Raw genomic sequence first — 109,778 nt, forward strand, 5'->3', positions numbered from 1 at the left:
TCGCACCGTCTAACCAATTGATCCGATTCAAGTCACGCGGTGCAAAATCCCCGAAAATAGCGAAATCTCGCCTCTAACTGCGCAAGTTGGGTTAGGACTATGCATGCAGTTCGATACCAAGATCGCCATCGTGATCCGCGCCGATCTTGCCGCCTGGCAGAAGCTCAACGTCGCGTCCTTCCTCACAAGCGGCATCGCCGCGGCCTTTCCGGAATGCATCGGCGAACCCTATGAAGATGCATCAGGCACCAAATATCACGCGCTGATCGGCCAGCCGATCCTGATCTACGGCGCCGACGGTCAGGCGCTCGCGCGCGCGCTCGATCGGGCCCTGACGCGCAACGTCGCGGCGGCGGTCTACACCGAGGACATGTTCAAGACCACGCACGATGCCGCCAATCGCGAGGCGGTGAGGGCGGTGGTGCGCACTGACCTCAATCTCGTCGGTCTCGCAATGCGCGCCGAGCGCAAGGTGATCGACAAGATCGTCGATGGCTTGAAATTCCATAGCTGACGTAGGTGCTGGTTGGTTTCACCTCTCCCGCTTGCGGGAGAGGTCGGCGCAACGCGCCGGGTGAGGGTTCTCTCCACTAGGGGATTGTCCCGTTGGTGAGACACCCTCTCCCCAACCCTCTCCCGCAAGCGGGAGAGGGAGCACACCCCCACGTGGGGCCAGTTCCTCACCCCGGCGGCATGCCCTCAAACTTCGGCAGGTCCGGGTCGAGGCGATCCCAGTCATGACCGCGCGCGGCGTAGGTCACCACTTGCGGCTTGTAGCGGGCGGGCTCGTCGAGGCTTGCGGCGCGGATGGTGAAGATGTCAGGCATCGCCGCGAAGGTCATGTAGACCGGCAAGCCGCAGACGGAGCAGAAACCGCGAGTCTTCACGTTGCCGCTGTCGCCGACCATGTCCCAGTGCTTCGCCTCGCCCGTCACTGTGACACCGGCGCGCGCGAAGGTCATGTACGAGCCATGGCCGCTGCCGCTTTCCCGCTGGCAATCCCGGCACTGGCAGTGATTGCTGAACAGGGGCTCACTGGAGATCGAATAGCGGATCGAGCCGCAGGCGCAGCCGCCGGTAAAGGGCTTGGTCATTGCGATAACTCCTTACTTGTCTTCGCCGCTGATCTCGTCGAGCTGGCGGACGACCTTCTTCCAGCCGTCGCTCATGCCCGTGTAGGCCGATTCGTTCCTGGGTATGACGAAGCCCGCATGAACCAGACGGATCCGCGTGCCGGCCTCGACCCGGGTGAGGGACCACGTCACGACAGTGTCGAGCGGCGCGCCGTAGCCGGTGTTGCGCTCATCCCCGCCCTTCCAGGCGTAGACGAGGCGCCGGTTCGGCATGACTTCCAGGACGCGGCAATGGATGACGCCATCCCAGGCGCCGCCCGGCGTGGTCTGGTAGGTGAAAGTGTTGCCTTCGACGGCCTCGAAACCGGTCGGCGGCATCAGCCAGCGCGCGATCAGCTGGGCGCTGGTCAGCGCCTTCCAGATCGTCTCCGGCGCGTGAGGGAGCACCTCGTCGATGACGATGTCTTTTGTCTCGGCTTTCAATTCAACAGCACTCACGGATCGATCTCCTTCAAGAGGTCACGCAGGTTCTGGAAGCGCTCGCGCCAGAACACGCCGTAATGGTCCATCCAGGTGACCAGCGGCTCGAGTCCTTGCGGGGCGGCGCGGTAATAGACGTTGCGGCCCTCGGCGCGCTCGGCGACGAGGCCGGCCTGCTTGAGGGACTTCAAATGTTGCGAGATCGCGCCTTGGGTCACGCCGCTGCCGCGCGTGAGTTCGGCAACGCTGATCTCCTTGCTCTCGAATACGCGCTCGAATACGGCGCGCCGGGTTGGATCGGCGAGGGCGCGCATGACGCTGGTGACTGGGTTTCGGGCGGTTTCAATCATAGTAGTTCGATTAGCACTGGCTAATGAATTAGTCAAGACTAATTCATTAGCCGGGTTACGTCTGTGGCTCTGACTTGACAATGACTGACTAGTCAGTCACAAATCTGGCATGACCAGGAAGCCGACCAAAACCGCCACCCCGTCCGCAGCTCGAGCCAATGCGAAGGCCTCTGTGGTCGCCAGGAGCGACGAGGCGCCTGCGTCGAGCCGCGCCACGCGTGCGGCGGAACGGCGCGCGGCGATCGTGGACGCGGCGATGGAGGAGTTCATCGTGCGCGGCTTTACCGCGACACGGCTCGACGACATTGCTAAGCGCGCGGGCGTGGCGAAGGGCACGATCTATCTGCACTTCAAGGACAAGGAATCGATGTTCGAGGAGTTGGTGCGCACCGTGATCGTGCCCGTCGTGGCGAAGCTGAATGCGTTGCCGCCGCCGACAGGCTCGGTGCGCGATCTCGTCGAGGCTTTTGCCAGCAATTTTTTGAAGGAGGTCATCGGCACCAGGCGCGGCGATCTCGTGCGCCTGATCGTAGCGGAGGGGCCGCGCTTTCCTTCCGTCGCCGACTTCTACTACCGCGAGGTGGTTTCGCGCGGGATGGCCGGCATGCGCGCGCTGATCGAGCTCGGCATTGCTCGCGGCGAGATCCGCGAGAAGAACCTCGCGCGCTACCCGCAAATCCTGGTTGCGCCGGCGATGATCGCGGTGATCTGGCAGAGCCTGTTTGCGCGGCACGCGCCGCTTGATGCGCAGGACATGCTGCGGGTCCATCTCGATTTGATTTTTGGCGAACGGAGGACGACATGAGGTCGTCGCTAAACATCTCTCACCTCATCCTGAGGAGCGCGGAACGCGCGTCTCGAAGGATGCAGCCCCGGCTGTGGCCCTTCGCCCTTCGAGACGCCGCTTCGCGGCTCCTCAGGTTGAGCGGTCGACAACGGTTGCTCCCGCCAAACGCGATTCAGTTTTCGGCGCGGTTCTGTTCGATCGCGATTCTAGCCCTCGCAACCGGACTTGCCGGTTGCAAGGAGAAGCGCGATCCCGGCTTCCAGGGCTGGGTCGAGGCCGACATGATCTATGTCAGCCCGGACGAGGCCGGCCGCGTGACGAAGCTGAACATCCGCGAGGGCGACGAGGTCAAGGTCGGCGATCACCTTTATTCCGTCGACGACGATCTCCAGCTTGCCGACCTCAACCAGAACAAGGCGACGCTCGCGAATGCGCAGCAAACCTATGATCGCGCGGCTTCGCTGAGCAAGACCGGCTCGGGCACGCAGGCCAATCTCGATTCCGCGGTCTCCTCCTTGCGCGTTGCCGAGGCACGGGTGGCGACCTCGGAGACGCGGATGGCGCGGCGCAAAGGTTTTGCGCCAGTCGCCGGCACCATCCAGCAGATCTATTTTCGTGAGGGCGAGATGGTGGCGGCGCAGCGGCCCGTGCTTTCGATCATGCCGCCCGGCAACATGAAGCTGCGCTTCTTCGTGCCGGAGACCGAGTTGCCGAAGCTTGCGATCGGCGACACGGTGCGGATCGCTTGCGACAATTGCGCCGCCGATCTCACCGCAAAGATCTATTTCATTGCGACTTCGGCCGAATATACCCCGCCCGTCATCTACAGCCTCGAGGAGCGCAACAAGCTCGTCTACCTGATTCAGGCGCGGCCGTCGCGGCCCGACGCGTTGCGAGTCGGACAGCCGATCGACGTCTATCTCACTCCAAAAACCCCCGTGGCGGACAAGCGATGAGCGGCGACAACGGTATCGCGATCGACGTCAAGGGCCTGACTAAGTCGTTCGGCGGCCGCGAGGTCGTGCACGATCTGTCGATGCAGGTGAAGCGCGGCTCGATCTACGGCTTCCTCGGCCCGAACGGTTCGGGCAAGACGACGACCATCCGCATCCTCTGCGGCCTGCTCACGCCCGACAGCGGCGAGGGCACCTGTCTCGGCTACGACATCCGGCGCGACGCTGACAAGATCAAGCGCCAGGTCGGCTACATGACCCAGCGCTTCAGCCTCTATCAGGATCTCTCTGTCCGCGAGAACCTCGAATTCGTCGCGCGGCTGTATGGTCTTCGCGATGCCCGCGGCGCCGCGCGCGACATGATCAAGCGGCTGGGGCTCTCGGGCCGCGAGGAGCAGCTCGCGGGCGAACTCTCCGGCGGCTGGAAGCAGCGGCTGGCGCTAGGCGCCTGCACGCTGTCCAGTCCAAAATTGCTGCTGCTGGACGAGCCGACCGCCGGCGTCGATCCCAAGGCGCGGCGCGATTTCTGGAACGAGATCCATGCGCTCGCGGCCGACGGTCTCACCGTGCTGGTCTCGACCCACTACATGGACGAGGCCGAGCGCTGTCACGAGATTGCTTACATCGCCTATGGCCATCTGCTGGTGCACGGCACCGTGGAGGAGGTGATCGCCAAATCCGCGCTGACGACCTACACCGTGACAGGCGAGGGGCTGAACGAGCTCGCGGCCGGGCTCACCGGCAAGCCCGGAATCGACATGGTGGCGCCGTTCGGCACCTCGCTTCACGTTTCGGGGCGCGACGTCGCCGCGCTCGAAGCCAGCGTCGCGCCGTGGCAGGCGAAAAGCGGGCTGCACTGGAATAAATCGTCGCCGTCACTGGAGGACGTGTTCATCGAATTGATGGGCCGTTCCAAGGACAATTTCCAATGAGCGCCGTCGATCATCCCGAACCACAGCACGCGATCCGGGAGCGCTTTGGTTTCTGGACACGCTCCTATGCGATGCTGGTCAAGGAGTTTATCCAGCTCAAGCGCGATCGCGTGTCGTTCGCGATGATCGTGATGCTACCGGTGATGCAGCTCCTCTTGTTCGGCTATGCCATCAACACCACACCCCACAATCTGCCGAGTGCGGTGCTGCTCCAGGAGGACTCTGATCTCGCCCGCTCGATTCTGAAGGCGCTGGAGAACACCAAATATTTCCGCTTCCTCTACGAGGTGCACGACGTCGAGGATTTCGACAATCTCCTGAAATCCGGCAAGGTTCTGTTCGGCGTCGAGATTCCGCGCGGCTTCGAGCGGGCGGTGCGGCGCGGCGACAGACCGGCGCTGCTGGTCGCCGCCGACGCTACCGATCCGGTCGCAGCGAGCGCGGCGATCGGCTCACTCGGCATGGTCGTGCAGACCGCACTCAAGCACGATCTCTACATCGGCGATCCCCCGGAGATGCCGTTCGAGATCCGCGCACATGCGCGCTACAACCCCGCCGCGGCGTCGAGCCTCAACATCGTTCCCGGTCTCGTCGGCACCATCCTCACCATGACCATGCTGATCTTCACCGCGCTCTCGGTCACGCGCGAGGTCGAGCGCGGCACGATGGAGAACCTGCTGTCGATGCCGATCAAGCCAGTCGAGGTGATGTTCGGCAAGATCATCCCTTACGTGCTGGTCGGGTTCGTCCAGGCCTTCCTGATCATCGGCATCGGCGTCGTCCTGTTTGGCGTGCCGATACTCGGCAACCTGTTCCTGCTGGCCCTTCTGTCGACCCTGTTCATCAGCACTAATCTTGCGATCGGCTACACGATCTCGACGCTGGTGCAGAACCAGCTCCAGGCCATGCAGATGTCGATGATGTTCTTCCTGCCCAGCATTTTGTTGTCGGGCTTCATGTTTCCGTTCGCGGGCATGCCGGTCTGGGCGCAATATGTCGGCGAGTGCCTGCCGCTGACGCACTATTTGCGCATCGTCCGCGCCATCATGCTGAAGGGCGCGACCATGCAGAATTTGCGTTTCGATGCGCTGGCATTAGCGGTCCTGATGCTGCTCGCCATGACCATTGCCGTGACGCGCTTCCGCCGCACGTTGGATTAAGGCACAATGCCCCGGAATCGAGGGGTGGAATGGTCAGGTTCGCGAGCAGGAAGACGCGGCAGCACGCCGCGCTATCGGAGGATTTCGAGCGCGAGCTGACGCGAGAGGTGCTGCGCACCGAGCTGTTGCGGGTGCGGACGCTGATCCTCACGGGCTGCGTCATGACCGTGTTTCTCACTGCCATCTATCTGGTCGATCCAGCCGTCGTGAACCGGGTCTGGCGCGGGACGGAAGGCCTGGCCGAGGTCTACGGCCTGCTGGTCGGCTTCATCCTGTTCGAGGTCTGGGTCCACGTCCAGATCAGAAGGAACCTCCGGCTCGATCGCGACCTCCCGGTGATCAGGCGCTATATCGGTGCACTGATCGAAACGTCGCTGCCGACGCTGATCTTGATCCTGCAGATCCGGACCATGGGCGCGAGCCAGGCGCTCGGCTTTGCCGTGCCGCTGATGTATTTCATCTTCATCATTCTCTCGACACTGCGGCTGGATTTTCGGCTTTCGACCTTCACTGGCTTTGTCGCCGCAGCCGAGCTGCTCGCCGTGGCGCTGATCTACGATCGCGCCAGCGGCGTTGGTGAGCCGCAGACCTATTTCCATGCGGTGCGCAGCATCATCATCCTGGTCTGCGGCGTGCTCGCGGGCGCGGTCGGTGCGCAACTCCGGCGACAGTTTGCTGCGAGCATTGCCGCGGCCACCGCGCGCGACCGGGTGACGAACCTGTTCGGCCAGCACGTTTCTCCTCAGGTGGTGGAGCGGCTGATGGCGGCGGGAACCAGCGCAGGCGGCGACCTTCGCCGCGTCGCCGTGATGTTCGTCGATTTCCGCGGCTTCACTGCCGGCGCGCAGACGCGCACCCCGCAAGAGGTGGTCGACCGGCTCGATGGGGCCTTCGCCGTGCTCGTCGATATCCTCGATCGCGAGGGCGGCATCGTGAACAAATTTTTGGGCGACGGCTTTCTCGCGTTGTTCGGCGCGCCGCTGGAGGCCTCCGACGCCGTGCATCGCGCGGTCGCCGCAGGCCGCGAGATGCTGACCGCGATGGGCCGCATCAACGCCGAGACGAGCTGGCCGCTCAAAATCGGAATCGGCATCCATTTCGGCGAGGTCGTCGCCGGCAATATCGGCTCGCCCCGGCGCAAGGAATATACGGTCATTGGCGACACCGTGAACTTCGCCTCGCGGCTGGAGGCCCTGAACAAGGAGTTCGGCTCGCAGCTCTTGATCTCCGCGTCCGTTCGCGAAGCGCTGGGCGAGGACGGCAGCGATGCCGTCGCGCTCGGCGAGGTCGAGGTGCGCGGCTATGACCAGCCAGTGGCGGTGTTTCAATTGGGATAACGCACCGACAAATAGGAGCCGCCTTTTCGTTGAAGCGGGTCGTGCTTCGGTGAAGGCGCGTGATGAACTACCCTTGCATTTGTGGAAGCCGCTTCTCGGCTTCCAACACGTCTCCGCGATTGCTCCGATTGCTCCGAATATTGGGGCATGACGAGCGATGCCGCCGGCTTGTAGACTGCCGGCGATGCGGTCGGTTGTGGTCGCGACTTGCATGAGGAAATGAAGATGCAGCGCCGCTACATCACTGTCGACGTGTTCACCGACCGCGCCTTCGGCGGCAACCAGCTCGCCGTGGTGCTCGATGCCGGCAGGTTGTCGACCACGCAGATGCAGTCGATCGCGACCGAGTTCAACTATTCCGAGACGACCTTCGTGCTGCCGCCGCGCGACAAGGCGAATGATGCCGAGGTGCGCATCTTCACGCCGGTCAGGGAGCTTCCTTTCGCTGGCCATCCCAATGTCGGTACCGCCTTCGTGCTGGCGACGATCGCGAAGGAGCCGAAGTCGTGCCTGCGGTTCGAGGAGAAGGCCGGGCTGGTGCCGGTCGATATCTTTCGAGAGCAGGGCCAGGTCATCAGCACCGAGCTCACAGCGCCGCAGCCGCTGTCTCGGCTGTCGCAATTGTCTGCCGCTGATGCCGCGCGCTGCATCTCGCTCAGCGCTGAGGACATCAAGGTCGACCGGCACGCGCCGCAGGTCGTCAGCGTTGGAACGCCGTTTCTGGTGATCGAGGTGCATTCGCGCGATGCGCTCAAACGGGCGAGGCCCGACGCGGCGGCCTTCGGCAGGGTATTTCCGCGCGATGGCGCATTCTCGGCGTGGTTCTATACGCGCGATGTGCCTGCGGCAGAGGCGCCTTGCGAGCGCCAGGCGCGGATGTTCATGCGCGGCGCCAGCGGCCTCGTGGAGGATCCCGCCACCGGCAGTGCCACGGTCGCAGCCGCCGCGCTGTTCGCCGATCTCGATTCAGCGCGCGACGGTGAATTGAAGCTGACGGTCGGCCAGGGCTTTGACATGGGCAGGCCGAGCATCCTGCTGACGCGCGTGCGCAAGCAGGACGGCAAGATCGTCTCAGCCCATGTCGGCGGCAGCTGCGTGCAGATGATGGAAGGGACGTTCCGGTTGGCGGGTGAGGGATAGGCCTGTCCACCCGTCATTTCGGGCTCGCGCCACAGCCCAAGATAAGCCCGTCATCCTGACGTGCGAGCACTTGCGGGCCTCCAAGGATGCACGGCTGCTGCATTGGCGTCACGCCGTCGTCCTTCGAGGGCCGCTGAGGAAGCGGCCACCTCAGGATGACGGCTACGGTTAAAGCCGTCGTTTCGTCCTCCCGCGCGAAGAGGGCTAGACCTGCCGGCCCGCCAAATTCCTCACCTCTACCCCATCCCGCTCCTCGATCACCTCCGCGATCATCTGGCGGTGGCAGTGGGTATGGTCGCGCTCGTAGCAGAGCAGGCACACGGGGCCTGCCTTCTTCACAAGCGCCGCAAGCTCGTCCATCTCTTCCCTGGCCTGGGGCGTCTTCAGGTGCTTTGCGTAGATCTTTTCCAGCACATCGTATTGCCCGCTGCGGGCGGCGAGGCGGCCTTCCTTGGGTGTGCCGAGGGCGGCGAGATGGACATAGGCGATGCCGCGTTCATCGAGGCCTGCGGATAACTGATTCTTGGAAAAGCCGGGCCGGCGCGATGACGTCACCGCGCGCACGTCGACAACGAGCTTGACGCCGGCTCGCTCCAGCTCGTCGAGCACGGCCTTGGGCGGCGTCTGCTCATAGCCGATGGTGAAGAGTTTTTTTGCCTTTGCCATGAAACACCTCAGGTCACTCGCGCGATCAGTTCCATGGCGCCGGCCGGCGCGCGCACCTTGCCCTCGTGGATGACATACGCAAACACGTCGCGCGGCTCCTTCTTCGGCTTGGCCTGGTCGACCTTCGGCAGGTCATCGGGTTCACTTCCCTCGGCCCAGTCCTGAAACCGCTTGGCCCAGGCATCGAGCTGCTTCGGCGGATAGCAGGTCTTGATCTCGTCATTGCCCTTCTGGAGCCGCGCATAGACGAAATCGCCGGCAACGTCGGCGATCGCCGGATATTTCCCGTGTTCGGCAAACACGACGGGCGTCTCGAATTCGCGGATCAGCGCGACGAAGTCTGGCGTGCAAAAACTGTCGTGACGGACCTCGACGACATGGCGCAGCGCGCGCCCCTCGAGCTTGCGCGGCAACAGCTCGAGGAACTTGCCGAAATCGGCGGCGTCGAATTTCTTGGTCGGCGCGAACTGCCACAGCACCGGCCCAAGATGATCGCCGAGTTCCAGCACGCCGGAATCATAGAAACGCTTGATGGAATCGCCGGCTTCCGCCAGCACGCGGCGATTGGTGGCGAAGCGCGGTCCCTTCAATGAAAACACGAAACCCTCCGGTACTTCGCCTGCCCATTTGCGAAAGCTCTCCGGCTTCTGCGAGCCGTAATAGGTGCCGTTGATCTCGATCGAGGTCAGCTTCGAGGCCGCGTAGGACAGCTCCTTCGCCTGCGTCAGCTTCTCCGGATAGAACACGCCGCGCCAAGGCTCGAAAGTCCAGCCGCCGATGCCGATGAAGATGTTGCCGGATTTTTTGGACGCGGTTTTTGCTTTGGCCACGGGAGGACTCGCATCGAGGGGAGGGACCTCATCCTAGTCAAACCAGATGTGATTGGCCAGTTGCGACGCCCCGTCTAAGGTCGCGACAGGACCCGCAAAAAAAGGAGAACAAGATGCGGATGCTGATGGTGGGAGCGGCGCTCGTTATGATGACATCTGCTGCCATGATATCTTCAGTCATGGCCGACGATGACGATGCCAAGGGTGCGCAGAAGCTCGCCATGCAGGGCCGCGACGATTACTGGCATTGCCTGGCGCGGGAATATTCGCGTGATAGCAATCAGGGCAAGTCTGAGCAGGATTTCGGCCGCTCGGTCGCCGGCGCCTGTCCGTCGGAGCGGCAATATTACCGTGTGGCGCTGCTCGACTTTCTCACCACGCAGTATCCGACCATCGATGGCGGCGCCCATCTCGCCACCGCGAACAGGGCCGTGGAAGCGGCGCAGAAGGACATCGTGACGGCCTTCGTCAAGCACAGGCCGCCCCAGAAATAGCCCCCTTGAGTGTTGGCGTCCCGCAAGCCCTTCCGGCTGTGCGCTGATCCATGGTATCAGTTGGGGGCATCTGGAACAGGGATGGGTTTCCATGTCGTCTGAGTCGGTGGGTGGCATTTTGGGGGCGATCGTCGCGGCGATCGTGCTTGCGGTCGCCGTCGTCTTCGGGCCGATCGGCCAGTACGGCAAGCCGCCCAAGCCCGTGAAAGTTGACCCGGCCGCGGCTACGGCGCCGGCGGCCCCTGCCGCGCCGGCGCCACGCGGGCCGGTGATTAAGGAAGTCCCGAACCAATAAAGGCCTGAAAAGGGCGCCTTTCGCCCCTTGCAAACCGGCTTTGTCGTTCCTATTTAGTTTCTAACGGCGACGTTGAGCGAAAAACTCCGGCGCTGGAACGACCTTGGGATAGCTCAGGCTGCGCCGGATGTACGCGCGGCCCGCCGTTCCGGGGTCGTTGGCATTTTAGGGCCCCCTTTGGGTCGTTCTCCAGAGAACCCCCGGCTTGGTAGCGCAAGTTCTTGGTAGCGCAAGTTCTTGGCAGCGCAAGACGCGGCGGATATACGCTGCCCTCATGAACGAAGCGATCAGACCGGGCTCCGACAACCCGCCGCAGGCCCCGCAGGCGGCTTCCCCATCGCCGGAATTGTCGGTCGTCGTCCCGACCTTCAACGAGCGCGACAATGTCACGGTGCTGTACCGGCGGCTGGAGGCAGTGCTGGCCGACATCGCCTGGGAAGTCGTGTTCGTCGATGATAATTCGCCTGATGGCACCTGGGACGTCGTGCGCGCGCTGGCCCGGCGCGACCGCCGCGTGCGCTGTGTCCGCCGTATCGGCCGCCGCGGCCTGTCGGGGGCCTGCATCGAGGGCATCCTGGCCTCAAGCGCGCCCTATGCGGCCGTGATCGACGCCGACCTCCAGCACGACGAGACGCAGCTGCCGAAAATGCTGTCGCTGCTCGCGAGCGGGCAGGCCGAGCTCGTGGTCGGCAGCCGCTACATCGAGGGCTACAAGAGCGAAGGCTTCAACAAGCAGCGCGCCGGCGCCAGTGCATTGGCGACCGAGCTCGCCAGGAAGGCGCTGCGGGTCGAGATCGCCGATCCCATGAGCGGCTTCTTCATGGTTCGCCGCGACCGCTTCGAGCAGCTCGCGCCGAAACTTTCCGTGCACGGCTTCAAGATCCTGCTCGACCTCGTCGCGAGCGCGAACGGCACCTTGCGCGCCATCGAAATTCCCTACACGTTCGGAGAGCGCCAGCACGGCGAAAGCAAACTCGATTCCATGGTCGCGCTGGATTTTCTCGGCCTGGTGCTGGCGAAGTTCACCAACGATGCTGTCTCGCTACGCTTCCTGCTGTTCGCGATGGTCGGCGGCATCGGCCTCGTGGTGCATCTCACCACCCTGTTCATATCGCTTGAGCTGTTCAAGCAGCCGTTCGCGGAAGCGCAGGCCTCCGGCGCCATCATCGCGATGACCAGCAATTTCGTCCTCAACAACTTCCTCACCTATCGCGACCAGCGGCTGAAGGGCTTTGCGCTGCTGCGCGGCCTGATCGCGTTCTACATCGTGTGCAGCGTCGGCCTGCTCGCCAATGTCGGCGTCGCCTTCTCGGTCTACGACCAGGAGCCGATCTGGTGGCTTGCGGGTGCGGCCGGTGCGCTGATGGGCGTGGTGTGGAACTACGCGATGTCCGGACTGTTCGTCTGGCGCAAGAAGTAGCTCACGATGGGCGGGGCTGACGCGCGGATCGTCCGCAATACGGCGCTGGTGATCCTTGCGCTGGTCGGCTTGCGGCTCGTCGCAGCCGCATTCACGCCGATCACCTTCGACGAAGCCTATTACTGGATGTGGTCGAAGAACCTCGCCGGGGGGTATTACGATCACCCGCCGATGGTTGCCTACGTCATCCGCGCCGGCACCATGATCGCCGGCGACACCGAGCTCGGCGTCCGCCTGGTATCGATCCTGCTTGCGCTGCCTATGAGCTACGCGATCTATCGCTCCGCCGCGATCCTGTTCGGCGGCGCGCGGGTGGCGGCGACCAGCGCCATCCTGCTCAACGTGACGCTGCTGGCCTCGGTCGGAACGCTGATCGTCACGCCCGATGCGCCGCTTCTGGTTGCCTCCAGCTTCGTGCTGTTCTTTCTCGCAAAAGTGCTGGAAACCGGTCGCGGCGCCTGGTGGCTCGCGGTCGGCGTAGCCGTCGGCGCGGCGCTGTTGTCGAAATACACCGCGATGTTCTTTGGCCTGGCGATCCTGATCTGGCTCGCGACCGTGCCGAAACTGCGGCATTGGTTTCTCTCGCCCTGGCCCTATCTCGGTGGCCTCGTTGCGCTCGCGCTGTTCTCGCCGGTGATCCTCTGGAATGCGGACCATCAATGGGTCTCGTTCGCAAAGCAGCTCGGCCGCGCCAAGATCGAGGACTTTCGGCCGGTCTTTATCGCCGAGCTGATTCCGACCCAGATCGCGTTCGCAACTCCGCTCGTCTTCATCCTCGGCGCAATGGGGCTGCACGCGCTGACCTGGCGCCGCGCCGGCGCGCTGGCCTCGCGCGTGCTGATCGAGACGATGTTCTGGACCGTCGTCGCCTATTTCGTCTGGCATTCGCTGCATGCCCGCGTCGAGGCCAACTGGTTCGCGCCGGTCTATCCGCCCTTCGTTATCGCGGCGGCCGCCGCCGCCAATCTCGTGCAGTGGAAGCCGCGCCAGCGGCGCCTGGCGGATTTCTGCCTGCGCTGGGCTGCGCCCGTGGGCATCGTGATGTTTGCCGCGCTGATCGTGCAGGCCAACACCGGTTGGCTGTCCCTCTATCGCCGCGATGCGACCGTGCGCAGCGTCGGCGTCGGCTGGCGCGAGCTTGCCGCGGAGATCGAAGCCGTGCGCGCCCGCAATGGCGCGACCTGCGTGCTTGCGCCTGACTACGGCACCACGGGCTGGCTCGCTTTCTATCTGCCGCGCGGCACCTGTGTGGCCCAGCAGAACCAGCGCATCCGCTGGGTCAACATGGCCGAGCCAGACCCAAAGCTGCTTGCCGGCAAGATGATCTATGTCGACGAGCTGCGCAGCGACGGCCATCCCGCCGTCCACGACCTTTTTGCGAAGGTGACGCAAATTGCGCAATTGCAGCGCAAGCGCGGTCCGCTCGTGGTCGAGACCTACGGCATCGATCTGCTCGAAGGCGCCAAGGGCGACGTGCTGGACCGCTCGCCGCCGCCGGAAGCGCGGTAGCTCTTCGTCGGGACGACGGCGGAGCCTTCAGTCGATCATCTCAGCCTTGGTCATGGCCTGGTTCGGCCTGTTCTGGTCGCGCCAGAACCACACGGTCACGATGCCGGAGCGGCCGCGGACCTGCGTGAGCAGGGGGCCCGTCAGAATGCCGTCGGGAGCGCCGTGGAAGTCGGCCGTATCCAGCAGAACATCGCTGAGCGCGAGGCGCGCGTCGTTCTGGACGGCGACCTCCATTAACCGGCTCGCGACATTGACGGTGTCGCCCGTCGCCGTGATGTGCTGATGGCTTTCGCCGAGGCGGGAGGCGACGATCGGGCCGAAATGCGCGCCGATCTTGAAGCCGAGCTGATCCCTGATCGCAGGGGGCAATGACACGATCCAGCGTTCGACGCCGCGGTGCAGGTCGATCGCGCATTTCAGCGCGCGTGCGGCGTCGTCGGGCATCGCGCCGGGCAGGCCGAACAGGATCATGGCGCCGTCGCCGAGAAAGCCGCTGATCATGCCGCCGCAATCGACCGCGGCCTTGTCGATCAGCGCGTGAAACGCCTTCAGAATGTCCTGGAGCTCGTCCGGATCGATTCGCTCGCTCAGCGCCGTGAAACCGGAGAGATCGATGAAGACCACGGCCGCGTCCTGCCGGACGGGTTTTGACAGGAAATTCGGATCGCGCGCCAACCAGTCCTGCACGGCGGGTGCCTGGAATTGCGCGAGCGACCGGCTCTTCGCGGCAAGATATTGCGTGCGCCGGCCTCCCGCCCACAGCTGCACGCCGCCGAAGACCACCACCGGCGGCACTGCCGCGGCGAGCGTGGTCGCGGCATTCAGCCAGACGCCGTGCGTGAACGCGAACAGATTGAGCCCGGCCCAGGCGATCATCACCCCGGCCGCCGCGACGAGGCCGAGCGCGCTGCGCCGCCAGGCGAGCAGGCCCACCAGCAGCATTGGCAACAGGATCGCGATGAGCGCGTCGGCGATGTGGACCTTGCGGTCACGCACGATGCCGTCACCGGCGACGAGATGGGTGATCGCGGTCGAGACCACCTCGACGCCGGGCATCAGGGAATCGAACGGTGTCGGATAGAAGTCACCGCCGCCTGCGACCGAGGCGCCGATCACGACAATCCGGTTCTCGATCGCCGAGCGATTGAGCGTGCCGTCGAAGATGCTCTGCGCGCTGACAGTGCGGATGGTGCGGCGCGGGCCGTAATAAGTGATCGGCAGCGCGAAATCGGTGTCGGTCGGCACCGTGCGGTCGCCGAGCAGGAGGTGGTCCGGCGCGATCGTCAGCGGCTTGTCGAGCGCGCGTATCGCGACGCGCAGCGGAAATGACAGCTCGACCTTGTCGCTCGTCCGGAACAGCATCGGCACCGAGAGCGGCGAACCGGATTGTCCGGTCGCAACGTTGACGACGCCGACCTCGGCGTGGTCGGCGAATGCCGGCAAGGGCAGCAGGAAGCGCTCGGCCTGCGGCAGCACGGCGAGGGGGCCCTGACTGCTGGGTGCCACGGTCTCGCTGGCGGACGGGAAGATTGCCGCAGCGGCGAGGACCATGGGACCGGTAGCCAGCGTATTTGCCAGCGTGGCGTCACCGATCGCAGCGCTGCGGTCGACCAGCAGCAGGTCGATCGCGACGACCTTCGGCTTGAATTGCACGATGGTGTCGACGACACGGGCGAGATCGGCGCGTGGCAGCGGATAGCTGCCGCCGCGCTTGACGACGGTGTCGTCGATCGCGACGATGGTGACGAGATCGGGTGGAGCCTGTACGCCGCGGACCTGCGTCCGCCAATCCGTCAGCGTCGCCTCGAGGCGATCGAGAAAGCGAAGATGACCGTTGGCGTGGCCGGCATAGATGCCCGCGCCCCACAGGGCGGTAAGGGCGAGTGCCATCAGGATCTGAACGCGTCTTTTCATTACGTCGTACTGCAATCTTCTCTGTTGTCAGGGCCTGACTGATCGGGCCGTATCGACCAAGCCTTATTGGCCAAGTCCTATTGACCGAGTCTTGCCATCAGCGCATCGACGCGCGGCTGGCCCCATGTCTTGACGGTCAACGGACCGGTCGCTTCCACGTCGACCCCTTCACCGGGGGCTAAAACGACGCCGCGTCCGCGGCTCCTGCGGCTGACGCCGACACGGCCGTCGGCGACGAAGACGGAGGTCTTGGCCTCCGTGACATCGACCGCCCATTTCGTGCCGCGCACCGCGGCGATCGCCTGCGGCGTCAGCACCTTGAAGGGAGTGCCGCCGGGCTTCTTGGGGACCTCGACCAGCAGCGCTTTGCTGCTCAACTCCACGGAGTCTATATGTCCGTCGCGGTTGGCGTCCTTAAGTTCAAATCTGGCGCCGCTTTCCGCAACGATCGTGATGCCGTTGTCGCAACGCCAGGTCTGTGTGCCTGCGGTCGACGGTGACGCCGTGCAGCCGGCATTGGCAGCAGGCTGCGCAATCGCAGATCCGATCAACAGAAACGACGATGCCAGAGTGAAAAATCCAGCGCGTGCGATCGCTCTCATGCCAGCCTCCGTTTGCGTGCCCGGCGCAGTTCAAGGCGATGTTGATACGGTACCGTATCGTACGCAGAGGCTGCTGAAAAGTGCCGAGGCAGCAGCTATTTTCTCGGCACGGTTTTTTCCAGACCGGTGCGATCAACTTTCGGTCAGGGTCTTTCTCCTCCCACCGTTCTGACGGGGAGAGGCGAAGCACATCGCATCACGCGCGGAGCGACAAAGGCGGCGTCCACCAGCCTGGCGCAACGCTTCGCCGCTATGGTCGGCGGCATTGAAGACCACGAAAACGACTTGGTTGGATGCGTTTAGAAATGCGGTCGGAGACGTTCGCTGACCGCATCGATCCGGCCGAGAATTATAGTTAACAGATGCGCTTAAGTCCGTAGTTCTGCGGGCTTTTTTCTCGAAATGGGACGACGTTAATGCATTGCCCCACATTCGCCCGAACTTAATCCGCATTTAACTAAAAGTGGCCCTAATGACGCTCCGCCCCTCTGCGAGATGCTGTTCCCGGATCGTGACCAGCGGCGCTTCGAAGGGGGATTGAGTGACACCGTTCTGGACGCAAGGCGAATGAGTACGAGTATCGCTGCGCAAGGTATCGCGGCACGGAAGTCCAAAGAATTATCGAGCAATTCTTATCGGAAGCCTTCCCGAAAAATGACCACCCAAAACGCGCTTGGCGCCGCCGTGATCGGCTGCGTCGTGCTTGGTGCGGGCTGGACCGTCTACAGCAACATTTTTGCCGCCAGCGTCTATCCGACCGTCGGCAGCAGCGCCTACGACGAGCCCGTGATCAAGCGGGCGCCCAGGGTCGCACTGCGCGAAGCCGGTGAGGCCGTCAAGGAAGCCTTTGCGCTCTTGCCCGACCGGTTGCAGGTGGCCGCGCCAATCTCGCGCGAGATGTTCAACGATCGCTTTGCCGCCGCTGCGACCCAAGGCGTGACATCGAATGCAGCGAGCGCCGCGCCCGCAACCAAGGTAGCCGAAGCCACGGCGAAGCCGAGCGTGATCGCGAGGGTCGCGGAAGTCCTGAAGTCAGGTCCCGCCAAGATCGCTGACGCTGCGAAGTCCAAGCGCGCCGACGCGCCGGTGCAGCTTGCCTCGGCAGATCCGGCCGAAATCGTGCCGGCGCCGGAGGCGAAGCCAAAATCGTTCGCCGATCGCGCCAAGGCCGCGGTGATGTCAGTTACCAGGCCGCGGCAGTCGATGGTGGAAAAGCTCTGGGGCAAGCGTGAGCCGTCCGGCGGCCTGCTCGCCTATGCCTCGGCCGATGCGAGCGTGACCGCTTCCATCGCGCCGAAGGAGCAGAACCCCATGCTCGGCGGTTCGGCGCCTTATGACCGCTCCACCGCGGTCTACGACATCAGCGCGAAGACGGTGTATCTGCCCGACGGCACCAAACTCGAGGCACATTCCGGCCTCGGCTCTAATCTCGACGATCCCCGTTCCTCGCGCATCCGCATGCGTGGCGTGACGCCGCCACATATCTACGACCTGAAGCCGCGCGAAGCGCTGTTTCACGGCGTGCCTGCGCTGCGCCTGACCCCGATCGGCGGCGAGAGCGCGATCTACGGCCGCGACGGCCTGCTCGCGCACACCTTCATGCTCGGCCCGAATGGCGACTCCAACGGCTGCGTGTCGTTCAAGGACTACTACGCGTTCCTCGACGCCTATCGCAACAAGGGCATCCGCAGGCTCGCGGTTCTGGCGCGAGTGGAGTGATCTCGGCTCATTCCAGATGATATAAAGGGCCGCTTGTTGCGGCCCTTTTTCGCGCTTCGTTTCAGCCCGGCTGCGGTCGTTATGGAACCCTCACATCTGGCGGCCGTGGCATCCCGTCACGCCGGGCTCGCCGCCACGGTCTTGCGCAGCGCCATCTCGGTTGCGATCGCCGACCGCACTGCGGGGCGCGCCTGCATGCGCGCGAGATAAGCCGACAGGGACGGCCATTGCGCAATGTCGACGCCTGCCGGACGGAGCAGCAGCAAGGCCCAAATGAGGTGGGCATCCGCGACGGTGAATCTGTTACCGACCAGGAATTCGCGGTCCGCCAGATGCGTGGCTGGCACCGACAATGTCTGTGTAATCCTTGCCCGCGGCTTGGCGAGCGAGGCGTTGTCCTTGTACCAGAAGGTCGGAAACAGGAACGCCTTGTGGATCTCGGCGCCGATGAAGCTCAGCCATTCCTGCAAGCGGTAGCGGTCGGGATCGCCGAAGCGCGGCGCGAGGCCGGCCTCGGGTTTCAGATCAGCAATGTATTGCAGTACCGCCGCGCTCTCGGTTAGCCGCTCGCCGTTCTCCAGCACCAGGACCGGCACCGCGCCCTTCGGCGACACGCCGAGGAAATCGCTGCCGTCGTCCACGACTGTCTTGGTCCAGATATGGGCGAGGAGATACTGCGCCTCGACGTCGGCCTCGGTCAGCGCGATACGGCTGGCGAGCGAGCATGCCATCGGAAAGAAATAGAGTTGCAGCATCACGAGCGCTCCGTCAGCTTAGCGCATCGCCGCGCGCAATGATCGCGAAGCGATCCGACAATTCGGCCAACGCGACCTCGTGAATGGTCCTTGCGGCGAGCGTTCCGCCGCGGCCGTCGGGCAGATCGCGCGTGGCGCAGGAATCGGCATCGATCGTCGTGCGAAAGCCGAGGTCGAGCGCAGCCCGCGCGGTCGAGCTGACGCACATATGCGTCATGAAGCCCGCCAGCACGATGTTCTTGCGTCCGCTCGCGGCGAGCTGCGCCTTTAGATTGGTCCCGGCGAAGGCGTTCGGCAGCTCCTTCTCGATCACGAGCTCGCCCGCAAGCGGCGCGAGCTCAGTGACGATTGCGCCGCGATCGGCGGCGCGATCGAACAGGCTGCCGGCGCGGCCCTTGTGGGCGATGTGGAAGATCGCAGCGCCCGAGTTTCGGGCGCGCGCGAGAAGCTTCGCAGCAAGGGCGATTGCGGGCTCGGCGTCAGGCAAAGCGAGGGGGCCGGCGCGGTATTCGTTCTGGATGTCGATCAGCACGAGGCAGGACTCGGCAAGCTTGGGCGGATTGAGATCGGCGCCCGACAATTCGAGCAGGGTTTTTGGAGCGGTCATGCTGGTCAGGCCTTCTAAGGGAGTATCGGTGACGCGACATTAGCGCGGCGGCGACCTGCCATTGTGCAGGACTATTGCAGCATATGGCTGCAGATTTGCAGCCACCGGCCGCGCCTGCTAGGCTCGCACCCATGAACTGGGACGACCTGCGCATCATCGCCGCGCTAAGGGACGAGGGCACCTATGCCGGCGCCAGCGCGCGGCTGCGCATCGACGAGACGACCGTCGGCCGCCGTCTCGCGCGCATCCAGCGCGATCTCGGCGTACCGCTGTTCGATGCAGTCGACGGCCTGCGGCGGCCGACGCGGCATTGCGAGGCGGTGCTCGAGCATGTCGGTGCGATGGCGGCGCACGTCGCCGCGATTGATCGCATCGGTGAGAGTCAGCCCGGCCCGGTCGGCCGCCTGCGCATCGCCTCGACCAATGCGGTCGCCGAGGAGCTGCTGGCGCCGCATGCCTGCGCGTTCCTGCGCGATCACCCCGGCCTCACCCTTCAGTTCCTCACCTCCAGCGGCAACGTCAAATTCTCGCGCTGGCAGGCCGACCTCGCCATCCGCTTGCGGAAGCCGGAGAAAGGCGACTTCACCATCTCCAAGCTCGGCGAGGTCAGACTGTATTTCTTCGAGCCCGTCGATTTCGGGGGTGGCGAGCCTGTCGTTTGCGGCTTTCCCGATGAGCTCGACGCCATTCCCGAGGCGCAGTATTTGCGCGCCAGGCGGCTGACAAACGCGCGCTCTGTAACCGACAATGTCCGCATTGTCCGGACCATGATCCAGTCGCACCAAGCCGTCGGCGTGCTGCCCGAACATAGCTGCGGAGGATTGCTCTCCGACCACAGTCTGCGCGCCACGCTGCTGCCCCGGCGCCGCGACGTTTGGCTTTTGGTACAGAACCACCTCAAGCGCGATCCCGCGACGCGGCTCACCATTGAATGGGTGCGCCACTGCTTCAGGGATCTTTCGCGCGACTGATCGCCCGCGGCTGAGTGTGAACGCGATCCACACGCCGCGTAACCAAGTTATGAGATTGCGCTCGCGCGAAGGTTGCGTAGTCTGGCGACGACCACAGGCTTGATCGGGGCAGGTGCATGACCACTCTCCAGGACACCACCCACCCGCAGGCCAAATCGCGGGAATGGAAGGCGATCGTTATCCTGATCCTCTTGATCCCGGTGCTGTGGTCGCCGCCGTTCCTGTTTCGCATCTTCCTGTTTCAGCCGTTCAACATCCCGTCCGGCTCGATGAGGCCGACGCTGGTCGTCGGCGACTACGTGTTCGCCGCCAAATATGCCTATGGCTATGGCCGCTATTCCTTTCCTTTCGCGCCGTCATGGATATCGGGTCGCGTCTTTGCGGCCGAGCCCGAGTTTGGCGATGTGGTGGTGTTCCGGACGCCGAAGGACAATTCGGTCGACTACGTCAAGCGCGTGGTCGGGCTGCCCGGCGACCGCATCCAGATGCGCCAGGGCCAGCTCTTCCTCAATGACCGTCCGGCGACGCGCGTCGCTCTCGCGAGCGTGCCCGGGGGCTCCGCCTGCGGTGTGGATGCCGGCGCCGGGATCAAGCGCTGGCGCGAGACCCTGCCGAACGGCGCGAGCTATATGACATATGACTGCGTCGACAACGGTTATCTCGACAACACCAGCGTCTACACGGTGCCATCAGGTCATTTCTTCGCGCTTGGCGACAACCGCGACAACTCCGCCGACAGCCGCATGATGTCCGTGATGGGGTTCATCCCGATGGACAATCTCGTCGGCAAGGTGACGCGGATATTCTGGTCGCTCGACGAACACGGCGAGCCGCACATGGAGCGGCTGGGGAAGGTGTGGTGAGGCCTCCCGTCATTCTGGCGGCGTGAAACGATCATTCCCCAAAACAAAAACCCCGGCATTGCTGCCGGGGTTTCGCATTTTGTGGTTTGCCGGAGTGGCTGGATCAGAAATCCATGCCGCCCATGCCGCCGCCCGGGGGCATTGCGGGGCCGGAGCCGCCCTTCTTGGGCAACTCGGCGACCATGGCTTCCGTGGTGATCAGCAGGGCCGCAACCGAGGCTGCGTTCTGGATCGCGGTGCGCACGACCTTGGTCGGGTCGATGATGCCCTTGGTGACCAGGTTGACGTACTCGCCGGTCTGGGAGTCGAAGCCGTAAGCATACGTCTTGTTCTCCAGGATCTTGCCGACGATCACCGAGCCGTCTTCACCGGCGTTGATCGCGATCTGGCGAGCGGGCGCGGAGAGCGCCTTGCGCACGATCTCGACGCCGGTCTTCTGGTCGTCGTTCTTGGTGCGCAGGCCCTTGAGCTGCTCGGAAGCACGGAGCAGGGCGACGCCGCCGCCCGGGACAATGCCTTCTTCCACAGCCGCGCGGGTCGCATGCATCGCGTCATCAACGCGATCCTTGCGCTCCTTCACCTCGACCTCCGTCGCGCCGCCGACGCGGATCACCGCGACGCCGCCCGCGAGCTTGGCGAGACGCTCCTGGAGCTTCTCACGGTCGTAGTCCGAGGTGGTTTCCTCGATCTGCGCCTTGATCTGGGCCACGCGCGCCTCGATGTCGGCCTTCTTGCCGGCCCCGCTGACGATGGTGGTGTTTTCCTTGTCGATCATCACCTTCTTGGCGCGACCGAGCATGGCGAGCGTGACATTCTCCATCTTGATGCCGAGATCTTCCGAGATCGCCTGACCACCGGTCAGAACCGCGATGTCCTGCAGCATGGCCTTGCGGCGATCGCCGAAGCCCGGAGCCTTGACGGCCGCGACCTTCAGGCCGCCGCGGAGACGGTTGACGACCAGGGTGGCAAGAGCTTCGCCTTCGACGTCTTCGGCGATAATCACTAGCGGTTTGCCGCTCTGCACCACGGCTTCCAACAAGGGAAGCAATTCATTCAACTGAGATAGCTTCTTTTCGTTGATGAGGACGTAAGCATCTTCCATTTCAACGCGCATCTTGTCGGCGTTGGTGACGAAGTAGGGCGAGATGTAGCCGCGGTCGAACTGCATGCCCTCGACAACCTCGAGTTCGGTCTCGAGCGACTTGGCTTCTTCAACCGTGATGACGCCCTCGTTGCCGACCTTCTTCATGGCGTCGGAGAGGAACTTGCCGATTTCGGCATCGCCGTTGGCGGAGATGGTTCCGACCTGGGCGATTTCCTCGTTCGAGGTGACCTTCTTGGAGTTCTTGACGAGGTCGGCGACCACGGCTTCCACGGCCAGGTCGATACCACGCTTCAGGTCCATCGGGTTCATGCCGGCGGCAACCGACTTGGCGCCTTCACGAACGATCGCAGCCGCGAGCACGGTTGCGGTGGTGGTGCCGTCACCGGCCGCGTCAGCCGACTTGGAGGCGACTTCGCGCACCATCTGCGCGCCCATGTTCTCGAACTTGTCGTCGAGCTCGATCTCCTTGGCGACGGTGACGCCGTCCTTGGTGATGCGGGGAGCGCCGAACGACTTGTCGAGGACGACGTTGCGGCCCTTGGGGCCGAGCGTCACCTTGACGGCGTTGGCGAGGATGTCGACGCCACGCAGCATCTTGTCGCGTGCATCGACGCCGAATTTGACTTCTTTAGCTGCCATCTGGATTTTTCCTTAGGTGTCTAGCTGGGTGGGGAGAGGGGGCTGTTAGGCCGCCTTCTTCTTGGAAGCGGGGACGTCGAGGACGCCCATGACATCGCTTTCCTTCATGATCAGCAGATCGACGTTGTCGATCTTGACTTCAGTGCCGGACCACTTGCCGAACAGCACGCGGTCGCCGACCTTCAGGTCGATCGGGATCAGCTTGCCGGCTTCGTCGCGACCACCGGGGCCGACAGCGACGATTTCGCCCTGCGAGGGCTTTTCCTTGACGGTGTCGGGAATGATGATGCCGCCAGCGGTCTTCTCTTCTGCGTCAATGCGCTTGACCACGACGCGGTCGTGAAGCGGACGGAATTTCATGCAGTTCTCCTAAACGTTTGCGCGGATTGATGTTTTCAGGATGTTAGCAACCGAGGCCCGCGAGTGCTAAGGCGGGTGAACCTCAAATAGGCCAGGATTTTTGCGGGGGCAAGGGCTTGTACCAGAAAAATCAGCACTCAGAAGCGCTGCCTGCCAGAATTCTTTACCATCGTTAACCGGCCAACTCGGACCTTATTAGCACGGTGCCGCATCTGCTGCTAACGCATTGAATTTCAACAGCTTGTTAAACTTTTGGGCTTGAGATGGATTGTCAGTTTGCGTCACATTTCTATCTTGTGAGCGCATCTCCACCGGGTGGCTCGTAGGGCGCGTACCGGAAAGCCACCCCTTGAATATGCGCTCCTGCAAAGGAGGTTGGCATGGTCTCGCGGGTTGGGGTTGTTTCCGACGATTTCCGGAAACAGGTGCTGGGTTACGGGCTGACGACGGCGGAAATTCTCTACCGGATGCCGGATCATCGCTCGCTGCTCCAGACCTATGTCTGGCAGAACTACGACATGTTTCCGAAATTCCCGGCGCTGACGGATTTCCTGGCGTTTTGGCAGCAGAAGCTCGACGGCCCACTGTTCTCGGTGACGGTCGTGCATTCCAAGCTGATCAAGCCGGCCGAGCTGCGTGCGGTCGACGGTGTGTTTCGGTTGCATTGATCGCGGGATGCGTAGGACAGGGTGGATTAGCGCAGCGTAATCCACCACTGTTTGTATCCTCGGAAGCGAGAGAGGTGGGTTACGCCTACGGCTAACCCACCCTACGAGTCTTTTTTCTGTGCTAGCGTCTCCCCCACAACAAAACGGGAGGCCGGCCCATGGCCAAGAAAGCAAAATCGCGCAGCGCATTGCAAGTCGCGGTGAAGAAGCGGAGCGGCGCCAAGGCCGCGCCCCGATTATCGGCGCGCAAGGCGGTGAAAGCGAAGGCGCGCACTGTCACCCCGAAAAAGCCAGTGCGTCCCAAGCAGCGCATCGCCATCAGCCATCACCGCGAGGAAGACTTCAAGGCCGACGGTCTGCGCACCTACGCGAAGTATCGCGATCTCGGCATCGCTGCTGCAAGCCACGGCCTCGCGCAAGCGCACGTGATCCGGCTGCAAGGTCCCTGCAATCCGAACGAAGTGTCGAAGCTGCACTTCCACGCCGTCGAATTCCAGATGGTCTACGTGCTCAAGGGTTGGGTGAAGACCTATATGGACGGAGAGGGCGAGACGCTGATGAAAGAAGGCAGCGCCTGGACTCAGCCGCCGAAGATCAAGCACATGATTTTGGACTATTCGGACGACGTCGAGCTGCTGGAGGTAATCCTGCCGGCGGAGTTCAGGACGGTGGAGTTGAAAGCGTAAGCTCTCTCGTCGTCATTGCGGGGAGCGGCCATTGCAATAGCGTTTCCACATCGCGCGATAGGCATCGTCCACTGCTTGCGTGTATGAGACGGGGTTGCCGGCGGCTGCAGCCCTGATCTGTCCGGGCAGTTCGCAGCGCAACTTCTGGAGGTCGCCGATCTGCGATCCACGGGCAGCCGCGATTTCGACATACGCCTCATCGCTATTCGCGACCCAGTCCGGCAGGCCAAGCGCGGTGAGGATAGAGCCCGCAGCACGGCTAGGCAGGCTGTTACCGAGCTTCGCCACCACCGGCACGCCCATCTGCAAGGCTTCCCAAGTGCTGACGCCGCCATTCTGCGGGAACGGATCGAGGCCAATATCGACGCGATTGAAGGATGCCAGATGCTCGGTTCGCGAGGTGGCTCCGAGCAGGTCGACGCGTTCGGCCGGCAACCGGCAAGCTGCAAACCGCGCCAGCAGATTGTCGCGGACCAGCCGATCGTCCAGCGCAAAATCCTTGATCAGCAGTCGCGAACCCGGCACCTGCTCGAGAATCCTGGACCAGACTTCCACCGCCTCGTCCGAAATCTTGCTGATACGGTTGAAGACGCCGAATGTGATGAAACCGTTCGAGATCGCCGGCGTTGGCGCCCGCGCAATCCCGTCCGGCAGCGGCACCAGCGTCACAAAGCATGGCAGGTCGACAACGGTCTCCGCAAACAGCTGCCGAACCGCAAAAGGAATCGCGACCGGGTCCGAGAACAGATAATCGATCGTTCGCAGCCCGGTGCCGGTGCCGTGGCCCCAGCCATGCACCTGGACCGGTGCCGGCTTCCGCGCAAACACGCCGAGCCGGTGTCCCTTGGTATGGCCGGACAGATCGATCAGGATGTCGATGCCATCGGCGCGGATTTGAGCGGCGAGGTGATCGTCGGTCCATTGCGAGGCGTCGCGCCAGCGGTCGGCGATCCCTTGAAATTCGCCGGTCGTCGCATCCGCTTTCGGCGAACAAGAGTAGCACACGATCTCGAACTGTGTCCGATCATGGTGTTGCAGGACCGGCTTGAAAATGAACGCCGCCGAATGCGCGTGAAAATCCGAAGAGACATAACCCAGCACCAGACGGCGATCCGGATCGCAGCTGTTGTCATGCGGTCCTACCGCTGCTGAAGCGATCTTCGCGCCGACCCGTTCCCACCAAAGCCGCCGCGCTTGTTGATGCTGCGCAACGCTGGCGTCCGCCACAAAATCGAGCGCGAAGATCTTGTTGGTGATCGCGTCCTCGAAGTCAGGCTTGATGGCAAGAGCCCTGTCGAAACTGGCGTGGGCTTCGTCGACCCGGCCAAGTCCCGCGAGACATTGGCCAAGGAGGATGTGGGCCTGAAAGAAAGCGGGATTGATCGCGAGAGCCTTCTCGCAATCAGGCAATGCGTCGGCAATTCCTTTGTTTCGGACCAGGACAGTGGCCCGCCCGTACCACCCGTTCGCGTTGTCGGGTGCGAGAGCGATCACCCGGTTGTAATCCGCTGAGGCTTCGTCAAATCGCAGAAGTTCCAGCCATGCAGCAGCGCGGTTCGTCAGTGCCGAGACATGATTAGGCTGGATCGATAGCGCGCGGTTCAAGCTCGCAATGGCCTCACCATAGTCGCGCAGACTGCAGAGCGCCCAGCCTCGGCCGTTATGGGCATCGGCAAGGTTTTCATCGATTGCGAGCGCCTCGTCGAAACTTTCGAGCGCTTCATGGTGAAGATCCAGGCCGAGGCATACGTTACCGAGATTGGACAGGGCAACGGCGAAATTGGGCCGCAAAGCGATGGCTTTTTTATAGCTCTCGCGGGCCTCATCATGACGTTGCAGCCCGTTCAGCGCGACGCCACGGCTCATCTGGGCTTCAGGAGACCGCGGATCCACGGCAACCGCTCGGCTTAGTAGAATTTCGGCTTGCTGATAGTTTTTGGCTTGAGACTCCAGCACGCCGAGCAAATGCAGCGCTACGAACTGATCGGGCGCAAGCTCCAGGAGTTGGCGATAGGCGGCCTGAGCCTCGGTGAGAAGCCCCGCCTTATGCAGATAGAGGGCGCGCTCGAGCAGCGGCGTCACTTCGGCTTTTTGCCGTTTCTGAATCCGGGCATTTTGAAATGCACGCTGACCAACGCCGTTGCCCATGAATCAATTCCACCCGAATCTCCAGGCGAGATTAACATGGAAGTATTGTCCGGATTGCGCTGCACTCCATCCTGGCAATGAGGACGCAAGCCTCACGCAAGCCTCACGTCAGCCTCACGTCAGCACCCCCACGATCGCGCCCATCAAACACGTCGTCAGCGTGCCTGATACGATCGACTTGAGCCCGAGCGCGTTGATTTCCTTGCGCCGTTCCGGCGCCATCACGCCGAGGCCGCCGATCATGATGCCGAGGCTGGCGAAATTGGCGAAGCCGCACATCGCGTACAGCATGATCAGCCGCGAGCGCGGATCGAGCGCATCGTGCGACAGCTTTGAGAAGTCGACATAGGCGATCAATTCGTTGAGCACGGTCTTGGTGCCCATCAGGCTCCCGGCGGTGACGGCCTGATCCCAGGGCAATCCCATCAGCCAGCACACCGGCGCCATCACAAGGCCAAGCAGGCGCTGCAAAGAGATCGCGGCGCCGCCGACGTTCGGCAGCAGGCCGAGGATGGCGTTGACGAGATAGACCAGCGCGACAAGCACCAGCAGCATCGCGACGATGTTGATCAGCAGTTCGATCCCCGCGCCGGTGCCTTTCACGATTGCATCCATCGTGCCGGAGACTTCCATCTCGGGATCCTCCAGCGCGCCGCCGGTGCGCTTGTCGGATGTTTCCGGAACCATGATCAGGCTGACGAGGATCGCGGCCGGCGCGCCCAGCACCGAGGCAATGACGAAATGCGCGGCGGCGTCAGGAATGAGGGGAGCAAGGAGCGTCGCATAGAGCACCAGCACCGTGCCGGCGATGCCGGCCATGCCGCCGGTCATCACCAGGAACAATTCGCTGCGGGTCATCTGCACGAGATACGGCCGCACGAACAGCGGCGCTTCGACCATGCCGAGAAAGATGTTGGCAGCAGTCGAGAGTCCGACCGCGCCGCCGACCCCCAGCGTCCGCTCCAGCAGCCAAGCCATGCCGCGCACGACTGGCGGCAGCACGCGCCAATAGAACAAGAGCGTCGTCAGCACGCTCATGACCAGCACGATAGGAAGCGCCTGGAAGGCCAGAATGAAATCGGCGCCCGGCACTTTCAGATCGAAGGGCAGGGGCCCGCCGCCGATATAGCCGAACACGAAGGACGAACCGGCGCGCGAGGCCGTCGAGATCGCGCCCACGGCATCGTTGATGGCACCGAAGGTGCGCGCGACGACGGGCACCTTCAGGAGCACGATCGTGGTGACGAAAGTGGCGACGAGGCCGATCGCCGCCTGGCGCAGCGAGACTGCGCGGCGATTTTCGCTCAGTACCAAGGCGATCAACAGCAATGCGAAAACGCCGAGTGCCGATTGCAGCCGCAGCATGATGTCCCCAAACCCGATGATTATGGCCGCCCGTGCGTTGCAAACGCAATGCCGGGAGATTGTCGGAGCATCCCTCTGTTGACAAGCAGGCCCGCGTCAGCCACGCGGAGCGCGTCGACATCAGGAGCCGGATAGTCCGAGCGTGACCGAAGAGGCGATGCCAGACCAGCCAATATCCGGAAATCCGCCGGTCAGCGCCCGCGCGCTCCTCTCTCACCGCGCCTTCCTGTTCTTCCTGCTCTCGCGCAGCCTGTCGCGCTTTTCCAGCCAGATCGCGGCGGTCGCGATCGGCTGGCAGATCTACGATCTCACAGGTTCGGCCTTCGACCTCGGCATGGTCGGCCTCGTGCAATTCCTGCCCACAGCGCTGCTGGTGTTCGTCGCCGGCCATGCCGCCGATCGCTACGAGCGCAAGCGCGTCGTCCAGCTCTGCCAATTGGTGGAAGCCGCGACCGCGCTCTATCTCGGCGTCATCACCTATCTCGGCTTGGTCAGCGAAGTGCAGATCTTTGTGGCGACCTTCGTGCTCGGCATTGCCGGAGCCTTCGAAAGTCCGACCACCGCGGCGCTGCTGCCGGCGATCGCGCCGCAGGGCTCGCTGCAGCGCGCCACCGCCGTCTCCAGCGGTGCGGCCCAGGTCGCGACCATCACGGGGCCGGCCCTCGGCGGTTTTGCCTACGCGGTCGCGCCGCATCTTGCCTATGCGGTGATGGTACTGTTCTGGATCTTTGGAATGATCCTGACCGGCTTCATCCGGCCGCGCCCGCAGGCGATCGCCAAGGAGGGGACGAACTCGGACAATGTCTTTGCCGGCGTCCGCTTCATCCGCAGCAATCCGGCGATCCTCGGCACCATCTCGCTCGATCTGTTCGCGGTGCTGTTCGGCGGCGTCACCGCGCTGCTGCCGATCTATGCCCGCGACATCCTCCAGACCGGTCCGATGGGGCTCGGGATCCTACGCGCTGCGCCGGCGGTCGGCGCGCTGGCGATGACCATGGTGCTGGCGCGGCACGCCATTTCGCGGCATGTGGGCCTGCGCATGTTTCAGGCCGTGATCGTGTTCGGCGTCGCGACGATCGTGTTCGCACTGTCGTCCTGGATGTGGCTGTCGGTGCTCGCGCTCGCTATTCTCGGGGCGGCCGATACGATCAGTGTCGTGATCCGCTTCTCGCTGGTGCAGCTCGCGACCCCCGACGAGATGCGCGGCCGGGTCGGCGCGGTGAACTTCCTCTTCATCAACGCTTCCAACCAGCTCGGCCAGTTCGAGAGCGGGGTCGCCGCCGCACTGTTCGGCGCTATGCCGGCCGCCGTTCTCGGTGGCGTCTGCACGGTCGCAGTGGCGCTGCTATGGATGAAGCTGTTTCCAAGCCTGCGGCAGGTGGAGAGTTTGGAGTAGGGCGGGAGCTCTCTCCTCTCGTCATTGCGAGGAGGCCCTTGCGACGAAGCAATCCAGATTGTTGCCCCGGAGGGATACTGGATTGCTTCGCTTCGCTCGCAATGACAACTGCGGAAATAGCGCAGATGAATCAATAGGGCGCCGCTGCGCGCTTACTGTGCATGGGGTTGTTTTCGAGATTTTTGGTTAGCCCCGTCCGACGAATGGCATCTTGGTGGCCATGACAGTCATGGTCAGCACGTTGGCGTCGAGCGGCAGGCCGGCCATGTAGGCAACGGCATCGCCGACCGCCTTCGCGTCCATGCGCGGCTCCTGCTTCGACGTGCCGTCGGGCTGCAGCACGCCGGGGCCGTTGACCATGCGATCGGTCATGGGGGTGGCGGCGTTACCGATGTCGACCTGGCCGACCGCGATGTCGTACATGCGGCCGTCAAGGTTAGAAGCCTTGGTGAGGCCGGTGATGGCGTGCTTGGTCGAGGTGTAGGCGGCCGAGAACGGCCGCGGCGCATGCGCCGAGATCGACCCGTTGTTGATGACGCGGCCGCCGCGGGGGCTCTGGTCCTTCATGATACGGAAGGCGTGCTGGGTGCACAGGAACGGGCCGGTGAGGTTGGTGTTCACCACCGCTTGCCACTGTTCGAGGGTCAGATCCTCGAAATTCACCGGCGGTGCGCCCATGCCGGCATTATTGAAGAGGACGTCGAGCCGGCCATAGGTGTCCTTCACCTTGGCGAACAGCGCGGCAATCGAGTCCGGCTTGGTCATGTCGGCGGTGACGCAGAGGCTTTTCCCCGCGGGGCCAAGCTTCGCGGTCTCCTCGAGCATGTCGAGTCGGCGCCCGACGAGCACCACGGTGAAGCCGGTGTTCATCAGCGCCAGCGATGCCGCGCGCCCAACTCCGGTGCCGGCGCCCGTCACCACTGCGATCTTTTTCGCTTCACTCATCGTTTCCTGCCTTTTCTCTTAAACTGTCAGGTTTTGGGTTCTTTTTCGTTCTTGTAGGGCGGCCGCGGAATGTTCTGATGCGCGGCGCGCAAGGCCGCAGACCAGCGCGAGCGCAAATCGTGGAAATAGGGCTCGCCCGCCTCGATGCGGTGGTTGAGATCGGCCTCGCAGGCGTCGGCACGCACCACCAGCACGTCGATCGGCAGGCCGACGCCGAGATTCGAGCGCATGGTCGAATCCATCGAGATCAGGCCCGTCTTCAGCGCCTCGTAGAGTTCGACGTCGTAATGCATGGCGCGGTCGAGTACCGGCTTGCCGTATTTGTGCTCGCCGATCTGCAAGTAGGGCGTGTCGGTGGTGCACTCGATGAAGTTACCCGCGGTGTAAACCATGAACAGGCGCATGCGCGCACCCTTGATCTGGCCGCCGAACAGGAAGGAGACGTCGAAGGACACGTCCTCGGATTTCAGCGCCGGCCCTTCGGTCGCGTGCACGGCCCGGATCGCCCGGCCGATGCGCTGGGCCGCCTGGAACATGGTCGGCGCGTTCATCAGCGTCTCGATCTCGCCCGTGTTGGGGTCTTCGAGGCCTTCGGTCAACGTGGAGAGCACCGATTGGCTGATTGCGAGGTTGCCGGCGCTGGCGATCGCCATGATGCGGTCGCCGGGATTGGAGAAGATGTGGAGCTTGCGGAAGGTCGAGACGTTGTCGAGGCCGGCATTGGTGCGGGTGTCGGCGATCATCACCAGACCGTCCCGAACCAGGATTCCGCAACAATAGGTCATTTCCAGTCCCCGAACGCGTTTGCGCGGAATTACTAGCCAATTTCAAGGGCCGCTCCAACCCCCGATTCCCGCGGGCGGCGGGCCGAAAGCAGTCGGCCGGTGAGGGGCTTGGGTGGCGCGGCTCAGCTTTGCCGCTGGGACTGCGATTGCGACTGGCCGCTTCGGCCGGCCTGCTCGACCTTCACGGCCACCGCCAGCGTCTCGGGGCCGCCGCCATAACGGGTGCCGCGCACGGGGGCGGCGCCGAGATAATCGAGCCCGATCGCGACGCGGACATGTGCGTCGGTGGCGCAGATGCTGTTGGCGGGGTCGAAACCGACCCAGCCAAGGCCGTCAACGTAAGCCTCCGCCCAGGCATGGCCGGCGTCCTGATGCACCGTGCCGTCGGAGCGCAGGAAGTGGCCGGAGACGAACCGCGCAGGCACGCCGCCGCTGCGAGCGCAGGCGATGAAGATATGCGCGTAGTCCTGGCACACGCCGCGCTTGAGCGTGAACGCTTCCGCCGCTGACGTGCCGCTGTTGGTCGGGTCCTCGTCGAAAGTCATGTGATCGCCGATCTGCGTCATCAGCGTGTGCAGGAAGCCGAGCGTGTCGCTCTCGGCCTCGCTGCGCAGCTGGCGCGCAACTGCATTCATCCCCGGATTGACGGTGGTGAGGTCGGTGGCGCGCAAGAACATACCTGCCGGAAAGCGCTCATCGGCGCCGCGCAGCACGCCGCCGGTGTCATGGGTTTCGATCAGGCCCTCGGCGGTGATCCTGATGTCGCTGACGGGTCCGCAGGACAGCACATGGGTGACGTTGCCGAATGCGTCCTCGTGGGTGTCGAGCTTGGTGTCGGTCGAAACGTCGATCTGCCACTCCGCCACATATTGCCCGTCGTGGCTGCCGGGCGTCATGCGCAGGATCTGGATGACGCTCGTGGCCTCCGGCTCGTAGCGATAGGTCGTGGTGTGCAGGATTCGCAGGCGCATGGTGGACCGTGAAGTTAGTGGTTAGACCCGACTGCCTACTGCGAAGAAGCTCGTCATGGCCGGGCTTGTCTTCGCGCGCGAAAGCAGGAACGTGGATGGCCGAGGCAAGCCCGGCCATGACGATATCCCGTTTTCGTCAGCCGGGGGACATCAGATCAAATACTGCTTCGTGATGATTTCGCCCAGCCTGGCATTGTCCGCGATGAATTCCTGAATGAATTCATGCACGCCATGCTGGAAAATGTCGTTCATATTGCTGTGTTCCAGCCGGTTGCGGATGCCGCGGGCATGGCGCTGGGCGGGGCCCTGGCGGCCATAGGCGACGCCGATCTGGTCGAGATTGCGCACGAGATTGCCGTAGCAGCTTGCAAGCGAACGCGGCAGCGAGTCGTTGAGGATGAGCAAATCCGCGATCAGCCAGGGTTTTAGCGTCTCGCGATAGACCCAGTGATAGGCCGTCAGCGCCGAGACCGAGCGCAGGATCGAGGTCCACTGGTAGAAATCGAGCGGGCCGCCGACATGCTCCTCCTCGGGCAACAGTACATGATATTTCACGTCGAGAATGCGCGCGGTGTTGTCGGCGCGTTCGAGATGCAGGCCCATCCGCGAGAACCAGTAGGCGTCGTTGCGCAGCATGGTCCGGTAGGCCGAGCCGTCGAAGCGCAGCGAGGTCTCCTGCACGAAGCGCAGGAATTTTGCGAGATCCTCGCGCGTGGAGGTTCCTCTGCTCCAGACCTCCTGCAATTCGATCCAGGCCGAGTTGATGGTGTCCCACATCTCGCTCGTCAGCGCTGTGCGCACCGAGCGGGAATTCAGCCGCGCCGCCTCGATGCAGTTCCTGATCGAGGACGGATTGTCCGCCGAGAACGAGAGATAATCGACGACGTTGTGCTCGTTGGCTTCTTCATACTGTTGATAGAAGCTTGCTGCGACGCCGGCGGTGAGCAGCGCGGAGTCCCATTCGTTGGTCTTGCCGATATAGGCGGCGGGAAGCGCGGTGACGCGCAGCGTCGCATCGATGGTGCGCGCGAGATACTCGGCCCGTTCGACGTAGCGGGCGAGCCAATAGAGGTTTTCGGCGGTGCGCGACAGCATCTCTCTACTCGTCCAGAATCCAGGTGTCTTTGGTGCCGCCGCCCTGGCTCGAATTCACCACCAGGGAGCCTTCCTTCAGCGCAACGCGTGTTAGCCCGCCCGGCACGATCGTGGTGCTCTTGCTGCCGGTGAGCACGAACGGCCGCAGGTCCACGTGGCGCGGCGCAAGGCCGGAGGCCGTGCAGGTCGGGCAGGTCGAGAGCGCCAGCGTCGGCTGCGCAATGAAGCCCTCGGGCTCGCGCTTGAGCTTTTCGCGGAAGGCTTCGATCGTCGCCTTGGTCGCGGCAGGACCGATCAGCATGCCGTAGCCGCCGGAGCCGTGCACCTCCTTCACGACGAGTTCGTTCAGATGGTCCAGCACATAGGCGAGATCCTTCGGCTCGCGGCAGCGCCAGGTCGGCACGTTCTTCAGGATCGGCTCCTCGCCGAGATAGAATTTTACGATGTCCGGCATGTAGGAGTAGATCGCCTTGTCATCGGCGATCCCGGTGCCGACCGCGTTGGCAAGCGTGATGTTGCCGGCCGCATAGGCCGACATCAGTCCGGGCACGCCGAGCGCGGAGTCGGGGCGGAAGGTGAGGGGATCGAGGTAGTCGTCGTCGACGCGACGGTAGATCACGTCAACGCGCTTCACGCCTTCGGTCGTCCGCATGAACACTTCGTTGTTCTTGACGATGAGGTCGCGGCCCTCGACCAGCTCGATGCCGAGCTTGTCGGCGAGGAAGGAGTGCTCGTAATAGGCCGAGTTGTAAACGCCAGGGGTAAGCAGCGCGACGGTCGGCTCGCCGGAGGCGCTTTGCGGCGCCACGGAGCGCAGGGCGGACAGCAACTCGTCCGGATAGCGCTCGACCGGCGCCACTCTGTGGCGGGCGAACAGGTCCGGAAACAGCCGCATCATGATCTCGCGGTTTTCCAGCATGTACGACACGCCCGAGGGCGTGCGCGCATTGTCCTCCAGCACGATGAAGTCCTCTGCATCGACCCGGACGATGTCGATGCCGGCGATGTGCACGTAGACGTCGTGCGGCACCTGCTGGCCGTTCATCTCGGGCCGGAAGACCGGGTTCTGAAAGATGAGGTCGTCGGGCACGACCTCGGCGCGGAGGATGTCACGGCCGTGATAGATGTCGCGCAGGAACATGTTAAGCGCGCGCACCCGCTGCTTCAGGCCCTTCTCGAGCAGCGCCCATTCCTTGCCGGACATGATCCGCGGGATCACGTCAAACGGGATCAGGCGTTCGGTGGACTCGGTATCGCCGTAGACCGCGAAGGTAATGCCGATGCGGCGGAAGAGGAGCTCGGCCTCCTGGCGGCGATATTCGAGCGCCTCGGGAGGCGTCTCCTTGAGCCAGCGTGCCAGCTCCTGATAGGCGGGGCGAAGGTCCCCACCGGGAATGTTCATTTCATCAAACGCGAGTGCCATAGATCCCGACTTGTCTCCGCAAGGCGTTGCGCCATTCGACAGGTCGTCAGGCCTTGATGGAGACCGCAACGTCCTGGCCATGCGGCAAGAGTGCATGACTTTCATGCGGTAGCAAGGGTCGGGCCAGCGCGATAAGCATGGGCAGAGGACATTTGCCGGGGATGGCCGGCGGCTTGCCTGAAAAAATGGCTGAGGACTGCTTATTTCGGCAGCAAAAGCGCGTGACTTCAACGCGTTACCTCGGCAAAGTCGGCCCTAAAAGTGAGGGATAGTTTATGAGCGAGATCGTCACGGCGGGCATTCTGGTTATTGGGGACGAGATCCTGTCCGGCCGGACCAAGGACAAGAATATCGGCTTCATCGCCGAATACCTGACCAATATCGGCATCGACCTGAAGGAGGTCCGGGTCGTCTCCGACGACGAGCCCGACATCATTGCCGCGTTGGATGCACTGCGGCATCGCTACACCTATGTCTTCACCACCGGCGGCATTGGCCCGACCCACGACGACATCACCGCCGACAGCGTCGCCAAGGCGTTCGGCGTCGGCATCGACCATCACCCGGAGGTGGTCGCCCGTTTCCGCGAGCGATGGAGCGAGCAGGATCTCAACGAGGCCCGCCTGCGCATGGCCCGCATTCCCGACGGTGCGGAGTTGATCCAGAGCGCGACCATCCTCGCCCCCGGCTTCAAGATCGGCAATGTGATCGTGATGGCCGGCGTGCCCTCGATCATGCAGGCGATGATGGACATCGTCTCGCCCAAGCTGAAATCGGGCGTGCGCATGCTTTCCGAATCGGTCCGCGCCAATGCGCGTGAGGGTGACATCGGCAGCCCACTGCGAGTGATTGCCGCCGAGCACCCCGACACCATCATCGGCAGCTATCCCTTCATGGATGAAGAGCAGAAGCCAAACACGAACCTGGTGGTGCGCTCGCGCGACGCGGACAAGCTGGCGGCAGCGATGGTGGCGGTGAAGGAAATGCTGGCGGGATTGAATATCACCCGCTAGCTGCCGGCAGACGAATTAGGAGACGACAATGGCTGGTGATGCACCGGAACTGAGCGCGCAGGAACGCGCAGGCAAGGCTTTCCCTGTCTCGTGGGACCAGTTCCATCGGGACTGCCGGGCGTTGACCTGGCGGCTCAACGAGGTCGGCCCGTTCCACGCGGTGATCGCGATCACGCGCGGCGGCCTGGTGCCGGCCGCGATCGTCGCGCGCGAGCTCGGCGTGCGCGTGATCGACACGGTCTGCATCGCCAGCTACGACCACGACAAGCAGGGTGACTTGCAGGTCCTCAAGGGCATTTCAGATGCGGCGATGAAACTCGGCGGCGGCACCGGCAAGGGGCTCCTGATCGTCGACGATCTCGTCGATACCGGCAAGACCGGCAAGCTGGTGCGCGCGATGCTTCCCGATGCGCATTTCGCAACCGTCTACGCCAAGCCGAAAGGACGTCCCTTGGTCGACACCTTCATCACCGAAGTCTCGCAGGACACCTGGATATTCTTCCCGTGGGACACAGCGCTGTCCTATCACCCGCCGCTCCGCGACGGGGCGGCGTGACTATCCCCGTCATTGCGAGCGAAGCGAAGCAATCCAGGAATGTATCCGCGGAAATAGTCTGGATTGCTTCGTCGCTTCGCTCCTCGCAATGACGGTCGGAGCCATCGATGCCCCTGCAAAACCGCGTCACGCCGACCGGCGAGATCATTGCCACACCGCACCGCGGCCTGTTCACCGGCAACCGCGGCATCATCCACGATCCCGCGACGAAGACGCTGCTGAGGAAGCGCTGGTCGTCGCCGGCCTGGATCGTTTGCCTGTGTGAATTCCGCGGCTGGCGGCGGCCGGTGATGGCGCGGCGGAGCTGGACCGAGCTGTTCTTTCTCGACGAGGCCACGGCCTTTGCCGCGGGTCACCGTCCCTGCTTCTTCTGCCGCCGCGACGACGCCAAGCGTTTTCGCGCGGCGTGGGAGACGGGCAACGGCGTGAGCAACGCGCGTGCGAAGGAGATTGATGCCCAACTGCACCTGGAACGTCTGGATCATGATCGCAAGCGCTTGCACCCGCTGCCTGCGCCCCTCGCAGAATTGCCTGACGGCGCGATGGTGCAGCAGGGCGAAGAGAGTTTTCTGGTGATACAGGGACGAGCGCTAACGTGGTCGCCTGCCGGCTACGTCCGCGCTACGGGTGAGCTGGCGAGCCCGATGCTGCTGACGCCCCCGTCCACACTGCGCGCGCTCAGTGCCGGATATCAGTTGCTGCTGCATCCCACCGCCCTGGATTAGCGGAGCGGCCTGCCTTCTTCATCCACATTTGTCCGCGCATCGCGCAATGCCCATTCGCGGATCACCTGGCGGCACCGGGTCAGCTCGACTTCGCTCGCGGCATTCGCATCTCGCGATGCGCGCTCCACCATCGCCTTGCAGCCAAGGAGCACGGAGCGATCCTCCGCGCGCGCAGACGCGGTGATCGCCGCAACTGTTGCGACGACGAGCGCCGTCCGGATCACCGTCATCATCCGAGCTTCTCGCGTGCCAGGGCGGCACCGGCACCGAGCGCCATCAACTTGGCTTCGGCGATCTCCCGCCGCATCGGCGCCATGCCGCAATTGGTGGTGGCGATGATGTTGCTCTTGGGTACGAATTTCGACACAGCGTCGATCACCTGCACGACGTCCTCGGCGGTCTCCACCGTGTCGCTGGCGACATCGATCACACCGGCCTGCACGATCTTGTTCTTGAGCAGCGCGAGGAGATCGAGCGGCACCTTCGAATTGCGGCATTCGATCGCGACCTGCTGGATAGGGCTGGCGTCGATCGCAGGAAAGATCTGCTCATACTGCCGCCATTGCGCGCCGAGCGTCTCCTTCCAGTCGGTGTTGGCCTTGATGCCGTAGCCGTAGCAGATGTGCACGGCGGTGGCGCAGGTCAGGCCTTGCGCCGCGCGCTCCAGCGCCTTGATGCCCCAGTCGTTGACCTCGTCCATGTAGACGTTGAAGGCGGGCTCGTCGAACTGCACGAGATCGACGCCGTCGGCCTGGAGCGCCTTGGCTTCCTCGTTCAGGAGTTCGGCGAACGCAAAGGCCATCTTGACGCGGTCGTCATAGTAGCGATCGGCAATGGTGTCGATGATGGTCATCGGGCCGGGCAGGGTGAACTTGAGCTTCTTCTTTGTATGCATCCGCGCGACGCGCGCCTCATCGGCGTGGACGCGGCTCTTCAGCCGGAGCGGGGCGACCACCTGCGGCACCATCGCCTTGTAGCGATCCTTGCGGATGCCCATCTCGACCTTGTGGGCAAAATCGATGCCCTCGATCTTCTCCAGAAAACCGTGGACGAAATGCTGTCGGGCCTGCTCGCCCTCGGTGACGATGTCGATGCCGGCGTCCTCCTGGACTTTGACGGCAAGCATGGTCGCATCGTGCTTGGCGCGGACGAGCTCGTCGCCTTGCGACTTCCATGGCGCCCAGAGCATGTTGGGCTCGGCGAGCCATTCCGGCTTCGGCAAGGAGCCGGCGATCGTGGTTGGAAACAGCATGGCGGCCCTCCCGGCGGGTTGTGTTGCGCCCCTTCCTGCCATGTCTTAACGTCGAGGTACAGAACAACAAAAGTCGCCTTGAAACCTGCGACGCCGGACCGGAAACGCCATGATCGAGTTCTTCTTCGACTGTTCCAGCCCCTGGACCTATCTCGCCTTCCACAACATCCAGCCGCTCGCCAAAGAACTCGGCGCGGAGATCATCTGGCGGCCGATCCTGGTCGGCGGCATCTTCAACACGGTCAATCCGAGCGTCTATGCGCAGCGCGAGACGCCGGTGCCGCTGAAGGCGCGCTACATGAAAAAGGACCTTGCCGACTGGACGCGCTCGGCCGGCCTGTCGATCAAGATGCCGCCGACGGTGTTTCCGGTGAACAGTGTGAAAGCGATGCGCGGCTGCATCTGGCTCGGGCAGGAATCGGTGCCTTTCGCCATGGCGGTGTTCGAGGCCTATTGGGGCGAGGACAAGGATATCTCGCAGGACGCAGTGCTCGCCGACATCTGCAGGAAGGTCGGCGTCGACGAGCAGAAATTCTTCGCGGGCATTTCCGGGCAGCCGATCAAGGACCAGCTCAAGGCCAACACCGAAGAGGTCGTAGCCCGCGGCGGCTTCGGCTCGCCGACGATCTTCGTTGGCAAGACCGACATGTATTTCGGCAACGACCGCCTGCCGCTGATCCGTGAGGCGATCCTGCGCCGCAAGGCGAGCGCGGCCTGATGGTGCGGGCTGTCGTCTGCCGGGCGCTCGGCGCGCCCGAAACGTTGCGGCTGGAGGAGTTTCCGTCGCACGACCTGAAGCCGAGCGAAGTGCGGGTCGCGATCCGCGCCGCTGGCTTGAATTTTCCCGACGTGCTGATGGCGGCCGGCGAATACCAGCTCAAGCCGGAGCTGCCGTTCACGCCGGGTATGGAGGCGGCCGGCGACGTGACCGAGGTGGGCGCAGAGGCGAGCGGCGTCGCCGTCGGCGCCAAGGTCATCGTCAAGATGCGGCACGGCGCCTTCACGGATGAAGCCGTGGTGACGCCGTCGCAGCTCACGCCGATGCCATCGACGTTCGACTATGCGGAAGCTGCGACTTATCTCGCCGGGCATGGCACTGCCTATCACGCGCTGATCGACCGCGGTCGAGTCCAGCCGGGCGAGGTGCTGCTGGTGCATGGCGCCGGCGGGGGCGTCGGCCTTGCTGCCGTCGAGATCGGCAAGATGCTGGGCGCGACCGTGATCGCGACCGCTTCCAGCGACGAGAAGCTTGCCATCGCAAAATCCCGCGGCGCCGATCATCTTATCCGCTACGACCGCGAGCCGTTCCGCGACGCCGTCAAGCGCATCACCGACGGTCGCGGAGCCGACGTCGTGTTCGATCCCGTCGGCGGCGAGGTGTTCGAGAATTCGATGCGCTGCATCGCCTGGGGCGCGCGGCTCCTGGTGATCGGCTTTACCGGCGGCATCGGTTCGGCCAAGACCAATCTGTTGCTGATCAAAGGCGCCAGTGTACTTGGCGTGCGCGCCGGCGAAGCGGTGCGGAAAAATCCCGCGCTTGGCGAGGCGCGTCTGAAGGCGCTGCTGACATGGGCCGAGGAGGGCAAGCTGCGGCCCAACGTCTCGCACCGCCTGCCGCTGGAAGAGTATGCGAAGGCGATGCGATTGTTGATCGAGCGCAAAGCGATCGGGCGCGTGGCGCTGGTGATGGAGTGAGAAGGTGGGTTACTTGTACTCCCGCTCCGTCCACCACGGGAAATAGTCCGGCATGTCGCTCGACACCTTGTTCTTGAACTGCGCAGGGCGTTTCTCAAGGAACGATGTCACGCCTTCCTTCACATCGTCCGAGCGGCCGCGGGCGTAGATGCCACGGCTGTCGACCTTGTGGGCTTCCATCGGATCGTCGGCGCCCATCATGCGCCACATCATCTGGCGGATCAGCGCCACCGACACCGGCGCCGTCTTCGCCGCAAACTCCTTGGCGAGCGCACGGGCGGTCGGCAGCAGATCATCAGGGGCTACGACCTTGCTGACGAGACGGCCGGCGAGGGCTTCCTGGGCTGGGAAGACGCGGCCCGAATAACACCATTCCAGCGCCTGGGAAATGCCGACGATGCGCGGCAGGAACCAACTCGAGGCCGCCTCCGGCACGATGCCGCGCTGGGAGAACACGAAGCCGAACCGCGCGGCGTCGGAGGCGATGCGGATGTCCATCGCGAGCTGCATGGTGACGCCGATGCCGACCGCGGGACCGTTCACCGCGGCGATGACCGGCTTCAGGCATTTGAAGATCCGCAGCGTCACCTGGCCACCGCCGTCGCGCACCTGGGAATCGCTGTAGTCGACCTTGCCGTCGGCGAAGCGTTTTACGGGCCCGCGCCGTGCATCGCGATCAAAGGTGTCGGCGCCCGACGAAAGGTCTGCGCCCGCGCAGAAACCGCGGCCGGCGCCGGTGACGATGATGGCGCGGACGTCGTCGTCCTTGTCGGCGGCATCGAACGCGTCGATCAGCTCCCCTTGCATCTGCGCGTTGAAGGCGTTGAGCTTGTCGGGCCGGTTCAGCGTGATGGTGAGGATCTGCTCGGCGATTTCGTATTTGATCGTCTCATACGCCATGGTGGTTTCCTTCCCTGTCCTGAATTTCCATATCGAGGAGACGTCACGCACGGCCGCCAGCGTCCGTCTTGCGCGGACTGGGCGTGTGGTGGCCAAGCTCTACGTCGCGGGCGGGCTGGGCCAGGGCTTCTGCGGGCCGCGCAAGCTCTCGAACGCCTTGGCCATGCCGAGCACGCCGATATCGTCGAAGCGGCGTCCGACGATCTGGACGCCGATGGGGAAACCCCTGGCGTCAAAGCCGCCGTTGATGGAGATCGCCGGATTCTCCGACATATTCCACGGCACGGTATAGGCGATGTGCTCGAACGGCTTCATGGGATCGTTGGTCGGCGAGGCCCATTCCGCCGGATAGTTCACGTTCGGCGCGGTCGGCGAGATCACATAGTCGAGCTCGCAGAACAGCTTTGATGCCGCGGCGCGGATCGCCATGGTCTGGTTGAAGCCCCTGATGACGTCGACACCCGAGAGCTTCGCGCCAGACTCGCCCCACTTGAAAATGTAGGGCAGCACCTTTGCCTGCTCGGCGGGCGTCAGCTTCGACAGATCATCCCACATCCGCGCGCGCCAAAAGTTGTCGAGGCCGTCGAGCATTTCGCGCGTGAGGATGCCGTCGACTTCGGTGACGACGGCGCCTGCGGATTCGAACGCTTTCGCCGCCTTCATCGCGACCTCGCGCACCGGCTTCTCCAGCGCCTGGCCAACGCCGGGATCGAGCATCAATCCGATACGGAGTTTGCGCGGCGACTTCTCCAGCCCCTTCCAGTTCAGCGGCTCGGCGGGGAGGCTCATGCCGTCGCGCCGGTCGGGTTTTGCCATCACGCTCATCATCAGCGCGCAATCATCGACGGTGCGGGTCATCGGCCCCGCGACGCGGCCGACATATGCGGGATCAATCGGCACGCGGCCAAAGCTTGGCTTCAATCCGACCAGGCCGCACCAGCCCGCGGGCAAACGAACCGAGCCGCCGATATCGGTCCCGAGATGCAGCGGACCATAGCCGGCTGCCGCAGCGGCGCCCGCGCCGGCGCTGGACCCGCCGGGATTCTTAGAGAGGTCCCAGGGATTGCGCGCGAGCGCATGGAAGCTGGAGAGCCCCGAGGACAGCATGCCGTAATCGGGCATGGTGGTTTTTGCGAAGATGATCGCACCGGCTTCGCGCAGGCGCGCGGCGGGCGGTGCGTCCTTCTCGGCCGGCACCAGCTTAACGCTCGCGGCCCCCCGCGGCACGGGCACGCCCTTGGTCGCGATGTTGTCCTTTACCGTCACAGGCACGCCGTCGAGCGAGCCCGACGGCTCGCCGCCGGTCCAGCGCGCGGTCGAGGCCTTCGCGGTCTCGCGCGCGCCGTCGGGATCGAATGCATAGAGCGCTTTAAGATGCGGCTCCCACGCTGCGACGTGCGCGAGCACGTCTTCCAGCACCTCGCTTGGCGAGAATTGTTTGGCGCGATAGCCCGCGATCAGATCGACCGCGGAAAGATCGTGCAGCGAGGTGACCGCCTCTTCGACGCTCTTTTTATGCATTGCTACCTACCGGCATACGGGTCTCGATGATCCGGGCGAACATGCTGGCACCGATCGGCAGGATCTTGTCGTCGAGCACGAAGCCGGGATTGTGCACGGGCACCGAGCCGTCGTGGCCGACCCAGAAATAGGCGCCGGGAATGGTTTGCAGCATGTCGGCAAAATCCTCGCTGCCCATCTTTGGCTGGGCGCGGGTAATCACCTTGGCAGGATCGACGACGGTGCGCGCGACCTCCTCGACCACCTTGGACTGCTCGACCTGGTTGACCAGCACGCCGAAGGTGTCGCGGATGTCGGCTTCGATCTCGCACTGGAAGGCGCTCGCGATGCCGGCGCAGATCGTGCGGATGCGTTGGCTGATCAGGGCGCGGACTTCATCGGAGAAGGTGCGGATGGTGCCGCAGAGATGCGCCTCGCCGGGGATGACGTTGTAGGCGGAACCGGCGTGAATCTGCGTGATCGAGATGACGGCGGCATGCAGCGGCTCGACGTTGCGGCTGACGATGGTCTGGATCGCCTGCGCCAGCGTGGTCGCGATGATCACCGCGTCCTTTGAGCGTTCGGGCATCGCGCCATGCGCGCCGTAGCCGGTGATGCGGAGGTCGAAGAAGTCGGCGCTGGCCATCGCCGGGCCGGGCAGGATCGCGATCTCGCCATGGTTGAGGTCGGGCGCGTTGTGCAGACCGTAGAGCTCGTCGCACGGAAATTTCTCGAACAAGCCGTCCTTGATCATCGCGCGGGCGCCGCCAAGGCCTTCCTCGGCCGGCTGGAAGATCAGATGCACCGTGCCGTCGAAGTTTTTGGTCTCGGCGAGGTAGCGTGCGGTGCCCAGTAGCATGGTCGTATGGCCGTCATGGCCGCAGCCGTGAAAGCGGCCGGGGATTTTCGAACTCCATTTCAGATTGGTGTTCTCTTCCATCGGCAGCGCGTCCATGTCGGCGCGCAGGCCGATACGCTTGCCGCTCGAACCCTTGCCCTTGATGACGCCGATCACGCCGGTGCCGCCGAGACCGCGATGCACCTCGATGCCCCAGCTCTTCAGCTTGTCCGCGACGATGCCGGAGGTGCGCACTTCCTCGAAGCCGATCTCCGGATGGGCGTGGAGGTCGCGGCGAATGGCTGTGAGTTCGTCGGCATAGCCGTCGATGCGGTCGATCGTGGGCATGTGTTGTGTCCAGTTAGCGTGAGGAGGGAGTGAAAACCGGGCCGTTCGGCTTGATGCGAATACCCGGCCGCAGGCGCGTCCATGGCAGCGTAGCCGTGTCCGCGGGCATCGCGCCGGGCGCGGCGCAGATCATCAGCTTTTCCGCGATCGGCTCGAAATCGGCGCGGAAATGCACCGAGCTCTTGTTGACCAAAATCTTCTCTTCGGTCGGCTCGATGCCGACATAGCGGTACATTGCCTGGTCGGCGAGCTGCGCCTTGTGCGAGCTCACGACGACGCGGACGTCGCCGATGCGCAGGCAGGCGGAGGGGCCCATCTCCATCTCGCGGCCGCCATAGTAAGGGCCGGGCGCGATGAAGCGGCCGTCGGAGAGTTTTTCGACGACGAAGGTCTCGCGATAGGGCTCGTCGCCGGGAATGCCGGACTTGCCGCCGAGTGACAGCGTTACGGTGGCGCCGACGCCGGCCGCATGGGCGGCCTTGGCGGATTCCGGATCGTAGATCGCGCCGGTCGCAGCACTCGCCTTGTTGCGTACCAGTGCGCGCAGCATGCCTGTGGTGTCGGAATCGCCGCCGGCGCCGGGATTGTCCTGGGTGTCGGCGATGATGATCGGCTTGCTCGCGCCCTTCGAGAGTTCCATCGCGTGGCGCACGCCGTCATCGGGTGACCAGATCTTGCCGTCGAAATCGTCCTCGTGGCTTTCGATCAGTTTTACGATCGCATCCGCTGCGCGATCGGCATCGGCTTGCGTCTTGCCATAGGCGAACACGCTCGGCCCGCAATCGCGGAAATCGGCGGCGGGGAAGCCGGGCGCGAAGGACAGCGTCGGAACCGCATCACTCTCCAGCGCAGCGAGTTTTTCGTAGATGCCCTTGGTCGGCTGGTCGTTGGTGCACTGCCAGCTGATCGGGATCAGGAACGGCAATTGCCTGAAGGCCTTTGCGAATCGCTGTTTCGTGTCCAGCCGCAGCGCGAGATGCCTTGCGGAGGCGCGGCCCGTCTCGGCCATGTCGACATGGGGATAGGTGCGGTAGGCGATCAGCGCATCCGCATGTTCCATCATGTCGGGGGTGACGTTGGCGTGGAGATCGAGACTGGTGATCAGCGGAACGTCCTTGCCGATGACGCGGCGCACGCGCGCCAGAATCTCGCCTTCGCCGTCGTCGAGATGCTCGGTCACCATGGCGCCATGCAGGTCGAGATAGACGGCGTCGATCGGGCCGGCGGCCGCGATGCCGTCGACCATCACCTTGACGATGCGCTCGAAGGCGTCCCTGGTGACATGCGCGGAGGGGCCGGCACCGCACGCGATCGTCGGAACGAGTTCCCAGCCCTTGGCTTCGGCGCTGTCGACGAAGCCGGCGAGGCCGACATTGATGCGGCGCATCACCCTCAGCACGTCGGCGCCTTCAGTCATCGCCGGCCATCCGCCGCCGTGCTGGAAGTCTGCGAAAGTCGCCTTCGTCGGAGCGAAGGTGTTGGTCTCGTGCAGGAAGCCGCCGACGGCGATACGTGTCATCAACTCAAGTCCAGGCAATTGAAAGTGCGCGACGTTAGCCCTGCCGCTGAGGCGAGAGCAAGGTGGGAAGCAATCGCGCCGTGCATGGCGTCAAGCTGTTTTGGGAATGCTTGCCGCAATCGCCGTCATGCGAGGGGGAGAGACTAAGCGCTCGCCGCCACACCCTCCGACACCGGCCGGAAATTCGCAAAGTCCCAGCCGCGGCCGGGCGCTGCCTCGAGCAAGGCTCTGGTGTAAGCCTCCTTCGGATGCGTCAGCACTTCGGCGGCCGGGCCCTGCTCGACGACACGGCCGTGCTGCATCACCACGACCTCGTCGCAAATCTGTGCTGCGACGCGCAGATCGTGGGTGATGAACAGGATCGCGATGCCGAGCCGCTTCTGTATCTCGTCGAACAGTTCCAGCACTTGCGCCTGCACGGAGACGTCGAGCGCCGAGACCGCTTCGTCCGCCACCAGCACGTCGGGATCGAGCGCGAGCGCGCGGGCGATGGCGATACGCTGGCGCTGACCGCCGGAGAACTGGTGCGGATAGCGCGAGACCGCATCGACCGGCAGGCCGACCAGCTCGAGCAACTCGCGGGCACGCTTCATTGCGTCGGCATGCGACACGCCGTAATTGATCGGGCCTTCCGCGATGCTTTCGCCGACGGTGACGCGCGGGTTGAGGGAGCGGTAGGGATCCTGGAATACGATCTGGATCTTCTTCCGATGCGGCTGCAACAGCCGCCGCGAGATGTCCGAGATCTCGCGGCCGGAAAGGCGCACGCCGCCGGAGGTCGGATCGATCAGGCGCACGATGCAGCGCGCCACCGTCGACTTGCCCGAGCCGCTCTCGCCGACGATGCCGAGCGTGCGGCCCTTGCGCAGCGTCAGCGTGACCTTGTCGGCGGCGACGACTTCGCGGCCCTTACCGAAGAACGCGCGCTCGCGGTAGACCTTGCCGAGCTCATTGGCCTCCAGCACCACCGGTTCCTTGGTCTCAGGCCGTGCCGCGCGCGGCACCAGGCTCGGCACCGCGGAGAGCAGGTTGCGGGTGTACTCCATGGTCGGATTGCGCAGGATGGAATCGAGTGTGCCGGTCTCGACCAATCGGCCCTGCCGCATCACCGCGACGCGGTCGGCGATCTCGGCGACCACGCCCATGTCATGGGTAATGAACAGCACGGCGGTTCCGTGATCGCGCTGGAGGTCGCGGATCAGGGTCAAAATCTGCTTCTGCGTTGTGACGTCGAGCGCGGTGGTCGGCTCGTCGGCAATGAGCAGCTTCGGTTCGAGCACGAGCGCCATCGCAATCATGATGCGCTGGCGCTGACCGCCGGAGAGTCGGTGAGGGTAGGAGGCAAAGATGCGCTCGACCTGGGGCAGGCGCACCTGCTCCATCATGTCGAGGATGCGCTTCTTCCGCGCCTTCGCGTCGAGATTGGTGTGCGCGCGCAGGACTTCGTCGATCTGGCGGCCGACCGGCACCACCGGATTGAGCGCCGTCATCGGCTCTTGAAAAATCATCGCCATCCGCGTCGCGCGCAGCTGGCGCAGGCGGCGGTCGGTCGCGGTGAGCAGCTCTTCGCCGACCAGCTTGACGCTGCCGCCGGTGGGCACCAGCGTGCCCTTCGGCAGCAGGCCCATCGTGGTGAGCGAGGTCACCGACTTGCCCGAGCCGCTTTCGCCGACAAGGCACAGCGTCTCGCGCTCATGGACCTGGATCGAGATGCCGTCGATAATCTTCGGCCCATTGGGCTTCTTGCCGACGGAGACGGCGAGGTGGTTGATGTCGAGGATCGGGTTGGTCATCACTTGCCTTCCCGCTGCTTCATGCGCGGATCGAGTGCGTCGCGGGCGGCGTCGCCGATCAAATTGATGCTGAGGATCGCGATCGAGAGCAGCAGGCCCGGCCAGAAGATCAGCGTCGGCTTGAGCTGGAAATACTGACGGCCCTCGGCCATGATGTTGCCCCAGGTCGGCGTCTCCGGCGAGATGCCGGCGCCGAGGAAGGAGAGGATCGCTTCGGTGAGGATCGCGGAGGCACAGACGTAACTGCCCTGCACGATCAGAGGTGCGATCGTGTTCGGCATCAAATGCCGCCACATGATCTTTGGCAGGGACGAGCCGACCGAGATCGCCGCTTCAACATAGGGCTCTTCGCGCGCCGACAGCACGACCGAGCGCACCAGGCGTGCCACGCGCGGAACTTCGGGGATCGTGATCGCGATCAGCACGGTCCAGAGGCTGGCGCCGGACAGCGACACCACGGCGATTGCCAGCAGGATGCTCGGCATCGCCATCAGGCCGTCCATGATCCGCATCATGACGGAATCGACCAGCTTGAAGAAGCCGGAGACGAGGCCGATCGCCAGCCCAATGACGATCGACATGATCGCCGAGCCGATGCCGATCAGAAGCGAGATGCGCCCGCCATACATGACGCGCGACAGCAGGTCGCGGCCATAGGCGTCGGTGCCGAGCAGGAATTGCGCTGAAGAGGGCTTCAGCCGCTGCGAGGGCGCGAGCTGGATCGGATCATGCGGCGCGATCAACGGCGCCAGGATCGAGATCAGCACAATCAATGCAAGGCAGACGGTCGCTGCCGCGATGATCGGCGTCGAGGTGAGGAATCCGAAGCGCGGCCGCAGCGGCGACGTGATCGGAATGGACGACTGGGGAAGGGTATCGACCGACATTTTTGTTGCCATCCTTGCCTCAGTACCGGATCCGGGGATCGAGCAGCGTGTAGGCGACGTCGATCAGGAGATTGACCACGACATAGATCAACGACGTCAGCAAAATCATCGCCTGGATCACCGGATAGTCGCGCGCCAGCACCGCATCCACCGTGAGGCGGCCGATGCCGGGAATGTTGAACACGCTCTCGGTGACCACGACCCCGGAGATCAAAAGCGCAAAGCCGGTACCGATCACCGTGATCACGGGCACGGCCGCGTTGCGCAGCGCGTGGCGCATCATCACGGCGACCTCGTTGATGCCTTTTGCGCGCGCGGTGCGGACGTAGTCCTCGCCGAGCACGTCGAGCATCGCCGCGCGCGTCATGCGCGCGATCAGCGCGATGTAGATGAAGGACAGCGCGCAGGTCGGCAGGATGATGCGCTCGAAGAACGGTCCAAAACCGTTCGAGATGCTGCGGAAGCCCTGCACCGGCACCCAGCGCAGGTCGATGGCGAAGACTTCGATCAGGATGTAGCCGACCACGAACACCGGCACCGAGAAGCCGAGCACGGACAGGCCCATCACGAAGCGGTCGATCCAGGTGCCGTGCTTCCACGCCGCGATGACGCCCAGGGGAACAGCGACAATGACGGCGAGAACGATGGTCGATAGCGCGATCGAGATCGACGGTTCGACGCGCTGGCCGATCATCTTCATGACGGGCAGGTTGGAGATCAGTGAAGTCCCGAGATCGCCGTGCAGCAGCTTGTTCAGCCAGGTGATGAACTGCACGATCAGCGGCTCGTTCAGGCCCAGTGAGGTGCGGATGCGCTCGAGCCGTTCCGGCGTGGCGTTGTCGCCGGCGAGAATTGCCGCGGGATCGCCCGGGGTGAGGCGAAGCAGGAGGAACACGAACAGCGCCACCACGCCCATCACGGGCACGGCGGCGAGAATTCGGCGAAGGAGATATCCGAGCAAGTTGGATCCCGTCAGATTAGAGTCAAATCAGAGGCCGCGGCTGCAGCCAGGGTTCTGCCATCAGCCTAACATTTCAGCAATTCCCGTGCCATCCGGACCACAGTTTTTGCAGTGCGGTCACCCTGTTTTGGCGATTTGGCTCAGTTTTGGTGAGCTGGCGCGCGTTGTCACTCCAGAGTCGCGAGCAGCCCCGCCATCAGCCGGCCGCGTTCGGCCAGGCTCTCGACCTCGATATACTCTTCGAGCGTGTGGCCGTTGCCGCCACGCACGCCCAGGCCGTCGAGAGTCGGGATCCCCATAGAGCCCGTGAAATTGCCGTCGGAGCCGCCGCCGGAACTCGCATGCGGCAGTTCTGCGCCGAGCGACTTGGCGATACCGCGCGCCTTTTCGTAAAGCGCCATGGTGCCGGCATCAGGCTCCCACACCGGACGTGTCACGCCGCGCGTCACCTTGAATGCGACATCATTGGCTGTACCGGAGAGCGCCAGCATCCTCTCGACGCCGCGATCGAGGTCGGCCTGGCGCTTGGCCATCGACAGCGCCTCGCCGGTGGCGGTCGTGGCAACGCAATTGACCCATTGTCCGCCATGCACGACGCCGACCGAAAAGGTGCAGTCCTCGCTCGTCATCGCGTCGATGGCGAGGATTTGCCGCGCCATCTCGCGAATAGCCGAGCGGCCCGCCGACAAGGTCGCGCCGGCGTGGCTCGGCCGGCCCGTCGCCTCGAGATTGAAGCGCGCGATGGGGTAACGTCCGGTGGTGACGCCGTTGTCGGCGCGGCCGGGCTCGGGCACCAGCACGTATTTATTGCGCGCGGCCTCCGCCTCGATGATATCCCGCGTGGAGGGTGTGCCGACTTCCTCGTCGGGCGTGAACAGCACGGTGATCGGCAGCGGCGTCGTGAACGCGGCGCGGGCTAGTTGGCGGATCGCTTCCAGCGAAAGATAGTTGCCGCCCTTCATGTCGTAGATGCCGGGCCCGTAGCACTTGCTGCCCTCGCGGCGCCATTTCAGCTTCTCGATGGTGCCAACGGGGTGGACGGTATCCATGTGTCCGGCAATCAGGATGCCCGGTTCGCCCTGCTTCGGATGCGGAAAGCGTGCGCGGATCACGCCTCCATAGCCTTGGCGGCCGGCGATGCGCTCGATCGTCGCACCCATGATCGCCATCTCCCGCGCTGCGATATCGAGCATGCGATTCACGGCGCCCGCGTCCCAGGTCGGGCTTTCGCATTCCACCCAGCCGCGCAGGCCCTGGAGCATCGCTTCGGGATCAAAGGGGAGATTGGCTGGATTCATCTCAATGTCTCTCAAGCTTCGGAAGATGGAACGCGCATTGCATCGGCGGGGCGAGACAAGCGGAAAGTGTTGTAGAGCCAAACCGATCCTTGTGGAGCCCGTGCGCGCGCCGCTTGGGCTTGCAGCGAAACCGGATTGACGCGCTCGGCACTGTCTGCAAGTCTCGGAAAGATAAAGGCATTGCATGAGGTTGGTTCGCCTAAAGAACGAACCGGATGCTCAACCAATAACCTGCCTTTGAACAGTTTCACGTCAGGAGAAATTTTTATGTTTAAGTTGATGCGCCGGGGGGCTCGCGCGTTCGCCTCCAAACTTGCGCTGTCGGTCGTCGCGCTTTCGACCGCGCTGGCTTCGCCGGCGCTTGCGGCCGGCAAGACCATCACGGCGGTGATGCATTCGGATCTGCGCATCATCGATCCGATCTTCACCACGGCCTACATCACGCGTGACCATGGCTACATGATCTATGACACGCTGGTGGCGCCCGATTCGAACTTCAAAATCCAGCCGCAGATGGCGGACTGGAAGATCTCCGACGACAAGCTCACCTACACCTTCACGCTGCGCGACGGCTTGAAGTGGCATGACGGTGCGCCGGTCACGGCGGAAGACTGCGTTGCCTCGCTCAAGCGCTGGGCCGCTGTTGACGGCATGGGCCAGAAGCTGCTCGACTTCACCGCGAGCATCGAGGCGACCGATGCCAAGACCATCACGCTGAAGCTGAAGGAGCCCTACGGCCTCGTGCTCGACTCGATCGGCAAGCCGTCCTCCCGCGTTGCCTTCATGATGCCGAAGCGCCTCGCCGAGACGCCGCCGGACAAGCAGATCCCCGAGCAGATCGGCTCGGGTCCTTTCAAGTTCGTGCAGTCGGAATTCCAGCCGGGCGTCAAGGCGGTCTACGTCAAGAACACCGACTACGTGCCGCGCAAGGAGCCGTCGAGCTGGACCTCTGGCGGCAAGGTGGTGAAGGTCGACCGCGTCGAGTGGATCACCATGCCGGACTCGCAGACCGCGGTGAACGCGTTGCAGTCGGGCGACATCGATTTCATGGAGAATCTGCCCTACGACCTGCTGCCGTTGCTGGAGGCGAACAAGGAGATCACGCTCGAGGTCTCGAACAAGTTCGGTTTCCAGACGCTCGGCCGGATGAACTTCCTTTATCCGCCGTTTGATAATGTCAAAGTGCGCCGTGCTGCCTTTCTGGCGATAAACCAGAAGGACGTTCTCGACGCGCTCGTCGGCAACGCCAAATATCAGAAGATCTGCGGCGCCTTCTTCGTGTGCGATACGCCATTCGCGACCGAGGTCGGTGCCGAGACCTTGATCAAGGGCAACGGCATGGCGGAAGCCAAGAAGGCGCTCGCCGAGTCCGGCTATGACGGCACCCCGGTCGTGATCATGGCGCCCGGTGACGTCACGACGCTGAAGGCACAGCCGATCGTTGCGGCTCAGTTGCTGCGCGAGGCCGGCTTCAAGGTCGACCTGCAAGCGACCGATTGGCAGACGGTGGTGAGCCGCCGCGCCAGCCAGAAGCCGCCGAAGGAGGGCGGCTGGAACATGTTTTTCACGAACTGGGTCGCGGCCGACGTCTCCAATCCGATCGCCAATCTCTCGATCGGCGGCCAGGGCAAGAAGGGCGGCTGGTTCGGCTGGGCGGAAGACGCCAAGATCGAGCAGCTAAAGGACGCTTTCGTCCGCGCGCCCTCGCTCGACGAGCAGAAGAAGATCGCGGCGGACATCCAGAAGGAAGCCTATGAGCAGGTGATCTACATCCCGCTGGGGCAGTATCTCCTGCCGAGCGGCTGGCGTAAATCGCTGACCGGCGTGCTCGACGGTCCCGCGACCCCGCTGTTCTGGAACATCGACAAGTCGGAGTAAGGCGAAGGCGCCTCCTCGGCACATTTCGTCCGGATCATCATGCGGCGCCGCTGTCATCAGCGGCGCCGTTTTCTTTCGTCGATCTTGCGCAAGCTGAGAAGGCGGACATTTTCAAAATCTTCTAGTTTCCAATCATTGCTATTTGTTTCTGCTCTGAAGTAGATGTGTCGTTCTCGCGCATCACCTTCCTTCCTCCATTTGATTCCCGTGCCGATCGATTTTGCATTCCAGGCGATGGCCGAACGGTCCGATCGCACGCCGGCGCGATGGCGCCTGCCATTTCTGCGTTGGCTCGACGGCGTCGAGGCGGGCTGGGCCGTGCCGCTTCTCATCGCTTGCTTCGTTGCGATCTGGACGCTCTATCTCGCCGTCGCCTATGCCGGCGGCGGCCTGCATCCTGATACGCTGGAGGCCTGGACGCTGGGGCGACATTTCGCGTGGGGTTATGACAAGCACCCGCCGTTGACCGGCTGGGTTGCCGCGAGCTGGACCTCCGTCTTTCCGCTCAGCGACTGGTCGCTGCAATTGATGGCGATGGCCAATGCCGGGCTCGCGTTGGTCTTCGTCGATCTGGTCGCGCGTCAATTCGTGAGCGGGCATAAGCGTATCCTGGTGCTCTTGCTCCTGATGCTGACGCCGGCCTATCAATTCCACGCCCAACGCTTCAACGCCAATGCCGTGCTGCTCGCAACCTAGCCGCTGGCGACCTGGTGCTTCCTGCGCGCGTTCGAGACGCGCGCGCCACTGTGGGCCGTCGCGGTGGGATGGACGACGGCGCTGGCAATGGTCGGCAAATATTATTCGATCTTCCTGATCGCGAGCTTCGCGTTTGCCGCGCTGGCGCATCCGGCGCGACGTGCCTATTTCACGTCGGCTTCGCCCTGGATCTCGGTGGTTGTCGGGCTTGCTGCTCTGTCACCGCATCTTTATTGGCTCGCGACGACGGGGGCGTCGACCTTCGCCTATGCGCTGAACCATGCCAACGGCAATGCTGCGAGCTCGCTCGGTGAGGTCAGGAACTTCCTGCTGGGGCTGGCGGCGGCGATGAGTGCGTCGGTCGTGCTCTGGGTCCTGATCGCCGGTACGCGGCTGAAGCAGTTTCCGGCCGATTTCGCCGCGATGAATCCGGGCCTGCGGCTTCTCTTTTATGTTGCCATCGGCACGATTGCGCTGCCGGTCCTGATCTCGCTGGTGATCGGCACCGATCTGCCGTCGCTGTGGGCGTTGCAGGGGTTGTTCCTGTTCGCCGTTCTCGTGGTCTGCGGCACAAGCTACCCGATCCAGCGCTTCTACACCGTCAACCTCACCGTGATCGTGGCCGGCGTCGCGCTCGCGGCCGTCCTCGTCGCTGCGCCGATCCATGCCGTCTATCGCAACGATCACGGTTACGAGGAGGGGCGCAATCTTTACGCGCAGGCAGCCAGCGAACTGACACGCCAGTGGCGCGAACTGACCGGCGAGCCGCTCGCCGCCGTCAGTGGCGACGATTCGCTGGCCTTCGCGACGGCGTTCTACAGCCCGGACCACCCGCACTACGCGCGGCCGTTCGCGTATCAAGATGCCTCGGGCTTGCCGCGCAAGACGACGCTGGACCGCGGCTGGGCCGCGCTCTGTTTCCGCGATCAGGATGATTGCAGCCGGTGGATGGAGTTGGTGTCCGGGCGCGCCGGGCACTTCGTCAGGCGGGAGTTCACCGCGCAGGCGCAGCTATGGGGCCGGCCCGGTCTCTCGCGGGAAGTGATAGTGATGATGGTGCCGCCCCGTGGAACGCCCGAGAGCGCCGCAGACGATTTCAGCGCCAGCAGACGCGCGGCGGAACAGGCGTCGCGCTCAGCAGTGGCTGTCGCGGACCCGCTCGAGCCCTTCGCTCGCGAATGGTACGGTAAAGGCGGGCTTCTCGGCGTTCGACGGCGTGCGTTCCGTCTTGGCTCGCTCCGCGGCATCGTGGTCTTTACGGTGTTCCGGTTCCATGGAGCAGCCTTTCAAATTGCTGCAGTACAACATCGAGAGCGCCGCGAAGTTCCTCACGCGATAGAGCGATGATGCGGCTTAAACAGCCGTCCCTTTTCCACCACCAGCACGATCGCGAGAGCTGCGAGTGACGACACGAAGAAGCCGACCGAGAACGGCATCAGCGTGCCGTCGAAACTTTGTCCGATCGCCATGCCGACGACGATGCCGATCAACGTCGTGATCGAGCCGTAGAGCGAGGACGCCGTGCCGGCGATGTGGCCCTGCGGCTCCATCGCGAGTGCGGTGAAGTTGGCGACCATCATGCCGAACGAGAACATCATCAGCGCCGAGAGCACCATGAATACGGGAAGCGGCAGCATGCCGAGGCTTTCCGTCAGCAGCATCACAGCCGCGACCGCGGTGTAAAGCGTCAGCGCGCCGTGCGAGATCACGCGCATGCCGAGGGTCCCGACCAGCTTTGCATTGAGGAAGCCGGCAATGGCCGTACCGGCCGCGATCGCAGCGAAGGCGATCGGGAAGTAATGGCCGAGGTGATAGATGCCGGTGAAGACCTGCTGGGCCGAGAAGACATAGGCAAATAGCGCGCCTATGACGCTGCCGGCAGCCGTCGCATAGCCGATGGTTGGCGGTTGGTCACAGTCTGCCGGAACGCCGAGAGCACGTCGGCAGGCGCCAGCGATCTGCGTTCGGACTCTGGAAGGGTTTCAGGCAGTCGCAGCACGCTCCATGCGAGCGCGAGCAGGCCGTAGAGCATGAGCACGACGAAGATGCCGCGCCACGCCGTCACCAGCAGAACCGCCTGACCGAACGAGGGCGCGATCACGGGCACCGCGATGAACACCATCATGGCGAGCGACATCACGCTCGCCATCCGGCGGCCGACATAGCAGTCGCGCACGATCGAGGTTGCGATCACGCGCGTTGCCGAGGTGCCGAGCCCTTGCAGCGCACGCGCCAGCAGCAGCGTCTCGAACGAAGGCGCCGCGACCGCCAGCACGCTCGCCACCGCATAGACCGCCATGCCGCCGAGCAGCACTGGGCGGCGCCCGAAGCGGTCCGACAATGGGCCCATGACGAACTGGCCGGCGCCGAAGCCGATCAGGAAGGTCGACAGCACCAACTGAAGATGGTTGGCGACGGGGATATCGAAGGCTGCCCCGATATTGGGCAGCGCCGGGAGCATCATGTCCATCGCAAGCGGATTCAGCGCCATGATCGACGCGATCACGATGACGAATTCGGGAAAATCCATCGGACGATGTCCCGCGGACACCCAATCGTCGGCATTGACGTCGGACAAGGAAGCTCACCTCTGATTTCAGAGGCTTTATCTAACGCCCATGCTGCATTGCACAAGCTATGTTTCGGGATGGCTGGCAGGCAGAGCCGGAACGGCACCTGCGAGTGCACGATGATTGCGTCATCGCCTGCACGCTGAAGGATTGAACGCGGGAGGTCGGCATGAGTGCATCTTGTGGATCATGCTGCTGCACGTTCGCGCCGTCAGCTCTCGTGGTGCGGGCAGCCGGGGTCGAACCGGCACAGCGCTTGCGCGCCGAGGGATTTTAAGTCCCTTGCGTCTACCAATTCCGCCATGCCCGCTTGATCCAAAGAGATCAAACACTTAAGTCCCTTCCGGCCGTCTGGAATTGGCGCCTGGTGGGCCGGTTGGGCGGTTCTTCCTTAAGCGAGCCGGCCGCACAAGGCAAAGCCTCAATGCGGACATCTGTTGCTGCTTTAGGCATTCTCAATCCACTGGGACTATTCATCCGGCATGTCAGCTTTGATCCAACATCGCCTGCGCGCGTGCTGCATGGCCGTCGCACTGGTCGCGGCCGGCTTGGCGCTGTCTGGTTGTGCCGGCATGAGCGAGACGGTCGCCCCGGCCTTTGCCGATCCCGCCAAATACGAACTGTACGAGTGCAAGCAGCTCGAGTCGGAGCGCAAGACGCTCGCCACCCGCACCGCGGACTTGCAGAGGCTGATGGACAAGGCGCAGACGGGCACCGGCGGCGCCGTCGTGTCAGAACTCGCCTATCGCAACGAATACATCTCGGTGCGCGGGCAGGCGCAGCTAGCCGAAGACGCCTGGCGTCGCAACAAATGCCGGGAAACGCCGCCCGAGGCGACACCGGCTGCGGCGCCCGCGCCTGGCGCCAAGCCTGCCCCGAAATCCGCAAGATCGGTGCGCTGAGACATCGCGCCGACGGCGCCTCGCATCAGGGACGCCAGTCGTAGATCCAGTCCTGCCGCGCCAGCATGCGGTCGGGGCCGAGCGTGCGGATCGCAAGATCGCGTGCGAACGCGAGCGGCCCACTGAAATGATAGATGCGGCCCTGCTGCCGCGCCGTCCGCTGCACCCGCCGCACGCGCGTCTGGCGCGCACGGCCGTATTGTCTCAGTGCAGCAGCGATGCCCGCGGTGCTCTCGGCGGTCTCAAGGGTCAAATGCTGCGCGAGCACGGCGGCATCCTCGATCGCCATGCCGGCGCCCTGGGCCGCAAACGGCAGCATCGCATGCACGGCGTCGCCGAGCAGTGCGACCGGGCCTTTGCTCCAGGGGCAGTCGTCAGGCACGCCGAACAGCGCCCATTTCTGCCAGCGATCGACCGTGGCGAGCATCATCCGCGCCGCCGCCGGCCAGCGCCGCGCGCCGAAGGCCTCCATCACCTCCAGGGGATCGCCGGGCGTGCTCCAGCCCGGCCTGTTCCAGGTGCCCGGCAGCACCGCGACCACGTTGATCTGGCGTCCGCCTGCGATCGGGTAGGCGACGAGATGGGCGTTCGGGCCCATCCAGAGCTGGACCCGGCGCGCGGTGTAGTCCTTCGGCAGTTGCGTGGCATCGAGCGTGCCGCGCCAGGCGATCAACCCGGAGAAGCGCGGCTGCACCTCGGGAAACAGATGCTGGCGCACCGTCGACCAGATGCCATCGGCGCCGATCAGCGCACTGGCGAGATCGCTGCGGCGGATCGTGCCGCTGCGATGGACGACCGTCAGCCCCTTGGCGTGAGGCGCGACGTCTTCGAAGGTCGCGCCGAGTTTCAGGTCGATATCGGGATGGTCGGCGACTGCGCCGGCGAGGGCGGATTGCAGGTCGGCGCGGTGCACCACCCAATAGGGGGCGCCGGCGCGCGCGGCGGCAGCTTCTCCCAGCGGCATGCGCAAAAGTTCGCCGCCGGCCCGCGCGCTCATGATCGAGACCGCCTCCGGGGTCACCGCGCGCAGCTTGAGCCGCTCGGTGAGGCCGAGCTCGACCAGCACGCGGCTGGCATTGGGGGAGAGTTGCAGACCGGCGCCGACTTCCTCGAGCCGCTCGGCCTTTTCCAGCACGACGATGCGGAAGCCGCGGGCCGCGAGCGCAAGCGCAGCCGTCAGTCCACCTATGCCGGCACCGGCAATGACAATGGTTCGGGAGAGCGCCACCCCTGACCGATGGCAGCGGTCAGGCCACCTTGTCCTTCAGGACGCATTCCGGCGGACGGGCTTCGCCCGCCTTCAGGTCGGCGGCGAAGCGGTACAGCGTCGAGCAGTAGGGACAGATGATCTCGTTGTCGTTGCCGAGGTCGAGGAAGACGTGCGGATGGTCGAACGGAGGGTTGGCGCCCACGCACATGAACTCTTGCGAGCCGATTTCGATGACGGGGACACCGGCATCGTTATGGAAGTGCGGGACGACATGGTCGGACATCGTAGTTCATCCTGGAGTGGCAATGGCAGCAGATACAATCACGACAGACGCGGCATCATTATGGCGCCGCGGACCATACTGGCGGGTCAAGATGATTGCTAGTCCAGCGGAACCGAAAGTCCGCAATTGCCCCATGCTCGTTTTGCTCATGCAAATTCGACACAATCTTGCGGCTTGAGAGAAGCCCTTCTTTCGTCGGGGACGTTGTGTCGCAACTTTGGCATACTATGTCGGTGGGCGAGCGCAATTGCGACGAAAGACGAACCGTCAAGGCATCAACGATCTCAGGACCGTCCAGGTTTTCCGCATGAAATGGCTGCGAATCAGCACAGCGTTGACCGGTATTGCGGCATGCGGCTTCATGCTCGCGCAGGTAGCACCGCATGCGCGCGAGGCCGGCGCGATTTTGGCCGCCCAGGAGGATCCCGCCGCGCTCTCCGAACTCAAGCTCGATGCGCTGCTGCGGCAAAACGATCGTCTGATTCAGAACAACATCGAGGCCGCGCTCGCATCGGGCGACGCCGATCTCGCGGACAGTTTTGTCGCGTTGGCGGGCGACCGCAACGTCGCGCTGCCTGACGACCTCCTGAGCCGCGTCAGCGACGCGGTCAAAGACGAAAATTCCACCTCGCATTTCGCAAAACGGTTTGCCACCGGGCTCGTCACCGGCAACGCGGAGGATGTTGCGAGCCTGTCGGGAACCGTGGCCGGCGATCTCTTCGTGATCGGCGACATCAGGGACGTCGTCCGCGAGGGCAAGCATCTCGCCATGGGCGAGGAGACCGATCGCCTGGTGCTGGGCCTTGCGGCCGCTGGTCTCGCGGTCACGGCCGTGACCTACGTCTCCGTCGGCGGCGCCGCGCCGGTGCGCGCCGGGCTGACGCTGGTGAAGGACGCGCGCAAAGTGGGGCGACTCGGCGAAGGACTCGCGGCATGGGCCGGCCGGTCCGCGCGCGAGGTCGTTGATACCCCGATGCTCCAGAACGCGGTTGCCTCCGGCTCGGTGCTGCGACCGGGCCAGACCGCGAGTGCAATCAAAGCCGCGTTCCGCGCCGAGAAGGCCGGCGCACTGGTTCGGCTCGGCAAGGATGTCACGCGTGTCGTCGAGAGGACCGGCACGCGCGGCGCGATGGATAGCCTGCGCATCGCCGAAGGCCCCAAGGATGTCGCACGCGCGGCCCGGCTCGCGGAAGCGCAGGGCGGCAAGACGCGCGCGATCATGAAGCTGTTCGGCCGCGGCGCGCTGCTGCTGATCGGCGGCGCGTTCAATCTCGCACTCTGGCTGTTCGGCGCGGCCCTGACGCTGTTCGGCCTGTTGTCGTCGATCAAGGCGACGACGGAGCGCCTGACCCAGGCCTGGTGCGATCGCAGACGGACGCGGCGACTTCGCCGGGCCCAAATCGCAGCCGAAGCCGCTCTGGCAAGCGCTGCCGTCACGGCCTAAGATCGACTTCTTCCCCTCAAGATTGCGGAACTGATGATGCCGAGCTTTCACAACGGCGCCGTTGAAATCGCCTATCTCGACGAAGGCGAGGGCGATCCGATCATCCTGGTGCACGGCTTTGCCTCCAGCAAGAACGTGAACTGGGTCTATCCGACCTGGGTCTCGGAGCTGCGCAAGAACGGCCGCCGCGTCATTGCGCTCGACAATCGCGGCCATGGCGAAAGCGCAAAGCTCTACGAGCCATCGCAGTACTCGATCCCCACGATGGGCGGCGACGTGCTCGCGCTAATGGATCACCTCGCCATCCCGCAGGCCGATCTCATGGGCTATTCGATGGGTGGACGGATGACGGCCTGGCTCTCCCTCAACGAGCCGCAGCGCCTGCGTTCGGCAATCCTCGGCGGCATCGGCATCGGCGGCCTGATCGAGGGCACCGGGCCCGGAGAGAACGTGGCGAAGGCATTGGAAGCGCCCTCGCTCGACGACGTCACCGATCCCGTCGGGCGCACTTTTCGTGCTTTTGCAGACCAAACCCGTTCCGACCGCAAGGCACTCGCCGCCTGCCTGCGCGGCACGCGCGACCTCATGACGAAGGACGAGGCCGCGCGGATCGATTTGCCCGTGCTGATCGCGGTTGGCAGCACCGACGACGTCGCGGGCTCGGCCAGCGCACTCGGTGCCATCATCCCGGGTTCGGAAGTGCTCGACATTCCGAACCGCGATCACATGCGTGCGGTCGGCGACAAGGTCTACAAGACCGGCGTGCTCGATTTCCTGTCACGCCGCAGCTGAGGTCTCGTCCGCCGGTTCGTCGTTGCTCAAGCGCCGCGCCAGTGCCATCAACACCACGAAGGTAGCAACCCACACCATCCGCGCGCCGTAGCGGTCGTGTGGTCCGGAAATCACGCCGCAGATGAAGGCGTTGCCGAGCAGTGCCAGCCCGACGGTTGCCGCCAGCAATGTCAGATCGTCGAGCCGGCGGTTCCTGAGCGAAAGCGCGAGCAACACGACCAGCGCCAGCATCGAGGCCAGCGCGACGGGAACGTGCAGCCAGTTGACGTCGTCGAAATTGACAGCCCAGTGCTGCTGGCGCGCCGCGCGCATCTGCGCGACCTGCGCGGGGATGTAGCGCTCGATGACGCCATAGGTGTGCGGGATCCAGCCATTGGTGCCTTCGCCGGTCGCCACATGCAGCAATTGCTGGCCCATGGCTCTCAAGGCTGCGCCGGCCTGCCACGCCGGATAGTCGGTGAGCGAATGCACGACGATGGTGCCCATCTCGTCGTTCATGCCTTCGAAGCGGCCGAGCGTGTTGAACATGCTCTTGCCCCACAGGAATTCGTCGGCGGTCGCCGGCAATTCGTTGCGATAGGGACAGAGCTTGTAGCGCTCGCGCGGGCAATGGTCGTTGAGGTAGCGCGCGACGATGCCGTCCTGCATCATGCGGCCGAACGCGACGCCGTAGCCGCCGGGGGTCCAGGCCCATTTGCCCGACAAGGCATGGTTCGCCGACACCAGCATCAGGCCGCCGGCGACGATCGTCATACTCGCTTGAGCCAATCCGGCGATCGGAAGCCGGCGCCCCAGCAACGGCCGCACCATCCAGCCGGCGACGCAGAGCCCGAGCAGCACGCCGAGCGTGGCGCTGTGGGTCGCGGCAGCAAAGGCGGTGAAGACGAACAGCGAGATTTTCTCGAGCACGGAGGTCCGCGGTCCAGCGACGACCAGCAGGAACAGCGATAGCACGGACAGCCCTGCAAAGATGTCGGTGAGCAGCATGCTGGCAAGCCAGGGCAGCGCGGTCGACAGGATCAAGAGCAGGCTGATCGCGACGAAGCGGAACGTCTGCATCAGGCCGAGCACGCGCAAGGTGAGCTGCAGCAGCCACAGCGTTGCCACCGACTGGACCGCGAGGTTGATCCAGAAACCAAAACTCTCGCCATAATGCAGATAGAGGCCGAACACGGTGGAGCGGCTCGGGACGAGATAGCCCTCGTACCAGCGCGCCAGATAGCCGCCGGTATCCCATTGCAACAGCGGATAGCCGTTCCAGAACGCCGGTGCGATCATCATGAGCGGCAGGGCCATCGCGGCCAACCGCAGCCAGAATGAGCCCGCGGCCCCCGCGCGCAAATGATCGGTGGTGGTGGTGGTCAAATCCGCTCCGTCCTCGCGCGGACCATGCCCGCAATCACCGTTGAGGCGGAATTCACCAATAGTTTGACGCCGCCCGGCTTGAATTTGGCGAAACCCTGACCATTTTGAGCCGACCTTGCCGCTTGGGGCGTCAGAATAAGTAGTTGTGATTCAACGCGTTGGCATACTTTCGCGGGACAACGCACTGTTCACTCTCAGGCAAGCCCGTCGGGACTTTGTCGCCTAGACTGTGTTATAGAGCCAGCAAAACTAGCCAATTCGAAAGAACAGATCCCATGGCAGTGCATCAGGTCAATCCGGGAGGGAAGCTCGCAACGCTTGATCCGATCTGGGATCGGATCCGCGGCGAAGCTGAGGACATCGTCCACCGCGAGCCGGAGCTTGCGACCTTCATCTATTCGACGGTGCTGCATCACAGCCGCCTGGAAGATGCGGTGATCCATCGTGTCGCCGACCGGCTCGATCACTCCGCGCTGTCGGGCGATCTCGTGCGCCAGACCTATGACGAGGCGCTGCGCGACGATCCCGATCTCGGCAACGCCTTCCGCGCCGACCTCGTCGCCGTCTACGACCGCGACCCCGCGACCTCGCGCTTCATCGATCCCTTGCTCTACTTCAAGGGCTTTCACGCCATCCAGACCCATCGCCTCGCGCACTGGCTCTGGCTGAAGGGCCGCAAGGATTTTGCCTATTATCTCCAGAGCCGCGCGTCTGCGGTGTTCCAGACCGACATCAATCCTGCCGCGCGCATCGGCCGCGGCATCTTCCTCGACCACGCCACCGGCTTCGTCTGCGGTGAGACTGCCGTGATCGAGGACGACGTCTCGATCCTGCACGGCGTCACGCTCGGCGGCACCGGCAAGGAGAACGAGGACCGCCATCCGAAAATCCGTCACGGCGTCCTGATCGGCGCCGGCGCAAAAATCCTCGGCAACATCGAGATCGGCCATTGCGCGCGCATCGCGGCCGGCTCGGTCGTGGTCAAGCCCGTGCCGCACAACGTCACGGTCGCGGGCGTGCCCGCCAAGGTCGTCGGCGAAGCCGGCTGCGCCGAGCCGTCGCGCACCATGGATCAGATGATCAACGCCATGGGACTCTGAGATGGGACTCTGAGACGGGACTTTGAGCTTGTCAGAAGGGTCGGATTTTCCGGCCCTTTGGTCCCCAAATTCTTTGGCAATTCATGCTGGCGGTTGGTCTCGTCTCGTCCTAAAACCCCGCCAACCCAGATTTCGATTGGAGACTTACCGTGGACGTCAAGGAAGTTAGGAAGCTCGACGCGTACTTGAAGCGCGTATTCGGCAATTCCAAGATCCGCGTCGTGCCGCGGCCGAAGAAGGATGATTCCGCCGAGGTTTATATCGGCGAGGAATTCATCGGCGTGCTCTTCGTCGACGACGAGGACGACGATCGCTCGTTCCAATTCCAGATGGCGATCCTCGAGGACGATCTCGTCGATCAGGAATAATCGTCACCACGAGTGTTAGAGCCGCGGCCCGCGCAACTGCGCGGTGAGCCGGTCCATCGCTTCCGCCGCATCGCGCCATTGCGAGAGCCAACTCCGCGGAAAGCGGAAGGTGAGGTCGGCGCCGCCGACGCGGCGTTCGGAGAGGCACATGCCGGGCGTCGCTGCATCGCGCGTACAGCGCGCGGTCAGCGCAGGACTTGCAGCAGAATAGAAATCCTCGCTGCCGTAAGGCGTATCGGCGCGGAACATCCGCATCGTCAGCCCGTCCGCGGGCATCGCCGCAGCCTGGTCGAGATAGCGCGGATATATCGTGGCGGTGCGCTGCTCGGGCGAGAGCGCATCGCGATGCGCGGCGATCGACAGGAAGATGCGGTCGATCGGCTGCATTGCCGCATCCACGCTATCGGCGGTGACGTGCTTCGGCGCGCCCGGCGGTTCCAGCGAAGGGTACAGGAAGTCGAGATCGATCCGCTCCTGCGGCCCGGAGTGGCGCTGGATCTTCATGCGGATCGCTGTCATCGGCAGGTTGAACAGCGTGCCACCGACGCTCACCGGCAGCTTGTCCGGGGCGTTCGCGCCGCTCGGGCCCCAGGTCGGCCACAGCAAATAGGCGACGAGCGCGACCGCGCACACCGCGGCCGCGCCGCCGAGCACGATCGGGACGACGTGTGCCCGGGTGCGCGTCCGGGGAGACTGAGGGGAGGTTGCCGAAAACACCGTCATGAGCCGCGCGAATGAGTCCGAAGTCGGCCGATGGCCGACGAATCAGCCGCGAATATGCCACGCGGCGGCGATTTCGCGGAGCGTTCGCCGGCTGCGGGAAAGGGAGAGGGGCCTGCGCGGGATGGCCGGCGGCGTTAACCTTCCCTTAAGGATAATGTAGCGTTAACCAGCCCTATTTGTCACAGGAAGACTCCGGCGTTGCGTAAGGGCGGACCGTTCCGATGACACCTGAAGCTCTCAATACTTTCTTCTCCATCTTCATCGGTTTTGCGCTCGCGGGCGCGCTCGTGAGCGGATACCAGGCGGTCGCACAGCGGCCTGCCGGCTTCGGCCTGCTGCAGGACGGCGTGGCGCCGAAGACCTTCGCGGCGGTTCCGTTCCTGGTGTTCGCGGCGCCCTTCATCATCATGCGCAACACCCTGCGCGGCATGCAGGTGGAAAGCCGCCGAGTCGAGTTCGTGATGATGGCGACCGTCATCGCCGGCTTCTGGAGCATGATGAGCGGCACCTTCTTCCTGATGACGCTGCGCGCAGCCGGCGTTCTGGTCTGATGCGCGCGCTTTAAGAGCTGCCGGCGCGGCGGCCCTTTGCGTCGAGGCCTCCGTTTCGCTATGCCAGTCTTTGCGTGACAGGAGACCCTCATGGCGATCTACGAGCTCGACGGGCAGGCGCCCGACCTTCCCGCCGACGGCAATTACTACATCGCGGAGACCGCCACCGTGATCGGCCGCGTGCGGCTGAAGCCGGGTGCGAGCGTCTGGTTCGGTGCCGTGCTGCGCGGCGACAATGAGTGGATCGAGATCGGCGAGGGTGCCAACGTACAGGACGGCTCGACCTGCCACACCGATCTCGGCTTTCCCCTCGTCATCGGCAGCAACTGCACGGTCGGCCACAATGTCATCCTGCACGGCTGCACCATCGAGGAGGGCGCGCTCATCGGCATGGGCTCGATCGTGATGAACGGCGCCAGGATCGGCCGCAACAGCATCGTTGGCGCCGGGTCCGTCATCACCGAGGGCAAGGAATTCCCCGAACGGTCCCTGATCATCGGCTCGCCGGCGCGCGTGATCCGCACGCTCGACGACAGCCAGGTCCAGAAGATGGGGAGCGCAGCCAGATTCTATGCCGCAAACGGTCCTCGGTTCGCCAAGGGCCTGAAACGGATCGGCTGAGATGCACGCAGGCCGTGCGCGGCCGGCATTTGGTTTCGTACCGTAGAAACACCCGCGCGTCAGCTTCCCTCGGACTCGCTCGCTTCGATCGCTCCGGCGACCTTCTCGTGCCCGGCGGCCCACAACGCATGCTCGTTGCTGCCGTCCTGGTACGGATTGGCTTCTGCCGGAATGTTCTCGCGCGCGGCACGTTCGCCCTCTGCAAGAGGATCGCGATCCGTCATCGTGATTTCGCCTGTCTGTTTTGCCGCGTCGAACGCGTTTGGCTTGGGCATGATCGTGCCTGCCTTGCCGCTTTCAAGTTGATGCAACGGCCTTTGTTCCGGAACCGGCCTTGGCTGCGGCCGTTGACCGGCGAAGGAGAGTTTCCGATGGCCAGATTGTCCACAGTCCTCCTCAAGACCGTCCTCGTGATCTTTGTCCTTGCGGCGATGCCGGCCGTATCGTTCGCGCAAGCGACCGGCGGCGCAACCGGCTCCGCTGGATCGACCGGCACGGGTAGTGGTGGTGTCTCAAACTCTCCCGCCTCGCCACCCGGCACCAACAGCCTGGGTACGGCGCAATCATCTGGTGGTTCGCCCGGCGTCACCACCGGCACCGGCACAGGCGCAGGTGAGGCTGATGCCACCGTCAACACCGAGAACCGGCTGCTCGACAAGAAGCTCAAGAGCATCTGCCGCGGCTGCTGATGCTCGCGCGGAAGTGAGGCAGTATAGCTGTCCGGAATGCCCAAGGGACGCTAGCTTGGTCCTGCTTTGAGGCGTGGAGCGTGTCCACGCGGAGGATCGAGTGATGTTACGCAAGATGATGATGGCGGCGCTGGCCGTCGCGATAGTCGGGCTGTCGGCCCCAGAGGCGGCCCAGGCGCGCGGCGGTTTCGGTCACGGTGGCGGCGGCTGGGGCCACGGCGGCGGTTGGGGCCATGGCGGTGGCTGGGGTCATGGCGGCGGCTGGCGTGGCGGCGGCTTCTGGCCGGGAATCGCGATCGGGGCGGGTATCGCCGGAGCCGGCTACTACGGCGGCTATTACGGCTACGGCCAACCCTATTACGGCAATCCGTATTACTATGGTACCGGCTACGACGATGGTGGCTATGGCGGCTGCTACGTCGTGCGCAAGCGCGTCATGACGCCGTCAGGCTGGCGTATCCGCCGTGTGGATGTCTGCGAATAGGCGCTGTACCCATCAAAAAACAAGGTCGTCGACGCAGTATACCGTCAACGACCTTGCCAGCCCCGGACATTGAAATCGGCTCACGCCATCCGGTAACGGCTAGCATCGCTCAGATTCATACTGGCGAATGTGATCCAGTTCACAAGTCAAAAAATTTAAAGCTGCGTCGCGAGCAGCTCAGCCGCGCGAGCGCTTGCGCGCGCTGGCGTGGACGCGCTGCCGCACCGGTTTCCTGCGGGTAACCGAGGGGGTCTCCACCTCGGTCGTCCGGACGCTGGCAAAGGACTGCCGCAGGCCGTCGATCGACTCGTTCAGCGTTGCGACCTGCTCGGACAGGCGCTTGGTGTCGGCCTGCTGGAATGCGAGCAACCGCTTCACCGTCTGGAGCTGGTCCTGCACGACCTGGAGCTGGTCGATCGATTCCTGCTGGGTCGCCTCCAGTCCCTTGGTCTTCTCGAACAGCTGCTCGGAGGCCTGTGCGGTGCGGGCCTGAAGCTGCCGCGACGCCACCACCCGGTCGGTCTCAGGAGCTGAGCCGGTATAGGCGCGCCAGATCGCGATCGAGGTCATGCCGGCGATCAGCAGGAAGAGGGCGGCGGCGGTCAGCGCGATGGGCTGGGCACCGAGACGAAGAAGGGGGTTGGACGGTGCGTCCTCTGCGAGATCGATCATCGCTGACAAACCCAAATTGAAACTTGGTGAGTGGCGAAACCGGCAACCCTGAGATCACCGGGGTGTCCCGAAAACGTTACGTTTCGGCAAGGAATGGGACCAAAAAGAGGCTAAGAGCAAAAAAAGCCAGCAAACACAGGCCTTGAGACCTCTGAAGGTCTCATCAGTGTAGGGATCAGGGCTGAAACAGAGAAAGCGGCCCGGCATAGGTCTTCGATCGCGGCGCCGCATAGGGCCCGAGCCGGGAGGTCTTCAGCGCCAGGCGCACCAGTGATTCCGCCAAGGTCACTGCGGCGGCGACGCCGTCGATCACGGGCAGGCCGTGCGTGGCAGCGAGTTCTGCAGCGAGATCGGCCATGCCGGCGCAACCGAGCACGATGGCCTCCGCGCGGTCGTCGCGGATCGCGGCTGTGATCTCCGCGGAGATTTTTGCGAGCGCATCAGTATTGCGCTCCTCAAGCGCGAGCACCGGCACCTCGGCAGCGCGGACGCGGGCACAGCGCTCGATGAGACCGTACCTCTTAAGATTATGCTCGATCGGCACGATGGAGACACCGAGCGTCGTCACCACGGCGAAGCGCGCGGCGATCAGGCTCGCCATGTGGAAGCCCGCTTCGCCAATGCCGATCACCGGTGCCGTCGCGATCGCACGCGCGGCGTCGAGGCCGGTGTCGTCGAAGCAGGCGATGATGTGGGCGTCCGCGCCGTCGCGATCGGCGTCGCGGATGCAGCCGAGCATGCCGGGCACCGCAAAGGCCTCGTCGTAAAATCCCTCGATCGAGACCGGGCCCATCGCCGGCTGGCGCGCATCGATCAATGTGTCGGGCAGGGCGATCGCGCGCGCGGCAGCGGCGATCTTCGTCGTCATCGACGCCGTAGTGTTGGGATTGACGACGTGAAGCCGCATCAGACAAGTCCCTTGCCGGCGTCCGAGCCCTTCGCCGCCTGCCGCTTGTTGAGCATGTGGATGGTGCCGAGCGCAACCGTGATCACCGCAAACGACACCGCGGAGATGATGGTGCCGAGCGCATAGATATCCGGGTTCGTCACCGTCGTGGTAAGGCCCTGGAGATCGAGCGGCAATGTATTCACCGCGCCGATCGCCTGACTCGAGCGCGCCAGCTCGTCCCAGGACAGCGTGAATCCGAACAGACCGATGCCGATCACCGACGGCAGGATGATCGGCAGCACGACATGACGGAAGGCCTGCCACGGCGTCGCACCGAGGTCGCGTGCGGCTTCTTCGAGCCGGGGATCAAAGCGGTTGAAGATCGCGAACATGATGAGCAGGCCGAATGGCAGCGTCCAGGTCAGATGTGCGCCAAGGCCCGAGGTCAGCAGGCCCATCGAGGTTTCGAAGTTCTCGTTCCAATGCGCCTTGATCAGATCGTCGATGATGCGGAATTCAAACGAGATGCCGAGTGAGGTGATGATCGAGGGAACGATGAGGCTCGCGATCGCCGAATAGAACAAGATGCTTTGCGCCTTGAACTTCCTGCGGAACGCCATGCCGGCAGCAACCGACAGCACGACGGTAACGATCATCACGATGATGCCAAGCAGCAGCGATCGGCGAAAGGCCGCGCCGAGATCGACGATGCCGGTTCCCTGGAACAGTTTTGCGATCCAGAAGGTCGAGACGCCGTTCATCGGGAAGGTGAGGCCGCCCTGCGGCCCCTGGAACGACAGGACGTAGATCGCGATCATCGGGCCGTAGAGGAACAGCGTGTAGGCCGCGAAGAAGATCGCGAGCACGTAGAAGCTGCGCGGGCGTCCCTCCTTCATCGCCTATAGCTCCTTCTGGATGTCGACGATGCGCGACATCATGGTGATGATCAGGAAGGTGATGACGAGCAGGATCACGGCGTTTGCGGCCGCTGCCGGGAATTGCAGCGCGTTCACCCGCGTCTCGATGATCTTGCCGGCCGCCGCGATCTGCTGGCCGCCCATCACGCCGATGGTGATGAAGTCGCCCATCACGATGGTGATGACGAAGATCGAGCCGATCACGATGCCGGGTTTGGCCAGCGGGATGATGACGTTGACGAGCGTCTGGAAGCCGGTGGCGCCGGCGTCATAGGCGGCCTCGATCAGCGACTTGTCGATGCGCACCATCGAATTGAAGATCGGCACCACCATGAAGAAGGTGAAGAGGTGGACCAGCGCCAGCACCACGGAGAATTCGGAGAACAGCAGCCATTCGAGCGGCTGATTGATCGCACCGGTCTTGACCAGACCGGAATTGACCAGGCCGTTGCGCCCGAGCAGCGGGATCCAGGCGATCATGCGGATTACGTTGGAGGTCCAGAACGGGATCGTGCAGAGCAGCGACAATCCCATCTGCCAGGTCCTGGACTTGACGTGGAAGGCCAGGAAGTAGGCGACCCAGAAGCCGATGAACAGCGTGATCGCCCAGACCAGGAAGCACAGCTTCAGCGTTTTCAAATAGGTCTTGGCGATGGTGCAGAGATCGGGGAGCTGCGCGATGCAGCCCTCGAACGTGTCGGTGTAGCCGCGGCCGGAGAAGGCCGGCAGCAACTGGTATTCGTTGTAGTCCCAGAAGGAGACGATGACGACGAAGACCAGCGGGATCAAGAAGAAGGCGAGAAACACCAACATCATCGGCCCGGCCTGGAGCCAGGAGACGAAGGATGGCGACAGGCGCGCCGCTTTCGCGGCGCGCGCTGTGCCCGACCCCCGGACAAGGTCCGGGGATGCCTGTTGCAGGATGTCCTCCGATGTGTCCATCAGATTACGCCGCGATGAACTCGTTCCACTTGCGGACCATGTAGTCGTTCTCGTCCATCACCGCGTTCCAGCAGGCGACGCCGCCCATGCGGTCCTCGTAGGAGCCGCCGTCGCGCACGGCGCCGGCCTTTTCGAGCAGCGAGCCGTCGGGTGCCTTGATGTCCTTCTCGGCTGCCTTGCCTTCCATCCAGTAGGCCCACTCGTAGGCCTCCATGTGCGCTTTCGCGGTGGAGAGCACGGCGGAGTAATAGCCCTGGCGGTTGAGATAGGCGCCGGCATAGCCGGACAGGAACCAGTTGACGAACTCGTAGGCCCATTCGAGCTTGGCGCCCGACACGCCCTTGGAGACGCAGAAGCCGGAAGCCCAGGAACGATAGCCTTCCTTAAGCGGCTGGAAGGTGCAGGCGATCCCCATCGAGCGCACCTTCGTCACCGCCGGCGACCACATCGACTGGATCACGGTCTCGCCCGACGCCATCAGGTTGACGCTCTCGTTGAAGTCCTTCCAGAACGCGCGGAACTGGCCGGCCTTCTTCGCTTCGATCATCACCTTCATGGTGAGATCGATCTCTTCCTTGGTCATGTTGCCCTTGTCGGCATATTTGTATTTGCCGGAGGCTTCCACGACCATCGCGGCATCCATTATGCCGATCGAGGGGATGTTGAGGATCGAGGCCTTGCCCTTGAACTCGGGATTGAGCAGCTCGGCCCACGAGCTGATCGGTCGCTTGATCAAGTCGGGACGGACGCCGAGCGTGTCGGCGTTGTAGACGGTCGGAATCAGCGTGACGAATTCGGTCGCCGACGTCGCGAACTTCTTGGAGTCCTTGCCTTCGAGATACAGCACCTTCCAGGGCGCGGTGCCCTGGCCGCCGATCTTCTTGCCGCCGGGCGTCTGGCCCTTGGTGAAGACGGGCGTGATGTTGTCGAATTCCTTGATCTTCCTGGAATCGAGGGCAAGGATGTTGCCCGACGGCACGATCTTCTTCAGCGAGAAATATTCGGTGTCCAGCACGTCGAAGGAGTTCGGCTGGGTCATCACGCGCTTGGTGACGTCGTCGGTGGTCGCGGTGATGTATTCGATCTTGATGCCGGTGTCCTTCAGGCACTGCTTGGAGATGTCGTCGCCCTCGTTCACGGCGGTGCCGAGATAGCGCAGCACCTTCGGCTCGGCCGACATCACGTAGGGGAAGCCGGTGATTGCGCCGGAGCCGGCGGCAAGGCCGGCGAGACCAGCGGTGCTCTTCAATAGCGTGCGGCGGCTGACGCCGGTCTTTTTGGTCGTCTCGGTCATACCAGTCACTCCTCTGTTGCGCATTTTCGATCGATGAACGCTATTGCAGGCGCTGCGCCTTGGCGGGATCCCAGGTGACCAGCACGCGATCGCCCGGACGGAAAGGGCGGGCGTCGAACACGGTCTCGGGAACGTGGGCGAACAAGGCAGTGCCGTCGTCGAGCGTAAGCGAGACGGCGACATAGGAGCCCTGGTACTCGGTCTGGGTCAGCAGCGCCGGTGCGCCGAACGCACCCTCAACAAACGGCGTGATGCCGAGTTGATCGGCGCGCACGGCAATGAGTTTGCCGGCGTCGCTGAGGACGTTGTGGCCACCGATGAAGCGCGCCACGAATTCGGTGCTGGGGTGATGGAAGATGTCGCGGGCCGAGCCCTGCTGCTCGATCTTGCCCTGGTTCATCACCACGATGTGGTCGGCAAGCGCCATTGCCTCTTCCTGGCCGTGGGTGACCTGGATGAAACTGATGCCGAGCTCGCGCTGCAGCCGCTTCAGCTCGCCGCGCATCCTGACCCGCAGGAACGGATCGAGCGCGGAGAGCGGCTCGTCGAGCAAGAGGATCTGCGGCTCGGTGATCAGCGCGCGGGCGAGCGCCACGCGCTGCTGCTGGCCGCCGGAGAGCTGGGCCGGCAGTCGGCCGGCATAGGGGCTCATTGCGACCAGCTCGAGCAGTTCGCCGGCGCGCTTGTGCCTGATCGCGCGGTCGACGCCGCGCATTTTCAGGGCAAACGCAACATTGTCGAGCACGGTCAGGTGCGGAAACAGCGCGTAGGACTGGAACATCATCGCCGTACCGCGCTTGGCGGGCTCGAGGTCGGTGACGTTTTGCGGGCCAAGGATGATGTCGCCTTCGCTGACCGCCTCGTGGCCCGCGATCATGCGCAAGGTCGAAGTCTTGCCGCAGCCGGAGGGGCCGAGCAGGCAGCAATAGGTCCCTGCAGGGATCTTCAGATTGACGGTGTCGACCGCCAGCGTCGTGTCGTAACGCTTGGTGACGGCGACCAGTTCGAGAGCGGCGGGAGTGGCCATGGCGTGTCCGGGGAGAGGGCGATGCTTCGCCTCTCTCCGCAAGGTCCGTGCCAAGCGCGCTTGAATCGTCCTGGGCTGGCCGAATTGCAAAACAGTGCAGCGGAGTCAGATCGTTAGATCGAATCTCGTGCGTCTCGGCGGCTCGCTGCCTTCGCCGCTGCGTGCACACAAAACAGGCGCGGATTGTATAAAGTTTCGCCTGTGATTGGATACAGCTCGTCGACTACCATTCGAGGCCGAACGTTGCCGATCGAGTCCTCACACCCATGGCCGCCAAGTCCCGACCGAAATCCGACGCGCCAGATGCGAACGATCGCGTCAGCCGCATCCGGGAAGGCGTGACCGCGGCGATCCTCGAGCATCGTCTGCTGCCGGGCACGAAACTCGGCGAGGACGAGATCGGCGAGATCTACGGCTCAAGCCGCACGCTGGTTCGCACCGCGCTCCAGCAGCTCGCGCATGAGGGCATCGTCAACATCGAGAAGAACCGCGGCGCCTTCATCGCACGCCCGACGCCTGCGGATGCCCGCGAAGTGTTCGAGGCGCGCCGCCTGATCGAGCCGACGATCGTCGATCACGCCGTTGACGCGGTGTCACCGGCCTGGATCGATCGTCTCCAGCGGCATCTTGCCGAGGAACACGAGGCGGAATCGCGCGGCGACGCGCGCGCCTCGGTCCGGCTCTCCGGCGACTTTCATCGCCTCGTCGCCGAGATGAGCGGTCACAGCATCTATCTCGGTTTCCTCAAGGAGCTGATCGCGCGCTCCTCGCTGATCATCCTGCTCTATCGCCGCCACGACACGCCGGCCTGCGGCACTGATCATCACGCCGGCATCGTCGCCGCGATCCGCAAACGCGACAGAGCGGTCGCCCGCGCGCAGATGTTGTCGCATCTGAACGAGATCGAGGCCGAGCTGTTTCTGAAAGATCCCGCCGCGGACGAGTTGCGGCTCGCGGACGTGCTGGGCGCCTAACGAACCGCATCGTTTGGCTACGGCAGCGAAGACCCTTCGTTGCGCTTCATGATCTTCAGCACGAGCAGGATCGCGCCGAAGATCAGGAAGAGAACGCCGGCGAACGTCGTGCCGCCGTATTCGAAGGTCACGCCGATTCCCGTCAGCAGACATCCGATGATGATTGCGAGGAGTCCGCCGAGTTTCTTGACCAGCATGACGTGTCCGTCAGTTGTTTGTGCCACCATGTTGCGCCTCGTCATTTCGCGCCTGCGCTCGCGGCCCCTGTTACTTCTCTCCCCAGTCGAGCAGGCCGGCACGATCGTACTCTCGAATGCGCAAATTGCAATCTGGCGTTGATCGTGGACTTTTGCAGCGTCTGCATTTGATTTGAGTTCGATGTATGTGAGACAGCCGCGCTTACTCAGTTTCCTGATATTCCCCAGTAAAGTTCGCGGTGCACCTTTGCCGCAGTCGGATGGCTGAATTGCAGAATCTCTCTATGGTTGCAAATTGACTCCACGGGGCACGAGGCATCAACTACCATCGAGCGGTTGGGTTCTGGAGCGGGAGATCATGCCGGGATTGAAAGTGCGGGTCGGGCTCGCGATGCTGCTTGCAGTGCTTCTCTGCAATGCGTCGCCTGCGGCGGCCCAGCAGGACGCTGCCGTCCTGTTCCGTAACGTCAGGATTTTCGACGGAAAGAACGGGACGCTCTCGGTTGCGTCCAATGTTCTGGTCAGGGACAGGAAGATCGAGAAGATATCGACTGCCGACATCGCAGCCACCGGTCAGGTGATCGACGGCGGCGGCCGCGTGCTGATGCCGGGGCTGATCGATGCGCATTGGCACACGATGCTGGTGCGCCCGACGCCGATGGCCGCGCTCGCAGGCGATATCGGCTACAACAACCTGCTTGCGGCCAGCGAGGCGACCGCGACGCTGATGCGCGGCTTCACCACCGTGCGCGACATGGGCGGGCCGAGCTTCGGCCTCAAGCAGGCCATCGACGAGGATCTTGTCGCCGGTCCCCGCATCTATCCCTCGGGCGCCATCATCACCATCACCAGCGGTCATGGTGATTTCCGCCAGCTCTCCGATCTGCCGCGCACCATCGGCGGCATGCTCAGCCGCATGGAGCGGATCGGCGGCAGCATGGTCGCCGACAGTCCAGACGAGGTGCGCGTGCGCGCGCGCGAGCAGCTCATGCAGGGTGCTTCGCAGGTCAAGCTCACGGCAGGCGGCGGCGTCGCGTCGCCCTTCAGCCCGCTCGATGTCTCCACCTTCACCGAGCCCGAGCTGCGCGCCGCCGTCGAGGCCGCCGACAATTGGGGCACCTATGTCGCCACCCACGCCTACACGCCGGTCGCGATCCAGCGCTCGATCGCAGCCGGCGTGAGATGCATCGAGCACGGTCACCTCATGGACGAGGCGAGCGCGAAGCTGATCGCGGAGAAGGGGATTTGGCTCAGCACGCAGCCATTCCTGGATATTTCCGGCGCCGCTGCGCTGGGGCCTGCGGAGCAGGACAAGATGCGGCAGGTGGTTGCCGGCACCGATCGCGTCTACGCGCTGGTGAAGAAGTACGGCATCAAGACCGCGTTCGGCACTGACGTGCTGTTCTCGAAGGCCTTGGCGGACAGGCAGGGCTCGATGTTGGCCGCGCTGACGCGCTGGTACACACCGGCCGAAGCGCTGGCGATGGCGACGTCGACCAATGCGGAGCTGCTGAACCTGTCAGGCCTGCGCAATCCTTACCCAGGTAAGCTCGGCGTGGTGGAGGAGGGCGCGCTTGCCGATCTCTTGCTGGTCGACGGCAATCCGCTCGACAACATCAATCTCGTCGAAGATCCCGCGAAGAATTTTGTGCTGATCATGAAGGGCGGCAGGATCTACAAGAACAGTCTGGCACGCTGACGCGCACGCGCAGTGCAGCAATTTAATTCGCATCGTTACCCCGGATTGTGACAGGCGTTGCCCGATTTTTGCGCGTACATCGTGTCGACGGCCACACCACCGCGGCGTAACGTGACTATTCCTTGCGGACGGTACCGGCTATAGAATGGCGCTCTGTCATTGAAGTGTCATGTCACCGGGAATGCTCAATCAGACGCTAAGCCGGCTCGCAAGACTTCGAGCGCGCCGGACGGGAATCCTGTCTCGAAAGACGACAAGAGAATGCAAGTCGTCGCCGGCTTCTTCAGGCAGCGTGAACCGGCCGAGCCCGGCGCGGAACCAGGGATCATCGAGGGCGCTGTGATCGACCAGACGCCATCGCAAGAGACGACGCCCGCACCCGGGCCAACCCAGTCGAACGCCGCCGCGCGGCACGCCGGTGAAATCGAGCTCAAGCTTCTCGTCGATGCCGATCGCATGGCGCATTTCAACGCAGCGCCGGTCATCGCGGCGAACGCGCGCAACAAGGGCGCGCGCAATCATCTCAAGTCGGTCTATTATGACACGCCGGAACGGACGCTGCGTCGCAACGGCTTGAGCTTGCGCGTTCGTCAGAGCGGCGCACGCTTCGTGCAAACCGTGAAAACCGATGCGGTGGATGATCCACTGCGCCGCGGCGAGTGGGAGGCGAGGGTGTCGTCGCTTGCGCCCGACCTGGCTCTGGCGATGCCCTTCATTGCGGAGAAGCTTCCCAGCCATCTCGAAGCGCAGCCGCTCGAAGCGGTGTTCACGGCCGACGTTCATCGTCATGCGCGGATGATTGACCTGCCGTCCGGCACGGTCGAAATCGCGTTTGACCGGGGCGTCCTCACGGCCGGCGACCGGACGTTACCGGTGAGCGAGATCGAACTTGAGCTGAAGAGCGGCAGCGCGAGCGCGATCTACGAGATCGCATTGCGGCTTGCCGAGCACGGGGCGGTGAAGCCGTCGGTTCGCACCAAATCGGCGCGCGGCTTCGATCTTGCCGCCAACAAACCGCCCTCGGCGCGACGTCCGCGAAAACTTCGCCTCGATGCGTCGGTTACGCTCGACGAGGCGTTCGCGACGATCCTGCGCTCCTGCTTCCTCCATTTGCTTCAATCGCTGCCCGCGGCCGAGGACGGTCGCAATCCGGAAGGGGTGCATCAGCTTCGCGTCTCGCTGCGCAGGCTTCGATCGGCACTGGACCTGATGCGATCGGTCGGCGCGCTCAGCAATCTCGATGCGCTGCGGTCGGAAGCCAGATGGCTGGCGCAAGACCTCTCCGCCGCGCGTGACTGGGACGTGTTCCGGCTCGAGACCTTGCCGACGATCGCAAAGGCCTGTCCGTCGGTCGCAGGCTTCGATGCACTGGGCCGGGTTGCGGCCGCGCGTCGGTCCGACGCCTATCGCAAGGCGCATCACGCGCTTGACGATCGCCGGTGCACCGCGTTCCTGATCGGCCTCGGAAACTGGATCGAGACGCGGGGCTGGCGCAACGACGTCGCCGCCGGAGACCCCGGCCGGCTCGCCGAGCCCGCCGTCAACTTCGCGCAGCGCATTCTGTCGGAGCAACATGCGAAGCTGCTCAAGCGCGGCCGCCGCTTCAAGTCGCTTGCGGCGGAAGATCTGCACCGGGTGCGGCTCGCGACCAAGCGGCTGCGCTATCTCAGCGAGTTCCTGCTGCCGCTCTACGAGGACCGCAAATCCGCGCGAAAATTCTCGCGCAGGCTCGCCGGCTTGCAGGAGCAGCTCGGCGCCTTCAATGACATGGCGGTCACGGCATCATTGCTCGAAGGGCTCGGTACCGAGCCTGACTGCGCCATCGCCGCGGCGGCGATCGCCGGCTGGCAGGCGCGCGCGTCGGTCGGGGTGCAGCCCGCCCTGCAAGGCACATGGCGCGATTTCACCGCCGCGCGCGTACCCTGGTCGCGGCAGACGCAGCAGGATTGAGCGAAGCACATCCCCAAAAAAGTTGCGGCCAGGCTTTGGGGGAAGCCTGGCCGCGCGCGAACCGGTCTGGGACGGGGAGGGGTGGGGATGTGACCGGGTCGCGTAACTCCTTGTCTCGTTCTTACTGGTCTCTTGCGCTGGCGGTGGAGACCGCCGGCCTGGTATCGCCCAGCGAAACCCAGACGTTGGGATCGCTCTGCGACTGTCGCTTGACGAAGCGGTAGCCGGTCTCCGTCCAGGCAACGACGTTCTCGTTCTGATTGTCGAGAACGAACTCGCCCTTGTCGGTCTTCACCGTCAGCACCGCGTGTCCTTCACCCTTCTTGTCGCGCACGACGGTGATGAGCAGGGCCTCGCGCGGCCATCCGGCATCGATCAGCATCTTGCGCTTCAACAGCACGTAGTCTTCACAGTCGCCGTAACCGTCCGACGGCAGCGACCACTTCTCGATCACGCCCCAGTGCTCCTGGTCGGTCAAAGGCTTGACGGTCTCGTTGACCCAGCGATTGACCTTGACGAGGTCGCGCCATGCGGCCTGCGACATCACGATGTCGCGCGCTTGCGTCGGCGCGCCCTGGCACTGAGCGGCATTGTCCGCACAGAATTCGACCCAGCCGATCGGCGAACGCGTGGTGTCGCCGAGGCTTGCGTAGAGCAGACGGCCTTCGCCGGCCTGCGCTGCCGCGCTCATTCCGAAGAGCATGGCGGCCAGCGCCATTCCCTTCCCCTGTCCCCTGAAATCAAACATAGCGGCCCCCGTTTCTTGTTGGGACCACATTGCGCACGCAGCTTTTGAGTTGCCGCTAAATCAGCCAAGTAAAGTCGAGACGAATACAAGTAAAAGGCACGACGAATTCAAACTATACTTGAATCAAATTCGAATAAAATTCGATATGACTGCAATTGATTCAAATTTTATCGATTAACGCGGAAACGCTGGCGGAACCGTTGTTTGCACGCGTCCGCAGCCCTCGCGTTAACCCGCGCGAGGCTCGTCACGACCCATGAAAAAGGCGGCGTCCGCATCGCGGAGGCCGCCTTCAGGGCTCGAAATACAGGGGATTTGGCGCCTTCGCGCTTTACCGTGCGGTAACGCTCTCTTCGAGTGTCTCGATCGGCTGCGAATGCATGAACTCGAGCGCGAAGCCATCTTCGAGGTTTCGAACCACGCGGCCCTGCACGCGGCCGAGCAGAACCGTCGAGTTCAGCGGCGGGCGGTTCTCGGCGGCAATGGCGGCGCCCGACAGCGAGAGGTCGATGATGCGGCAGGTCATCTTGGTGCCGTCCTCGAGCGTTAGCACCGCGATCGGGTTGCGCGGTACGATACGGTCGTGGCGGCGGTCTTCCGGCAGATTGAGGATGTCGCGGTTGGCGAGCCAGGTGAGCTGCGCGGCGAGCTTGTCGCGCTTGCGCGGCGTCGCACCCACGGTCATGGCGAAGCCATTGTCGATGATGCGGGTGATCTTGCCCTCGACGCGACCGATATGGTCGAGATAGGCGACCACGCGGTCGCCGACGTTGCCGATGCCGGGAGCCAGCAGTGCCAGCCCGCCCGGCGACATGTTGATTACCTGGCAGGGGAATTCACGGCGGTCCGGCAGCATGTAGCGGCCGAGCAGGTGAACCTTCACCCGCTGGAAACGCCGACGTTCCTCGGCGGCCGGAAGAAATTTTTTGTTCGCCAACGCCATTTTCACAACCCGACCCCCCGCCTGGCGGAGTCCGGGACGACCCTAAGGTGCACAGGGTTAATGCCGCGTTAGGATTGGGCGCGTCGATGACGGACAGACACAATGCGCTCGAAAAGCCACATCAGCGGCGGGCACGCCAGTACCGTCAGTGCGCCGAGGTCGAGCGCGACTGCGGCGGTGCCGGCCGATTTGGCGAGGCGGCCCGCCACCGCTGGTCCCAGCATCATCGCGGCATAGAAGAGAGTGTAGAACACGCCCATCCCGATCGCCCTCGTTTCCGGCACGAGCACGCGAGCGGTCAGGCTCATGATCGGGCCGGCCGGATGGCCGCCGATCAGGCCGATCAGGAGGAGGATCGTGATCACGGCGTCGGATCGGGTCAGCCAGGCCAGCAGCCCCGCCACCACGAGGCTGGCCGCGATCGCAAGCACGAGCGGCCGCTTGAAGCGATCGGCGAGATAGCCGCCTGCCGGTACCGAGATCACCGACAGCCACATCACGAGGCTGATCGCCGATCCCGCCGCGGCAATGCTCCAGCCGCGCTCGGCGAGCAGTGTTGGGCCGAACGAGAAGATCATGGCGAAGCCGACATTATAGAGGCCCCAGATCGCGCCCGCGACGATCACCGCCAAGAGAGCAAGCGGATCAAGCCGCCCGAAGCCGGCTGCGCTGGCGGTGGCTCCCGGCGGCGGTTGATAAAACGTGATCAGCACAATGCCGATCGCGGTCAGCGCACCGGCCACGAGAAACACGGTGCCCGCGCCATAGGCGGTGCCGATTGCCGGCAGCACCACAAGCGAGATCGCAACGCCCGCCGGCCAGGAGTTGACGAAGATCGCCATCGCGGTGGCGATCTCCTTACCGGCAAACCAGTCGGTGCCCATCTTGGTGAGCTGCACGGTCAGCAGCACGCCGCCGGCGCCGGAGGCAAGCCGGCCCGCCAGCTGCCAGCCCCAGACATCGGTGGCGGCCATGACCAGGCTGCCGGCCGTCATCAGCAGCAGTGCCGCGATGGTCGTGGGCTTGTCGCCAAGGGTCCGGCCGATCGCGCCGCCCGGCAGCGCCAGCACGATGCCGGGTGTGAAATACAGCCCGATCAGGATGCCGATATCGGCGAGTCCGACTCCAAAAGTCTGTTGCAGCAGCGGCGCGACCGCAGCCACACTCTGGAACTGGAACGCAATGGTGAGGCGAACGACGAACAGGATCGCAAGAATGCTCCAGCGATTGCGCAACGCCTCATCTCCCCAGCCCTGTATCGAGGGTGCGGTGGAGAGAGGCCGGAGTCAACCGGCTGCCTTCCTCACCGCGCGCTGGTACAGGAGACTCAGCAGCGCCAGCAGCACCGCGGCCGACAGGCCGAGCGACCAGTGAATGCCGATCGCCGCACCTGATAGCCCGACGGTGATGCCGCTGAACGCCCGCATCCCAAGCCCCGCCATGTTGTAGAGGCCGACGACGCGGCCGCGAATGTCGGACGGCGCGTTCAACTGCACCAGCGCTTGCGCCATGGTGTTGAACGACAGCTCGAAGAAGCCTGCAAAGAACAACAGCACGATCGCAACCGGATAGATCCGCACCGAGGCGAAGCCGAGCAGCGCCACGCTCCACAACATGGCGAGCATGATCGCGGTGCGCGGCGTGCCCTTGAGCCGTCCCCAGGATTCCAGCGCGATGCCCGCGAGCAGCGCGCCGGCAGCATCGGCCGCGAGCAGCACGCTGTAGGAGATTCCGGGGTCGCCGTGGCCGAGATCGCCGGCAAAGCCCGGCATCTGGGCGTGATAGGCGTTGCCGATCATGAAGGAGGTGAGGCCGGCAAGCCATGTCATCGCCGTCAGCACCGGTTGCGTGCCGATGGCGCGGATGGTCAGCATGATGTCGGCAAGGCCGCGCACGGCGAAGCGCCGCACGGCCACGCTGTTGTCGCGCACCGGCGCCCAGAACAGCCACAGCAGCATCGGCAAGTAGAACAGCGTGTTGAAGATGATGCCATGCGAGGTGCCGAGCGTGAGCATGATGATGCCGCCGACGGCAGGTCCGACCAAAATGCCGAGATAGCGCGCCATCGCGTTCAACCGCACCGCGCTCGGAAGATCCGCCGAGCCGACGAGGTCGTAGAGCAGGAGCTGGTTCGGCGTCTGCCACAGCACGCCGGCGCAGCCATGGACCACCAGCAGCAGCATCGCGTGCCACATCTGGATCGTATCGGTGATGAAGAAGAAGCCCCATCCGCTCGACGCAACGATGAATAGCAGCATGCCGCACTGGATGATGCGGCGCGGATCGAAGCGGTCGGCGAGCCCCCCGACCGCGACCGAGAACAACAGGAACGGCAGCCAGTGCGACAGCACCGCAAAGCCCGCCAGCGCCGGCGAATGGAATTTCTGGAACACCACCCAATAGCTGATCACATGCTCGATATTGTCAGCCATCATCGCCAGCACGTAGGCCATGAACTGGAGCCGGTACGGCACGGACTTCATCGCCGCGAACGATCCGGACGCGACGACAGGATTTTGGGGGAGGGGGTTCAAGGGGGCACCTGGAAAGGACTTGAGCCGTCCCTACACGTTCAGCCGGGAGCGCTCAAGACACTTGGGTGTGCTTGGAGATCAGCCATGCACTGCTGCCACAAGCTCAACCGTCATCTTGAGGTGCGCGCCCTTGCGCGCCTCGAAGGATAGGCCGTGAGCGCCTGTGGCCCATCCTTCGAGGCTTCACCTTGCGATGCAAATGCATCGCAAGGTTCGCACCTCAGGATGACGGCGGTGAATGTGGCAGGCGCCGTAGCCCGGACGGAGCGCAGCGAAATCCGGGAGCGCCGGTCCCGCATTGCGCTTCGCTCATGCGGGCTACGAGACCGCAGCTTGGCACAACCGCGCATCTCACATACGCTTCCCCGCAGCCCGCACCACCAAACATAACAAAAGCGGGCAGCGAGGAAACAGCCATGGACCAAATCCGCGTCTGCACGCACGCGGGACCAGGCAGCGAGCCTGTCATCCGCAGCGTGCCATGGCCGAAGGTCGGCAAAAAGGCCGCGCTGATCAAGGTCGGCGCGTGCGGCGTCTGCGGTACGGACCTGCACATTCTGAAGGGACATTGGCCGAAGCCGCTGCCTTGGCCGTTCACGCTCGGTCATGAAATCGGCGGCGTGATCGTCGAATGCGGCGAAGAATTCACCGAAGACTTCATGAGCAAGCCGCTCAAGGTGGGATCGAAAGTGATGATCCCGCCGCTGATGCCCTGCGGCCGCTGCTATTACTGCATCCATTATCCGCAAGTAGCCAACAAGTGCCTGACGCCGGTCTATTACGGCCGATATCTCGGCTTCGACAAAGCGCCTCACATGTGGGGCGGCTGGGCCGAATATGTCTATGTCGATCTCGACATGCTGCCGGGCACCAAGATCTACAAATTGCCCGACGACATGTCGCTGCGGCTGGGCGCGTTGTCGGAGCCGCTGACCTCCTGCATTCGCGCCTTCAACCGCGCTGGCCGAGCCGGTGGTTTCACCTGGGGCGACACGGTGGTGATCCAGGGCTCGGGTCCGATCGGCATTCTCGCCGTCGCGGCCGCAAAGGAGATGGGAGCAGGGCGCGTGATCTGCGTCGGTGCGCCGGAGGAGCCGCGGCTCAAGCTCGCGCGCGAATTCGGCGCGGAGGCGACTGTGAACATCGAGGAGATCAAATCGCCGCAAGATCGTATCGCGCGCGTGCGCGAGATTGTCGGGGGCTTCGGCGCCGATCTGGTGATGGACTGCTCGGGCCATCCGACCGCCGGCCCCGAAGGAATCGAGATGCTGCGCGACGGCGGCACCTATGTCGAGATGGGCCAGTTCACCGACGCCGGTTCGATCGAGACCTCCTGGCACCGCATCTGCACCAAAGACCTCAACGTGCTGGGCTCCTGGGGCTTTACTGGCAACGATCTGCCGCTCGGCGTCGACATGCTCTATCGCACCCGCGACAAATATCCCTGGCTGAAGATGCAGACGATCTACCCCTTCACGGAAGAAGGCGTCGCGCAGGCGGTCAGGGACGCCATGGCGATGAAGACGGTGAAGTCGACCATCGTGCCGTGGCCGGAATTGGTGGAGTGAGAAATTCGTGGCCCGGATTGCGCTGTAGCGTAAGCCGGGATTCTCGCTTGTGGCTCCTCATATTCCGCTACGCTCCATACGAGCTGCGTGCGGACGTTTGGAATGAAAGGCATGACGATGGACGAGACACCCGAACCAGACCAACGCACGCGCTCCCCCTTCCACGCCATCCGCGCGATCGACTACACCGTCATCTTCGTGCGCGACATGGTGGCGATGCGCCGCTTCTATGAAGACGTCCTTGCGTTTCCGCTGCTGCGAGAGTTGTCGTCGAACTGGATCGAGTACCGCTTGGGCAGCAACACGCTCGCTCTCGCAAAGTCGAGCCGGACCGCGGCCGATGCGCCGACGCCAGCGGGCAGCGCCTCGCTGCAGCTGGCCTTCAAGGTCTCCGCGGCCGAAGTCGATGCGTGCGCCGACGAACTCATGCGACACGGCGTTGCGCTGCTGTCGCCGCCGACGAACCAGCCGTTTGGGCATCGAACGCTGTTCTTCCGCGACCCCGACGGCAATCTTTTGGAGGTCTATGCGGAGATCTGAAATGCGGGGAGCCGGGCCGCCGCCCGAAAAGTTCCATCGGAAATTCGCGAGTTATTCACGCCGAGGTGAAACTTAGGCCCTAGTTCCGGCTTTCAGTTCGCGAGAGAGGTATCGTGAAGCGGATCCTGAAACCAGTCACTTACATCCTGGCGGCTATCTACTTCCTGGTGGATGCGGTCTTCATGGCCGTGGCGAGGCCGATTTCGCGCTGGCTTGGGCGGCATCTCGAATTCAAGCGATTGCGAGCCTGGATCAGATCGCTGCCGCCTTATGCGTCGCTCGCACTGTTTTCGGTGCCCGTGATCATTCTGGAGCCGATCAAGCCTGTGGCGGCCTATCTCGCGGCAACTGGTCAGTTCGTGTGCGCCGCGGCCACTCTCATCGTCGGTGAGTTGCTCAAGCTGGTGCTGGTCGAGCGCCTGTTCCATCTCACGCGCGACAAGCTGATGCGGATTCCGGCTTTCGCCTGGGGTTACGGGAAGTTCGCCGAGGTGAGGGCATGGCTGCAAGCAACCGAGGCCTGGCGTGCCGTCCGCGCACTGAGCCGCGCGGCGAAGAACACTGTTGCGCGGGCAAGAGTCAGGCTGGTCGGCAGCTTCGGCAGACTGGTGACCTCCCGGGATTAGGGCCGGCGCGTCGTCTCTATGCGAGCTTGCGCGCTGCGGTGGTGGCTTTGACGCAAAATTTCGCTATATGCAGAAAAACGGCCGGAAAACGCTGGATGTAGTGGGTGCCGCCAGCGGTAAGCTTATTCTCGATGGCGCCAAAGCCATGCGTCATAGGCATGGTGATTTGCCCGCGCTTGGCGTAAAGAGCGTGCAAATCAAATCACCACGCGTGCGGCTGGACCATTTGCCGCCTACGCAGCTTCAGGTCGCGCGGCTCAACGTTCCGCGCCTGGACCAACCAAGGTTTTATCCCGTGTCTTTTCCGACCATGAGTCCGCCGCTCGCCCGAGCTTTGGCCGAGCGCAACTACGACCGTCCGACCCCCGTTCAGCTCGCCGTGCTCACGGACGAAGCCACTGACCGCGACCTGCTGGTTTCGGCCCAGACCGGCTCCGGCAAGACGCTGGCCTATGGGCTGGCCATGGCCAAGGACCTGTTCAAGGATCTGCTTGATGGCGCCGAGCGGTTCGAGCGGGCGGGTGCACCGCTTGCCCTGATCGTGGCGCCGACCCGTGAGCTTGCCTTGCAGGTCCATCGCGAGCTGGCGTGGCTGTACGAGCATGCGAGCGGGCGCGTCGTCTCCTGCGTCGGCGGCATGGATCCGCGGCGCGAGCAGCGCGAGCTTGCGGCCGGCGCTCACATCGTCGTCGGTACGCCCGGCCGGCTATGCGATCATCTGCGGCGCAACCGTCTCGACATCTCCGAATTGAAGGTGGTCGTTCTCGACGAGGCCGACGAGATGCTCAATCTCGGCTTTCGCGAGGACATGGAGTTCATCCTCAAGACCACGCCGGACACGCGCCGCACCCTGATGTTCTCGGCCACGTTCCCGCGCGGCATCGTCGCGTTGGCGAAGCAGTATCAGCAGCAGGCCTTCCGGATCGAGGTCGCCGGCGACGAAGGCGGTCACGCCGATATCGAGTACCGCGCGATCCGAATCGCGCCCGGCGATGCCGAGCACGCGGTCGTCAACGTGTTGCGCTTCTACGAGGCGCCGAGCGCTCTGGTCTTCTGCAGCACGCGCGATCACGTCAGGCATTTGCAGGCGGCGCTGCTGGAGCGCGGCTTCTCGGTGGTCGCGCTGTCAGGCGAATTGACGCAGAACGAGCGAACCACGGCGCTGCAGTCGCTGCGGGACGGACGTTCGCGCGTCTGTGTGGCGACCGACGTCGCCGCCCGCGGCATCGATCTGCCGAGCCTCGACCTTGTCATTCACGCCGACCTGCCCAACGACGCCGAAGTCATGCAGCATCGCTCGGGCCGCACCGGTCGCGCGGGTCGCAAGGGGACGAGTATCCTGCTGGTGCCGCCCGTGCGACGGCGGCGTGCGGAAATGCTGCTGAATGTCTCGGGGATCGACGCGGTCTGGGGGACGGCGCCGCAACCGGATGAGATCCGCAAGCTCGATCACGAGCGCATGAAGGACGTGTTGTTCACCGAGGAGACGACCGCCGACGATCTGGCGCTGGCGCAGGCGTTGCTCGCCGAGCGGTCGGCTGAGGAGATCGCCGCGTCGCTCGCGCGGCTCTATCGCGCGCGGCTGCCGTCGCCCGAAGACATCATGGATCCGGGCGAGCGAAGCAGCCGACCGCGCGACGATCGCGGTCGCAACGATGCCCGCGCACCGCGCGACGATGCCCGCACTTCGCGCGGCGATGATCGCTCTGCGGGGCCGCGCTCCAAGGGGAAATCCTCGCCGCGTCACGGCATGGGGGAGGCCACCGTCTGGTTCCGGGCCAACATCGGGCGACGCAAGAATGCGGAAGCGCGCTGGCTGTTGCCGATGATCTGCCGCCGCGGCGGCATCGACAAGAACGACATCGGCGCCATCAAGATCATGGACACCACGACCGAGTTCGAGATTTCCGAGCGGGTCGTGGAATCTTTCGCCGCCAAGATCAAGCGTCCGGACAAGGAAGACAATATCCGCATCGAGTCGATGGCGGATGCGCCGCAGCGGCAGGCGTCTTCGGAAGAGCGGTCCCACGCGCCTCGGCGCGAGAGCGGCGACAGCGACCATCGTGAACGTCGCGACGATCGCCCGCGCGAGCCGGGTGGGTTCAAGTCGCACGGCAAACTGCACGGCAAGCCATACGACAAGGCGCAGGGCGAGCGCGGACCGAAATTCGACGATGCTCCTTCCTTCGCAAAGAAAAAGAAGCACAAGAACAAGCCGGGCCACGCAGAGCCTTCGGTCACTTCGTGGCCTGGGAAGGGCGCACCCGGAAAGAAGCCGAAGACGAAAAAGAAGCATCGAGACTGACGGCCGCCTTCCGGCGTCGGCAAGAATGTTGCCGCGGGACTGCACCGTGAAGGGGCATTACGTCGCAGCGAGATCGCGGAGCATGTAGGTCGCGTTGTCGCCGTAGGACGCGAGCTTTGCACGCGGCTCCGCGTTCGCCGTGACGGCCCGAAAGCCGAGGCGTTCCCACAGCGGCCGCGTGGCGTAGACCGACACCAGCGCGAGCGTCGCGACCCCTGACGCGCGCGCGAGCTGCTCGATCGCAGCGACATAATCGCCCGCGACGCCGCCGCGAAAGCCGGGCAGCACCGCGACGTCGTGCACATAGAGGCAGTCCGCATTGCCGGGCAGTTGTTCGAGGAAGCCGTCGAGCGGCGGAATCCGGTGTTGCGTCCAGGGATGGGCGAGTCCGTAGCCGACGATCTCGTCCTCCGCGGCAAGCACGCGGCAACCATCGGGATAGAGCCGCATCTTTTCCGCGAACACCTCGGGGCGTTCAGGCAGATCGGGGTGGATGCGCGCTGCGATCGCGCTGATCGCCGGCAGGTCGGACGCGCGCGCGGGACGCCAATGCGGCTTGCTCATGTCGATCCGTCGTTCCGTCTCAATCATCCCAGTTTATTCCGATGCGACGAGGCACGCAGCGAAAAATATCTTTGCCGTCATCTCAGGAATACCACGGCTCGCGCGGCGTCCTACCCCATGCAAGCCCATTGCATGACAGGAGATACCATGACGTCCTCGATCCGCCTCGCGCTCACGCTCGCAATATCGCTCGCGATGATTCCCACCGCATTCGCCGCGTCGCCGGCCGTGATGGATCGCTAGCGCGGGACCGGCCATTTCCGCTGGGCGGCGAGCTTGGCTCACGCAGCCGGCGCCGGCACCAGTCCATAGCGCAGCATCGTCTCTTTCATCTTCGCGGGGTCGGGTGGCGCGCCTGCCGACAGGAGCGCGGCCATCTCCGTGAAATATTGCGTGCCCAGCACCCCGGGGCTCAGGATGCACAGGCATGTCGCCGGCCCGGTCGAGCGGTTGGTAAAGCCGTGCACGATGCCGCGCTTGATGAAGACGGATTCTCCGGGGCCGAGATCGTTCTGCTTGCCATCGATCGTCCAGGTCGAGACGCCGGACAGCCCGTAGATCGTTTCGTCCCAGCGGTCGTGATAATGCGGGATCGGCATCCGCGCATTCGGCTGCAACGTCATTTCGAAAATATCGACGCTGCCGCCGGTGTCATCCTTGCTCTGCAGGAAGCGGAGCTGAAGCGAGCCGAAATTGATGATGTCGGACATGGTCGTTTCGTCCAGGTGAGAGGCTGCATCGAGATCGCGGCGCTCGCTCACGTCGAACGAGAACTGCCGCAGCCCCCTGATACAGCCCGCGTGTGACCGGCCAATTTATCGCACAGGGACCGTTGCAGGTCGACCTGCCGGTTGCGCAAGCGGCAGAACATTCCGGCTCAAACGGCTCCGGGATCGAGCCTCTTAATAGCTCGCCGGCGCTGATCTCAGGTTGGCGCATGCAACAGCAGCAACTTCAAAGATGCAGAATTTTGATTGCGCCGCAGCATCGCACGAGTCGAACTAATTCAAATTGAGAGTCCGAAAGCGAACCGAAGCTTCGACCTTCGTCGGTCATAGTTGCCTCCGGCAGGGGGCAAGAGCTGCATATCCGCAGCAGCATCCCACCATCGTGAAAGTAGAGGCACTGGTGTCCCGGTGCAGTACGCACCTGGGCGCCTTGGGGAGTCTTCAATCCATTATCTAGTTTCGCTTGAAAGGATGAATGCCCGTGAGTGATGCCAATGTGAAAGCCGAAACGAATGCCGCTCCGCTGAATGGGACGGCGAACGGAAACGCAAACTTCAAATTCGACATACCGTTCTTCAACATCCAGGCGATCTTCGGCGATCTCGCCGCGCCGACCGCCACGCGGGCTAAGGCAAATTTCGAGCAGATGAAGGCGACTTCCGAGGAGATCACCGAAGCTCTCCGCGATGCCTGTTCGGCCAATGCCAAGCGTGCCGCCGACTACGGCACCAAGGTCATCGAAATATCCAACAACAATACCAGCTCCGCGCTGGAATTCCTCTCCCAGCTTGCAGACGTGAAGTCGTTTGCGGACCTCGTGAACCTCTCCACCGCTCACGGCCGCAAGACCTTTGAAGCGGCTTCCGCCCAGAATCGGGAGCTTTGGGATCTGGCCCAGAAGGTCGCGACCGAGGCGGCCGAGCCGATCAAGAACAGCTTCAACCGGGTTCTGCATAGGGCTGCTTGAATCGAAGCTACTGGCCACGTGGATCGGCTGGACGAGCGTCTTCGCGAGAAGAGACGCCGTCCAGCCGATGGCGGCCAGCCTTGCCGTGAGGTGATGCCAAGCTGGAGGGAAATCAAGATGGGTATGGTGATGATCAAGTGCCCGGAGACGGGGAGCGCAATTCCGACAGGCATCGAGATGGATGGCGAAAGGTTTCGCTGCAGTACTGTATTCTTTTCGCGTACCTATTGCCGGATGTGCGCGGCGACGCACGAGTGGTTCGCCAGGGAGGCCTGGGTTTACGAGTCGGTCTTGGCGAACGGGAAGTCCGGAGGCGGGCAGCCGTCCCGCGCCGGCGCGGCGTGAAGGAGTCTTAACGCATCCTGCGAAACGATCCGATCGATCCTGCGGCTCATCACCTTGTAGCACTCGCATGCGACGACCTCGAGCCGTTGCCTGTCGATCTCGAGTTGGCCGCGTCGATTGGATTTGATCGCCCTTGATGTTCGAAGTGCACTCACGACGTGCGTGACCGTGGTACGGCGGACGCCGAGCAATTCCGACAACGTCTCCTGGGTCAAGGGCAGGACATCACCGCCATCCGTCCGATCGTGAATGTGCAGCAGCCAGCGGGCGAGGCGCGCTTCGACGGAGTGCAGCGCATTGCAGGCCGCGACGTGCAGGAATTGCGTCATCAACGCCCTGGTGACAATCTGAACCGCGCTTGCGACGGCGGGACTGCGTTCGAGCATCGCGTGAAATCGCGCGGGCGAGATCTGCAGTGCGGTCCCGGCCACGCGGACAACCGCGGTCAGGGGGGATCGGACGGGCCCGAGCGCCGTCATGAGTCCGACGGCGCCGTCGTTGCCGATCACTGCGGTTGCGGCCGTTTGTCCGTTCGGCAACTCCATGATGAGGGCGATCGCGCCGCTGCAGGGGAAGTAGAGATGTTCGATGCGGTCGCCCGACCCGACCAGGACTGCGTCGTGCTGGAGCGGTACTTTCCGCAAATGCGGTGCAAGCAAAGCGAAGTCGGCCGGCGGTAACGCAGCTAACAGGCGATTACCAACTCTGGTCGCGTGCTCCATCACGGGAATCGCCCCTCGACGGAGGCCCGGCGGCTAGCAAACGCATCGCCTCCGACCGAGCCGCGTTGCCGCGCAGACACCAGCGACGGCAGGCGGATAAACGCACTTCAACAGATAAGGTTCCAATCACGGATCGCGAGCCTGCGCGCCGGGGGGCCGGCGCGTCTGACTGCAATGAAGATCGGGCGGCTTGCAAACGCTGCGCGCCGTGAGACGAGGGTCACTCCTACCTCAGTCCCTCATACACCATCAGCCCGCGTGCGATCTGCAGCTTGCGGATCGCGCGCGGCAAGAGCTTCTCCGGCTGGTGCAGATAACGCCAGGAGGTGAGGGTGAACGGGCCAAGCGCGCCGCATTCGTCGTCGAATGGCGCAAGCACGCCTGTCACGCTTACCGGCGTATGCGGGCGGGCGTTGAACGGGAGCAGCAACAGCTCGAGATGCGCCTTGCTGCCGTCCTCACGCGTGGCGGTGATACCGGCGATCGCGCCGAGGCTCTCGTCGGCGACAACGGTCGTGATCTCCTCGATCTCGCGGCGGCTGGCCTCGTTGAACAGCGCTGCAAAGCTCGCGTCCTTGAGGTCGCATCCTGCGAGCGCGCAGACGCGCGTGCCGGCGACGCGAAACGGAAAGCCGAGACTGGGCTCGCAGGACAGCACGAAGATGTCGCCCAGCAGGCCGCGCACGGCAGCCGGATCGATATCGGCCCGGTCAGGGGCCCGCTCGGTGCCGCGCTTCTTGTCCCAATACGCGAAGAACTCGCGGTTCGACGGATGTTTCATGACTGAACGCTTATCCCGGGGCGCAACCTCGCGGGACAATCCTGTCCCGCTTCAGTGCAGCCGCGATCCCTGTGTTGTTGTGCAGGAGGGGATTTGCACCGTCCATGCCGTGGAGGCGTTTTCGGCCTCCCTGGCGCTGCCTTTGCGTCGTTAACGTTAAATTAACTATGCGCTTTCCGTCCGCCGCCCCGCTGCTATGGTGATCGCAGTCGCAAAGCCTCGCCGCTTTTCTCCAGGTTCTCGACGAGGCCTGTACACAGGCGTCAAACAGTTTGGTCACCGGCCGCGGGGAGGGGTGGGGATACCCCTGTCTCTCTGGGTACCGGAAGTCCGACACGGACAGGCAGGGCTTTCCCAGGGCCCTGCCTTTTCCTTTTGTGCACTTGCGCAGGGCGGGCAAAGGCGACTATCTCCAGGGCCTGTCGTTAAGTCTGTCGCTCCGATCGCGCCTGAAAGCGAAGCTGCCTTGGATTCCCCGCAAGATTCCCCGCCGCAAGATCCTTCGTTGCATGATGCTTCGATGGACGTGCCGGCCGTCAATGAGGAGGCTCCGCGCGAGCCGATCCTGACGCTGCCCGTGGCGCTGACCGCCTACATCATCCTGCTGGCGGTGATCCATCTGCGCGTGCTGCTGCCGCCGGAACTGGAGAACTGGACCATCGACGTCTTCGGCTTCATCCCCAAGCGCTACGATTCCTCGCTGCTTAATTTGGAGATTCCGGGCGGCGCTGGCGCAAAAATCTGGAGCTTCGTCACCTATTCGCTGCTGCACGCCAATCTCACCCATCTCGGCTTCAACGTGCTGTGGCTGTTGCCGTTCGGGAGCGCGCTGGCGCGGCGCTTTGGCACCATCAGGTTCTTCCTGTTCCTCGCGGTGACGGCGGCGGCCGGCGCGCTCGCCCATCTCGTCACCCATGAGCACGCGGTGGCGCCGATGATCGGCGCTTCGGCTTCGGTGTCGGGCGCGATGGCGGCGGCGATCCGCTTCGCCTTCGTTCGCGGCAGCTTCCTGTCGTTCAGCCGATCGGATGCCGATACCGCCGCGAGAGTTCCGGCGCTGCCGCTATCGCGCGCGCTGCGCGACGGGCGGGTGCTCGGTTTCCTCGCGGTGTGGTTCGGCGTCAACATCGTCTTCGGTGTCGGCGCGATCGGCGTCGATAGCGAGACCACGAGCGTTGCCTGGCAGGCGCATATCGGCGGCTTCCTTGCCGGCCTGTTGCTGTTCACTCTGTTCGATCCCGTGCCGCGCGTGCGAAGCGATGCTGCGGATGCGTCATCACAGGACATTTCAGACCGTATTTGAAGCGGCGCTTGCGGCGCCGCCCGAATTCATCCATCATTCTCGTGAAGAATGTTCCGAAGCGACAAGCCCGTAGAGGCAATGCTTCGACAAGCGCCTGAGGGTGAAACCGGCGCCAAGCCTGTCTAGTTCAGGACTGTTAGTTCAAGACTGTTAGTTGAAGACTCCAAGTCTGTTGGTTGAAGGCTCGATGAACAAGTCCAACCGCGAAAAGCGGGCGGTTCGGATTCAGGGAGGCGGCAATGACGGTACGTTCGATTCTCAACAACAAGGGCCACCAGGTCATGAGCGTCGAGCCGGACGCGAAGCTGGCGGCCGCGGTCAAGCTGCTCGGTGAGAAGAAGATCGGCGCGGTGCTGGTGATGAACCAGAGCCGGCTCGAAGGCATCCTGTCGGAGCGTGACATCGTGCGGGTGATCGGCGAGCGCGGCGCCGGCGCGCTCGAGGAGCCGGTTTCTCAGGTCATGACCCGCAAGGTCGTCACCTGCAAGGAGACCGACACGGTCGCCGAGCTCATGGAGGTGATGACCACCGGCAAGTTCCGGCATCTGCCCGTGATCGACAGCGGCAAGGTGGTGGGCCTGATCTCGATCGGCGACATCGTCAAGCGCCGGGTGCAGGAATACGAGTCCGAGCAGGAAGCCTTGCGCGATTACATCAAGACGGCCTGATCAGTCCTGCTGGTCGGCTTTGGGCGCGGTGCTCTCGGGCGTCGGCGCCAGCTCGTGGATTGCCTCTTGGATGGACTCCAGCGCTCGCTCGGCGGCGCGGGTGCCCAGGGCGATGAGGTCCTCGGAGCGGTGGAAGTCGAACCAGCCGAAATGGCCGACCCGCGGTGTGATCAGCATATCGGGCGGATCGCCGGCGAGGCGGGCGCGGGTGATGCGGTCCTGCATGATGTTGAAGGCATCGACCATCACCGAAGAGAGGCCGGGCCGGGCGCTGCCGCCGCCGAAGAATTCGCGCTTCACCGTTTTTTCGGGCGAGAAGAATCTCGGGAAGCGCCGCTTTGACGTCGTCTCTTCGGCCGCAGGAACGACCGGTTCAGGCATCGCGCCGTGCGAATAGACCGTCGTCGAATAGGTGAAGATGTCGCTGGAAAGATTTGCAGCGACGACGATTTCGGCGCCGAGCGCGCGGGCGGCCGAGACCGGCACCGGGTTCACCAATGCGCCGTCGACCAGCCAGCGATCCCCGATCAGGACCGGAGAGAAGATGCCGGGCAGCGCATAGGAGGCACGCATCGCGTCGACCACGCGGCCGCGCGTCAGCCAGATTTCGTGGCCGGTGCGGACCTCGGTCGCGACGCTCGCGAACTTGATCGGAAGATCTTCGATCAGGGTCTGGCCGACCGCCTCCTCAAGTCGCGTTGCAAGCTTCTCGCCGCCGATCAGGCCGGAGCCATTGAGACGGATGTCGAGATAGCCGAGGATGTTGCGCATACCTTGCAGACTGCGCCCCCACTCCTCCAGCGTATCGAGCCGGCCGGCCGCATGGAGGCCGCCGACCACCGCGCCGATCGAGGTACCGACCACCACGTCAGGCACGATGCCATTGGCCAAGAGGGTTCTCAGGATTCCGATATGGGCGAAGCCGCGCGCGGCGCCGCCGCCGAGGGCTAGGCCAATCACCGGCCGGCGGATGCTGCCGAGGCCGACCTTTTCGCCGACCTTCTCGCCGTTCGAACCCCGACCCTTCAATATATCCAGCACCGAAACTCTCCTACGCCTGGACCTGCCATCAGATTAGACGCCGCACTCGCGCTCCGCCAGAACCGGGCCGGAGCATGGTTTATGCCGGTTTGGGAAGGACACGGGGCAGGAGTATGGCGACGGGCGGTTGCGTGTGGGGTAATCGCGCGGGCGTCAACCGGGTTCCAAAACCGGATTGGGCCGTATTTCTTGGGGTTTCGGAGGCTTGAATTTGCCGCGTTTTCGGTGAAAAGCAGGTGGCATGACTCTCGGGGGTGACGGCATCATCGGATGGCGGCGCGGCGCATCGCTGCTGCCGATGCTGATCCTTGCTGCCTGCCTCTATACTCTCGGCCAAAACGCTGCGCGGGCGCAGCTTTTCTCTGATCGTCCGCCGCCGGTGCCGCCCGCTTCGGTGCCGGACCCCGGCGGCGCCGTCAGCCTGGCGCCGCCCTCCGGCCCGGGTGCCGGACCTCCGAGCCTGCCGCCGACCCTCATGCAGCCGACCACGCCCAGCATGCCGCCGCCCGCGGTCACGACCGTGCCGTCCGCCGCGCCCCTCAACGCGGCCGTCCCCGGACAGGGCGTACTGTCGCTGACCGCGAAATACGGCAAGGACACCCCGCCGATCACCAGCGGCCTGGTCTGGCGCGTGTTTGCCGATCGTCCCGACGAGAACGGCACCTTCAAGCTGATCCGCGAGGACCGCAACGCCACGCCCAACATCGTGCTGCCGCCCGGCAATTACGTCGTGCACGTTGCCTTTGGCCTCGTCAGCGCGGTGCGCACCGTCAGCCTGAAGGCCGAGACCGACCGCGAATCATTCGTGCTGCCGGCCGGCGGCTTGCGCATCGAGGGCCGGGTCGGCACCAGCCGCATTCCGCAGAACCAGATATCGTTCGCGATCTACAAGGGCAGCCAGTTCGAATCCGGCGAGCGCGCCTCCCTGGTGCCGAACGTCGCCGCCGGCGACGTCGTGCTGCTGCCGGAAGGCACCTACTACATCATCTCGAACTACGGCGACGCCAATTCGGTGGTGCGCTCGGACATCCGCGTCCAGGCCAGCAAGCTCACCGACGTCACCATCACCCACCGCGCCGCCGTCATCACGCTCAAGCTGGTCAGCGACAGAGGGGGCGAGGCGCTCGCCAACACCGCCTGGTCGGTGCTGACCCCGGGCGGCGACGTCATCAAGGAATCGATCGGCGCCTTCCCGCGCGTGGTGCTCTCCGAAGGCGAATACCGCGCCATCGCCAAGAACGAGGGCAAGGTCTACGAGCGCGGCTTCAACGTCGTCAACGGCGTCGACGGCGAAGTGGAAGTCGTCGCGCGTTAGCGCTTAAGCGGGATCCCGCATGCGGCCGACGCTGTCGTTCGTGCGCTTGGCGAACGCTTCTCATTCAGCGCACGAATGTCCCATATCTTAGTACCGCCAGTCGCGTCGCGCGTGCGGGAAGCAGATACTTTTCGCTACGCGCCGATCAACACCGGCACCATCCGCTTATTCCGGAAGCGTCTCGACTTCCTCACAGCCGGTGCAAGATACCTGTTTCCGATAATCAATTTTATTCGCTTTCCATCCTGCTGCGTTATATGTCGGGCATCCCTCTAACGGGGGGCCGGAACAGGCTCGTGCGTCTGCGAGACCGGCAAGGAGCAGGGGACCAAGCTCGTCGGCATGTTCGAAGTGATCCTCACCAGACGAAAGCGGTTTGGCTGGCGGTGGCGGGTGTGCGACCACGCCGGCAAGATATTTGCCGATGGCTTCGAGCGCTCCCGGCCGTCCGCCAAATATCATGGCGAGCGCGCATTGTTCTTCCTGTTGTCGCAGGCCCATCTGCGCAACCGCTCCGCGGCCCCCAGCGAGGACTAGCGGCAGGCACAGCTCCGTAGCCCGGATTCGCTCCCTCCGGGCTCCGAAACGTCTCTGCGAGCGCCGTCAGATGTCGACGACGAGCTTGCCCTGCGCCGCGTGATCGCGGATCAGCGCATAGGCATTGCCGACGTTCTCCAGTGTGAAGTGCCGGGCATTGCGCTCGAACAGTCGCTCGGACAGACGCTGTTCCGGCGCACGACGGATGGTTTCGTGCTGACCGACGAGGGCACAGCCGTGCTGCGCCATGCCGAGCGGATTGAAGAGGAGGCGCTCGCTTTGGAGCGGCGCGCGTCCGGCGCGGAGACGCAGCTCGACGGCTTGCTGCGCCTGTCGTCGTCGGACTGGTTCGGGACGGTGATGCTCTCACCGGCGATAGCCGCCTTCGGCAAACGCCATCCCAAGGTAATTGTCGAGCTTCTGACCGATGCGCGCCTCTACAGCCTGCCGCGCCGCGAGGTCGCTTCGCTCATCCTGGGCTACGCGAGACCTTGCGGTGCCTGTCGGGCAACACACACAAATTGTCGGTCAACGGGCAGGCGTAAAAATATTCGCCTTTACAGAATTCGGAATTATCGTATCTTCCGCTCACTCCGGCCCAAGGAAGAGGGCGTATCGCGATCGTCACGAACGCGGGCCGGGCGGCGGTGGACGTGGATCACATCGGCGCGAATGGTTTCGCAGGGCGGAGAGCCGTGAGCGAAGGCGTCGCGCGCACGACCGGTGTGATCGGCGTACGGCCAAATCGTGTCGTCCTGGCGCCCGGGGTCTGTGCGCCAAGTCTTGCGGTGATGTGTGCAGCCCAACCGGGCACACGCATCAGCCATCCGCAGGGCGACGGGGGCAATAGTGCATCGCTCCCCGGGGAGAACACGACATAAGCCGTTCCAACCATTGCGCAGGGAAGGCCGGGATGCTCCGGTTGCCCTGTTTCCCGCTGTGCAATGTAGCGCAATCTGCCCTTGGCATAGCGGATCAATAGGAGCCAGCCGGCTCCCGGTCTTCCCTGCACCCTCTTTCAATTGAGGGTGAAGCGACGAAGCAAAGCTCGGGCGAAACACGCCGCGAGGATGCAAGCCCATGTCAGTTATTCAACAACGATCTCGTGCCCCGGACGCAGCGCAGCGCCTCTTCGCGGTGCGCTGCAGAGCCGGGGCCCATGCAACAGCGAACGGCGCGGCTTCCTGGATCCCGGCTCCGCGGAGCGTCACTGCGTGCCGCACCGCGTCCGGGACACGAGAAAGACGAGCGTTGTCGTCACAGTTCGTCATTGCGGCGCCGAGATCGCAAAGCTGCTCGCCGATTTCGGCCAGCGTGCTTCACGGGCGGCGTAACTCGGACGGATAACAGTCATAGACCAGCGCCTTGAAGGCAGGCGTGATGCGGCTGCGCTCGTTCTGGGTTTGCTGCATCAGAAGGTAGACCATGTCGAGCTTGGGATCGACCCCGAAATAGGTGCCGCTGCCACTGTCCCATTTCAACTCGCCGAGCGAGCCCGGCGGCGGCGGTTTGGCGTTGCCGGGATCGGTCCGCACCGCAAGGCCATAGCCATAACCGAAGCCGTCGCCCGGAAAATAGAAATAATCGCGTCCAACGCCGGAGCCGGGTCCGACGTGATCCGTGGTCATGGCTTTGAAAGCCGCGGGGCTCAGATAGCGCTTGCCCTCGAACTCGCCGCCGTTGAGCAGCATCTGCGAGAAACGCTGATAGTCGGTGATGGTCGAGAGCAGCCCGCCGCCCCCGGATTGCCATTCGGGATGGTCGAGGCGGTCGCGCTCGGCGGCAAGCAGAATGAAGTCATTGGGCAGCGGCCGCGCCATCCGAGCGAGCTCGTCCGCGCTCGCCAGCGCGAATTTGGTGCTGCTCATGCCGAGCGGATCGAGGATGCGCTGCTTGAGGAATTCGTACAACGTCTGGCCCGAGATGATCTCGATGACGCTGCCGAGCACGTCGGTGGAATGACCGTAGCGCCACAGCGTTCCCGGCTGCCGCGCCAGCGGCAGCTTTGCGATGCGTTGGGCGAATTCCCTGTTGTTGAATTGACCTTCGAAGATGTCGGCAGCCTTGTAGGCCTGCTCGACCCATTTGCCGCCGATATAATCGTAGCTGATGCCCGAGGTGTGCCGCAGCAGATCCTCGATGTTGACGGGACGGACCGGGGCCACGAGATCCAGATGCAACGTGCCGTCGGGATTGGTGACCTCCAGTCCCACCTTGGTGTCGGCAAAGAGAGGAATGTATTTCGACACCGGGTCGGTGAGCGCAAGCTTGCCCTCGTCGATCAGCATCATCGCGCCGAGGCACGTGACCGGCTTGGTCATCGAATGGATGGCGAAGATCGTATCGGGCGTCATCGCGAGACCCGTTCTGGTGTCGCGCACGCCAAAATTCTTCAGATAGACCGGCTTGCCGTGCTGCTGCACCAGGACCACGGCGCCCGGCAGCCGGCCGCTCGTCACCTCGTTGTCAAAATACTTTGTGATGCTGTCGAGCCCGTCGGACGACGGAGCGGCGATATCGGCGGCGCGGCTCCGCGCCATCGTGCCGGCCAGCAGCGCGGCTCCGACCAGAAATTCACGACGCTTCATCCGGGCTTCCTCCCTCGCCGGGATCAAAGCCGCAAGACGTCGAAGGCGTCAACACGCCTTCGATTAAAATCGCGTCACGATTTCAGAAAGGACCGGTCGCGGACGGTCTTCGCTCGGCTTGGTCGGGGTGCCGATATGGACGAAGCCGGCGAGCTTCTCGTCCGGCTTGAGGCCGAGGCCATCCAGCACGTCGCGATCGAACGAGAACCAGCCGGTCAGCCAGCAGGCGCCGTAGCCGAGCGCGGTCGCGGCCGTGACGATGTTCATGACGCTGGCGCCGGCCGACAATTCCTGCTCGAAGGCCGGCACCTTCGGATGCGGCTTGGTGAAGCTGACGATGCCGATCACCAGCGGCGCATCCGTGAGGCGCTTGCGCTCGGTCTCGACATCGGCGGCAGGCGCGCCGGGATTCTTCCGGGCAAACACCTTTGCGATCACCTCGCCGGCGCGCTGACGCGCATCGTCCTCGAAAATGATGAAGCGCCAGGGCGCAAGCTTGCCATGGTCGGGCACGCGCGAGCCGATGGTGAGGATGGTCTCGAGCTCGGCCGGGGAGGGCCCGGGTCCGGACATCTCGCGCGGCTTGACCGAGCGGCGGGTCTTCAGGAGTTCGATGGCGTCAGGCACTGCGATATCCTCTTCGGCTGGTCGTCGGGCGTGCCATGCCGAGATAAGCATGCACGCCCGCAACCGAAAGCGGGTTTAGATCGATTTCAGGAATCAGGCCGCGCCACGCGCCCGCTTCACATCCGGCGGGGTCGCCTCGTCGACGAGGGCGGCGAGCGCCTCCACCGTCGTGGTCACGTTCTGGCCGTCGCTGCCGAGCCGCCGGATCGAGACCGACTGTGTCTCGGCCTCTTTCTTGCCGACCACGAGCAGTGCCGGAATCTTGGCCAGGGAATGCTCGCGGACCTTGTAGTTGATCTTTTCGTTGCGCAGGTCGATCTCGGCCCGAAGTCCCGCACGCCGGACCTGCTCCAGAACCTGCTTGGCGTATTCGTCGGCCTCCGACGTGATGGTGGTGACCACCACCTGCACCGGCGACAGCCAAAGCGGGAAGTTGCCGGCATAGTGCTCGATCAGGATGCCGATGAAGCGCTCCATCGAACCGCAGATCGCGCGGTGCACCATCACCGGCGGCTTCTTGCCGCTGTCGTGGTCGATGTAGAACGCACCGAACCTTTCCGGCAGGTTGAAGTCGACCTGCGTGGTGCCGCATTGCCAGTCGCGGCCGATGGCGTCGCGCAGCACATATTCGAACTTCGGCCCGTAGAAGGCGCCTTCGCCCGGATTGATCTCGGTCTTGATGTGATTGTTCTGCGTCTGGATCTCGCGCAGCACGGTGGCCATCACGCGCTCGGCGTGATCCCACATCGCGTCGGTGCCGACGCGTTTCTCCGGCCGGGTCGACAACTTCACCGTGAGATCGCCGGTGAAGCCGAAATCGGCGTAAGTCGACAGGATCAGCTCGTTGATCTTCAGGCACTCGTCGGCGAGCTGATCCTCCATGCAGAAGATATGCGCGTCGTCCTGGGTGAAGCCGCGCACGCGCATCAAGCCGTGCATGGCGCCGGACGGCTCATAGCGGTGCACCACGCCGAACTCGGCGAGCCGCAGCGGCAAATCGCGGTAGCTCTTCAATCCGTGCTTGAAGATCTGCACGTGGCCTGGGCAGTTCATTGGCTTCAGCGCAAACCAGCGCTTGTCTTCGGCTTCGTCGCCGGCCGACTGCGCCGCAAACATGTTCTCGCGGTACCAGCCCCAATGGCCGGAGGTCTCCCACAGCGACTTGTCGAGGATCTGCGGCGCGTTGACCTCGCTGTAGTCGCCGCTCAGGCGTCGGCGCATATAGGCGATCAGCTGCTGGAAGATGGTCCAGCCCTTGGCGTGCCAGAACACGACGCCCGGACCTTCCTCCTGGAAATGGAAGAGGTCGAGCTCGCGCCCGAGCTTGCGATGGTCGCGCTTTTCGGCTTCCTCGATCTGCTTCAGATAAGCGTCGAGGTCCTCCTGCTTGGCGAACGCCGTGCCGTAGATGCGGGTCAGCATCGGGTTGTTGCTGTCGCCGCGCCAATAGGCGCCGGCCACCTTCATCAGCTTGAAGGCGTTGCCGACCTTGCCGGTCGAGGTCATGTGCGGGCCGCGGCAGAGATCGAACCAGTCGCCCTGATAGTAGATCTTGATCGGCTCGTTGCCGGGGATGGCGTCGACCAGCTCGACCTTGAACGCCTCGCCCTTGTCGCGGAACACCTGTTTGGTTTTTTCGCGATCCCAAACCTCTTTCGTAAAAGGCTTGTCGCGCGCGATGAGCTCGCGCATCTTTTTCTCGATTGCGGCAAAGTCTTCCGGCGTGAACGGCTCGTTGCGGAAGAAATCGTAATAGAAGCCGTTCTCGATCACGGGACCGATGGTGACCTGCGTGCCCGGCCACAGCGTCTGCACGGCTTCGGCGAGCACGTGGGCGCAGTCGTGGCGGATCAACTCGAGCGCGCGCGGATCGTCGCGGTTGATCAGCTCGAGCTTGGCATCGGCTTCAATGGGATCGTCGAGGTCGGAGACCACGCCGTCGAGCGCCATCGCGACCGTGCGCTTGGCCAGCGACGGCGAAATGCCCTTGGCGATCTCGAGGCCGGTGATGCTCTTGGCATATTCACGCCGGGCGCCGTCCGGGAAGGTGAGAGTGATTTTTTCCGGTGGGGTCACGGGTCTCAAATTGCTGAGGCTGTATTGGAAGCCGGATTCGGATTTGGCTTGTTCGGCCTTGGTCTGTTCGGCCTTGGCTTGTTCGGACCTGGATTGGTCCTTAGGCTGGTCGGTCATTGCATGTCTCCTGAGGCTCACTCCTGCGAACGAGCGCAGGTAAGCGGGAACGAGCGATATATCAGGCGATTCGGCCTGCGCAATCCGGCATTTCCAAGAAACTGGCGCGCAAAAGCCGGGGCGCCGCACGAACTATTCCGGGCGACGCCCTTTAACCGGTCGCAGGTCTGCTCTACATGCATCTGCATGGAAAATGCACCCGCCGGCCGTTTCGCGCCTACTGCCCTGATGCTCGGCAATCTCGTCACCGGCTGCTCGGTATTGGCACCGGCGGGCATGCTGCCGGAATTGGCGACGGGACTCGACGTCAGCATCCACGCGGCCGCGCTCCTGATCACCTTCGGCGCCATCATCCTGTGCATCGGATCGCCGCTGACGGCCTGGCTCACCAGCCGGATCGAGCGCCGGACGCTGCTCACCACGACGCTGGCGGTGCTCGCCTTTGGCAATCTCGCATCGGCATTTGCGCCCGACTACACGAGCCTCCTTGTCATCCGCCTGGCGATGCTCGCGGTCGGCGCGCTCTACACGCCGCAGGCCGCCGGCACGGCGGCACTGATCGTGCCGGTGGAGCGTCGCGGCAGCACGATCGCCTACATCTTTCTCGGCTGGTCACTCGCTGCCGCCGTCGGCCTGCCGCTGATCACCTTCATCGCCAGCCGCTATGGCTGGCGCGCCGCCTATGGCGGGATCGGCGCGCTCGGCTGCATCAGCTTCCTGCTGTTGCTGATCCGGCTGCCGGCGGGCTTGAAGGGCACGCCGGTGGACCTGACGACCTGGAGCGCCGTCGGCCGCGACAGGACGATCCTGCTGCTGCTTGCGATCACGATGCTGCAGATGGCCGGGCAGTTCGTGGTGTTCACCTTCATGGGCCCGCTGCTCAAGAAGCTGACCGGCGCCGGGCCCGATGCGATCGGCATGGTGTTCGCTCTCTATGGCGTCTGCGGCTTCCTCGGCGTTGTCATCGCGACCCGCATCGTCGACACCTCGGGACCCTATCGCACCTCGCTGCTGTTCACCTGCCTGCTGCTTGCGGGGATCACGGGCTGGGCGCTCAGTGCCGGCACGCTCGCATTGATGGCGGGTGCGGTCGCGATCTGGGGCCTCGGCTTTGCCTCGACCAATTCGATGCAGCAGGTGCGGCTGGTCTCGGCCGCACCGTCGCTGGCATCGGCGACCGTCGCACTCAACACCTCAGTCCTCTATATCGGCCAGGCTGTCGGCTCTGCCGTCGGCGGACTGCTGTTCGCCCGCGAGCTCCTGCATACGCTCGGCTTCGTCGCGGTCGGTTTCGTCGTGCTGGCGCTGATCCTGGTAGTCCTGACCCGGCCCCGGCCGGCAACCGCCGCCCCGGCCTGAACGGAAGCGTTTTCGTGTGCGCAAGGCGCTTGGCAAACCGCGCGCCGGGGCGCTAGAACGCGAGGTATGGGGACCAAAGAGAGTTGACTGAAATGAGGATGATTCTGGCGGTTGCCGCGGTGCTCTATTCAGCCTCCGCGTTTGCGCAAGCCGACAAGCCACCACCGATGGTGGGGGACAAGCCGTTGGTGCAGGTCAAGCCCAAGGGGCCCAAGGCCGGGATCAAAGAGGCAGCTGCCAAGCCGGCCGCGGCGCCGAAGGGCAAGCCACAATCGATCGCGGCGCGGCTCCAGGCCTGCCTCGACCTCGATGACGGCACCAAGGACCGGCTCAACTGCTACGACGCGGTGATCGCGCCAACGCCGAAGCCGAAGCCGCCGAAGGCCAAGGGCTACGCCGATTGCCGATTCTTCAAGGAAGAGGACGAGCGGCTGGCCTGCTTCAACGGCTTTGCCGAGAGCATTCCGAAGCTGCCCAAAACCTGAGGCCAACGAGCTGCGGTTCGAGCCGGACGGTTAGTCGCTGATCAGCGACTCGACGGGGATGGATTGGTGGAGGCCACGCGCGTCAGTGCGAGTGATGGCGTCGCTGACATTTTCACCAGCACGTCCTTGAGCGGGTCCCGCGTCCAGGCACGGGTCACATAGTCGCGATGGGTGATGCCGTCACCGGTTTCGACGAACACCACGCTGCCGGGACGCAACGGTCCGTCCATGTCTTCGGAGACGCTGATGCCTTTCTGCCGCAGCGTGCTCATCAGCTCGCGGTCGCGCCGCGCGGTGTAGCGGGTGTAGGAGCTGACGAAGAAGCCGGAGCGGTGGCTCTCGATCCATGAGGCGAACTTGTCCATTTCGCCGTAGACGGCGTCGAGCAGCACGACGCCGCGGACGCGGTCGCTGATGCCGCCGACCTCGAGACTCCAGGCCGTCGGCAGGAAGCCGCCGCTGTAGCCGACGATCACGATCGGCATATTGGCGAAGGCGCGCGCGCTGTTGGGATCGCCGGTGAGCCGGGCCAGATGGTTCGCAGACTCCTCCAGGAAGCGCTTGAGGCCGCCCGCCTGCCAGAACTTGCCGGCGCTGGAATCGGCGGCGTCCACCGCCATTTGCGGAGCAAGCAGGATGGCGTTGGCGCCGGAATCGGTGACCTGCTGCGGCACCAGCTGCCGGTCGCGCACGTCACGCTCAAGCGTTGCGCCGTTGCCGTGGAAGAACACCACGATCACGCCTGGCTTACGCACGTCGAAATGTTCGGGCACGTGCATCAGCACGCGGTTGTCGCTGTAGGTCTCGTCCTGCCAGAACACGCGCCCGGAATAGCTGCGGTGGCCGCGGCGGTCGCCCTTGGCGATGTTGAGGAACGGCGAGTCGGAGGCGGGGTTGTTGCCGAAATAGGGGAATGCTGACGACTTCATGCTGACGAGCGTCGTCAGGTCCTCGCGCACCGGAGGCTGGTAGGGGGCCTGCGGCGCGAGCGAAGCGATCCTGTAGGGCGCCTGCTCCGGTTGTGGCTGCTGCACGGCGCGCTTGGGCGAGAAGTCCGACATCTGCCGTTGCAGAAAACCCTCGCTTGCGGACGGGAAGCGCTCCGTGAACTGCGGGGCCGGGAAGCGATCCTCGAACGTGTCGCTGCTTGCGACCTGCTGATTTGTCTTCGCAACGATCTGGACGTTGGCCTGCGAGTTCGCCGCGAGCGCCGCCGGATTGGGCGCTTTGCCGCATTGAATCAATGTGAGCGACAGCGGCACCGAGGCTGAGATCAGAGCCATCCGGAGCGCACGACCGCGCGCGCCGGACGTCGTCCGGTCGGCACGAATGTCAGCTTTCAGTTTCGGAACGGCCCCGACCATCCACCCATGACCCCAAGTCATGACCACAAGTCCATCGGCAATCATTAAGACAACTGAGCCGATGGGCGTTTAGGCGACGTTAAGTGTCCGGAGAAACTTCCCCACATCCGGAACGGTCAAAAGGACCACGTAATCGTGTCGCGATTGTGGGGAAAGGAGACGGGACATCCCGGTGTTTGCGCAGGTTTATTGCCCAAGACCGCGCAGCAAGGGTGCCCGAGTACCGATTTAGCCCGCCTCATTTAACCCTTGTTAACCCTGCTTGAATTGACTGGCTCGAACTGCACGATGCTTCCCACGAGGCATGACGCCTGAGGTTGAGGACCCCGATGACGGCATCAGATGCGGGTACCGCGGCCTGGACCGGCCGGCTGACCGGAAGCGGGTCGGGAGTCTCCGTTCTGGTCGCAACCGCCATCGTCGTTGCCGACATGATCGGGGTCGGCGTCTTCACCAGCCTCGGCTTTCAGGTCAAGGAGATCCCCTCGGGCTTCTCGATCCTCTTGCTGTGGACCGTCGGCGGCCTTGTCGCGCTGTGCGGGGTGTTCGCCTACAGCGAACTCGGCGCGATGTTTCCGCGCTCCAGCGGCGAATACAATTTCCTCGGCCGCACCTATCACCCCGCCTTCGGCTTTCTCGCGGGCTGGGTGTCGGCGACGGTTGGCTTTGCAGCACCCGTCGCGCTCGCCGCAATGGCGTTCGGCGAATACGCCAAATCGGTCGTGCCCGGTGTGCCGCCGATCCCGCTTGCCATCGCCGTGGTGTGGCTCGTCTCGCTCGTGCAACTGACCGGCGTCAGGCACTCCTCGACCTTCCAGTTGATCTCGACCATCCTGAAGGTCGTACTGATTGTGGCCTTCCTGGTTGCCGGCTTCATCATTGGCACCCCGCAGCCAATCGCCTTCACCCCGCAGGCTGGTGACCTCGCACACATCGTCAGCGCCCCCTTCGCGATCGGGCTTGTGTTCGTGATGTACTCGTTTTCGGGCTGGAATGCCGCGACCTACATCATCGGCGAGATGAACATGCCGCAGCGGGACCTGCCGCGTGCACTGCTCGCGGGCACGCTGATCGTGCTCGTGCTGTACGTCGCGCTGAATGCGGTGTTTCTCTATTCTACGCCGGTCGGCGCGCTCGCGGGTCAGCTCGACGTCGCCAGCGTCGCCGGCAGCGCGATCTTCGGCAACCTTGGCGGCCGGATCGTCGGCGCGATGATCTGCTTCGGCCTGATCTCCTCGATCAGTGCGATGATGTGGATCGGCCCGCGCGTGATGATGACGATGGGCGAGGACATTCCGGCGCTGCGTGTGTTCTCCCGCAAGTCGACGAGCGGCGCGCCGGCCTATGCCATCCTGTTTCAGCTCGCCGTCGCCAATCTGCTGCTGTTCACGCGCAGTTTCGAGGCGGTGCTCGACTTCATCCAGTTCGCGCTGCTGTTCTGCTCGTTCTTCACGGTCGCCGGCGTCATCAAGCTGCGCATCACCGATCCCGATTTGTCGCGGCCCTATCGGGCCTGGGGATACCCGTTCACACCGCTCGTTTTCCTGCTCGTGACCGCGTTCATGATGTACTACCTTTTGACCGAGCGGCCCCTGCAGTCGCTGTCGGGAATGCTCGTCATGCTCTCGGGCCTGTTGATTTATGCTGTTTTCCGCAGGCGGCCGGTCGCCGCTGGCACGTCATCACATCGCGAATAGACATGTTTCGACCCATGAGAATTGCGGCCGTCGCTCTCGCTTTGCTGGCTGCGGCCGTTTCGTCCGCGCGTGCCGCCGACGCAACCTTCGACGATACCGCGCGCTTCCTCGCGGGCATGCAGCCTTCGGCGGATTCGCCGCTGGTGCCGCTCACGAAGGACCCGGGCTGGCAGCGCCACGCAAAGTTCTTCGACGGCGCCTTCGCTCAGCTCGAGCAGCGTCAGCTCGCGAAGATCCGCAACTGGTCCGATGTCAATCTGGCGGCACCCAGGCCGACCATGTTCTATTTGTTCAGCGGCCCCGACTTCCTCTATGCCAACGCCTTTTATTCGAAGGCCAGCACCTACGTGCTCGGCGCGCTGGAGCCGGTCGGTGCGGTGCCCGACCTGACGCGGCTGCCGCGCGGTTCGGTGGGCGCCGCGCTCTACAATGTCGAGCGATCGCTCGGCTCGATCCTGAATTTTTCCTTCTTCATCACCAAGCAAATGAAAGTCGACCTGCACACCAACCAGGTCAACGGCACCTTGCCGATCCTCTATGTCTTCCTGGTCCGGTCCGGCAAGACCATCCGCAATGTCGAGATGGTCGCGCTCGACGACAAGGGCGGGATGCATGTCGGCAACGACAATCCAGGACCGAACGCGACGCGCGGCGCCCGCATCACCTTCGTCGGCAGCGACGGCGAAGCGCGCACCCTGTATTATTTTTCGACCGATCTCTCCAATTCAGGTGCACGCGCGGCGGGCTTCCTGAAGTTCTGCGAGACGCTCGGGCCCGGCAACAGCCTGATCAAGAGCGCGTCCTATCTCTTGCACTCCGGCAATTTCACCGTCGCGCGCGACTGGCTGCTTGCCAACAGCGCGACCATCATCCAGGACGATTCCGGCATTCCGCTTTCCAGCTACAACGCGCGGCAATGGCGGTTCTTCCCGTTCGGCCGCTACCTCGGGCCGATCAGCGAATTTCCCGGCCGCTATCAGGAGCGCTACGCCAACCTGTTCACGCGCGCCCAGCCGATCGATTTCGGCGTCGGCTATCGCTGGCGCATGCATGAATCGAACTTGCTGCTGTCGGTGAGGGTACCGGGAAGCGACACAGCGCCGGATGCGGAGACGACCTCATCCGCAGAGCCATCGGCGAAACCGCCGCGTCCGAAGCGGCCACGTCCGCCGGAGCCGATCCCACCACCGCTCGGACGCTTTTTCTGGTCCCGCTGATTACCAGTGAACGCTCTGGCTCGGTACGATGAACGCCGTCGTGCTGGGCGGCGTTGCAATACTCGTCGCCAAGTACCAGCCGGAGCCGACGACGAGCACCAGCAGGGCGATGATGGCGATCATGTCAAGGGTTCTGGGGTCGTGACCTCTCGAACCACCCCGGGAACCCAGCCCAAGGCTGAAGTGAAAATGAGGGCTGATTTTCCAGCGCATTGTTGTTTCCTCCCGTGGGAGCATCACATCAACGCGAACGAAGCATTCCAGTTCCACTCAAGGCAGCGCTCCATCCTGCTTAAGGGGCGTTGACGCCGCGCCAGCGGGCGTAACGCCACGGCAAATACCAGCGCGCGCTTTGTGGTGCGGTAAGGGGCACGTTGTCGATGCCCGAGGTACCGAACGGGTTGCAGCGGATCAGGCGAGCGAGCGTCATCCAGCCGCCAGCCCAGAGCCCGAACCGTTCGATCGCCTCGTCGCCATAGATGGAGCAGGTCGGCAGGTGCCGGCAATTGTAGCCAACCAGCGGCGAGAGCGTGTGGCGGTACAGCCAGATCAGAGCGCGGCCGAATCTGCGCGGTAGCCGGAACGCGCCCGCGACGGGAGTGGAACAGTGCTCGCAGGCTGAATGCTTCATGGGCGCTTTGCTGCGATTGTGAGCGAGGTTATGCGCGGTTCCGACGCAGGGAACTGTAAGCTGTTGTTTGTACGCCACATTTTACGTGCTTTTTGGGAGCAGTGCAGCAAGTACCGGTGGACGATCTGTATTCCCCCGGATACCATTTTTGTGACGTTCATGTGAGACTCATTGGAACGTCGGAGCAGGGCTTACCTGAATCGCTTTAGGAGCCTTGGGGAAGGGATCGGTTTGAAATTTCTGAGGGCGCTCAATCTTCGCGGCTGGTTGCTGGTGGGAGCCGCTGCCTGTGGGGTCATGCTCGCTGGCGCCGTCGCCACATTCGGGTCGTCGGCGCGAGCCGGTGTTGCCCTCGAAGAGCGCAAGCTGCCAATGAAGTTTGGCTGGATCGCCTGCGAGCCGAATTGCCGCGGATGGGTCAGCGCGACCGGCATCATCACCGCTGATACGCCCAGGGATTTCGAGGAATTTTCTCGCGGACGCCAGCTCGGCGGCGCCACTGTGGTGCTCGATTCCAGCGGCGGTTCCGTCAACGACGCGATCACGCTCGGCCGGCGCTTCCGCAATCTCGGACTTTTGACCACGGTCGGCATCAGCGTTCAGAACCGCGGCGGCCAGTCGGCCCGTCCGGCGGTCGCGCCTGAGGCCTATTGCGAATCCATGTGCGTGTTCCTGCTGCTGGCCGGCAAGAAGCGCTACGTGCCGGACGCGGCCCATGTCCGGGTCCACCAGATCTGGATGGGCGATCGCGCCGACGATGCCAGGGCGGCGAGCTACAGCGCGCAGGACCTGATGATCGTGGAGCGCGACATCGGTCGGCTCGCCAAATACACATTCGACATGGGCGGTGCCGGCGATCTGCTGTCGCTCGCGCTCAGCGTCCCGCCGTGGGAAGATTTGCACGAGCTCGACGCAGGCGAGCTCAAGCTCACCAATCTTGTGACCACTGATCTCGTGGCCGACGTGCTGCCGCATGTGGACATCTCAGCGCCGGCAATGGCGGAGCTTGCACCGAAAACGCAGGCGAGGTTCGGCGCGGAACCGGAGCAGCCTGCCAAGTCGACCAAGACGGCGGAAGCCCTGGTGCCGACGGGCGGCGTAGCCAAGCCGGGCGCGGCGTCGCAGAAATAGCCTCGAATGTCCGATTTCGTTTCCGGGGTCTCTGGCTACGAGCCCGGAGTCAGCCTTGCACTGGAGCCGGCTGCTTGGCCTTGGCCTCGACCTGACCGATGGCATCGACCACCGCATCGAAGGTCAGGAGCGTCGAGGCGTGGCGCGCCTTGTAGTCGCGGACCGGCTCAAGGAATTTGATCTCTTCCCATTTGCCTTCAGGAGGCGCGCCGTTCTCCTTCAGCATCTTGCGAACAGTTTCGCGTAACTCACGGAGTTCGCTCGCAGTCGATCCGACGATCTGACTTGCCATGATGGATGAAGAGGCCTGGCCCAGCGCGCAGGCCTTCACGTCATGGGCGAAGTCGGTGACCTTGTCGCCCTCCATCTTGAGGTCGATTTTCACGGTCGAGCCGCACAGCTTGGAGTGGGCGGTCGCGGTGGCATCGGGATCCGACAATCGCCCGAGTCGCGGAATATTCCCGGCTAGTTCGATGATCCGCTTGTTATAGATGTCGTTCAGCATGTGATGGAGTCCAGCACTTCCTCACCCGATCGGCCTTGGCGGGCGGCGTCCATGGTCCTATATAGTGCTGGAACTGGCGGAAAAACAGCCCAGCGGTGCGCTGGCGGTCTTTCAGATCTGCGCTGCCAGCGTGATGACCCAAGGACCTTTTTCGTCAAAGCTGTTCTCTACAGGCGTCCGGCGGCTTCGCCGCCCCGTCTGCCGGTGACACTCCGGCCGCAAGGCCGTCGAACGGAGTAGACATGGACGCTACAATCAAATCCATCCGCCCCAGCAAGCCCTCCGATCGGCAGCCCGAGAGCCGCCCGGCAGAGCTTGATCCTTCCGAATTCCTCGCGGCTGCCGTCCGCGCCGACCAGCCGCGCCCGGCGCGCGCCGAGGCCGAGCAGGCGGTGAAGACGCTGCTCGCTTATATTGGCGAGAACACCAACCGCGAGGGCCTGCTCGACACACCGCGCCGCGTGGTCGAGGCTTTCGACGAGCTCTACCAGGGCTACCACCAGTGCCCGGCCGAGGTGCTCGATCGGACCTTCGGCGAGACCGCCGGGTATGACGATTTCGTGCTGGTGCGCGACATCGAGTTCACCTCGCAGTGCGAGCACCACATGATGCCGTTCTACGGCAAGGCGCACATCGCCTACACGCCGGTGGAACGCGTGGTCGGCCTGTCGAAGCTTGCGCGCCTTACCGACATCTTCGCCCGCCGGCTCCAGACCCAGGAGCACATGACCGCGCAGATCGCTGCGGCGATCGACGAGGTCCTCAAGCCGCGCGGCGTTGCCGTGCTGATCGAGGCTGAGCATACCTGCATGTCGGTGCGCGGCGTCGCCAAGCATGGCGCCTCCACCTTCACCAGCCGCTTCACCGGCATGTTCCGCGATAATCCGGCGGAGCAGGCTCGTTTTCTGTCCCTGGTGCGAGGCACGCGCTGACCTCGCGAATTGACCGGCGAGGGCGTTGTGTCCGCTCACTCCCATGAGACCGAGGAAGGGCTGTCCTTCCAGCCCCTGTTCGACGCCGCTGGCCTCGTGACCGTCGTCGCGACCGACGTCGCGACCGGCGACGTGCTGATGGTCGCGCACATGAACCTCGAAGCGTTGCGCAAGACCATCGCGACCGGCGAAGCCTGGTACTTCAGCCGCTCGCGCAATGCCTTGTGGCGAAAAGGTGAGACGTCGGGTCAGACCCAGCGCGTGGTCGAGATGCGTACCGATTGCGACCAGGACGCGGTCTGGCTCCGTGTCGAGCAGATCGGCGCGGCGTGTCATACTGGCCGACGCTCCTGCTTCTATCGCAAGGTCGAGGCCGAAGACGGCGGCGCCAAGCTCGTCTTCGTCGATGCGGAGCGGCTGTTCGATCCGGACGCGGTCTACAAGAAATAGTCCTGCCGTCATGCGGAGGCGGGCTGGCGGCCGAATTAACCCCGCATTAACCATACCTGTCCCACGGTGAGACGACAGGGCGCCGAATTGCCGGCGCCGCTCAACGCCGCGCGGGGCGGGCCCTTCATCATGTCGGTCGACAATTCCAGTGGCTCGCAGACGGCGGTTCTCGATCCGTCGCGGGCACGCGTCGCCGGTGCGATCAAGCAGGCCTCGAACGTCGCGGGCGTCAGCTTCCAATACATGCTGACCACCGCCAAGATGGAATCGGATTTCGATCCGAGCGCCGGTGCCACCACATCGTCGGCGCATGGGCTCTACCAGTTCATCGACCAGACCTGGCTCGGCACGGTGAAGGAGGCGGGCGCCCAGCTCGGCTATGGCAATTATTCCGACGCC

General features: G+C 63.9%; 109 protein-coding genes, 1 tRNA gene and 3 pseudogenes (1 of these 113 running past the window's edge). 54 read left to right on the plus strand and 59 right to left on the minus strand.

Annotated features, from left to right (window positions below; all coding sequences use genetic code 11):
* Window positions 1-103 precede the first annotated feature (103 nt).
* Complete coding sequence (locus ABIB06_RS27515; protein WP_354046358.1) at window positions 104-514, plus strand: DUF2000 family protein; 411 nt, start codon at window positions 104-106, stop codon at window positions 512-514.
* A gap of 166 nt (window positions 515-680) precedes the next feature.
* Here the strand turns inward: ABIB06_RS27515 and ABIB06_RS27520 are convergent, their stop codons facing one another.
* The 3 genes from ABIB06_RS27520 to ABIB06_RS27530 are packed head-to-tail and all read right to left on the minus strand — an operon-like array spanning window position 681 to window position 1,903.
* Window positions 681-1,094: a GFA family protein gene (locus ABIB06_RS27520; protein WP_354046360.1), complete on the minus strand. Its 414-nt coding sequence runs from the start codon at window positions 1,092-1,094 to the stop codon at window positions 681-683.
* Between the two features lie 12 nt (window positions 1,095-1,106).
* A complete protein-coding gene (locus ABIB06_RS27525; RefSeq protein WP_354046361.1) occupies window positions 1,107-1,571 on the minus strand; it encodes an SRPBCC family protein in 465 nt (154 codons plus the stop codon).
* Window positions 1,568-1,903 carry an ArsR/SmtB family transcription factor gene (locus ABIB06_RS27530; RefSeq protein WP_247338966.1) on the minus strand — a complete coding sequence of 112 codons (336 nt, stop codon included), beginning with the start codon at window positions 1,901-1,903 and terminating at the stop codon, window positions 1,568-1,570. The genes ABIB06_RS27525 and ABIB06_RS27530 overlap by 4 nt, the downstream gene beginning before the upstream one ends.
* Before the next feature lie 109 nt (window positions 1,904-2,012).
* Here ABIB06_RS27530 and ABIB06_RS27535 point away from each other — a divergent pair, with 109 nt between their 5' ends.
* The 6 genes from ABIB06_RS27535 to ABIB06_RS27560 all read left to right on the plus strand — a co-directional run bounded on the left by ABIB06_RS27535 (window position 2,013) and on the right by ABIB06_RS27560 (window position 8,212).
* Window positions 2,013-2,708, plus strand: a complete 696-nt coding sequence (locus ABIB06_RS27535) for a TetR/AcrR family transcriptional regulator (protein WP_354046363.1) — start codon at window positions 2,013-2,015, stop codon at window positions 2,706-2,708.
* Complete coding sequence (locus ABIB06_RS27540) at window positions 2,705-3,646, plus strand: HlyD family secretion protein (RefSeq protein WP_354046365.1); 942 nt, start codon at window positions 2,705-2,707, stop codon at window positions 3,644-3,646. The genes ABIB06_RS27535 and ABIB06_RS27540 overlap by 4 nt, the downstream gene beginning before the upstream one ends.
* Window positions 3,643-4,575: an ABC transporter ATP-binding protein gene (locus ABIB06_RS27545; RefSeq protein ID WP_247338960.1), complete on the plus strand. Its 933-nt coding sequence runs from the start codon at window positions 3,643-3,645 to the stop codon at window positions 4,573-4,575. Before ABIB06_RS27540 ends, ABIB06_RS27545 begins: the two co-directional genes overlap by 4 nt.
* On the plus strand, window positions 4,572-5,735 hold the full coding sequence (locus ABIB06_RS27550) for an ABC transporter permease (protein ID WP_354046366.1): 1,164 nt from the start codon (window positions 4,572-4,574) through the stop codon (window positions 5,733-5,735). The genes ABIB06_RS27545 and ABIB06_RS27550 overlap by 4 nt, the downstream gene beginning before the upstream one ends.
* 29 nt (window positions 5,736-5,764) lie before the next feature.
* Window positions 5,765-7,072 carry an adenylate/guanylate cyclase domain-containing protein gene (locus ABIB06_RS27555; protein ID WP_354046368.1) on the plus strand — a complete coding sequence of 436 codons (1,308 nt, stop codon included), beginning with the start codon at window positions 5,765-5,767 and terminating at the stop codon, window positions 7,070-7,072.
* Window positions 7,073-7,297: 225 nt separating this feature from the next.
* A complete protein-coding gene (locus tag ABIB06_RS27560) occupies window positions 7,298-8,212 on the plus strand; it encodes a PhzF family phenazine biosynthesis protein (protein ID WP_247338953.1) in 915 nt (304 codons plus the stop codon).
* Window positions 8,213-8,416: 204 nt separating this feature from the next.
* Here ABIB06_RS27560 and ABIB06_RS27565 read toward each other — a convergent pair whose 3' ends face one another.
* Together ABIB06_RS27565 and ABIB06_RS27570 are read right to left on the minus strand one after the other, a co-directional pair.
* Window positions 8,417-8,878: a DUF488 domain-containing protein gene (locus ABIB06_RS27565; protein WP_247444518.1), complete on the minus strand. Its 462-nt coding sequence runs from the start codon at window positions 8,876-8,878 to the stop codon at window positions 8,417-8,419.
* A gap of 8 nt (window positions 8,879-8,886) precedes the next feature.
* Window positions 8,887-9,708, minus strand: coding sequence for a DUF72 domain-containing protein (locus ABIB06_RS27570; protein ID WP_354069494.1), 822 nt, complete (start codon window positions 9,706-9,708; stop codon window positions 8,887-8,889).
* A gap of 113 nt (window positions 9,709-9,821) precedes the next feature.
* On the opposite strand from ABIB06_RS27570, the gene ABIB06_RS27575 reads away from it, so the two are divergent.
* The 4 genes from ABIB06_RS27575 to ABIB06_RS27590 all read left to right on the plus strand — a co-directional run bounded on the left by ABIB06_RS27575 (window position 9,822) and on the right by ABIB06_RS27590 (window position 13,426).
* The gene (locus tag ABIB06_RS27575) at window positions 9,822-10,202 is read left to right on the plus strand and encodes a hypothetical protein (RefSeq protein WP_247338945.1); all 381 of its coding nucleotides are present in this window, start codon (window positions 9,822-9,824) and stop codon (window positions 10,200-10,202) included.
* Window positions 10,203-10,293: 91 nt separating this feature from the next.
* Window positions 10,294-10,497, plus strand: a complete 204-nt coding sequence (locus ABIB06_RS27580; RefSeq protein WP_354046373.1) for a hypothetical protein — start codon at window positions 10,294-10,296, stop codon at window positions 10,495-10,497.
* A gap of 274 nt (window positions 10,498-10,771) precedes the next feature.
* Entirely contained in the window at window positions 10,772-11,917 is a 1,146-nt protein-coding gene (locus ABIB06_RS27585; RefSeq protein ID WP_354046375.1) for a glycosyltransferase family 2 protein, read from the plus strand.
* Between the two features lie 6 nt (window positions 11,918-11,923).
* Window positions 11,924-13,426, plus strand: coding sequence for a glycosyltransferase family 39 protein (locus tag ABIB06_RS27590; protein ID WP_354046377.1), 1,503 nt, complete (start codon window positions 11,924-11,926; stop codon window positions 13,424-13,426).
* 27 nt (window positions 13,427-13,453) lie between these two features.
* On the opposite strand, the gene ABIB06_RS27595 is transcribed toward ABIB06_RS27590, so the two are convergent.
* Both ABIB06_RS27595 and ABIB06_RS27600 read right to left on the minus strand, forming a co-directional pair.
* On the minus strand, window positions 13,454-15,340 hold the full coding sequence (locus tag ABIB06_RS27595; protein ID WP_354046379.1) for a CHASE2 domain-containing protein: 1,887 nt from the start codon (window positions 15,338-15,340) through the stop codon (window positions 13,454-13,456).
* 77 nt (window positions 15,341-15,417) lie between these two features.
* On the minus strand, window positions 15,418-15,942 hold the full coding sequence (locus ABIB06_RS27600) for a FecR domain-containing protein (protein ID WP_354046381.1): 525 nt from the start codon (window positions 15,940-15,942) through the stop codon (window positions 15,418-15,420).
* A gap of 654 nt (window positions 15,943-16,596) precedes the next feature.
* On the opposite strand from ABIB06_RS27600, the gene ABIB06_RS27605 reads away from it, so the two are divergent.
* Entirely contained in the window at window positions 16,597-17,661 is a 1,065-nt protein-coding gene (locus ABIB06_RS27605) for a DUF2778 domain-containing protein (RefSeq protein ID WP_354046383.1), read from the plus strand.
* Window positions 17,662-17,777: 116 nt separating this feature from the next.
* On the opposite strand, the gene ABIB06_RS27610 is transcribed toward ABIB06_RS27605, so the two are convergent.
* Together ABIB06_RS27610 and ABIB06_RS27615 are read right to left on the minus strand one after the other, a co-directional pair.
* Entirely contained in the window at window positions 17,778-18,416 is a 639-nt protein-coding gene (locus ABIB06_RS27610; RefSeq protein WP_354046385.1) for a glutathione binding-like protein, read from the minus strand.
* A gap of 13 nt (window positions 18,417-18,429) precedes the next feature.
* Window positions 18,430-19,023, minus strand: coding sequence for a cysteine hydrolase family protein (locus ABIB06_RS27615; RefSeq protein WP_354046387.1), 594 nt, complete (start codon window positions 19,021-19,023; stop codon window positions 18,430-18,432).
* Between the two features lie 131 nt (window positions 19,024-19,154).
* On the opposite strand from ABIB06_RS27615, the gene ABIB06_RS27620 reads away from it, so the two are divergent.
* Both ABIB06_RS27620 and lepB read left to right on the plus strand, forming a co-directional pair.
* Window positions 19,155-19,994, plus strand: a complete 840-nt coding sequence (locus ABIB06_RS27620) for a LysR family transcriptional regulator (RefSeq protein ID WP_354046389.1) — start codon at window positions 19,155-19,157, stop codon at window positions 19,992-19,994.
* Between the two features lie 116 nt (window positions 19,995-20,110).
* Window positions 20,111-20,857: a signal peptidase I gene (gene lepB / locus ABIB06_RS27625; protein WP_354046391.1), complete on the plus strand. Its 747-nt coding sequence runs from the start codon at window positions 20,111-20,113 to the stop codon at window positions 20,855-20,857.
* 103 nt (window positions 20,858-20,960) lie between these two features.
* Here the strand turns inward: lepB and groL are convergent, their stop codons facing one another.
* Both groL and ABIB06_RS27635 read right to left on the minus strand, forming a co-directional pair.
* A complete protein-coding gene (gene groL / locus ABIB06_RS27630; RefSeq protein WP_247338899.1) occupies window positions 20,961-22,601 on the minus strand; it encodes a chaperonin GroEL in 1,641 nt (546 codons plus the stop codon).
* Between the two features lie 45 nt (window positions 22,602-22,646).
* Entirely contained in the window at window positions 22,647-22,961 is a 315-nt protein-coding gene (locus tag ABIB06_RS27635; protein ID WP_247338897.1) for a co-chaperone GroES, read from the minus strand.
* A gap of 380 nt (window positions 22,962-23,341) precedes the next feature.
* Between ABIB06_RS27635 and ABIB06_RS27640 the strand changes: the two genes are divergently transcribed.
* Both ABIB06_RS27640 and ABIB06_RS27645 read left to right on the plus strand, forming a co-directional pair.
* Complete coding sequence (locus ABIB06_RS27640; protein WP_247338894.1) at window positions 23,342-23,629, plus strand: usg protein; 288 nt, start codon at window positions 23,342-23,344, stop codon at window positions 23,627-23,629.
* A 158-nt stretch (window positions 23,630-23,787) separates the two neighbouring features.
* On the plus strand, window positions 23,788-24,315 hold the full coding sequence (locus tag ABIB06_RS27645) for a cupin domain-containing protein (protein ID WP_354046394.1): 528 nt from the start codon (window positions 23,788-23,790) through the stop codon (window positions 24,313-24,315).
* A gap of 12 nt (window positions 24,316-24,327) precedes the next feature.
* On the opposite strand, the gene ABIB06_RS27650 is transcribed toward ABIB06_RS27645, so the two are convergent.
* Together ABIB06_RS27650 and ABIB06_RS27655 are read right to left on the minus strand one after the other, a co-directional pair.
* Complete coding sequence (locus tag ABIB06_RS27650) at window positions 24,328-26,463, minus strand: O-linked N-acetylglucosamine transferase, SPINDLY family protein (RefSeq protein ID WP_354046396.1); 2,136 nt, start codon at window positions 26,461-26,463, stop codon at window positions 24,328-24,330.
* A gap of 114 nt (window positions 26,464-26,577) precedes the next feature.
* Window positions 26,578-27,828, minus strand: a complete 1,251-nt coding sequence (locus ABIB06_RS27655; RefSeq protein ID WP_354069491.1) for a NupC/NupG family nucleoside CNT transporter — start codon at window positions 27,826-27,828, stop codon at window positions 26,578-26,580.
* Window positions 27,829-27,985: 157 nt separating this feature from the next.
* Here ABIB06_RS27655 and ABIB06_RS27660 point away from each other — a divergent pair, with 157 nt between their 5' ends.
* The gene (locus ABIB06_RS27660; protein ID WP_354046399.1) at window positions 27,986-29,224 is read left to right on the plus strand and encodes an MFS transporter; all 1,239 of its coding nucleotides are present in this window, start codon (window positions 27,986-27,988) and stop codon (window positions 29,222-29,224) included.
* A 186-nt stretch (window positions 29,225-29,410) separates the two neighbouring features.
* Here the strand turns inward: ABIB06_RS27660 and ABIB06_RS27665 are convergent, their stop codons facing one another.
* The 5 genes from ABIB06_RS27665 to ABIB06_RS27685 form a co-directional block, all read right to left on the minus strand.
* Window positions 29,411-30,169, minus strand: a complete 759-nt coding sequence (locus tag ABIB06_RS27665; protein ID WP_247338875.1) for an SDR family oxidoreductase — start codon at window positions 30,167-30,169, stop codon at window positions 29,411-29,413.
* A gap of 26 nt (window positions 30,170-30,195) precedes the next feature.
* Window positions 30,196-30,954 (minus strand): proteasome-type protease, encoded by a 759-nt coding sequence (locus tag ABIB06_RS27670; protein ID WP_247338874.1) that lies wholly within the window; start codon window positions 30,952-30,954, stop codon window positions 30,196-30,198.
* A gap of 122 nt (window positions 30,955-31,076) precedes the next feature.
* Window positions 31,077-31,925, minus strand: coding sequence for a transglutaminase family protein (locus tag ABIB06_RS27675; RefSeq protein WP_247338873.1), 849 nt, complete (start codon window positions 31,923-31,925; stop codon window positions 31,077-31,079).
* A gap of 150 nt (window positions 31,926-32,075) precedes the next feature.
* A complete protein-coding gene (locus ABIB06_RS27680; RefSeq protein ID WP_247338872.1) occupies window positions 32,076-33,020 on the minus strand; it encodes an alpha-E domain-containing protein in 945 nt (314 codons plus the stop codon).
* Window positions 33,021-33,024: 4 nt separating this feature from the next.
* Complete coding sequence (locus ABIB06_RS27685) at window positions 33,025-34,443, minus strand: circularly permuted type 2 ATP-grasp protein (protein ID WP_247446432.1); 1,419 nt, start codon at window positions 34,441-34,443, stop codon at window positions 33,025-33,027.
* Between the two features lie 275 nt (window positions 34,444-34,718).
* Between ABIB06_RS27685 and ABIB06_RS27690 the strand changes: the two genes are divergently transcribed.
* The 3 genes from ABIB06_RS27690 (at window position 34,719) to ABIB06_RS27700 (ending at window position 36,737) form a co-directional block, all read left to right on the plus strand.
* Window positions 34,719-35,456, plus strand: a complete 738-nt coding sequence (locus tag ABIB06_RS27690) for a competence/damage-inducible protein A (protein ID WP_247338870.1) — start codon at window positions 34,719-34,721, stop codon at window positions 35,454-35,456.
* Window positions 35,457-35,484: 28 nt separating this feature from the next.
* The gene (gene gpt / locus ABIB06_RS27695) at window positions 35,485-36,012 is read left to right on the plus strand and encodes a xanthine phosphoribosyltransferase (protein ID WP_247338869.1); all 528 of its coding nucleotides are present in this window, start codon (window positions 35,485-35,487) and stop codon (window positions 36,010-36,012) included.
* A 107-nt stretch (window positions 36,013-36,119) separates the two neighbouring features.
* Window positions 36,120-36,737, plus strand: a complete 618-nt coding sequence (locus ABIB06_RS27700; protein ID WP_354046403.1) for a hypothetical protein — start codon at window positions 36,120-36,122, stop codon at window positions 36,735-36,737.
* On the opposite strand, the gene ABIB06_RS27705 is transcribed toward ABIB06_RS27700, so the two are convergent.
* Both ABIB06_RS27705 and ABIB06_RS27710 read right to left on the minus strand, forming a co-directional pair.
* The gene (locus ABIB06_RS27705) at window positions 36,734-36,970 is read right to left on the minus strand and encodes a hypothetical protein (protein ID WP_354046405.1); all 237 of its coding nucleotides are present in this window, start codon (window positions 36,968-36,970) and stop codon (window positions 36,734-36,736) included. The genes ABIB06_RS27700 and ABIB06_RS27705 overlap by 4 nt on opposite strands.
* On the minus strand, window positions 36,967-37,989 hold the full coding sequence (locus ABIB06_RS27710) for a methionine synthase (protein ID WP_354046407.1): 1,023 nt from the start codon (window positions 37,987-37,989) through the stop codon (window positions 36,967-36,969). Before ABIB06_RS27710 ends, ABIB06_RS27705 begins: the two co-directional genes overlap by 4 nt.
* A gap of 109 nt (window positions 37,990-38,098) precedes the next feature.
* Between ABIB06_RS27710 and ABIB06_RS27715 the strand changes: the two genes are divergently transcribed.
* Both ABIB06_RS27715 and ABIB06_RS27720 read left to right on the plus strand, forming a co-directional pair.
* Window positions 38,099-38,707, plus strand: coding sequence for a 2-hydroxychromene-2-carboxylate isomerase (locus tag ABIB06_RS27715; RefSeq protein ID WP_354046408.1), 609 nt, complete (start codon window positions 38,099-38,101; stop codon window positions 38,705-38,707).
* The gene (locus tag ABIB06_RS27720; protein ID WP_354046410.1) at window positions 38,707-39,684 is read left to right on the plus strand and encodes an NADPH:quinone oxidoreductase family protein; all 978 of its coding nucleotides are present in this window, start codon (window positions 38,707-38,709) and stop codon (window positions 39,682-39,684) included. Before ABIB06_RS27715 ends, ABIB06_RS27720 begins: the two co-directional genes overlap by 1 nt.
* A gap of 9 nt (window positions 39,685-39,693) precedes the next feature.
* Here ABIB06_RS27720 and ABIB06_RS27725 read toward each other — a convergent pair whose 3' ends face one another.
* The 8 genes from ABIB06_RS27725 to ABIB06_RS27760 form a co-directional block, all read right to left on the minus strand.
* Window positions 39,694-40,584 carry a crotonase/enoyl-CoA hydratase family protein gene (locus ABIB06_RS27725; RefSeq protein ID WP_247446438.1) on the minus strand — a complete coding sequence of 297 codons (891 nt, stop codon included), beginning with the start codon at window positions 40,582-40,584 and terminating at the stop codon, window positions 39,694-39,696.
* 99 nt (window positions 40,585-40,683) lie between these two features.
* Window positions 40,684-42,105 (minus strand): amidase, encoded by a 1,422-nt coding sequence (locus tag ABIB06_RS27730; protein ID WP_354046412.1) that lies wholly within the window; start codon window positions 42,103-42,105, stop codon window positions 40,684-40,686.
* Window positions 42,098-43,270 (minus strand): M20 aminoacylase family protein, encoded by a 1,173-nt coding sequence (locus ABIB06_RS27735; protein WP_354046414.1) that lies wholly within the window; start codon window positions 43,268-43,270, stop codon window positions 42,098-42,100. Before ABIB06_RS27735 ends, ABIB06_RS27730 begins: the two co-directional genes overlap by 8 nt.
* Window positions 43,271-43,283: 13 nt before the next feature.
* Window positions 43,284-44,789, minus strand: coding sequence for a M81 family metallopeptidase (locus ABIB06_RS27740; RefSeq protein ID WP_354046416.1), 1,506 nt, complete (start codon window positions 44,787-44,789; stop codon window positions 43,284-43,286).
* A gap of 143 nt (window positions 44,790-44,932) precedes the next feature.
* Window positions 44,933-46,582, minus strand: a complete 1,650-nt coding sequence (locus ABIB06_RS27745; RefSeq protein WP_354046418.1) for an ABC transporter ATP-binding protein — start codon at window positions 46,580-46,582, stop codon at window positions 44,933-44,935.
* A complete protein-coding gene (locus ABIB06_RS27750) occupies window positions 46,582-47,469 on the minus strand; it encodes an ABC transporter permease (protein WP_247338844.1) in 888 nt (295 codons plus the stop codon). Before ABIB06_RS27750 ends, ABIB06_RS27745 begins: the two co-directional genes overlap by 1 nt.
* Before the next feature lie 19 nt (window positions 47,470-47,488).
* Entirely contained in the window at window positions 47,489-48,430 is a 942-nt protein-coding gene (locus ABIB06_RS27755) for an ABC transporter permease (RefSeq protein WP_354046420.1), read from the minus strand.
* Between the two features lie 167 nt (window positions 48,431-48,597).
* On the minus strand, window positions 48,598-49,728 hold the full coding sequence (locus ABIB06_RS27760; RefSeq protein WP_354046422.1) for a M20/M25/M40 family metallo-hydrolase: 1,131 nt from the start codon (window positions 49,726-49,728) through the stop codon (window positions 48,598-48,600).
* A 267-nt stretch (window positions 49,729-49,995) separates the two neighbouring features.
* On the opposite strand from ABIB06_RS27760, the gene ABIB06_RS27765 reads away from it, so the two are divergent.
* Together ABIB06_RS27765 and ABIB06_RS27770 are read left to right on the plus strand one after the other, a co-directional pair.
* The gene (locus ABIB06_RS27765; protein ID WP_247338841.1) at window positions 49,996-51,606 is read left to right on the plus strand and encodes an ABC transporter substrate-binding protein; all 1,611 of its coding nucleotides are present in this window, start codon (window positions 49,996-49,998) and stop codon (window positions 51,604-51,606) included.
* 234 nt (window positions 51,607-51,840) lie between these two features.
* A pseudogene (locus ABIB06_RS27770) lies at window positions 51,841-53,424 on the plus strand (glycosyltransferase family 39 protein); the annotation flags it as partial.
* Window positions 53,425-53,630: 206 nt separating this feature from the next.
* On the opposite strand, the pseudogene ABIB06_RS27775 reads toward ABIB06_RS27770, so the two are convergent.
* Together ABIB06_RS27775 and ABIB06_RS27780 are read right to left on the minus strand one after the other, a co-directional pair.
* A pseudogene (locus ABIB06_RS27775) lies at window positions 53,631-54,880 on the minus strand (multidrug effflux MFS transporter).
* A gap of 213 nt (window positions 54,881-55,093) precedes the next feature.
* A tRNA-Leu gene (locus ABIB06_RS27780) sits at window positions 55,094-55,182 on the minus strand.
* Between the two features lie 172 nt (window positions 55,183-55,354).
* Here ABIB06_RS27780 and ABIB06_RS27785 point away from each other — a divergent pair.
* The gene (locus ABIB06_RS27785) at window positions 55,355-55,774 is read left to right on the plus strand and encodes a twin-arginine translocation pathway signal (RefSeq protein ID WP_354046424.1); all 420 of its coding nucleotides are present in this window, start codon (window positions 55,355-55,357) and stop codon (window positions 55,772-55,774) included.
* Between the two features lie 25 nt (window positions 55,775-55,799).
* Here the strand turns inward: ABIB06_RS27785 and ABIB06_RS27790 are convergent, their stop codons facing one another.
* Together ABIB06_RS27790 and ABIB06_RS27795 are read right to left on the minus strand one after the other, a co-directional pair.
* Entirely contained in the window at window positions 55,800-57,002 is a 1,203-nt protein-coding gene (locus ABIB06_RS27790) for an FAD-dependent monooxygenase (RefSeq protein WP_354069488.1), read from the minus strand.
* 19 nt (window positions 57,003-57,021) lie between these two features.
* Complete coding sequence (locus tag ABIB06_RS27795; protein ID WP_007602543.1) at window positions 57,022-57,267, minus strand: zinc-finger domain-containing protein; 246 nt, start codon at window positions 57,265-57,267, stop codon at window positions 57,022-57,024.
* Between the two features lie 307 nt (window positions 57,268-57,574).
* Between ABIB06_RS27795 and ABIB06_RS27800 the strand changes: the two genes are divergently transcribed.
* Window positions 57,575-58,711, plus strand: a complete 1,137-nt coding sequence (locus tag ABIB06_RS27800; RefSeq protein WP_354046426.1) for a hypothetical protein — start codon at window positions 57,575-57,577, stop codon at window positions 58,709-58,711.
* Between the two features lie 36 nt (window positions 58,712-58,747).
* Complete coding sequence (locus ABIB06_RS27805) at window positions 58,748-59,503, plus strand: alpha/beta fold hydrolase (RefSeq protein ID WP_247338830.1); 756 nt, start codon at window positions 58,748-58,750, stop codon at window positions 59,501-59,503.
* Here ABIB06_RS27805 and ABIB06_RS27810 read toward each other — a convergent pair.
* On the minus strand, window positions 59,489-60,868 hold the full coding sequence (locus ABIB06_RS27810) for a hypothetical protein (RefSeq protein ID WP_502916564.1): 1,380 nt from the start codon (window positions 60,866-60,868) through the stop codon (window positions 59,489-59,491). The two genes, ABIB06_RS27805 and ABIB06_RS27810, sit on opposite strands and share 15 nt — an antisense overlap.
* 275 nt (window positions 60,869-61,143) lie before the next feature.
* Here ABIB06_RS27810 and cysE point away from each other — a divergent pair, with 275 nt between their 5' ends.
* Both cysE and ABIB06_RS27820 read left to right on the plus strand, forming a co-directional pair.
* Window positions 61,144-61,968, plus strand: coding sequence for a serine O-acetyltransferase (gene cysE, locus ABIB06_RS27815; protein ID WP_247338828.1), 825 nt, complete (start codon window positions 61,144-61,146; stop codon window positions 61,966-61,968).
* A 149-nt stretch (window positions 61,969-62,117) separates the two neighbouring features.
* Complete coding sequence (locus ABIB06_RS27820; protein WP_027567779.1) at window positions 62,118-62,336, plus strand: DUF3126 family protein; 219 nt, start codon at window positions 62,118-62,120, stop codon at window positions 62,334-62,336.
* Between the two features lie 15 nt (window positions 62,337-62,351).
* On the opposite strand, the gene ABIB06_RS27825 is transcribed toward ABIB06_RS27820, so the two are convergent.
* Window positions 62,352-63,059, minus strand: coding sequence for a hypothetical protein (locus ABIB06_RS27825; RefSeq protein WP_354046429.1), 708 nt, complete (start codon window positions 63,057-63,059; stop codon window positions 62,352-62,354).
* Window positions 63,060-63,280: 221 nt separating this feature from the next.
* Here ABIB06_RS27825 and ABIB06_RS27830 point away from each other — a divergent pair, with 221 nt between their 5' ends.
* Both ABIB06_RS27830 and ABIB06_RS27835 read left to right on the plus strand, forming a co-directional pair.
* Window positions 63,281-63,610: a DUF6949 family protein gene (locus ABIB06_RS27830; protein ID WP_247338823.1), complete on the plus strand. Its 330-nt coding sequence runs from the start codon at window positions 63,281-63,283 to the stop codon at window positions 63,608-63,610.
* A gap of 90 nt (window positions 63,611-63,700) precedes the next feature.
* On the plus strand, window positions 63,701-64,231 hold the full coding sequence (locus tag ABIB06_RS27835; RefSeq protein WP_247446455.1) for a gamma carbonic anhydrase family protein: 531 nt from the start codon (window positions 63,701-63,703) through the stop codon (window positions 64,229-64,231).
* Window positions 64,232-64,290: 59 nt separating this feature from the next.
* Here the strand turns inward: ABIB06_RS27835 and ABIB06_RS27840 are convergent, their stop codons facing one another.
* A complete protein-coding gene (locus tag ABIB06_RS27840) occupies window positions 64,291-64,506 on the minus strand; it encodes a hypothetical protein (RefSeq protein ID WP_354046571.1) in 216 nt (71 codons plus the stop codon).
* A gap of 96 nt (window positions 64,507-64,602) precedes the next feature.
* Between ABIB06_RS27840 and ABIB06_RS27845 the strand changes: the two genes are divergently transcribed.
* Window positions 64,603-64,920, plus strand: a complete 318-nt coding sequence (locus ABIB06_RS27845) for a hypothetical protein (protein ID WP_247338819.1) — start codon at window positions 64,603-64,605, stop codon at window positions 64,918-64,920.
* Window positions 64,921-65,023: 103 nt separating this feature from the next.
* Window positions 65,024-65,404: a hypothetical protein gene (locus ABIB06_RS27850; RefSeq protein WP_247338817.1), complete on the plus strand. Its 381-nt coding sequence runs from the start codon at window positions 65,024-65,026 to the stop codon at window positions 65,402-65,404.
* A 177-nt stretch (window positions 65,405-65,581) separates the two neighbouring features.
* Here the strand turns inward: ABIB06_RS27850 and ABIB06_RS27855 are convergent, their stop codons facing one another.
* From ABIB06_RS27855 to ABIB06_RS27880, 6 genes are all read right to left on the minus strand, one after another.
* Entirely contained in the window at window positions 65,582-66,076 is a 495-nt protein-coding gene (locus tag ABIB06_RS27855) for a hypothetical protein (protein WP_247446457.1), read from the minus strand.
* 175 nt (window positions 66,077-66,251) lie between these two features.
* Window positions 66,252-66,983, minus strand: a complete 732-nt coding sequence (locus ABIB06_RS27860) for an aspartate/glutamate racemase family protein (protein ID WP_354046433.1) — start codon at window positions 66,981-66,983, stop codon at window positions 66,252-66,254.
* Window positions 66,983-67,861, minus strand: coding sequence for an ABC transporter permease (locus ABIB06_RS27865; protein WP_354046435.1), 879 nt, complete (start codon window positions 67,859-67,861; stop codon window positions 66,983-66,985). Before ABIB06_RS27865 ends, ABIB06_RS27860 begins: the two co-directional genes overlap by 1 nt.
* Window positions 67,862-67,864: 3 nt before the next feature.
* Window positions 67,865-68,824 carry an ABC transporter permease gene (locus ABIB06_RS27870; RefSeq protein ID WP_354046437.1) on the minus strand — a complete coding sequence of 320 codons (960 nt, stop codon included), beginning with the start codon at window positions 68,822-68,824 and terminating at the stop codon, window positions 67,865-67,867.
* A 4-nt stretch (window positions 68,825-68,828) separates the two neighbouring features.
* On the minus strand, window positions 68,829-70,118 hold the full coding sequence (locus ABIB06_RS27875) for an ABC transporter substrate-binding protein (RefSeq protein WP_354046439.1): 1,290 nt from the start codon (window positions 70,116-70,118) through the stop codon (window positions 68,829-68,831).
* A gap of 40 nt (window positions 70,119-70,158) precedes the next feature.
* Window positions 70,159-71,145 (minus strand): ABC transporter ATP-binding protein, encoded by a 987-nt coding sequence (locus tag ABIB06_RS27880; RefSeq protein ID WP_354069485.1) that lies wholly within the window; start codon window positions 71,143-71,145, stop codon window positions 70,159-70,161.
* A gap of 266 nt (window positions 71,146-71,411) precedes the next feature.
* On the opposite strand from ABIB06_RS27880, the gene ABIB06_RS27885 reads away from it, so the two are divergent.
* Window positions 71,412-72,119: a GntR family transcriptional regulator gene (locus tag ABIB06_RS27885; protein ID WP_354046441.1), complete on the plus strand. Its 708-nt coding sequence runs from the start codon at window positions 71,412-71,414 to the stop codon at window positions 72,117-72,119.
* A 17-nt stretch (window positions 72,120-72,136) separates the two neighbouring features.
* On the opposite strand, the gene ABIB06_RS27890 is transcribed toward ABIB06_RS27885, so the two are convergent.
* Window positions 72,137-72,346, minus strand: coding sequence for a hypothetical protein (locus ABIB06_RS27890; protein WP_354046443.1), 210 nt, complete (start codon window positions 72,344-72,346; stop codon window positions 72,137-72,139).
* Window positions 72,347-72,674: 328 nt separating this feature from the next.
* Between ABIB06_RS27890 and ABIB06_RS27895 the strand changes: the two genes are divergently transcribed.
* Window positions 72,675-74,015: a metal-dependent hydrolase family protein gene (locus tag ABIB06_RS27895; protein WP_354046445.1), complete on the plus strand. Its 1,341-nt coding sequence runs from the start codon at window positions 72,675-72,677 to the stop codon at window positions 74,013-74,015.
* A gap of 261 nt (window positions 74,016-74,276) precedes the next feature.
* On the plus strand, window positions 74,277-75,965 hold the full coding sequence (locus ABIB06_RS27900; protein WP_354046447.1) for a CYTH and CHAD domain-containing protein: 1,689 nt from the start codon (window positions 74,277-74,279) through the stop codon (window positions 75,963-75,965).
* 121 nt (window positions 75,966-76,086) lie between these two features.
* On the opposite strand, the gene ABIB06_RS27905 is transcribed toward ABIB06_RS27900, so the two are convergent.
* From ABIB06_RS27905 to ABIB06_RS27920, 4 genes are all read right to left on the minus strand, one after another.
* On the minus strand, window positions 76,087-76,713 hold the full coding sequence (locus tag ABIB06_RS27905) for a transglutaminase-like cysteine peptidase (RefSeq protein ID WP_354046449.1): 627 nt from the start codon (window positions 76,711-76,713) through the stop codon (window positions 76,087-76,089).
* A 331-nt stretch (window positions 76,714-77,044) separates the two neighbouring features.
* Complete coding sequence (locus ABIB06_RS27910) at window positions 77,045-77,656, minus strand: PilZ domain-containing protein (protein ID WP_247353131.1); 612 nt, start codon at window positions 77,654-77,656, stop codon at window positions 77,045-77,047.
* A gap of 68 nt (window positions 77,657-77,724) precedes the next feature.
* Complete coding sequence (locus ABIB06_RS27915; RefSeq protein WP_354069483.1) at window positions 77,725-78,891, minus strand: MFS transporter; 1,167 nt, start codon at window positions 78,889-78,891, stop codon at window positions 77,725-77,727.
* Between the two features lie 51 nt (window positions 78,892-78,942).
* On the minus strand, window positions 78,943-80,190 hold the full coding sequence (locus tag ABIB06_RS27920) for an MFS transporter (protein WP_354046453.1): 1,248 nt from the start codon (window positions 80,188-80,190) through the stop codon (window positions 78,943-78,945).
* Between the two features lie 416 nt (window positions 80,191-80,606).
* Between ABIB06_RS27920 and ABIB06_RS27925 the strand changes: the two genes are divergently transcribed.
* From ABIB06_RS27925 to ABIB06_RS27935, 3 genes are all read left to right on the plus strand, one after another.
* Window positions 80,607-81,758 (plus strand): zinc-binding dehydrogenase, encoded by a 1,152-nt coding sequence (locus tag ABIB06_RS27925; RefSeq protein ID WP_354046454.1) that lies wholly within the window; start codon window positions 80,607-80,609, stop codon window positions 81,756-81,758.
* Window positions 81,759-81,869: 111 nt separating this feature from the next.
* Window positions 81,870-82,298 carry a VOC family protein gene (locus ABIB06_RS27930; RefSeq protein WP_354046563.1) on the plus strand — a complete coding sequence of 143 codons (429 nt, stop codon included), beginning with the start codon at window positions 81,870-81,872 and terminating at the stop codon, window positions 82,296-82,298.
* A 113-nt stretch (window positions 82,299-82,411) separates the two neighbouring features.
* On the plus strand, window positions 82,412-82,924 hold the full coding sequence (locus ABIB06_RS27935; protein ID WP_354046456.1) for a hypothetical protein: 513 nt from the start codon (window positions 82,412-82,414) through the stop codon (window positions 82,922-82,924).
* A gap of 16 nt (window positions 82,925-82,940) precedes the next feature.
* On the opposite strand, the gene ABIB06_RS27940 is transcribed toward ABIB06_RS27935, so the two are convergent.
* On the minus strand, window positions 82,941-83,120 hold the full coding sequence (locus ABIB06_RS27940) for a hypothetical protein (RefSeq protein WP_354046458.1): 180 nt from the start codon (window positions 83,118-83,120) through the stop codon (window positions 82,941-82,943).
* Window positions 83,121-83,234: 114 nt separating this feature from the next.
* Here ABIB06_RS27940 and ABIB06_RS27945 point away from each other — a divergent pair, with 114 nt between their 5' ends.
* On the plus strand, window positions 83,235-85,229 hold the full coding sequence (locus ABIB06_RS27945) for a DEAD/DEAH box helicase (RefSeq protein WP_354046565.1): 1,995 nt from the start codon (window positions 83,235-83,237) through the stop codon (window positions 85,227-85,229).
* Between the two features lie 57 nt (window positions 85,230-85,286).
* On the opposite strand, the gene ABIB06_RS27950 is transcribed toward ABIB06_RS27945, so the two are convergent.
* Window positions 85,287-85,793, minus strand: coding sequence for a GNAT family N-acetyltransferase (locus ABIB06_RS27950; RefSeq protein WP_354046460.1), 507 nt, complete (start codon window positions 85,791-85,793; stop codon window positions 85,287-85,289).
* A gap of 281 nt (window positions 85,794-86,074) precedes the next feature.
* The gene (locus ABIB06_RS27955) at window positions 86,075-86,503 is read right to left on the minus strand and encodes a cupin domain-containing protein (RefSeq protein ID WP_247353141.1); all 429 of its coding nucleotides are present in this window, start codon (window positions 86,501-86,503) and stop codon (window positions 86,075-86,077) included.
* A 493-nt stretch (window positions 86,504-86,996) separates the two neighbouring features.
* Between ABIB06_RS27955 and ABIB06_RS27960 the strand changes: the two genes are divergently transcribed.
* Window positions 86,997-87,488: a phasin gene (locus ABIB06_RS27960; protein WP_354046462.1), complete on the plus strand. Its 492-nt coding sequence runs from the start codon at window positions 86,997-86,999 to the stop codon at window positions 87,486-87,488.
* 278 nt (window positions 87,489-87,766) lie between these two features.
* Here ABIB06_RS27960 and ABIB06_RS27965 read toward each other — a convergent pair whose 3' ends face one another.
* Window positions 87,767-88,555: a Crp/Fnr family transcriptional regulator gene (locus ABIB06_RS27965; protein ID WP_249803900.1), complete on the minus strand. Its 789-nt coding sequence runs from the start codon at window positions 88,553-88,555 to the stop codon at window positions 87,767-87,769.
* A 226-nt stretch (window positions 88,556-88,781) separates the two neighbouring features.
* On the minus strand, window positions 88,782-89,336 hold the full coding sequence (locus ABIB06_RS27970) for a PAS domain-containing protein (protein WP_354046464.1): 555 nt from the start codon (window positions 89,334-89,336) through the stop codon (window positions 88,782-88,784).
* Window positions 89,337-89,802: 466 nt separating this feature from the next.
* Here ABIB06_RS27970 and ABIB06_RS27975 point away from each other — a divergent pair, with 466 nt between their 5' ends.
* The gene (locus ABIB06_RS27975; protein WP_456663603.1) at window positions 89,803-90,639 is read left to right on the plus strand and encodes a rhomboid family intramembrane serine protease; all 837 of its coding nucleotides are present in this window, start codon (window positions 89,803-89,805) and stop codon (window positions 90,637-90,639) included.
* A 239-nt stretch (window positions 90,640-90,878) separates the two neighbouring features.
* Complete coding sequence (locus tag ABIB06_RS27980; RefSeq protein WP_247443311.1) at window positions 90,879-91,307, plus strand: CBS domain-containing protein; 429 nt, start codon at window positions 90,879-90,881, stop codon at window positions 91,305-91,307.
* Here ABIB06_RS27980 and ABIB06_RS27985 read toward each other — a convergent pair whose 3' ends face one another.
* A complete protein-coding gene (locus ABIB06_RS27985; RefSeq protein ID WP_247443312.1) occupies window positions 91,308-92,348 on the minus strand; it encodes a patatin-like phospholipase family protein in 1,041 nt (346 codons plus the stop codon). It abuts the gene before it with no gap.
* 241 nt (window positions 92,349-92,589) lie between these two features.
* On the opposite strand from ABIB06_RS27985, the gene ABIB06_RS27990 reads away from it, so the two are divergent.
* From ABIB06_RS27990 to ABIB06_RS28000, 3 genes and pseudogenes are all read left to right on the plus strand, one after another.
* The gene (locus tag ABIB06_RS27990; protein ID WP_354046469.1) at window positions 92,590-93,663 is read left to right on the plus strand and encodes an RgsD C-terminal domain-containing protein; all 1,074 of its coding nucleotides are present in this window, start codon (window positions 92,590-92,592) and stop codon (window positions 93,661-93,663) included.
* 342 nt (window positions 93,664-94,005) lie between these two features.
* Window positions 94,006-94,200: a hypothetical protein gene (locus ABIB06_RS27995; protein WP_247443313.1), complete on the plus strand. Its 195-nt coding sequence runs from the start codon at window positions 94,006-94,008 to the stop codon at window positions 94,198-94,200.
* 159 nt (window positions 94,201-94,359) lie between these two features.
* Window positions 94,360-94,659 (plus strand): annotated as a pseudogene (locus ABIB06_RS28000) (LysR family transcriptional regulator); the annotation flags it as partial.
* A gap of 860 nt (window positions 94,660-95,519) precedes the next feature.
* On the opposite strand, the gene ABIB06_RS28005 reads toward ABIB06_RS28000, so the two are convergent.
* The 3 genes from ABIB06_RS28005 to thrS form a co-directional block, all read right to left on the minus strand.
* Entirely contained in the window at window positions 95,520-96,788 is a 1,269-nt protein-coding gene (locus ABIB06_RS28005) for a serine hydrolase domain-containing protein (protein WP_354046471.1), read from the minus strand.
* 63 nt (window positions 96,789-96,851) lie between these two features.
* A complete protein-coding gene (locus tag ABIB06_RS28010; RefSeq protein ID WP_354046473.1) occupies window positions 96,852-97,415 on the minus strand; it encodes a nitroreductase family protein in 564 nt (187 codons plus the stop codon).
* 93 nt (window positions 97,416-97,508) lie between these two features.
* The gene (thrS, locus tag ABIB06_RS28015; RefSeq protein WP_354046475.1) at window positions 97,509-99,608 is read right to left on the minus strand and encodes a threonine--tRNA ligase; all 2,100 of its coding nucleotides are present in this window, start codon (window positions 99,606-99,608) and stop codon (window positions 97,509-97,511) included.
* Window positions 99,609-99,794: 186 nt separating this feature from the next.
* Here thrS and ABIB06_RS28020 point away from each other — a divergent pair, with 186 nt between their 5' ends.
* Together ABIB06_RS28020 and ABIB06_RS28025 are read left to right on the plus strand one after the other, a co-directional pair.
* A complete protein-coding gene (locus tag ABIB06_RS28020) occupies window positions 99,795-100,967 on the plus strand; it encodes an MFS transporter (protein ID WP_354046477.1) in 1,173 nt (390 codons plus the stop codon).
* 92 nt (window positions 100,968-101,059) lie between these two features.
* A complete protein-coding gene (locus ABIB06_RS28025; RefSeq protein WP_354046478.1) occupies window positions 101,060-101,452 on the plus strand; it encodes a hypothetical protein in 393 nt (130 codons plus the stop codon).
* Between the two features lie 41 nt (window positions 101,453-101,493).
* On the opposite strand, the gene ABIB06_RS28030 is transcribed toward ABIB06_RS28025, so the two are convergent.
* Window positions 101,494-102,816 (minus strand): alpha/beta hydrolase, encoded by a 1,323-nt coding sequence (locus ABIB06_RS28030; RefSeq protein WP_354046567.1) that lies wholly within the window; start codon window positions 102,814-102,816, stop codon window positions 101,494-101,496.
* 329 nt (window positions 102,817-103,145) lie between these two features.
* Here ABIB06_RS28030 and ABIB06_RS28035 point away from each other — a divergent pair, with 329 nt between their 5' ends.
* Window positions 103,146-104,513: an APC family permease gene (locus ABIB06_RS28035; RefSeq protein ID WP_354046480.1), complete on the plus strand. Its 1,368-nt coding sequence runs from the start codon at window positions 103,146-103,148 to the stop codon at window positions 104,511-104,513.
* A gap of 2 nt (window positions 104,514-104,515) precedes the next feature.
* Complete coding sequence (locus ABIB06_RS28040; RefSeq protein WP_354046482.1) at window positions 104,516-105,730, plus strand: hypothetical protein; 1,215 nt, start codon at window positions 104,516-104,518, stop codon at window positions 105,728-105,730.
* Here the strand turns inward: ABIB06_RS28040 and ABIB06_RS28045 are convergent, their stop codons facing one another.
* The gene (locus ABIB06_RS28045; RefSeq protein ID WP_354046484.1) at window positions 105,731-105,943 is read right to left on the minus strand and encodes a hypothetical protein; all 213 of its coding nucleotides are present in this window, start codon (window positions 105,941-105,943) and stop codon (window positions 105,731-105,733) included.
* Window positions 105,944-106,022: 79 nt separating this feature from the next.
* On the minus strand, window positions 106,023-106,361 hold the full coding sequence (gene yidD / locus ABIB06_RS28050) for a membrane protein insertion efficiency factor YidD (RefSeq protein WP_354046486.1): 339 nt from the start codon (window positions 106,359-106,361) through the stop codon (window positions 106,023-106,025).
* A 231-nt stretch (window positions 106,362-106,592) separates the two neighbouring features.
* On the opposite strand from yidD, the gene ABIB06_RS28055 reads away from it, so the two are divergent.
* A complete protein-coding gene (locus tag ABIB06_RS28055; RefSeq protein WP_354046487.1) occupies window positions 106,593-107,492 on the plus strand; it encodes a COG3904 family protein in 900 nt (299 codons plus the stop codon).
* A 49-nt stretch (window positions 107,493-107,541) separates the two neighbouring features.
* On the opposite strand, the gene ABIB06_RS28060 is transcribed toward ABIB06_RS28055, so the two are convergent.
* The gene (locus ABIB06_RS28060) at window positions 107,542-107,997 is read right to left on the minus strand and encodes an iron-sulfur cluster assembly scaffold protein (protein ID WP_247353174.1); all 456 of its coding nucleotides are present in this window, start codon (window positions 107,995-107,997) and stop codon (window positions 107,542-107,544) included.
* Window positions 107,998-108,239: 242 nt separating this feature from the next.
* On the opposite strand from ABIB06_RS28060, the gene folE reads away from it, so the two are divergent.
* The 3 genes from folE to ABIB06_RS28075 form a co-directional block, all read left to right on the plus strand.
* Window positions 108,240-108,929, plus strand: a complete 690-nt coding sequence (gene folE, locus ABIB06_RS28065; RefSeq protein ID WP_247353176.1) for a GTP cyclohydrolase I FolE — start codon at window positions 108,240-108,242, stop codon at window positions 108,927-108,929.
* A 27-nt stretch (window positions 108,930-108,956) separates the two neighbouring features.
* The gene (gene hisI, locus ABIB06_RS28070; RefSeq protein ID WP_354046489.1) at window positions 108,957-109,379 is read left to right on the plus strand and encodes a phosphoribosyl-AMP cyclohydrolase; all 423 of its coding nucleotides are present in this window, start codon (window positions 108,957-108,959) and stop codon (window positions 109,377-109,379) included.
* Between the two features lie 87 nt (window positions 109,380-109,466).
* Window positions 109,467-109,778 carry the beginning of a lytic transglycosylase domain-containing protein gene (locus ABIB06_RS28075; RefSeq protein ID WP_247443410.1) on the plus strand. It continues 768 nt past the right edge of the window, so the window shows 312 of its 1,080 coding nt (coding positions 1-312); the start codon lies at window positions 109,467-109,469; its stop codon lies off the right edge, out of view.

It is taken from the genome of Bradyrhizobium sp. LB8.2 (assembly GCF_040548035.1).
GTDB lineage: Bacteria > Pseudomonadota > Alphaproteobacteria > Rhizobiales > Xanthobacteraceae > Bradyrhizobium.

What these genes read in the sequence shown, in the direction of transcription:
- ABIB06_RS27690 (WP_247338870.1), top strand. Translation starts at nt 34,719, where the DNA reads ATGAGCGAGATCGTCACGGCGGGCATTCTGGTTATTGGGGACGAGATC.
- ABIB06_RS27855 (WP_247446457.1), bottom strand. Translation starts at nt 66,076, where the DNA reads ATGATCGATCTCGCAGAGGACGCACCGTCCAACCCCCTTCTTCGTCTC.
- ABIB06_RS27730 (WP_354046412.1), bottom strand. Translation starts at nt 42,105, where the DNA reads ATGCATAAAAAGAGCGTCGAAGAGGCGGTCACCTCGCTGCACGATCTT.
- ABIB06_RS27670 (WP_247338874.1), bottom strand. Translation starts at nt 30,954, where the DNA reads ATGACCTATTGTTGCGGAATCCTGGTTCGGGACGGTCTGGTGATGATC.
- folE (WP_247353176.1), top strand. Translation starts at nt 108,240, where the DNA reads ATGGACGCTACAATCAAATCCATCCGCCCCAGCAAGCCCTCCGATCGG.
- ABIB06_RS27645 (WP_354046394.1), top strand. Translation starts at nt 23,788, where the DNA reads ATGGCCAAGAAAGCAAAATCGCGCAGCGCATTGCAAGTCGCGGTGAAG.
- ABIB06_RS27950 (WP_354046460.1), bottom strand. Translation starts at nt 85,793, where the DNA reads ATGAGCAAGCCGCATTGGCGTCCCGCGCGCGCGTCCGACCTGCCGGCG.
- ABIB06_RS28035 (WP_354046480.1), top strand. Translation starts at nt 103,146, where the DNA reads ATGACGGCATCAGATGCGGGTACCGCGGCCTGGACCGGCCGGCTGACC.
- ABIB06_RS27805 (WP_247338830.1), top strand. Translation starts at nt 58,748, where the DNA reads ATGCCGAGCTTTCACAACGGCGCCGTTGAAATCGCCTATCTCGACGAA.
- ABIB06_RS27885 (WP_354046441.1), top strand. Translation starts at nt 71,412, where the DNA reads ATGGCCGCCAAGTCCCGACCGAAATCCGACGCGCCAGATGCGAACGAT.
- groL (WP_247338899.1), bottom strand. Translation starts at nt 22,601, where the DNA reads ATGGCAGCTAAAGAAGTCAAATTCGGCGTCGATGCACGCGACAAGATG.
- ABIB06_RS27590 (WP_354046377.1), top strand. Translation starts at nt 11,924, where the DNA reads ATGGGCGGGGCTGACGCGCGGATCGTCCGCAATACGGCGCTGGTGATC.
- ABIB06_RS27550 (WP_354046366.1), top strand. Translation starts at nt 4,572, where the DNA reads ATGAGCGCCGTCGATCATCCCGAACCACAGCACGCGATCCGGGAGCGC.
- ABIB06_RS27795 (WP_007602543.1), bottom strand. Translation starts at nt 57,267, where the DNA reads ATGTCCGACCATGTCGTCCCGCACTTCCATAACGATGCCGGTGTCCCC.
- ABIB06_RS27715 (WP_354046408.1), top strand. Translation starts at nt 38,099, where the DNA reads ATGATCGAGTTCTTCTTCGACTGTTCCAGCCCCTGGACCTATCTCGCC.
- ABIB06_RS27660 (WP_354046399.1), top strand. Translation starts at nt 27,986, where the DNA reads ATGCCAGACCAGCCAATATCCGGAAATCCGCCGGTCAGCGCCCGCGCG.
- ABIB06_RS27635 (WP_247338897.1), bottom strand. Translation starts at nt 22,961, where the DNA reads ATGAAATTCCGTCCGCTTCACGACCGCGTCGTGGTCAAGCGCATTGAC.
- ABIB06_RS27845 (WP_247338819.1), top strand. Translation starts at nt 64,603, where the DNA reads ATGGCCAGATTGTCCACAGTCCTCCTCAAGACCGTCCTCGTGATCTTT.
- ABIB06_RS27710 (WP_354046407.1), bottom strand. Translation starts at nt 37,989, where the DNA reads ATGCTGTTTCCAACCACGATCGCCGGCTCCTTGCCGAAGCCGGAATGG.
- ABIB06_RS27785 (WP_354046424.1), top strand. Translation starts at nt 55,355, where the DNA reads ATGTCAGCTTTGATCCAACATCGCCTGCGCGCGTGCTGCATGGCCGTC.
- ABIB06_RS27565 (WP_247444518.1), bottom strand. Translation starts at nt 8,878, where the DNA reads ATGGCAAAGGCAAAAAAACTCTTCACCATCGGCTATGAGCAGACGCCG.
- ABIB06_RS27840 (WP_354046571.1), bottom strand. Translation starts at nt 64,506, where the DNA reads ATGCCCAAGCCAAACGCGTTCGACGCGGCAAAACAGACAGGCGAAATC.
- ABIB06_RS27655 (WP_354069491.1), bottom strand. Translation starts at nt 27,828, where the DNA reads ATGCTGCGGCTGCAATCGGCACTCGGCGTTTTCGCATTGCTGTTGATC.
- ABIB06_RS27545 (WP_247338960.1), top strand. Translation starts at nt 3,643, where the DNA reads ATGAGCGGCGACAACGGTATCGCGATCGACGTCAAGGGCCTGACTAAG.
- ABIB06_RS27555 (WP_354046368.1), top strand. Translation starts at nt 5,765, where the DNA reads ATGGTCAGGTTCGCGAGCAGGAAGACGCGGCAGCACGCCGCGCTATCG.
- ABIB06_RS27900 (WP_354046447.1), top strand. Translation starts at nt 74,277, where the DNA reads ATGCAAGTCGTCGCCGGCTTCTTCAGGCAGCGTGAACCGGCCGAGCCC.
- ABIB06_RS27610 (WP_354046385.1), bottom strand. Translation starts at nt 18,416, where the DNA reads ATGCTGCAACTCTATTTCTTTCCGATGGCATGCTCGCTCGCCAGCCGT.
- lepB (WP_354046391.1), top strand. Translation starts at nt 20,111, where the DNA reads ATGACCACTCTCCAGGACACCACCCACCCGCAGGCCAAATCGCGGGAA.
- ABIB06_RS27830 (WP_247338823.1), top strand. Translation starts at nt 63,281, where the DNA reads ATGACACCTGAAGCTCTCAATACTTTCTTCTCCATCTTCATCGGTTTT.
- ABIB06_RS27860 (WP_354046433.1), bottom strand. Translation starts at nt 66,983, where the DNA reads ATGCGGCTTCACGTCGTCAATCCCAACACTACGGCGTCGATGACGACG.
- ABIB06_RS27925 (WP_354046454.1), top strand. Translation starts at nt 80,607, where the DNA reads ATGGACCAAATCCGCGTCTGCACGCACGCGGGACCAGGCAGCGAGCCT.
- ABIB06_RS27970 (WP_354046464.1), bottom strand. Translation starts at nt 89,336, where the DNA reads ATGAAACATCCGTCGAACCGCGAGTTCTTCGCGTATTGGGACAAGAAG.
- ABIB06_RS27735 (WP_354046414.1), bottom strand. Translation starts at nt 43,270, where the DNA reads ATGCCCACGATCGACCGCATCGACGGCTATGCCGACGAACTCACAGCC.
- ABIB06_RS28040 (WP_354046482.1), top strand. Translation starts at nt 104,516, where the DNA reads ATGTTTCGACCCATGAGAATTGCGGCCGTCGCTCTCGCTTTGCTGGCT.
- ABIB06_RS27535 (WP_354046363.1), top strand. Translation starts at nt 2,013, where the DNA reads ATGACCAGGAAGCCGACCAAAACCGCCACCCCGTCCGCAGCTCGAGCC.
- ABIB06_RS28025 (WP_354046478.1), top strand. Translation starts at nt 101,060, where the DNA reads ATGAGGATGATTCTGGCGGTTGCCGCGGTGCTCTATTCAGCCTCCGCG.
- ABIB06_RS27875 (WP_354046439.1), bottom strand. Translation starts at nt 70,118, where the DNA reads ATGACCGAGACGACCAAAAAGACCGGCGTCAGCCGCCGCACGCTATTG.
- ABIB06_RS27905 (WP_354046449.1), bottom strand. Translation starts at nt 76,713, where the DNA reads ATGTTTGATTTCAGGGGACAGGGGAAGGGAATGGCGCTGGCCGCCATG.
- ABIB06_RS27850 (WP_247338817.1), top strand. Translation starts at nt 65,024, where the DNA reads ATGTTACGCAAGATGATGATGGCGGCGCTGGCCGTCGCGATAGTCGGG.
- ABIB06_RS27800 (WP_354046426.1), top strand. Translation starts at nt 57,575, where the DNA reads ATGAAATGGCTGCGAATCAGCACAGCGTTGACCGGTATTGCGGCATGC.
- ABIB06_RS27980 (WP_247443311.1), top strand. Translation starts at nt 90,879, where the DNA reads ATGACGGTACGTTCGATTCTCAACAACAAGGGCCACCAGGTCATGAGC.
- ABIB06_RS27700 (WP_354046403.1), top strand. Translation starts at nt 36,120, where the DNA reads ATGCCCCTGCAAAACCGCGTCACGCCGACCGGCGAGATCATTGCCACA.
- ABIB06_RS27615 (WP_354046387.1), bottom strand. Translation starts at nt 19,023, where the DNA reads ATGACCGCTCCAAAAACCCTGCTCGAATTGTCGGGCGCCGATCTCAAT.
- ABIB06_RS27760 (WP_354046422.1), bottom strand. Translation starts at nt 49,728, where the DNA reads ATGAATCCAGCCAATCTCCCCTTTGATCCCGAAGCGATGCTCCAGGGC.
- ABIB06_RS27750 (WP_247338844.1), bottom strand. Translation starts at nt 47,469, where the DNA reads ATGTCGGTCGATACCCTTCCCCAGTCGTCCATTCCGATCACGTCGCCG.
- ABIB06_RS28020 (WP_354046477.1), top strand. Translation starts at nt 99,795, where the DNA reads ATGGAAAATGCACCCGCCGGCCGTTTCGCGCCTACTGCCCTGATGCTC.
- ABIB06_RS27665 (WP_247338875.1), bottom strand. Translation starts at nt 30,169, where the DNA reads ATGAGTGAAGCGAAAAAGATCGCAGTGGTGACGGGCGCCGGCACCGGA.
- ABIB06_RS27990 (WP_354046469.1), top strand. Translation starts at nt 92,590, where the DNA reads ATGACTCTCGGGGGTGACGGCATCATCGGATGGCGGCGCGGCGCATCG.
- ABIB06_RS27890 (WP_354046443.1), bottom strand. Translation starts at nt 72,346, where the DNA reads ATGGTGGCACAAACAACTGACGGACACGTCATGCTGGTCAAGAAACTC.
- ABIB06_RS27725 (WP_247446438.1), bottom strand. Translation starts at nt 40,584, where the DNA reads ATGGCGTATGAGACGATCAAATACGAAATCGCCGAGCAGATCCTCACC.
- ABIB06_RS27620 (WP_354046389.1), top strand. Translation starts at nt 19,155, where the DNA reads ATGAACTGGGACGACCTGCGCATCATCGCCGCGCTAAGGGACGAGGGC.
- ABIB06_RS27600 (WP_354046381.1), bottom strand. Translation starts at nt 15,942, where the DNA reads ATGAGAGCGATCGCACGCGCTGGATTTTTCACTCTGGCATCGTCGTTT.
- thrS (WP_354046475.1), bottom strand. Translation starts at nt 99,608, where the DNA reads ATGACCGACCAGCCTAAGGACCAATCCAGGTCCGAACAAGCCAAGGCC.
- gpt (WP_247338869.1), top strand. Translation starts at nt 35,485, where the DNA reads ATGGCTGGTGATGCACCGGAACTGAGCGCGCAGGAACGCGCAGGCAAG.
- ABIB06_RS27680 (WP_247338872.1), bottom strand. Translation starts at nt 33,020, where the DNA reads ATGCTGTCGCGCACCGCCGAAAACCTCTATTGGCTCGCCCGCTACGTC.
- ABIB06_RS27995 (WP_247443313.1), top strand. Translation starts at nt 94,006, where the DNA reads ATGTTCGAAGTGATCCTCACCAGACGAAAGCGGTTTGGCTGGCGGTGG.
- ABIB06_RS27740 (WP_354046416.1), bottom strand. Translation starts at nt 44,789, where the DNA reads ATGACACGTATCGCCGTCGGCGGCTTCCTGCACGAGACCAACACCTTC.
- ABIB06_RS27745 (WP_354046418.1), bottom strand. Translation starts at nt 46,582, where the DNA reads ATGACCAACCCGATCCTCGACATCAACCACCTCGCCGTCTCCGTCGGC.
- yidD (WP_354046486.1), bottom strand. Translation starts at nt 106,361, where the DNA reads ATGAAGCATTCAGCCTGCGAGCACTGTTCCACTCCCGTCGCGGGCGCG.
- ABIB06_RS27720 (WP_354046410.1), top strand. Translation starts at nt 38,707, where the DNA reads ATGGTGCGGGCTGTCGTCTGCCGGGCGCTCGGCGCGCCCGAAACGTTG.
- ABIB06_RS27585 (WP_354046375.1), top strand. Translation starts at nt 10,772, where the DNA reads ATGAACGAAGCGATCAGACCGGGCTCCGACAACCCGCCGCAGGCCCCG.
- ABIB06_RS27960 (WP_354046462.1), top strand. Translation starts at nt 86,997, where the DNA reads ATGCCCGTGAGTGATGCCAATGTGAAAGCCGAAACGAATGCCGCTCCG.
- ABIB06_RS28060 (WP_247353174.1), bottom strand. Translation starts at nt 107,997, where the DNA reads ATGCTGAACGACATCTATAACAAGCGGATCATCGAACTAGCCGGGAAT.
- ABIB06_RS27930 (WP_354046563.1), top strand. Translation starts at nt 81,870, where the DNA reads ATGACGATGGACGAGACACCCGAACCAGACCAACGCACGCGCTCCCCC.
- ABIB06_RS28005 (WP_354046471.1), bottom strand. Translation starts at nt 96,788, where the DNA reads ATGAAGCGTCGTGAATTTCTGGTCGGAGCCGCGCTGCTGGCCGGCACG.
- ABIB06_RS27765 (WP_247338841.1), top strand. Translation starts at nt 49,996, where the DNA reads ATGTTTAAGTTGATGCGCCGGGGGGCTCGCGCGTTCGCCTCCAAACTT.
- ABIB06_RS27640 (WP_247338894.1), top strand. Translation starts at nt 23,342, where the DNA reads ATGGTCTCGCGGGTTGGGGTTGTTTCCGACGATTTCCGGAAACAGGTG.
- ABIB06_RS27515 (WP_354046358.1), top strand. Translation starts at nt 104, where the DNA reads ATGCAGTTCGATACCAAGATCGCCATCGTGATCCGCGCCGATCTTGCC.
- ABIB06_RS27595 (WP_354046379.1), bottom strand. Translation starts at nt 15,340, where the DNA reads ATGAAAAGACGCGTTCAGATCCTGATGGCACTCGCCCTTACCGCCCTG.
- ABIB06_RS27835 (WP_247446455.1), top strand. Translation starts at nt 63,701, where the DNA reads ATGGCGATCTACGAGCTCGACGGGCAGGCGCCCGACCTTCCCGCCGAC.
- ABIB06_RS27675 (WP_247338873.1), bottom strand. Translation starts at nt 31,925, where the DNA reads ATGCGCCTGCGAATCCTGCACACCACGACCTATCGCTACGAGCCGGAG.
- ABIB06_RS27880 (WP_354069485.1), bottom strand. Translation starts at nt 71,145, where the DNA reads ATGGCCACTCCCGCCGCTCTCGAACTGGTCGCCGTCACCAAGCGTTAC.
- ABIB06_RS27650 (WP_354046396.1), bottom strand. Translation starts at nt 26,463, where the DNA reads ATGGGCAACGGCGTTGGTCAGCGTGCATTTCAAAATGCCCGGATTCAG.
- ABIB06_RS27685 (WP_247446432.1), bottom strand. Translation starts at nt 34,443, where the DNA reads ATGGCACTCGCGTTTGATGAAATGAACATTCCCGGTGGGGACCTTCGC.
- ABIB06_RS27575 (WP_247338945.1), top strand. Translation starts at nt 9,822, where the DNA reads ATGCGGATGCTGATGGTGGGAGCGGCGCTCGTTATGATGACATCTGCT.
- ABIB06_RS27865 (WP_354046435.1), bottom strand. Translation starts at nt 67,861, where the DNA reads ATGAAGGAGGGACGCCCGCGCAGCTTCTACGTGCTCGCGATCTTCTTC.
- ABIB06_RS27705 (WP_354046405.1), bottom strand. Translation starts at nt 36,970, where the DNA reads ATGATGACGGTGATCCGGACGGCGCTCGTCGTCGCAACAGTTGCGGCG.
- ABIB06_RS27955 (WP_247353141.1), bottom strand. Translation starts at nt 86,503, where the DNA reads ATGTCCGACATCATCAATTTCGGCTCGCTTCAGCTCCGCTTCCTGCAG.
- ABIB06_RS27910 (WP_247353131.1), bottom strand. Translation starts at nt 77,656, where the DNA reads ATGGCGTTGGCGAACAAAAAATTTCTTCCGGCCGCCGAGGAACGTCGG.
- ABIB06_RS27825 (WP_354046429.1), bottom strand. Translation starts at nt 63,059, where the DNA reads ATGACGGTGTTTTCGGCAACCTCCCCTCAGTCTCCCCGGACGCGCACC.
- ABIB06_RS28045 (WP_354046484.1), bottom strand. Translation starts at nt 105,943, where the DNA reads ATGCGCTGGAAAATCAGCCCTCATTTTCACTTCAGCCTTGGGCTGGGT.
- ABIB06_RS28030 (WP_354046567.1), bottom strand. Translation starts at nt 102,816, where the DNA reads ATGGTCGGGGCCGTTCCGAAACTGAAAGCTGACATTCGTGCCGACCGG.
- ABIB06_RS27965 (WP_249803900.1), bottom strand. Translation starts at nt 88,555, where the DNA reads ATGGAGCACGCGACCAGAGTTGGTAATCGCCTGTTAGCTGCGTTACCG.
- ABIB06_RS27530 (WP_247338966.1), bottom strand. Translation starts at nt 1,903, where the DNA reads ATGATTGAAACCGCCCGAAACCCAGTCACCAGCGTCATGCGCGCCCTC.
- ABIB06_RS27520 (WP_354046360.1), bottom strand. Translation starts at nt 1,094, where the DNA reads ATGACCAAGCCCTTTACCGGCGGCTGCGCCTGCGGCTCGATCCGCTAT.
- cysE (WP_247338828.1), top strand. Translation starts at nt 61,144, where the DNA reads ATGGCAGTGCATCAGGTCAATCCGGGAGGGAAGCTCGCAACGCTTGAT.
- ABIB06_RS27560 (WP_247338953.1), top strand. Translation starts at nt 7,298, where the DNA reads ATGCAGCGCCGCTACATCACTGTCGACGTGTTCACCGACCGCGCCTTC.
- ABIB06_RS27580 (WP_354046373.1), top strand. Translation starts at nt 10,294, where the DNA reads ATGTCGTCTGAGTCGGTGGGTGGCATTTTGGGGGCGATCGTCGCGGCG.
- ABIB06_RS27895 (WP_354046445.1), top strand. Translation starts at nt 72,675, where the DNA reads ATGCCGGGATTGAAAGTGCGGGTCGGGCTCGCGATGCTGCTTGCAGTG.
- ABIB06_RS27945 (WP_354046565.1), top strand. Translation starts at nt 83,235, where the DNA reads ATGAGTCCGCCGCTCGCCCGAGCTTTGGCCGAGCGCAACTACGACCGT.
- ABIB06_RS27540 (WP_354046365.1), top strand. Translation starts at nt 2,705, where the DNA reads ATGAGGTCGTCGCTAAACATCTCTCACCTCATCCTGAGGAGCGCGGAA.
- ABIB06_RS27870 (WP_354046437.1), bottom strand. Translation starts at nt 68,824, where the DNA reads ATGGACACATCGGAGGACATCCTGCAACAGGCATCCCCGGACCTTGTC.
- ABIB06_RS27605 (WP_354046383.1), top strand. Translation starts at nt 16,597, where the DNA reads ATGACCACCCAAAACGCGCTTGGCGCCGCCGTGATCGGCTGCGTCGTG.